We start from the raw sequence: 88,075 nt of genomic DNA, 5'->3' as shown, positions 1-88,075 counted from the left end.
GAGGCGGGCCGGGGTGCGCGGAGGGCGTCGGCACGGGGGCCGGAGGCACGGGGGGCGGCGGGACGGGATTCCGGGACGACTCGTCGGCGGCGGGGGCGTGTTCGGGTGTGGGGCCGGGGGCGGGGTTCCGGACGGCACCGCGCTGGTCCGCCACGGCGGGCGGGCCGGAGACCTCCTCGGCGGCGGACGGCCCTCCTCCGTCAGCCCCCTGCTCCCCCTCCGGATCCTCCGCGTCCAGCAACCGCACCGCGTGCCGCCCGAGTTGGGCGACGAGGGCGCTCGGGAGCCACGGGTCGAGGGCGCGGCCGTCCAGGACGGTGTCGTCGGCGCCGGTGCGTTCCAGGACGCGGTCGAGGGACGGCCGTGCGGCGGGGTCCTTGCGCAGGCACGCGCGGACCAGGTCGGCGATGCCCTCGGGGACGCCCTCCAGGTCCGGTTCCTCCTGGGCGATGCGGAACATCAGCGCGTGCACACCGCCGCTGCCCGCGGTGCCGAAGGGCAGGGTGCCGGTGGCGGCGTAGGCGAGGACCGAGCCGAGGCAGAAGACGTCGCACGCCGGGGTGATGCGGTCGCCCCGCACCTGCTCGGGCGCCATGAAACCGGGCGACCCGACGAGCGCCCCGGTGCGGGTGAGCCCGCCGTCGGTCATGGTCTGCAGGGCCCGCGCGATGCCGAAGTCGATGACGCGCGGGCCGTCGATGGTGACCAGCACGTTGGACGGCTTCAGGTCGCGGTGGACGATGCCGGCGGCGTGGATGTCCTTGAGCGCGTGCGCGAGTCCGGCCGCGAGGATGCGGACGGTTCGCTCGGGCAGGGCCCCGTGGTCGTGCCCGACGACCTGCTGCAGGCTCGGCCCGGCGACGTACCCCGTGGCCACCCACGGCACCGCCGCCTCGGTGTCCGCGTCCAGCACCGGCGCCGTCCAGTACCCGCCGACCCGCCGCGCGGCCCGCACCTCCTGCCGGAACCGCTCCCGGAACTCCTCCTGCGCGGCCAGCTCCTCGCGCACGAGTTTCACGGCGACCGTACGGCCCCGCTCCGAGCGGGCCAGGTAGACGTGCCCCATGCCCCCCGCGCCGAGCCGCGCCAGCAGCCGGTACGCACCGATGTGCTGCGGATCCCCGGGCCCCAGCTTCTCCATCGCTCAGCCGCCTTCCCCCCACACGTGAGCAACAGATCGAGAATAGTGCGGGGTCCGGGCGGGGTGACCTGGGCGATGTCTACGGTTATGTAACAGGCGGAGGGTGTGTGACGGGCGGCCCCACCTGGTCGAGCACCTTCGACAGCCGTTCCAGTACGTCCACCGCCTCCGCGAGTTCCGCCTCCCCGAACGCCTCCGCCAGCCGGTCGGCGAAGGCCGTGTGCCCGGGGTCGATCCGGGCGATCGCCGCACGGCCCTCCTCGGTCGGAGTGAGGAGCTTGGCACGGCGGTGCGCGGGGTTCGGCCGGTACTCGGCGAGCCCCCGCTCCACCAGCAGATCGGCGATGCGCTGCACGCTCTGCCGGGTGATGCCCATGGCGCGGGCGATGCCGGAGACGGGCAGCGGCTCGCCGAGGACCGCGCCGAGCACCTGCCACCAGGCGGCGGTGAGTCCGGCGGGCCGGGCCAGCTCCTCCGCGACGCCGAGGAACTGGCCGTTCAGCCGGAACACCCCGAGGGCGCTGCGGCTGAGCAGGTCCTGACGCTCCCGGCTCACAGCGCGCCGGCCTTCTCCAGCACCCCGTAGGCCGCCGCGTCGGAGTCGTGGAACAGCCGGTACCAGGCGTCCAGCACCTCACCCTCGTAGACGCCGAGCAGCCGGAGGATCTCCCGGGCGAAGGCGACCGGCTCGGTCGGGCCTGCGGTGACCAGGTTGCCGTCGGTGACGGCGTCGGTCTCGACGTAGCGTGCGCCGCCCGCGTAGCCGGTCGCGGCGAGGTAGAAGGAGACCGCGCTGGTGTGGTCGTGGTCGTCGAGCAGGCCCTCGCGGGCGAGTCCGGCGGTGGCCCCGCAGATCGCGGCGACGGGCACGCCCGCGTCGAGGAACTCCCGGGCCTTGCGGGCGAAGGGCGCGAGGTCATCGCTGGTGTCCCACAGATCGGCGCCCGGGAGGATCAGCAGCGCGCTGTCCTGCGGACGTGCGTCGTCCAGGGCCAGGTCGGGCTGGACGCGAAGTCCGCCGATGCTGGTGACCGGGGCCGTGGACGGTCCGACGGTCCGGATCGGGTGACCGGCGCGGGCGAGGTGGGCCGTGGCGTGGCCGGTCTCCCAGTCGGCGAGCGTGTCGTAGACGGCGAGGTGGACGGGCTTGCGGCCTGCGGTGGTGTTCATGGTTCCTCCTCGAACCCCTGGGTCCTATGACAGCACTCTGACATTTGGACAGCATGCTGTCAATAGGCTCCGTGCGCCGTGGACAACCTGTCGCGGAAACGTCCCGACCGCAGACAGGCCGCCGATTTCACCGCCCGTCCCGGCACACCTACGCTCCCCCGCATGACCCCTCAGCCGAACCCCGAAGCCGGCGCCGCCGTCAAGGCCGCCGACCGTGACCACGTGTTCCACTCCTGGTCCGCTCAGGAGCTCATCGACCCGCTCGCCGTCGCCGGTGCCGAGGGGTCGTACTTCTGGGACTACGACGGCCGGCGTTACCTCGACTTCTCCAGCGGTCTCGTCTACACGAACATCGGCTACCAGCACCCCGCGGTCGTCGCCGCGATCCAGGAGCAGGCAGCGAGGATGACGACCTTCGCGCCCGCGTTCGCCGTCGAGGCCCGGTCGGAGGCGGCCCGCCTGATCGCCGAGCGGACACCCGGCGACCTGGACAAGATCTTCTTCACCAACGGCGGCGCCGACGCCGTCGAGCACGCCATCCGCATGGCCCGCCTGCACACCGGCCGCCCGAAGGTGCTCTCGGCGTACCGCTCGTACCACGGCGGCACGCAGCAGGCCGTGAACATCACCGGCGACCCGCGCCGCTGGGCCTCCGACAGCGGCACGGCCGGGGTCGTGCACTTCTGGGCGCCGTACCTCTACCGCTCCCGTTTCTACGCCGAGAACGAGGAGCAGGAGTGCGCTCGGGCGCTGGAGCACCTGGAGACGACGATCGCCTTCGAGGGTCCCTCGACCATCGCGGCGATCATTCTGGAGACCATCCCGGGGACGGCCGGGATCATGGTCCCGCCGCCCGGCTACCTCGCCGGTGTGCGCGAGCTGTGCGACAAGTACGGCATCGTCTTCGTCCTGGACGAGGTCATGGCCGGGTTCGGCCGGACCGGTGAGTGGTTCGCGGCGGACCTGTTCGACGTCACGCCCGACCTGCTGACCTTCGCGAAGGGCGTGAACAGCGGGTACGTGCCGCTGGGCGGTGTCGCGATCTCGGGCGCGATAGCGGAGACGTTCGGCAAGCGGCCCTACCCCGGTGGCCTGACGTACTCCGGGCACCCGCTGGCCTGCGCGGCGGCCGTGGCGACGATCAACGTCATGGCCGAGGAGGGCGTCGTCGGGAACGCGGCACGGCTGGGCACCTCCGTCGCCGGGCCGGAGCTGCGGGCGCTGGCCGAGCGGCATCCATGCGTCGGCGAGGTGCGCGGCGTCGGCATGTTCTGGGCGCTGGAGCTGGTCCGCGACCGGGAGACGCGGGAGCCGCTGGTGCCGTACAACGCGGCCGGGGAGGCGAACGCGCCGATGGCGGCCTTCGCCGCCGCCGCGAAGGCCGGCGGGCTGTGGCCGTTCGTGAACATGAACCGGACGCACGTCGTGCCGCCGTGCAACATCAGCGAGGCGGAGCTGAAGGAGGGGCTGGCGGTACTGGACGCGGCACTCTCCGTGGCGGACGAATACACGCGGTAGGCAGCTGTAAACCCGTCAGTAACGGACAACCTCGCGTCGTGTTCGAACGCGTAAGGTGGCGTGCTCGTAGACATATGCGTGCACGGCGATACATACGCGCACGCCACCCGAACGCGACGAGGGAGACGCCCTGACCATGCCCGCCCGCACCGGCAACGGCGCCGTGACGCGCAGCACCCTGCGACAGCAGATCGCGGACGCCCTTCGTGACGAGGTGCTGGCCGGGCGGCTCCAGGCGGGGCAGGAGTTCACGGTCAAGGAGATCGCCGAGCAGTACGGAGTCTCCGCCACTCCGGTGCGCGAGGCGCTGGTCGACCTTTCCGCGCAGGGGCTCCTGGACGCCGACCAGCACCGGGGCTTCAGGGTCCACGAGTACTCGGTCGAGGACTTCCGCGGCATGATCGAGGCCCGCGACCTGGTCATCGAAGGGATGTTCCACTCCCTGATCACCGGGCAGCGCGCCTCCATACGCACCGACGACCCCCTGGTCGCCGCGACCCTCGCCGGAGTCCGGCGGCGCGGCGAGGAGGCACAGCGGGCCGCCGCGGCCGGTGACCTCACCGTCCTCATCGGCTACGACCTGCGCTACTGGCGCGAACTCGCCGCCCTCTTCGGCAACGCCTACCTGGGTGACTTCCTGCACCGGCTGCGCGTCCAGACCTGGGTGTGCGCGGTGCAGCACCTGTGCCGGCTCTCCGACCTGCGCGGCGAGCTGTGGACCGGCCACACCGCACTGGTCGACGCCCTGGGGGCCCGCGACACCGACAGCGCCCGGTCGATCATCGCCGGCTACAACGCCCACTCGATCGCCCTGATCGAACGTCTCGCCTCCGGTTGACCCGCGTCGCATCCGTCCGTCTGGGTATGGGACATGCACGGTGGGAGCCGCCGCCGTGGAGCACCGATACCCTTCCTGACACCGTGCCACCCGACCACTCGAGCTGAGCGAGGAGCCTTCTTTGGCCTGTGACCTGTGGCTGGTACCGCTCGTCGACGTGTTGTGCCACACGCCGGACAACCCGTTCGCCGAGGAACTCGCGCAATACAACAAGGTGCTCGCCGAGGCCGGGCTGCCGCCGGTGCCGGTGTACCAGTACATGCCGGGCCTGTCCGGCGACGTGGCCCCGGTCGCGGGCTTCGACTACGACGCCCTGCATTTCCTGCGTCGCGCCTATCTGCTCCAGGTGTGCGGCCTGCCGGTGACGCCCGTGGACGAACTCGGGGGCGACTACGAACAGTTGCTGGAGATGTTCGAGTCGACGGCCCAGCAGTCGCACCTGGTCTGGCACTACGACCACGCGGGCGCCTACGTCCCCGTCGACTTCCCCAGCCCGCTCGCCGACGAGGCACTGCTCGCGGGCGGCGGGCCCCTGGGCTCCTCGCACGCCCTGCTGCGGGAACTGGAGGTGGTCGCCCCCGCCATCGGCATCGATCCGGCCAACCCGCCGGCGGCCCCCCAGCCGCCCCTGGTCCCCACGGAGCTGGAGGAACCCGCCGTCCCAGCGCCGTACGATCCCAGCCCCTTCGCCCGCGAACGGCATGTGTGGCTGGGGCTGCACGCGGCCGTGACGCGGAGTCTGGCGCAGGGGTCGATGATCGTGTTCAGCTGAGGGCCGCCCCTTGCGGACCCCCCGGACGCCGAACGTCCCGGCGACCACGAGGGTCACCGGGACGCGGCGCGTACCACTCGGCTCGGCCTACAGGAACGAGTTGATCTCGATCGTCTCGTCCCGGCCCGGGCCCACGCCGATCGCGGAGATCGGGGCGCCGGACATCTCCTCCAGCGCCTTGACGTAGCTCTGGGCGTTCTTCGGCAGGTCGGAGAAGGACTTGGCCTTGCTGATGTCCTCGCTCCAGCCCGGCAGCATCTCGTAGACGGGCTTGGCGTGGTGGAAGTCGGTCTGGGAGTAGGGGAGCTCCTCGACGCGCTTGCCGTCGATCTCGTACGCCACGCACACCGGGATCTGCTCCCAGCCGGTGAGGACGTCGAGCTTGGTGAGGAAGAAGTCGGTGAGGCCGTTCACGCGGGTCGCGTAGCGGGCGATCACCGCGTCGAACCAGCCGCAGCGGCGGTCACGGCCGGTGGTGACACCGCGCTCGCCGCCGATGCGGCGCAGGGCCTCGCCGTCCTCGTCGAAGAGCTCCGTCGGGAACGGGCCCGCGCCGACACGGGTCGTGTAGGCCTTGAGGATGCCGATGACGCGGCTGATCTTGGTCGGGCCGACACCGGCGCCGGTGCAGGCGCCGCCCGCGGTCGGGTTGGACGAGGTGACGAAGGGGTACGTGCCGTGGTCGATGTCGAGGAGGGTGCCCTGGCCGCCCTCGAACAGGACGACCTTGTCCTCCTCCAGCGCCTGGTTGAGGACCAGGACGGTGTCGGCGACGTACGGCGCGAGCTTGTCGGCGTAGCCCAGCAGCTCCTCGACCACCTGGTCCACGGCGATCGCGCGCCGGTTGTAGAGCTTGGTGAGGATCTGGTTCTTGACGTCGAGGGCCGCCTCGACCTTCTGCGTCAGGATCGACTCGTCGTAGAGGTCCTGCACGCGGATGCCGACGCGGTTGATCTTGTCGGCGTAGGTCGGGCCGATGCCGCGTCCGGTCGTGCCGATCTTCCGCTTGCCGAGGAAGCGCTCGGTCACCTTGTCGACCGTGACGTTGTACGGCGTGATGATGTGCGCGTTTCCGCTGAGCAGGAGCTTGGAGGTGTCGACACCACGCTCGTTCAGACCGCTCAGCTCGGAGAGCAGGACCGACGGGTCGACGACGACACCGTTACCGATGACCGGCGTGCAGCCGGGGGACAGGATTCCGGAAGGGAGGAGGTGGAGGGCGTACTTCTGGTCACCCACGACCACCGTGTGGCCGGCGTTGTTGCCGCCCTGGTAGCGCACTACATAGTCCACCGAACCACCGAGCAGGTCGGTGGCCTTTCCCTTGCCTTCGTCACCCCACTGAGCACCGAGCAGCACAAGTGCGGGCACGCGCGTACACCCCTTCCGGGCGGGGCATGTCCATGGTCAAGGGCGAACGCGGAGGTCTCCGCCGCGTGCACCGCGACCGCCGTTGGCCGCCAACCGTCGGACCGGATGCCCCGGAATAGACGAAGCCCCTGGCGCAATAGCGCAAGGGGCTCTTGCACAAAGATGCTACCCGAGGAAGCGAGGCATGGCCGAGGTGGCGACTTCCGCGACGTCCGAGCAGCTGCTGGTGGTCATAGACCCGGTCGCCCGAAGGTCCGATGGCGAGTCCGTACGGATAGCGAAAGACGTGCTCGGAGGGGGCGCGGCGATGAAGCTGTGCCTGCCGGAGGGGCCGGAGGAGTTCGCGCGGGCACTGTCCCGGCGGGGTTCGCGGCGCCCGGTGGTGGTGGGTGACGACCGTGCCCTGCTCCGCGCGGTGTCGCTGCTGCACCGGCACCGGGAGCTGGCCGGCTGCGCGCTGTCGCTGGTGCCGGTCGGGGGCGGGCTGTCCCTCGCCCGGTCGCTGGGGGTGCCGACGGGGACGGTGGCGGCGGCACGGGCGGTGCTCGACGGGGTCGAGCGGCGGATGGACCTGATGGTCGACGACAGCGACGGGGTGGTGCTGGGCGCGCTGCGGATACCGCCGGTTCCGGCCGCGCCGGAGGTGCCGGATCCCGAGGCCGGCGTACCGAGCCGCCCGTGGCTGCGGACCTGCCAGTCCCTGGTCCGCACCCTGGTCCCGGCCGGCCGCCCGCCCCGGGTCGCCGCCGCACCCGAGCCCGGACCGTCCCGGCTGCGGGTCGAGGTCGACGGCGAGACCCTCGTCGACCTGGACCAGCCGGTGGAGGCGGTGTCGGTGTCACCGGCAGCGGCGGGGATCGCGTCGGTGGAGGTCAGACCCGTGTCGGTGGGCGCCGAGGCATCCCCGCTGCTCGCGCAGGGCCGGACGGTGACGGTGTCGGGGGCGCACTTCCGGTACCGGGCGGACACGGTGGTGTCGGGGCCGGTGCGGACCCGGACGTGGGTGGTGCGGGAGGGGGCTTGGGGGCTGACGGTGCCGGCGGCGGGGTGAAGGTCACTCCGGCCCGAACGCCTTCTTCCGGTGCTCCCGCCAGCGTTCCATCAGTGCGGCCAGTTCCACGTCGATGAACTCGAAGAACGCCAGGGTCTCGGACATGCGGCGGCCTGCCGGGGTGTCGGGCCCCAGGCTGGCGACACCCTCGTGCAGGGCCGCTTCCCAGCGCTTGAGGACGGCTTCGCGGTTGGTCAGGGCCTCGTACCACTGGTCGCCGTGCACCCGGTAGCGCTCCCGGCGCGAGCCCGGCTCCCGTTCGCGCGAGACCATGTGCGCCTGGGCCAGGTAGCGCACCGCGCCGGACACCGCCGCGGGGCTGATGCGCAACTGCTCCCCCAGTCCGGCGGAGGTCATCGAGCCCTCGTCGGCGGAGAGGAGCGCGGCGAACACCCGGGCGGGCATCCGCGGCATCCCGGCCTCCACGAGGTGCGCCGCGAAGGACTCGACGAACCTCGAGACCCCCTCCGCGTCCCGCCCGCTCCTGGCTGATTCCGTCATGCGCTTCATCCTATCCGTGATTCATACGGTTCCTTAACTTCACAAATTTCTGAAAGAAGCGTACGTTCTGAAGCATGACGAAGGCCATCACCGTCTCCGGACTGCACAAGTCCTTCGGACGGACGCACGCGCTCGACGGGCTCGACCTGGAGGTCGCCTCCGGCGAGGTCCACGGCTTCCTCGGCCCCAACGGCGCCGGCAAGTCCACCACCATCCGGGTCCTGCTGGGCCTGCTGCGCGCCGACTCGGGCGCCGCGCAGGTGCTCGGCCGGGACCCCTGGGCCGACGCCGTGGAGGTGCACCGCCGTATCGCGTACGTCCCCGGGGACGTGACGCTGTGGCGCAACCTCTCCGGCGGCGAGGTCATCGACCTGTACGGCCGGCTGCGCGGAGGGCTCGACGCGAGGCGCCGGGCGGAGCTGATCGAGCGGTTCGAGCTGGACCCCACCAAGAAGGGCCGCGCCTACTCCAAGGGCAACCGGCAGAAGGTCGCCCTGGTCGCCGCGTTCGCCTCGGACGTCGACCTGCTGATCCTGGACGAGCCGACCTCGGGCCTGGACCCGCTGATGGAGGAGGTCTTCCAGCGCTGCGTCATCGAGGAACGCGACCGTGGCCGCACCATCCTGCTCTCCTCCCACATCCTCAGCGAGGTCGAGGAGCTGTGCGACCGGGTGAGCATCATCCGCAAGGGCCGTACGGTCGAGAGCGGATCGCTCGCCGACCTGCGCCATCTGACCCGCACCAGCGTCGTCGCCGAACTCGCCGGCCCGCCCAACGGGTTGTCGGCGCTGCCGGGCGTCCACGACCTCGACGTGCGGGGGCACCGGGTCCGGCTCCAGGTCGACACCGACCGGCTGGACGCCGTGCTGAGGTCGCTCAGCGAGTCGGGCGTACGGTCGCTGACGTCGACACCGCCGACGCTGGAGGAGCTGTTCCTGCGGCACTACCAGGAAGAGTCCGCCGAGACGGCCGAGGCGGCAGCGCGATGACGACCTTCGCGGTGCGACCCGGCAGTTCACGTCAACTGGCCGGTACCGGCACACTGTTGCGCTTCGCCCTGCGGCGGGACCGGTTGATGATCCCGGTGTGGATCGCGGTCGACACCCTCATGGTCCTCTCCATGCCGGGCACCCTGGAGGGCCTGTACGGCACTCCCGCCGAACGCGCCGACCTGGTCCGGCAGGTGGGGGGCAACTCCTCGCTGCGCGCGATGGTCGGCCCGGTCTTCGGTGACTCGCTGGGCGCCCTGACGGCCTGGCGGGCCGGGGTCTACGCGGGTGCCCTGGCCGCGGTGATGAGCCTGCTGGTCGTCGTCCGGCACACCCGGGACGAGGAGGAGAGCGGGCGTCAGGAACTGGTGGCGTCCGGGATGGTGGGCCGCCGGGCCTCGCTCACGGCGGCCCTGCTGGCGGCGGCGGTCGCGAACGCCGTGCTGGCGCTGCTGGTGACGGCCGGGCTGGCCGGACAGGGCATGGCCGGGGCGCTGGCCCTGGGGCTCGGGATCGCCGGGGTCGGCATGGTCTTCGCCACGATGGCGGCGATCGTGGCGCAGCTGACGGAGAGCGCGCGGCTGGCCCGTGGGCTGACGGCGGCGGTGCTGGGCGCCGCGTTCGTCCTGCGCGCGGCGGGCGACTCGGCGACGAAGGACGGCTCGTCGGTGCTGACGTGGCTGTCACCGCTGGGGTGGCTGGAGAACCTGCGGCCCTACGCCGGCGAACGCTGGTGGGTGCTGGCGCTGCTCGCCGGGGCGGTCGCCGTCCAGGGCGCGGTGGCGTACGCGCTGGCCGGGCGCCGGGACATCGGCATGAGCTTCCTGCCCGCCCGGCCGGGGCCTGCGACCGGACGGCTGGGCGGCGCGGGCGCCCTGGCCTGGAGGTTGCAGCGGGGCAGTGTGCTCGGCTGGGGCATCGGCTTCTTCCTCGCCGGGGTCGTCTACGGCGGGATGACCGAGGGCGCGGCCGACCTGGTCGGCGACAACGAGAACGCCCGGCGGATCTTCGAGCGCATGGGCGGCCGGTCCGGCCTGACGGACGCGTTCCTGGCGTCGATGGTCGGCATGCTCGGCCTGGTCGCGGCCCTGTACGTCGTGGCGTCGGTGCTCCGGCTGCACGGCGAGGAGACCTCGGGCCGGGCGGAACCGGTCCTGGCGGGCGCGGTCGGGCGGCTGCGGTGGGCCGCCGGGCATCTGGTGATCGCCTTCGGTGGCTCCGCGCTGATCATGCTGCTGGCCGGCCTGGGCTTCGCCGTCGGCTACGGCAGGGAGACCGGCCCGATCCTGGGGGCCTGCCTGGTGCAGGTCCCGGCGGTGTGGGTGATCGGCGGGGTGGCGGTGCTGCTGCACGGCCTGCTGCCCCGGGCGGCCGTGGCGGCGTGGGGCGTCGCCGGGGCGGTGCTGCTGATCGGGTGGGTCGGGCCCGCGCTGGACGTACCGCAGGAGGTGCTGGACGTGTCGCCGTTCGGGCATCTGCCGAAGCTGCCGGGAGGGGAGATGGCCTGGGGACCGGTTCTGGTCCTGACGGGGCTGGCGGCCGTGCTGGTGGCCGGAGGGCTCGCCGGGCTGCGGCGGCGGGACATGTCCGCCTGATTCGGTCGACGTACTGCTTGAGCTCCTCGGTGTCGAATTCGATCCCGAGGAGCTCAGGCAGTGAGAGCTTCGCGCCGAAGGAGGTGATCAGCCGACCTCCACAGCCAGTCCCTCCAGACCCCTGATCACGAAGTTCGGCTTCCGGTCAGGCTCGGCGGCCAGGCGCAGCGTCGGTGCCTTCTCCAGCAGTGCGCCCATCGACGCCGCCAGTTCGATGCGGGCCAGGGGGGCGCCGATGCAGTAGTGGATGCCGGCGCTGAAGGAGATGTGGGGGTTGTCGGTGCGGGTGAGGTCGAGGCGGCCGGGGTCGGTGAAGACCTCCGGGTCGTGGTTGGCGGAGCCGAAGAGCAGGGCGACCTCAGCGCCGCGCGGGATCGTGGTGCCGGCGATCTCGATCTCGTCAAGGACCCAGCGCTCGAACAGCTGGAGCGGGGTGTCGTAGCGCATCAGCTCCTCGATCGCGGAGGGGATGAGCGTGGGGTCCGCGCGCAGCGCGTCCAGCTGGGACGGGTTGCGGAACAGGGCGTACCAGCCGTTGACCGTGGCGTTCACGGTGGCCTCGTGGCCGGCGTTCAGCAGGAGGACCGCCGTCGAGATCATCTCCTGCTCGGTGAGGCGGTCGCCCTCGTCGTGGGCGGCGATGAGGCCCGAGATGAGGTCCTCGCCCGGCTCCTTGCGGCGGGCCGCGATCAGTTCGCGCAGGTAGTCGGAGAACTCGACCGACGCCCTGACCGCCTTCGCCGCCGTCTCCCCGGACGGGTTCAGCTCGTACATGCCGCAGATGTCCGCCGACCAGGGGCGCAGCGGGGCACGGTCGGACTCCGGGATGCCGAGCATCTCGGCGATCACCGCGACGGGGAGGGGCTCGGCGAGGTCCTTCAGCAGGTCGCCGCCGCCGGCCGAGACCAGCTTCGACGCCAGCTCGTCCGCCAGCCCCCGCACGTACGGCTTCAGCCGCTCCACCGTGCGTGGCGTGAACGCCTTCGACACCAGGCGGCGGATCCGGGTGTGGTCCGGCGGCTCCAGGTCGAGCATGCCGTGGTCGTTGAGCGTGTGGAACGGCTCGTGCTCCGGCGGGGGCGCGGTGCGGCCGAACTCCTCGTGCGTGAAGCGGTGCTGGTAGGTGCGGCCGAGGCGCCGGTCGCGCAGCAGCGCCGAGACGTCCGCGTGGTGCGGGACGAGCCACTGGTTCGTCGGCTCGTAGTAGTGCACGCGGCCCTGGGCACGCAGCTCGGCGTAGGCGGGGTACGGGTCGGCGAGGAAGGCCGGGTCCCACGGGTCGAATGCGGCGGTCATGCCGGGACGCTAGCCCCACAACCCCCTCACTGACCAGGGGTGATCCCGCATGTGATCGATGATCGATGCACGCTCGCGACCGGTGTCCCCCGGCGGCCGCCGCCGGAGATCAATCGACCGGGTCGCGACGCTCGAACCACTGCTCACCGTGACAGGCAGCGGCCACGGCTTCTCACAGCACGCGCAAAGCCTGGTCGGCGTCACGTTCACGCCTGGCGAGCGCATGGAGCACGGCCTGATCACCGTGCCGGTCACGGGCGGCCGCGACGAGGACGTCGACTGCGATGGCGAGCGTGGCTTCGGGTGTCCGGCAGCCCGCGCCCACGCTCAGAACCAGGTCATCAAGGTGCACTGCCAATTCGACGCATCGGGTCTGCAGGTAGCCGTCGAGCAGCATTTCCTCTCCAGGCCGGTGGAGGACGGCCACTCGCCGATCGGCCGGCTCCTGGCCCAGTCGTTGTGCCAGCCTTTGCCATGCGGCGTGCGCCTGCTCAGCCACGGCTGCGGGGCCGGCGGCTGCCGTCTCCTCGCTCCGCGCGCGGACGCCGACGTTGAGTGCGGAGTCCGGCAACGACGTGCCGACGAGCCGCGCGTAGTAGCGCACCGGCGATACCGGCTCCGCGCCGACCGTCTCGCCGTCGAGGAACCATTCGACCTGTAAGACGCTGCGCGCGAGGTGACCGGCCAGTCCACCCACCGTCATCCCCGGCAGCACTGACTCCTTGTCCCAGCAACGCGCCACCTCTTCCGTGGCCAGCAGGTCCACAGCCTGCTCGGCGCCCAGCAGGTATGCCTTGCGTATCTCCTTGGTCATGCGAGGCATCTTGCCCGGGCCGAGATCGTCACGACGAGGTCGTCCACCTGATGGAACGTCTGACCAGTATGCGGACGATGCTCACCATGATCGACAGAGCAACGACCTCTCAATCCCCTGCTGGCCTAGGCTGCCGGTCATGACCCGGGCCATCACCAGCGGTGTGACCACTGAGCCAGCCATCCTTGACGCCAGGGAGCTGACGTCCGATCCGGAGCTGGAGGCCCGGTTCGCGGAGTCGGCCCACCGGATCCTGGCGGACCTGGTCAGTGGAGGTGCTGCGCTGGGCTGGGTCGAACCACCCTCACGGGATGAGGTGGCGGAACTTCTCGGCCACGTCGTCTCTGCCGTACAGGCCGGGGACGCGGCCTTGCGGGCCGCTTACCTCGACCGTCGGCTTGTCGGGCTGGGGTACTGGCTCCGCTACGCCCGCCCGACTCATCGGCCACACGCCGATCTTGAGAAGATCGCGGTAAGTGCCGCTGCCCATGGTCGCGGTGTCGGTCGCGCGCTGACCGCTGCCTTGATCGCTGACGCCCGTCGGACAGGCATCGAGGTCCTCACTCTGGACGCCCGTGGCGACAACACCAACGCCCTGCGCCTCTACCGATCGCTGGGCTTCACCGAATACGGCCGTCTGCCCGACTTCGTCGCCGTCTGTGAGCACCGCTACGACAAGGTCTTCTACATGCTGGACTTCCGTCGGCAAAGCTGACCACGGACGACCCGAGAGGGCTCGCCGGACCCACCGCCCTGGTCGGCCGACCGGCGGGGCTCCGCCCCGTCACGGTCGGACCAGGCCGCACACCTGATGAGCAGAGCCCCTCCCGCCTCACAGGCGGCGACCGGACGACCGCGACTGGCCCCACCACTCACGGCCACTCGGCCACGCCTGTCACGGGCCCACGCTCCTAGCCGGGTGTCACCAGCCGCGCCTCGTAAGCGAACACCGCCGCCTGCGTGCGGTCCCTCAGCCCCAGTTTCACCAGGATCCGGCTGACATGCGTCTTGATCGTCGACTCGGCGACCACCAGCCGCTCGGCGATCTCCGCGTTCGACAGGCCCTGCGCGATCAGGATCAGCACCTCCGTCTCCCGCTCGGTGAGATCGCCGTACGCCGCCTGCGCGGAGGGCATGAGGCGCGGGCCCTCGGACAGCTTGGAGAACTCGGTGATCAGGCGCCTGGTCACCGAGGGCGCGAGGAGCGCCTCCCCGGACGCCACCACGCGCACCCCGTCGGCGAGCTGGCGGGCCGAGGCGTCCTTGAGGAGGAAGCCGGAGGCCCCCGCGCGCAGCGCCTGGTACACGTACTCGTCGAGGTCGAAGGTGGTGAGCACCAGCACCTTCGCCGCCCCGTCGGCGGCGACGATCTCGCGGGTCGCCTCGATGCCGTTGAGCTCGGGCATCCGGATGTCCATCAGCACGACGTCCGGGGCGAGTTCGCGGACCTTGGCGACGGCCTCGCGGCCGTTCACCGCCTCGCCGACGACCTCGATGTCCGGCATCGCGTTCAGCAGGACCGAGAAGCCCTCGCGCACCATCATCTGATCGTCCGCGATCAGCACGCGAATGGTCATGCGTCACCCTCGTCCGGCAGGGCGACCGGCAGGAACACCGTCACCTCGTATCCTCCGTCGTCCGTGCGACCCGCCGTCATCTCGCCGTTCAGCATCGTCACGCGCTCCCGCATGCCGGTGATGCCGTGGCCGGCGCCGGGCGAGGGCTTGACGAGGCTGGGGTTGGGCGGCGGGCCGTTGACTATGCGCAGGCCCAGGCCGCCGAGCACGTACCCGATCTCGACCCGGGCGGTCGCCCCCGGTGCGTGCCGCAGCGTGTTGCTCAGGGCCTCCTGCACGATGCGGTACGCCGACAGCTCCACGCCCTGCGGCAGTTCGCGCACCGCGCCGATCGCCACCTTGTCGACGCTCAGGCCCGCGTCCCGCACGTTGGCCAGCAGCCCGTCCAGGTCGGCGAGCGTCGGCTGCGGGGCGTCCGGGACCTCGTAGTCCTCGGCGCGGACCACGCCCAGCACGCGGCGCAGCTCGGTCAGCGCCGCCACCGCGTTCTCCCGGATGGTGGCGAAGGCCTTCTCCAGCTCCGGCGGCGGGTTCTCCACCCGGTAGGGCGCGGCCTCCGCCTGGATGGCGACCACCGACATGTGGTGGGCGACCACGTCGTGCAGCTCACGGGCGATCGTCGTGCGCTCCTCCAGCAGGGTGCGGCGGGAGCGCTCGTGCGCGGTGACCGTCTGCTGGGCGGTGACCTCCTGCGCGGCCGCGCTGCGGATGTGCCAGACGGTGACGCAGAGCAGGATCATGGCCGAGAAGACCAGCATGGGGCCGGAGTTCGTGCCGCCGTACTCGTAGGTCGGGCCGATACCTGCGTCCGCGATCAGCGCGTACAGCGCCGTCAGCGCCCACATCCACCCTGCCGTGCGCGGCCTCGTTCGCATCGCCACGACCGTCAGCACCGTCAGGTGGCAGGCGAAGCTGCCGGCCGCCCAGGGCCACTCGCCCCAGTTGCTGCCGAGCACGGCGGCCAGCGGGGTGGAGACCATGGACGCCCAGAACGCTCCGACCGGCCGGATCATGGTCAGCAGGACGGGGATCACAGTCAACGGAACGACGAGGAGCGCCTGGCCGTCGTTGTCGACACCGGAGATCAGCAGGGTGATCAGGGCGACCAGGGCTATCAGGGCGTGCGGTGTCCAGATCGCGTACTCCCGCAGGCGGCCGGGCAGCCGCCGGATGATCCGCCCGTTCGGGTTCCTGCGCGGCAGCGGCCGGTAGGCGAACGCGTCGTGGAAGAGGTCCTGCCGCAGCCCGCGCAGGGAATCCACTGCCACCCGGTACTCCGGGCTGCGCGGCTTGGCCCCGTCCCCCGGCGGCATGGTCTGGATGTGAGTCGTCTGGGTCACGTACAGAACGGTAAGCGGGCCCCGGGTCACGGTCGTCCCCTTGGAGAGGGGTCCCTCGGCGTCCCCCTCAGGTACTACGGGGGCCCGTCGGCCGCCCGTCAGTACCCCGACGGCCGTACCAACCCCGACTCGTACGCGAACACCGCCGCCTGCGTCCGGTCCCTGAGTCCCAGCTTCACCAGGATCCGGCCCACGTGGGTCTTCACCGTCTGCTCGGCGACGAACAGGTGCTGCGCGATCTCCGCGTTCGACAGGCCCTGCGCGATCAGGGCGAGCACCTCCGTCTCCCGCTCGGTCAGGTCGCCGATCCGTTCCTTCAGCGGGGTGCGGGGCCGGTCGTCCAGCCGGGAGAACTCGGCGATCAGTTTGCGGGTGATGCCCGGGGCGAGCAGTGCGTCCCCGGCCGCGATCACCCGTACCGCTTCGGCGAGCTGCTCCGAGGAGGCGTCCTTCAGCAGGAACCCGGAGGCTCCGGCGCGCAGCGCGTCGTACACGTACTCGTCGAGGTCGAAGGTGGTGAGCACCAGCACCCTCATGTCGGGGTGGGCCGCGGTGATGCGCTCGGTGGCCTCGATGCCGCCGATCCCGGGCATGCGGATGTCCATCAGGACGACGTCCGGGGCGAGCTCGGCGGCCTTCGCGACGCCGCCCTCCCCGTCCTTCGCCTCGCCGACGACCTCGATGCCGGGCTGGGTGCCGAGCAGCACGGTGAAGCCCTGCCGGACCATCGCCTGGTCGTCGACGATGAGAACCCGGATGGGCCGGCCGGAGCTGCTCGTCATGGGGTTCCTGCCTCGGGATCGGTGAAGTCGTAGGTGATGCGGTGGGTGGTGCTGTCGGGGGTGCGGTCGGTGGTGCGATCGGTGCCCGGCGCGTCGGCGGGTGGGGTATCGGCGGTCGGGGTGTCGGCGGGTGGTGTGTCCGGGAGGAACGCGGTGACCTTGAAGCCGTCCCAGTGCCACGGGTGCGCCGTCATGGTGCCACCGAGCATCGCGACGCGCTCCCGCATTCCCAGCAGTCCGTGCCCCGCGCCCTTGGACGGCGGTGCCGGGCCGGTCGGCCGGGAGTTGACTATCTCCACCTCCAGCCCGTCCCGCCGGTACGTGAGACGGACCTTGGCGCTCGCGCCGGGCGCGTGCCGCAGGACGTTGCTGAGCGCCTCCTGCACGATCCGGTACGCCGACAGCTCCACGCCGGGCGGCAACGGACGCCGCTCGCCGTTGATCTCGACGGTGACCTCGCGGCCGGCGGCCCGGGTGTTCTCCACCAGCGCGTCGAGCCGGTCCAGGGTGGGTTGCGGAGCGTGGTCGGTGAACGGCTCCCCGGGTCCGTGCTCCGAGCGCAGCACGCCCAGTACCCGGCGCAGCTCGGTCAGCGCCTCCAGCGCGTTCTGCCGGATGCCCGCGAGGTTCTCCTTGAGCTCGTCGGGCGGGTTGTCGACCAGGTGCGGGGCGACCTGCGCCTGGATGGAGATGACCGACATGTGGTGGGCCACCACGTCGTGCAGCTCCCGCGCTATGCGGCTGCGCTCCTCCAGCAGGGCGCGCCGGGCCCGCTCCTCGGCGGTGAGCGTGGTCTGCTCGATGAGTTGCGCGCGGGCTTCGCGGCGGCCGCGCAGCGCGGTGCCGACGACCACGACGACGGCGGACAGCGGGACCGCGATCATCCCCGTGGCGTCGTAGTCCACCCCCCTCACCAGGCTCTCGAGGCCGAAGGTCAGCAGCGCGGTCACGGCGAGGGCCGCCACCGCCGCCCGGGTGGGCACCCGCAGCGCGAGCAACAGCAGCACACACAGCAGGCCGATGATCCCGGCCGCGGTCCACGGCCAGGTGTAGGTCTCCAGGTCGAAGCCCAACTGGCCGCGCAGCGTGACGGCGCCCACGACGAAGGCGCCCATCGCCACCCACCACGCCAGGACCGGCCGCCACAGCCCCAGCACCACGGCTCCGCCCTGTGCGACCGCGATCAGGAGAGCCAGGCCGGGGACCAGATGGCCGTTGTCGTTCATGTCGCCCGTGCCGCCGAGGGTGATCCCGAACGCGGCCAGGCACATGAGCCCGTGCGGCAGCCAGCGCAGCCAGGTGGAGGGCGGCAGCGGATCCACCCGGGTGGTCCACAGGTCGTCACGCAGCACCCGCAGCCAGCCCCTGACGCGCGTCCGCAGCGCGCGGCCCACCCCCGAGTCCGTCACCCGGCCAAGCCTAGACATGACGAGCCTTCCCCGCCGTCTCCAGGTCGGACGGACGGTGCGCCCGCACCACCCGCGAGGCGCGGCCCCGCCCGCCGCCCCGCTCGAAGAACCGGAACGCGGTCCAGCAGACCACCAGGACCAGGGCGAACACGGGCAGCCAGAGCAGTCGGGCCCCGACCCAGTCCAGGTCGTCGGGCCGGGTGTGCAGCCCGGGGAGCCGCCCGGCGAGGAGCCCGGTGGCCGTGGTGGCCATCAGGGCCGTCTGGTGCCACAGGAAGACGGTCATCGCGGAGAGGTTGACGACGGCCACCGCCGCCCACGCCACGGGCCGGCGCATCGCCCGGCGCAGCCGCCCGCGCAGCAGCAGGGCGAGACCGCACTGGGCCAGTCCGAAGGTGACGACGGCCAGCGTCGGTGGGTCCAGGTTGGACATGCCCTCGCCCGGCACCCCGACCATCGACGCCGGATAGCCCGCCCACAGGACGAGCCCCGCGGTCGCCGCCGCGCCGCCGGCGAGCAGGATCCAGCCCGCGCGGCGGCGCTCCAGCTCGCCCCGGGTCCAGGCCGCGCCCAGCGTGTAGGGCACCATCCAGCCGGCCGCCACGTTCACCCAGCCCAGCCAGGAGGGGCCGCCGAGGCCGAAGCGCACGAGGTCCACGTGGAGGACGACGGCCAGCGGCCAGAGCGGGTTGAGCCGGGCCAGCAGCGGTGCAGCCGCCGTCAGCGCGGCGAACACCACGAGGAACCACAGCGGGGACAGGGCCAGTTTCACCAGCGTCCGTACCGTGCCGAACTCGGCGCCCGACAGCAGCAGGCCGAGCGCGGCGGCCGTCCACAGGCTGAGGACGGCGACGACCGGTTTGAACAGCCGGGTCAGACGGGCCGTCAGCCAGCGGTGGTAGGGGATGCCGCGGGCCCGGGCCGAGGCATGGCCGCGGGTGGCGACATGGCCGCCGACCAGGAAGAACACGGCGAGCGTCTGGAACACCCAGGAGACCGGCGTCAGCCAGGGCATGTCCCGCAGCGGGCTGGCCGTGCGCAGGGTGCCGCTGTCGGCGACCAGGGCCGTGACCAGCCAGTGGCCGAGGACGACGCCGAGGACGGCGGCGGCGCGCAGGGCGTCCACGGCACGGTCGCGGTCGGCCGGGGTGGCCGCACCGATGCGGTCGGCACCGCGCCGCAGTCCTGTGCGGTTGCCTCGTACGCCCCGCCGCGGTCCCGTGCGGATGCCTCGTACGCCGATCTCAGTCATGGGTCACCGCCTTGGTCTCGCCCAGGACGATCCGGGTCAGGTTGGTCAGGGAGGTCGAGCCGGGTTCGAAGTAGTCGCTGTGGCCGCCGTCGCCCGCCGCGAACACCCGGGCGCCGAAGGCCGGGGTGACGGGGTCGGTGCCGAAGCCGACGGTGGTGCCGAACAGGTCCGCGCTGAGGTGCGGGACGTCCTCCACCCAGTCGTCACCGCCCCGGGCCGCCCAGACGCGGGCGCGGGTGCGCAGGTCGGCGGCGGTGTCGGCGCCTGTGCCGGGGCTGCCGACGAGCGCGATGTCGTCGACGGCGAGCCCGGCGGCGGCACGGCCGCAGACGACCGAGCCGTACGAGTGGCACAGCAGCGAGATGCGCGGCCCGGGGCCTGCTATGGCACGCAGGTCTGCGACGAGCGCGCGCAGGTGCGGGGCGGCCTGCTCGGCCCTGCCGGTCGTGGTGACCGTGGTGCTGACGGTGCCGGGCGTCTCGTAGCCCAGCCAGGCCACCACCGCGGTGCGCGTGCCCGCCGGGGCCTGCCGGGCGAGCCGCTCGTGCAGCGCGGCGGCGGCCGCGTGGAACCGGCCGTAGGTGTCGAGGCTCGTGTCGGAGCCGGGGACCAGGACGGCGACGCGGTCGGCGCGGGCGAGGTCGCCCAGGACCTCCGTCACCCGGCCGGAGCCGCGGCCGTCGAAGCGCAGCAACTGCCGGGCCGGGGAAGCCAGGTACCGGTCCGCCGCCGCCCGGTCACGGTCGTGGTGGGCTTCGGCCATACGGGCGGCCTCGGCGGCGTTGGCGCGGTTGGCCGCGTACGCCTCGCCGAGCGTCGACGCGTCGGGACGGGTGAGGGAGGCGGGCGGCGGTGCGGGGATCTCCGGGCGTCCCGCCGCGGACAGCGGGAAGACCACCGCGACGGTGACCAGGACGGCGAGCGCGGCCCGCCGCCGGCGGCCGGAGCGGCGCCGAGTCCCCCCGCTACGGCGGTACTTCAGTGCGAGCCCCATGGTCGTCCCTCTCCAGCGCACCCGGCCGTCGGGGCTGCGTGAGAGGGAAACTACGGAGCGGACCTCGTCGTCCGCGTCCCGCCTCGGGACTCAACCGCGGCGTAGCTCTCAGGTACTAGGGGGGTGACCGGGGTCGTGCCCCTACGGGGACGGAGGATTACCGTTTCACCAGGCCAGCTGGGCGATCTCCTCCACCACCACCGCGCACGCGTCCGCCGCGGGGTCGATGAGCGGGAAGTGCCCGACGCCCTCCAGCAGGGTCACCCCGACCATCTCCCCCGCCTTCGCCGCCGCTTCCGCGTACGACTCGGTGACGGCCTGCGGCACGTCGAGGTCCGCACGGCCCTGCACGACGGTCGTGGCGATGCCGGTGGGCAGCAGCAGCGCGGGGTCCGCGTACGGCTGCCGCTCGGCGAAGTGCTCGTCCCCGCCCAGGAACTGACGCACGCCGCCCCCGCACACGTCCAGCTTGTCGGCGATCGCGAAGTCCGCGATCGGGGCGAGGGCGACCACACCGCGCAGCGCCGCCGGGACGTCCGTGCGCCAGGGCGAGCCGGCCGGAAGGACGTGCCGGGCCGCGCCCCACAGCGCGAGGTGCCCGCCCGCCGAGTGGCCGGTGAGGACCGTACGGCGCGGATCGGCCCGCGGCAGCAGCTCCCGTACGAACGCCGGAAGGGCGTCCAGCGCGGCGGCGACGTCGTCGAGGGTGTCGGGCCAGCGGCCGGCGACGGAGTCGTCGTCCCCGCCGCGCCGGTACTCGACACTGGCGACGGCGAACCCGTGGCGGGCGACGAAGCCCGCGAAGGGGCTGATGTGACGCCGGTCGTACGGCGCCCGCCAGACACCGCCGTGCAGCACGACGACGACCGGGGCGGGACCGCCCGGGCCACGCTCCCCACGCGGGGCGTAGAAGTCGATCACCTGGTCCGGGTGGTCGCCGTAGGCGGCGGTGGCGTCGGGGTCGACGGGCGCGTGGGAGAACACCGACTTCTCCTCGGCAGCGGCCCGTGCTGCTGCGACGTCGTCCGTCATGCTCCAACCTCTCAGCGATGAAACGTATTTGGCGGACCAGGCGGGAGGTCGGCCGTTGGCCGGGACGGTATCAGGCACGTAGCGTGACATGCGGTGGGGCCCGGGCCGCCGAAGCGGTCCCGGGCTCCACCGCCGTTCACCCCAGCGTCCGAGCCAGCACCCGCGCCGCCCGCTCCACGTCGGCGAAGCCCACGTACAGCGGTGTGAAGCCGAAGCGCAGGACGTCCGGCGCCCGGAAGTCGCCGACCACACCCCGCTCGATCAGCCGCTTCATCACGTCACCGGCGTCGTGGCAGCGCAGCGCGATCTGGCTGCCCCGCTCCTCGTGCGCCACCGGCGTCAGGCACTCGACCCTGCCCTCGGGCACATACGCCGTCACACACTCCAGGAAGAAGTCCGTCAGGGCGAGGGACTTGGCCCGCACGGCCTCGACCGGCACCCCGTCCCACACCTCCAGGGCCGCCTCCAGGGCGAGCATGGAGAGGATGTCCGGCGTGCCGACGCGACCGCGCGGGGCGCCGGAGGCCGGCTGGTAGTCGCCGCGCATCCCGAACGGCTCGGCGTGCGAGTTCCAGCCGGGCAGCGGGGAGTCGAAACGGTCCTGCAGCTCCCGGCGGACATACAGGTACGCGGGTGAACCCGGCCCGCCGTTCAGGTACTTGTAGGTGCAGCCGACCGCCAGATCCACCCCGTGCTCGTCCAGTCCCACCGGCAGCGCCCCGGCACTGTGGCACAGGTCCCAGACGACGTACGCCCCGGCCTCGTGCACGGTGGCCGTCAGCGCCGGCAGGTCGTGCAGCCGGCCCGTGCGGTAGTCGACGTGGTTCAGCAGCACCGCGGCCGTACGGTCGCCCAGCACACCCGGCACTTCCGCCGGGGCGACCGGCCGCAGCGTGCAGCCGGTCATCCGGGCCGCCGACTCGGCGATGTACCCGTCGGTCGGGAAGGTCGTCGCGTCGACGAGGATCTCGTCGCGGCCGGACCGATCGGCATCGCCGGCCATCCGCACCGCGCCCACGAGCGCCTTGAAGACGTTGACACTTGTCGAGTCACCGACCACGACCTGGCCGGGCGCCGCCCCGACCAGCGGGGCGATCCGGTCACCGATCCGCTCGGGCGCGGTCCACCAGCCGCTCTCCTCCCAGGACCGGATGCGCAGCTCGCCCCACTGGCGGCGCACGACGTCCTCGACCCGCCCGGGGACGACGGACGGCAGCGCGCCGAGGGAGTTGCCGTCGAGGTACGTCACGTCGTCGAGGACGAACGCGTCCCGCTTGCCGCGCAGTTCGTCGACCGCGTCCAGCTTCTCCGCGCGCACCGCGAACTCAGCCGCGAGCCCGGACACGAGTTCAGAGGCGGGTTCAGACATAGGACCGCGCCGTCCACAGCTCGGGGAACACGTTCTTCTGAGCGCGCTTCTCCAGCCAGGCCACCCCGGCGGAACCGCCGGTGCCGGTCTTGGCGCCCATCGCGCGGCGGGTGGCGACCAGGTGGTCGTTGCGCCAGCGCCACACCAGCTCCGCGACATCGCTCAGCGCCTCGCCGAGGCGGGCGACCTCGTGCTGCTCGTCACCCGAGTAGACGGCCGTCCAGGCCGCCTCCACCTCCGGTGACGGCTCGTAGCGCAGCGACACGTCGCGCCGCAGCACGGAGTCCGGGATGTCGTGGCCGCGCCGCGCGAGCAGCCGCACGACCTCGTCGTACAGGCTCGGCTCGTGCAGCGCCTTCTCCAGTTCGGCGTACACCCGCGGGGCGCCCCGGTGCGGGACGAGCATGGACGCGGACTTCTCACCGAGCAGGAACTCCATCCGCCGGTACATCGCCGACTGGAAGCCGGAACCCTCGCCGAGAGCGCTGCGGTACGAGTTGAACTGGGCCGGCGTGAGCTGGGCGAGCGGCTTCCAGGAGGCGTTGAGCGCCTCCAGTTCCCGTACGGACCTCTTCAGCGCGGCGATCGCGGTGGGTACGTCGTCGCGCCTCAGCGCCTGTGCCGCCGTCTCCCACTCGTGGACGATGACCGTGAACCACAGCTCCATCACCTGGGTCGTCACCAGGAAGACCATCTCTCCGGGGTCGTCGGAGAGGGTGTGCTGGAGGTGGGTGAGCACGTCCGCCTTGACGTAGTCCTCATACGGCGTCGTGCCCTGGAAATCGAGATGCGGGGTCTCGGGCTCATGAGCCTCGTGGGACATCGCTGTCTCCTGCGTATAACTCCGGGTAGCGGTCCGCCCCTGCCGAATCCGACACGGGGGCCCCGGTCCCCAGGGGCATCTTCCGCAATCGTCCCCCGGAACCGCAAGGCCCGCCCGCTCGGAGCGGGCGAGCCTCACACCCACGGGCCGATGATCAGCCCAGGACCTGCGCAGCCGTCGGCGAGGAGTCCTTCAGGAACTGCGAGCAGCGCTCGTACTCCTCCTGCTCGCCGATCGCCTGCGCGGCGCGGGCGAGGGCGTGCAGGGCACGCAGGAAGCCACGGTTCGGCTCGTGCTCCCACGGCACCGGGCCGTGGCCCTTCCAGCCGTTGCGCCGCAGCGCGTCCAGGCCGCGGTGGTAGCCCGTACGGGCGTACGCGTACGACTCCACGGTCGCGCCGCGCTCGTACGCCTCGTCGGCGAGCTGCGCCCAGGCGAGCGAGGAGGTGGGGTGTGCGGCGGCGACGTCGACGGGCGCGGTACCCGACGCGAGCAGCTCCCGCGGCCCGGGGTCGTCGGGGAGGTGGGTCGGGGGCGGGCCCCCGAGGAGGTTCTCGTGAATGGACATGAGGTCAAGTCTGCGTCATGAAACCCAGCCGCGGGCAGCCGTGCCCACCCGGCCGCACAACGCCCCGGCCCCGGCACCGACACCCCAGCGGCTAGGACAGCCGCTTCCGCACCGGCTCCCCCTCCAGCGGCGGTGCCGTCACACCACCGTGCCGCAGGCACTCCGGCCGCTTGCAGTCCGGCGGCGGCCTGCGCACCACCACGGCGGCGAGCAGCGCCCCCACCACCAGCGCCCCCGCACACCAACCCATCGCCTTGCCGAACGCCGTGTCGAAGGCGGCCGGCTCCCGGTACGCCTCCTCCCCCATGCCCACCAGCAGCGGCAGCGCCGCCACCGCCATCAGGCCCGCCGCCCGGGCGGCCGCGTTGTTGATGCCGCTCGCCAGCCCGGCGCGCACCACGCTCACCGAGCCCAGCACCGTCGCCGTCAGCGGCGCCACCAGCGTGACCATGCCCAGTCCGAGCACCAGCAGCGCCGGCAGCACATCGGCGAGGTAGGACGCCCCCGGCCCGACCCGAAGCATCAGCAGCATCCCGGCCGCGCACAGCAGCGGCCCCACCGTCAGCGGGATCCGCGGCCCGATCCGGTCGGCCAGTTCCCCGGAGCGCGCGGACAGCAGCAGCATCAGCACGGTCGTCGGCAGCAGGGCCGTACCGGCGGCGAGGGCCGAGTAGCCGACGACCACCTGGAGCTGGAGCGCGGCGAGGAAGAAGAACCCGCCGAGCGCCGCGTACACGCACAGCGTGACGAGGTTGACGGCCGTGAACTGCCGGGACGCGAAGATGTCCGGCGGCATCATCGGATCGGGCCGGCGCCGCTCGACGACGACGAACGCGACGGCCGCGGCCGTCCCGGCCACCGCCGAGATCCCGACCAGCGCCCCGCCCCCGCCGGCCTCGATCAGCGCGTAGGTCACCAGCGCCAGTGCCAGCGCCCCCAGCAGGGCCCCGAGCACGTCGAACCGGCCGCGGGCCCCCTCACCCCCCGACTCGGGAACGTGCCGCAGAGCGACGGGCACGCACACCAGCGCCAGCGGCACGTTCAGCAGGAACACCCAGCGCCAGCCCGGCCCGTCCACCAGCCAGCCTCCGACGAACGGCCCGACCGCCGCCCCGACCCCGCCGAAGCCGGACCACAGGCCCACCGCACGCCCCCGGTCGTCGGGGTGGAAGGACGCCTGGATCAGCGCCAGCGACCCGGGCGTGAGCAGCGCCCCGCCCACCCCCTGCAGGGCCCGCGCGGCGATCAGCACACCCGCGTTCGGCGCGATCCCGCACAGCAGCGACGCCGCCGCGAACCACACGACGCCGACGACGAACACCTTCCGCCGCCCGAACCGGTCCCCCAGCGCCCCGCCGAGCAGGATCAGCCCGGCCAGCGTGACCATGTACGCGTTGACCGTCCACTGCAGGGCGGACAGGTTCGCGTCGAGGTCACGGCCGATGCGCGGCAGGGCCACGTTGACGACCGTCGAGTCCAGCAACGCCATGCTGGAGCCCAGGACCGTGGTGAGCAGGATCCACTTGCCCTGCGGTGAGGCCAGCCGGACATCGGGCATGCAGGGAGCATACGGAAGAGCCCGGCACCTGAGCAGGTGCCGGGCTCGACGCGAGCGGACCGGGACTTACTTGATCTTCGTGCCGGTCGAGCGCAGGTTGCCGCAGGCCTCGACGACGCGCGCGGACATGGACGCCTCGGCCAGCTTGCCCCAGGTGCGCGGGTCGTAGGTCTTCTTGTTGCCGACCTCGCCGTCGACCTTCAGGACACCGTCGTAGTTGCGGAACATGTGGTCCGCGACCGGGCGGGTGAAGGCGTACTGCGTGTCCGTGTCGATGTTCATCTTCACAACGCCGTTCTCCAGGGCGGTGCGGATCTCCTCCTCCGTGGAGCCGGAGCCGCCGTGGAAGACGAAGTCGAACGGGGACGCCTTGCCGAACTTGGCGGCGACGCCCTCGTTCAGCTCCTTCAGCAGCTCGGGACGCAGCACGACGTTGCCCGGCTTGTACACGCCGTGCACGTTGCCGAAGGACGCGGCGAGCAGGTAGCGGCCCTTCTCGCCCAGGCCCAGGGCCTCGGCGGTGCGGATCGCGTCGTCGACCGTCGTGTAGAGGGAGTCGTTGATCTCGTGGGAGACGCCGTCCTCCTCGCCACCGGTCGGGGTGATCTCCACCTCGAGGATGATCTTCGCGGCGCGGGCCTGCTCCAGCAGCTCCTGCGCGATGGAGAGGTTGTCGGCCAGGGTCTCGGCGGAGCCGTCCCACATGTGCGACTGGAACAGCGGGTTCAGGCCGGCCTCGACGCGCTTCTGGGAGAGCGCCAGCAGCGGACGTACGTACCCGTCGAGCTTGTCCTTCGGGCAGTGGTCCGTGTGCAGCGCGATGTTCACCGGGTACTTCTCGGCGACGATGTGCGCGAACTCGGCCAGGGCGACCGCGCCGGTGACCATGTCCTTGTTGTACTGGCCGCCCAGGAACTCGGCCCCACCCGTGGAGATCTGGACGATGCCGTCGCTCTCCGCCTCGGCGAAACCGCGCAGTGCCGCGTGCAGGGTCTGGGTGGAGGTCACGTTGATGGCCGGGTAGGCGAACTTTCCTGCCTTCGCCCGGTCCAGCATCTCGTTGTAGACCTCGGGAGTTGCGATGGGCATGCGTCCGCTCCTTGTATCTGCGGGTTGGCGTACTGCGTTGTCTCTACGGCCCTGACCTAGACCTTGGGTGCGACGTCATCGTCGGCCCCATCTTTCCAGACTTGGCCGGAAGGTCCAGGCCACCGTCCACGCCCTGGTCAGTCGAGGCCCAGCTCGTCCTTCGAGAAGGCGAAGAGGTACGGCACGCCGGCGCCCTCCTGGATCTTCTCGGCGGCGCCGGTCGCCCGGTCGACGATGGTCGCGACGGCGACGACCTCGGCCCCGGCCTCGCGCACGGCCTCGACGGCGGTGAGCGGGGAGCCGCCGGTGGTGGAGGTGTCCTCGACGACCAGCACGCGGCGGCCCGCGATGTCCGGGCCCTCGACGCGCCGCTGCAGGCCGTGCGCCTTCGCGGCCTTGCGTACGACGAAGGCGTCCAGGCGCTTGCCGCGCGCGGCGGCGGCGTGCAGCATCGCGGCGGCGACCGGGTCGGCGCCCATGGTGAGCCCGCCGACGGCGTCGAAGTCCAGCTCCGCGGTCAGGTCGAGCAGCACCTGCCCGACCAGCGGGGCGGCCTCCCCGTCGAGGGTGACGCGCCGGAGGTCGACGTAGTAGTCGGCCTCCAGACCCGACGACAGGGTCACCTTGCCGTGCACCACGGCCTTGTCCTTGATCTGCTGCAGCAGCGCGCCGCGTGTGTCCGTCATGGCGCCCAGCTTAGAGGCGGCGCCAGCTCCAGGTAGTGGTGGCCTCCAGCGGCTCCAGGGGCGTGACCAGGCGCGGCATGGTGTTGAGGCCGTTGGGCGGCCCGGTCTGCGGCTCCACGCACACCGCCGCCTCCTGCTCGTCGTAGACGACGACCCACTGCTCCGGGCTGGTCACCTTCAGCTCCAGTTGCCCGGGCCAGGTCAGGGTCACGTCGACGCCGCCGGGCATACCGAAGCAGTCGTCCCAGGGCCCTGGCTTGGGGTCGATGCGGTTGCCGGTGGGCAGGTGGTCGTCGCCGCGTTCCTCCTGCCAGGCGGGGGCGAAGTCGAGGGTGACGTCCTCGCCACCGAGGTTCCGGTTGAACCAGGGATGCCAGCCGATCTGCGCCGGGAAGGACGACTCGTACGTCTCGACGGACATGGTGAGCGTCAGGGCGTCCTCGGCGAGGGCGATGACCTGGGTGACACGGCCCGGGTGGGGCCAGGGGTCGGTGAGCTCGTACGTGATGACGGCCTCGTCCGTGCTCGTGCGGGCGGTGCGCCAGGCGTGGTCGCGGACGGTGCCGTGGATGGCGTGCGGCGGGGCGTTCAGCGGCAGCTGCCGCACGACGGCGCCGTCCAGGAACCGGCCGTCCCGGGTCCGCCCGCACCAGGGCACCATCGGGAAGCAGCCGAACCGCTCCCCCTGCCGGAGCACCTCCACGCCGCCGATCCGCAGCCCTCCGACCCGGCCGCCGTTGCCCGGCTGCACGGTCACCTCCGCGTCGCCCGCGGTCAGCGTGATGTCTTCGTCACTCACGGGACGACCCTAGCGGGGTGATCAAGAGGGCCTCAGCAGACGGGGGCGGAGCGGGTAAGCGGCGCGGGCACGGAACGGGTGGACGGCGCGGGGACGGAGCGGGTGAGCGGCACCAGGGCGGAGCAGGTGAGCGGCACCGGGACGGAACGGGTGACAGCAGCGCGGGGACGGCGGGTGGGCCGCGCGGGGACGGAACGGGTGGGCCGCGCGGGGACGGCGGGTGAGCGGCGCGGGCACGGAACGGGTGACAGCAGCGCGGGGACGGCGGGTGAGCCGCGCGGGGACGGAGCAGGTGGGCCGCGCGGGGACGGAGCAGGTGAGCGGCGCGGGCATGGAACGGGTGACAGCAGCGCGGGGGCGGCGGGTGGGCCGCGCCGGGGCGGAACGGATGACAGGGCGCAGGGACGGCCGGTCGGCCGCGCCGGGACGGATCGGGTAGACCGCGCCGAGACGGAACGGATGAGCGGCAACGGGACGGAACGGGTGGGCCGCGCCGGGACGGAACAGGTGGGCGGCACCGAGGTCGCTCAGCGGCGCCTGCGCAGCGCCCGGACCGCCACGATGGCGGAGGCCACCGCGAGTGCCGCCGCGGGGGCCGCCCAGCGCAGCGGAGCCGGTGCCGTCACGGTCTGCGGCGCGGGCACCGGCGCGTACCGGCCGCGCGGCGGAGCGTGGTCCACTTCCTCGGCACTGCGCCCGATCATCGTCCGCCGGGCATGTGCCGCCTCGGCGACCTCGTCCTCGCCCTCGGCCTCGTCCTTCTCCCTCGAGGAGTCGGGGGAGGACGCGGGGACGTCGGCGTCGGAGGCGGAGGCCTCGGCCGGCTCGGCGGCGGCCTTCTCGTCGGCCCCGGCTTCTCCGGCCCCCTCCGCCGCGGCCTTCTCGTCCCCGCCCGCTCCCGCCGGCGGCGGTGCCTCGTCGTCCGCGTCGGGGGTCGTCTCGTAGTCCGTCGTGGCCCGGGGTTCGAAGTCCTGGGTCGCGAGGGACGTGGTCGTTCCCGGCGCCTCCTCGGCCAGGTGTTCCGCGAAACGGCTCAGCAGGCGCGTGACGGCGCCCTCGACCTGGTCCGCCGGGAGGTCCTTGATCCGCCCGTCCGCGGAGGCCGTCCCCTGGAAGACGACCGTCGCACCGTCCTCGGCCTCCCGCAGGGCGATCCGCAACGCGAGCGTCACCGAGCCGCTGCCGCGCGACTCCTCGGCCTCGCCTTCGACGTCGTACGCCCCGTTGTCCCGCCGGAAGATCCGTACGGCGCCCCGGTACGTGACGGAGTGGCTGCCGACGCGGATCTTCAGCCGCCCGGCGACCGGCTCGGCCCCGGCGTCCTGCTGGAGCCCGGGAACCGCCCGGGCGACCCGCTCCGGGTCGTCCAGCACCTCCCTGAGCCGCTCGGCCGGGACCGGAACGAACACCTCGTGCTCCATGGGGACGGACTCTACCCAGCACGAACCGAATCGCACCCGTGCCCCGTGAATTCGCCGCCGATCCGCCCCCACCAGGCGTACCCTCCGACGCGCCGACGGTGCCCTGTCAGTACCGCGGGTGCACCAGTGTCGACGCCGGCAGTCCCGCGATCCGCGTCCTGCGCACCTCCTGCTCCCCGGCCGCGAGCAACGCGTCCGTGAGGACGTAGGGCCGTGGCCCCGCCGGGTCGAGCCGGAGGCGCGGTGCCGTGCGGGCGGCCAGGACGAAACCCCAGTCCCGGGGTGCCCGGGAGCGGTCGGCGGTGCGGTCCGGTCCGACGGCGAAACCGGCGTGGCGGCCGCCCGTCCGGTACGGGGCGGTGCGCAGGCCCGCGGCGCGGACGGTCGCCTCCACCGTCCAGTACGCCCGGGGGCTGGACGCGACCGGCCCGGCGTGCACCACGAGCCGTCCGCCGGGAGCCAGCGCGCGCCGCGCCAGGCCGTAGAACTCCTGCGAGTACAGCTTCGTGCTCGCCGTGATGCCCGGGTCCGGCAGGTCCGAGACGACCACGTCGTACGTCATCGGGGGCACCCCGCGCAGCCAGCCGAAGGCGTCCCGCGTGGTCACGTGCACACGCGGGTCGCCCAACGCGTGCTGGTTCAGCGCGGACAGGGCCGGGTCGGTGCGGGCCAGCCGCAGCACCTCCTCGTCGAGTTCGACGACGTCGACCCGGTGCACCGTGGGGTGCCGCAGCACCTCGCGGGCCGCGAGGCCGTCGCCGCCGCCGAGGATCAGGACGCGCGCGTGCGGCCCGGTCATGGCCGGGTGGACGAGGGCCTCGTGGTAGCGCAGCTCGTCACGCCCGCTGACCCGCAGCCGGCCGTCGAGGAACAGGCCGAGGGGACGGCCCTCCGTGCCGCCGGCGAGGACCACCTCCTGCACGCCGGTCCGCAGCGCCACGCGTACGTCCGTGCCGTACACCGCGTTGCGGGCGGCCCGCTCGAAGTCGTCGACGAGGACGGCGGCGGAGGCGAGGACCGCGAGCACGAGCGCGTTGCCGGCCACCAGCAGCCGGCGGGCGCGCCGGGTCAGGTCCCGGCGGAACAGGCCGAACACCAGCGCACCGCCGACGACCGCGTTGACGGCGCCGGTGAGCAGCGCGCCGGTCAGCTGCCCGAGGAACGGCAGCAGGAGGAAGGGGAAGGCGAGACCGCCGACCAGGGCACCGACGTAGTCCGCGGCGGACAGGTCGGCCACCGCGCCGCCCGCGTCCTGCCGGCGGATGCGCTGGATCAGCTCCATCAGCAGCGGGACCTCGGCGCCGATGAGCAGTCCGGTGGCGAGGGAGAAGGCGACGAGGAGGCAGCGCGGTCCGCTGGCCCACATCCCGCCCCAGTCGCCGGTCCAGGCGAAGACGGCGTACAGGGCCATGGCGCTGCATCCGCCGACGAGGGCGAGGGTCGCCTCGACCGCTCCGAAACCGGCCGCGGCGAGCCCGCGCAGCCGTTTCGCGGCGAGGGAGCCGATGCCCATCGCGAAGACCATGACGGACAGCACGACGGACGCCTGGGTGACGGAGTCGCCCATCAGGTAGGAGGCGAGGGCGACCAGTTCCAGTTCGTACACGAGTCCGCAGGCCGCGCAGACGAACACGCCCGCGAGGACCAGGAGCCGTCCGGTGCCGGGCCGGACGGGGAGCCGGATCGGGCCGCCGGGGCCGCCCGGGGCGCTCCGGGGCGGCCGGGAACCGGGCGGGGCGGGCGCGTGCGGCTCGATCACGCTGCGACGTTACGTCACGTCGCCACTGCGTTTTGTCACCCACACGTGTGGTGCTGGTTTACCGGGCGGCCACCGCCGGCACGCGTACGCCGACCCTCGTGCGGGTCGCCACCAACTGCCCGTCCTGCGGGTAGGCGTGCCAGGTCCACCAGTGCACCTGGCCCTCGTGGTGCTGGGCCAGCAGGGCCGTGAAGGCGTGCGGGCTGCCGGGGAAGACGCCGGCCAGGCCGTGCGGATGGTCGGAGACGAGGGCCAGCAACTCCTCGGCGCGGTGCGCGAAGGAGCCGGGCGTGAGGACCTCGACCCGGGCCGCGAACTCGTACTCCCAGTCGCCCACCCGCTTGGCGACGCCGAGCGGAAGCGGGGTGCTGCTGCCCGGGATGCACGCCACCGTCTCCGAGCAGATGCCCCGCTCCTCCTCCAGCAGCACCTGGTGGGACGCGCCGAGGAGCCGCAACTGCAGTTTCATGCCCGCGAGTTCGAGGTCGAGCGTGGCCAGGGCGGGGAGCGGTTCGCGCCCCAGGGCCCAGGCGAGGTCGGCCGCGCGCGTGTCGGTGTAGGAGGTGTTCAGGGTCGTGAGCATGGATCGGCTCCGCAAGCACACAAAGAGAGCTAGGTGGGTCCGCCGCGCCCCGGTCGCACCGGGGGCTGTCGGCCCGGGTCAGCCCAGTCGGCCGGTTTGGAAGGTGTCCGCAGGACGTCCGAGGGGCTGCGTTGGTGAAGGAGAGGGAATCATGAACTCTGGCGCAGTCACAGCGTTTTTACCCAAGTTCGTAGGGTTTCCATCCCTCAGGGGGCTCCACAGCTCAACTGTTCAACGACGGCGTGCGCCGGTATCGGGGAGGCGTGCGCCGGTGCGTTGTGACGCATGCGCGCAGCCGTGACGAAGGGAGGTCCGGGATTCCGGCCGGTTCCCGAAGCGGCCGTTTGACGGGCGCAGTTGCCGGAGTCACGTCCGAGGCCCGCGTCGTGCGGCACGCGTCGTCCCGCCGGTTCGAGAAGGTGCCCGAATGGACGCGGAGTCGCCCGACTGGCGTTCGATGACTCCCCTGGCCGAGAAGTCGGTCACGGAGACGCGGACACGGACACGCGGGGCCCGCCCCAGGTGCGGACCCCGCGCTCGGTGGATACGGCTTCCCCGTAGGGACGGCCGGCCGACGTACGTCAGTCAGCTGCCTCCGCCGCACCCACCTCCACCACCCCCGCCGCAGGACGACCCGCCTCCGCAGGACGAGCCGCCGCCGCCGGAGTGTCCCCCGTCGTGTCCGCCGCCGGACGAGCCGGAGTCTCCCCCGCCGGCCCACCAGCTTCCGCTGCTGCCACTCGAACCGGAGGACGCCGCCGCCCCGCGCCGCGTCGTCCTCCCGGAGCGGCTGGATCCGCCCCTGCGGGCGTTGGACACCAGTGCCCCGATCAGGACGACTGCGATCACCGTCAGGATGATGCCGACGATCATGGCGTCACCCTCCTTCCGTTTCCCCCGAAGCGGCCCCCCGTGGGCGCCTCGCACTTGCGTGACCGGGTGATGCCCTCCCCCCGAGCGGCCCAAAGCAGAGTTGAGCAAGTTCTGAGGGTCCCTCAGACCTGAGCGCCTTGTTGAGGAAGGCCGGCGCTTCGGCGCAGGATGACCGGCATGACCTCCAGTGCGCGCCCCCTCCTCAACCGCCGGCTCGCCGAGTTCGGGACGACGATCTTCGCCGAGATGTCGGCCCTGGCCCTGACCACCGGCGCCATCAACCTCGGGCAGGGCTTCCCCGACACCGACGGCCCCGAGGAGGTCAGGGAGGCCGCCGTACGGGCTCTGCGGGACGGCCACGGCAACCAGTACCCGCCGGGCCCCGGCGTCCCCGAGCTGCGCGCCGCCGTCACCGCCCACCAGCAGCGGCGCTACGGCCTGTCCTACGACCCCGACACGGAGGTCCTGGTCACCGCCGGCGCCACCGAGGCCATCGCCGCCGCCCTGCTGGCCCTGGTGGAGCCGGGCGACGAGGTGATCGCCTTCGAGCCGTACTACGACTCGTACGCGGCGTGCATCGCGATGGCGGGCGGTCGCCGGGTTCCGGTCACCCTCCGCGCGCGGGAGGACGAGGGCCGCTTCCGCCTGGACCTCGACGAACTGCGCGACGCCGTCACCGACCGCACCCGCCTGCTGCTGATCAACACCCCGCACAACCCGACCGGCACGGTCCTCACCCGCGAGGAGCTGACCGCGATCGCCGAGCTGGCGGTGGAGCGCGACCTGCTCGTGGTCACGGACGAGGTGTACGAGCACCTGGTCTTCGACGAGGCCGAACACGTCCCGCTGGCGACGCTCCCGGGCATGCGCGACCGCACGGTCACCATCTCCAGCGGCGGGAAGACGTTCTCCTTCACCGGCTGGAAGGTCGGCTGGGTGACGGCGTCCCCGGAGCTGGTCACGGCGGTGCGCTCGGCGAAGCAGTACCTGACGTACGTGTCGGCGGGCCCGTTCCAGTACGCGATCGCCGAGGCACTGTCACTCCCCGACTCCTACTTCTCGGACTTCCGGGCCGACATGCTGGCCAAGCGGAACCTGCTGGCGGCCGGCCTGGAGGAGGCCGGTTTCCGGGTCTTCCGCCCCTCCGGTACGTACTTCATCACCACCGACATCCGCCCCCTCGGCGAGACCGACGGCGTCACCTTCTGCCGGAGCCTGCCGGAGCGCGCCGGCGTCGTCGCCATCCCCAACGCGGTCTTCTACGACCACCACGAGGAGGGCGCCCCGTTCGTACGGTTCGCGTTCTGCAAGCGGACGGGGGTGCTGGAGGAGGCGGCGAAGCGGCTCGGGGCGGCGTTCCAGTGACACGTCGAGGGATGACCGGGTCGGGTCACAACAGGTGCAGCAGCGCCATGTTCGTGCCGGTGCCGAGGACGATTGCCGCGAGAGGGCTGCGGCGCCAGTGGTAGACGCCTGCGCAGACCGCGGTTCCGATCAGTGCCGGGAGGCCGTAGGGGGCCTGGGTGAAGTCGACCTCGTGGAGGCTGTAGGCGACCAGGATCACCATGATCCCCGGGGGCAGGGAGACCCGGAGGTAGTCCAGGAGCGGGGAGTCGGTGTACTTGCGGAGCAGCACGAACGGTGCGGCGCGCAGGGCGAAGGTGACCGCTGCCATCACCAGGATGGCCATGAGGAGGTAGCTGGTGTCAGGCATGCGCGGACTTCGCCCTCACAGTGATCAGGTAGTCGCCGACCAGCAGCAGGAGGAAGACTGCCACGGCGGTGGTCAGGAACTGCTCGCCGCCGACCACTGCTGCCACGACCGCGGAGGCCAGGCCGTAGAGGACCGGGCGCAGGTTGCTGCGCTTGCGGGCGTGGTCCCAGGCGAGCACGGTGAACAGCGCGGTCAGCGCGAACTCCACACCCTTGATGTCGTCCGGGAGCGCTGTGGAGGCGAGCGCGCCGGTGAGGCTGCCCACGACCCAGTAGCCGTGGCTGAAGAGCTGGATCAGGGTGATACGGCGGCCGTTGAGCTCTTCGTCGGGGTTGGCGGCGAGTAGCGAGTAGGTCTCGTCGGTGAGGGCGAAGATGCCGTAACCGCGCTGCACCGGGCCCCGCAGGAGCTGCAGGGGGAAGGAGAGCCCGTAGAAGACGTGCCGGAAGTTGACCAGGAACGTGGTCATCGCGATGGCGGCGAGTCCCAGCCCGGAGGTCACCATCGACACCGCGAGGAACTCCAGTGATCCGGCGAACACCACCAGGGCGGTGGTCGGCGCCCAGAACCAGGAGAGTCCCTGGCTGACGAGGAGGATGCCGAATGCCGCTCCCAGCGGCAGGTAGCCCATCGCCACCGGGACGGTGAGCCGTGCGGCCACGGCGGCGTCCTCCCGGAAGCCGCCGCTGGACCCTGCTCCTGGAGTGTTCGGGGTGCCGATGGGTCCACCGGCACCGGCGGCGCCGGAGCCCCGGCCTGTGGTGTCCGTGGACACGTTTCCTCCTCGGGTCTCACACCACCGCGGCGAGCTGTGCCGAGACGCGGCGCAGCCCTTCCGCGAGTACGTCGGCGGGGCGGGCGTAACTGATCCGGATTCCGTTCTCCGCGCCGAAGACCTCGGCCGGCATCACGAGGGTGCGCTGCTGGTCGAGGAGCTGCTCGGCGAACTGTTGCGAGGAGACGGGAACCGAGGTGAACCGCACCCAGGCGAAGGGAGTCCCGTGCGGCACGACCAGCTGCAGGTGCGACTCGTGCTCCCGGGCGAACGTCTCCAGCTGCTGCAGACCGGGCGCGACCAGCGAGCGGTAGCGGGCGATGTGCCGGTCCCGGTCGGCGATGACCCGGGCCGCCGCTCGCTCCCACACCACGGAGTTGGAGACGGTGGTGTACCGCTTGTAGTTCACCATCCGCTCGATGACGTCCTCAGGGCCTCGGGCCCAGCCCACCCGCAGTGCGGGCATGCCGTAGACCTTCGACAGTCCGGATACGGAGACCGCGCGCGGGTGACGACGGACCACCGAAGCGCCGAAGTCGAGGAGGTACTCCTCGTCGTTCACCACCAGGAGGTCGTGGGAGCCCGCGACCCGCAGGATGGCGTCCCACTCGGTGCTGGTGAGCGTTTGGCCGGACGGGTTGCCCGGGCTGTTGAGAATGAGCATCCGGGTGTTCGGCCGCACGGCCGAGGCCAGGGCATCGGCGTCAAAGGGGGAGCCGGGGCGCCAGTCGAGGACACTCACCTCGCATCCGATGTGGGCCGGCACTTCCCAGGCCTGCTGCCAGCCCGGAGCCGTGGTGATCACATGGTCGCCGGCAGCCAGCGTGGAGCGGTAGAGCAGGTACAGGGCCTCCTGCGCGCCATGGGTGACGATCACACCCCGGTGATCGGCGTCCGGCGGCACATCGGTTTCGGCGTACAGGGCGGCGATACGGCCACGTAGCTCGGGGGTGCCGCGATCCAGGCTGTAGTCCAAGTCCCAGCCGGGCTCCAGCGGCAGGTCGGACAGCAGTTGGTACTGGACTCCGCTCTCGGCCAGGTCGATCTCGAAGCGGCCCTGGGCACGGTCGAACAGCCAGTCCTGGATGGTGTAGGTCGCGATGCTCATCGTGCGGTCTCCCCGAGCGAGAAGGTGATCACGAATACGTCCCGGTGGGCGGCGAGGCCCGGGACCTTCGGGGTGATGGGGCTGACGTAGTGCTGCACTTCGCGGTCGGCGAGGAAGAGCGTCTCCCCGGCGGGCATGATCCGCTCGACCAGGAGCTCACCGTCCGGGGTGTTCTCCCGGACCAGGGAGATGCCACCGCTCACGTTCTCCGTGGCGACGCAGGTGACGGCCACGTAGTCGAAGCCGTCCTGGTGGAACCCCTCCGGGGCGGGCAGCCCGGGCCGCTCGTCGGCGGCGGTGATGCGGATCTGGTGGCATCCGATGCGGAACTCCTCGGCGTCGACGATCTCGCGCGTGACACGGGAGCCCACGAAGCGCTCGGCGAATGTGCGGGCCGCCCCACCGAGCGGAGCGAACTTCCGGTGGACGCCACCGGCATAACCATTGATGTCGCCACTCTGGAAGAAAGTGGAATCCTCTTCCCAGCGCAGAAGATCCCCCTTCACATCCGCCTCACTGAAGGCACGGAAGCGGAATCTGTGATCGGCACGGAGGTGCTCGTCGACGGGGAGTTCGGCGTAACTCTCCAGGAACTCTTCGGATATGTGAGAGACGGCAGAAGAAACTCGGTAACGCAAAGCGGCACTTTCCTTCGGTGTGCGGTGTCGGTATCGACGAGGTCTCGCTGCGGCATGGACGTCCAGCCTTCACGCTCCTGACCTGCATGTTAGCAGCACCTATCCACTATGTGCTCATGCAGTCTCAATCCGTGGACGATTAATTCGCGCCTACTTTTGGCGAGAAATAGGGCTACATTCTGGACTTTCCTGCATCTTTTGCGCGTAGTGGTCAGGTGTGTGCGCAGTGGAGGTGTGAACGGGCTCACGAGAGTGCGATTCGCAAGTTGACGCATCATTGCGAGCGTTGCTCAAATGATTGTCTGCGGCGATCCGAATGGGCGCCGATCCGGGATTGGAATCGCCCTTCGCGGCTGTACGGGAAAAGAATCTCTGTGCGCAGAAAGATCGTTGTCATCGGCGCGGGAGCAACCTCCTCGAGCCTCTTGATGCATATCGCGCGTGTGCCGGGTCTCGACTGTGTCGATCTCGTCGCGCCAGGAACGGCCGGACTGGGAACGGCCTTCGGTGTCACCGACCCCGCCCTGCTCTGCAACACCTCGGTGGACGTCACCTCGCTCAAGGCGCAGGGCCCGTCGGACTTCCTGGACTATCTGGCCGCCCGGGGGCACTCCGTCGGCCCGGACGACTTCGTACCGCGCTCCCTGGTCGGGCAGTACTGCCGGGAGCGCCTGTCCCAGGCCCTGCGGCAGCTGCAGGCCCGTGGTGTGGAGGTCAGGCGTATCGCCGGGCACGCCACTGGAGTGACTCCAGCGCCGGACGGGCACGGCTACCGGGTAGCTCTCCGCGACGGAAACACCGTGACCGGCACGGACATCGCCCTCTGCCTCGGCGCCGACCAACTCGTCCTGCCGCTCGCCTTCCGGCCGTTCGACGGGCACCCCAGACTGATCGATTCCCCCTACCCCACCGAACGGCTGCGTCGGCTTCCCGAGGACGCCCGGGTTCTCGTCCTCGGCAGCAAACTCTCGGCGATCGACACCGCGCTGATCCTGTGCCGGGTACCGGGCCGGCGGATCACCCTGGTCTCGCCCTCGGCCGTACTCCCCGCCGTCCGCACCCGCCTGCGCCGTATGCCCGTGACCCGGTTGAGCGAGGCCGACTGGAACTCCCTGGACCCGCGGGACCCCGCACTGGACACCCGGATCGCCCGGCTGCTGCTGAAGGCGGTCCACGGCTGCGCCGCTCCGGGCGCCGCACCGCGCGCTCATGTGACAGGACCCGCCGAGGAACTGCTCCGCCTGGAGACTCGGCTCGCCCGGGACCGGACCATCCCCTGGCAGGACGTGATCGCCGAACTCATCGACGGCCTCAACACCCACCTGTGCCACTGGGATCCAGAGCAGCGCGATGCGCTGCTTCTTCGTTGCAAGCGGCTCATCAGCCGCTACATCTCGGCCATCCCGCTGTCCAACGCCCAGCGGCTCCTGTCGTTTCTGGACAGTGGACAGCTGACCGTGGCCTCCTGGCCCCCCGAGGAGATACGTCCTACCGCCGACGGCTGGCAGGTGCGGTTGCCCGATGGCGGGGAGGAGCGGTTCAGCCATGTCGTCGCCGCCACGGGATTCCGGGCGCCCCGTCTCTCGGTAACCGATGGCGGACTGCGGATCGGCTCCGGTGACGGACCTGCCCCGGACATCGGCAACGATCTCCGGCTCCGTCTTGCCCCCAGCGGCCCACCCGAGCGGATCTGGGCGCTCGGCGCCTGTGCCGGCTCCCGCTACCCCATCGTCAACTACCTCCGCGCCTCGGCCCAGCACGCCGCGACCGTCGCCGCACAGCTTTCCCCTCCCGTTACCGCCGGCTCTGGAAGGACATCCTCGTGATCGCACTCGTCAACCCCGTCTCCAGCGGCTCGGAGCTGGCCGACGCCTTCTGGGAGGAGGGTGCGGAATGCCTGCACATCTACACCGACGGGCTGTCGCCCGTGGCGGAGAGCCTCGCGGCCCGGTACGGCACGTCCTACCGGCACACATCCCTGCCCGAGACCGTCCGGCACTTGGCGGCGCACGGTGTGCGCACCGTGATAGCCGCCAGCGAGTACGGAGTCACCCTGGCCGACGAACTGTCCCAGGAACTCGGCCTGCCACACCACGAACACCGGCTGCGGGCGGCCCGACGGGACAAGCACGCCATGGCCCAGGCTCTCGCGGCGGCAGGTCTTCCCCACGCCCGGACCGTGCTTGTCCACAGCGAACAGGAACTGTCCGCGGCCCTGGAGGGCCGGGCCTCCTTCCCGCTGGTCGTGAAACCGGTCAACAGTGCCGGCAGCGAGGGCTGCCTGATCGTGGAGAGCCGGGAGCGCGCCATGGAGCTGTTCCGTGCGCACACCGGTCAGGTCAACCTCATGGGCGAGGTCAACGACGGTTACCTGGTGCAGGAGTTCCTGCGAGGCACCCAGTACATCGTCAACACGGTCAGCACCGGTGGCAGGCATCTGCTCGCCGAGGTCTACGCGGAGCGCATCGACTACGTGGACGGTGCTCCCATGCTGCGCCACATCATCTCCCGCTCCGGCTTCACCGCAGCCGAACAGGAACTCGTCGACTACGTTCTGCGCTGCCTCGACGCCCTGGGCATCAGGGAGGGGGCGGCCCACACCGAGGTCATGCTCACCGACGAGGGCCCCCGCCTGGTCGAGGTGAACTCCCGGGTCATGGGGCCGTGCCTGGCCCCCGATGCCTACCAAGCCGCCTACGGCTACAGCCACCAGCACCTCACCGTCGAAAGCTTCCTGCGCCCCGAGGGATTCGCCAAGCGTTTCGAGTTGCCGCACGGCCCGGCCCGTACCGTCGCCAAGGTGTTCCTGCGCCCTCACCGGGACGGACTGCTGCTCGCCATGGACGGACTGCGCACCCTGCGCCGACTGCCCGGCTTCCACAGCATCGCCAGGCTCCCGATCATCGGCGAACCCGTGCGGGACCGCTATCTGACCACGGGCGCCTGCGGTATCGCCTTCTTCGTGCACGAGGACACCGCACTGCTCCAGCACAGTCTTGCCACCCTCCACGACATCGAGGACTCCGGCGGCATGTTCCGGCTGGCGGACCCCGACACCGAGAGCTGAACCGTGCCCGTCCTGTGCATCATCGGTGCCGTCCTGCTTCAGGCAGCCGCCTACGGGTGGCTCTCCGGCCGGTACGACACCTCCGGCAGCCTCTACCTGACCTGCTCCGGGTTCGCCCTGGCGGCCCTGATCTTCAACGTCGTCCATCTGGCCCGCCGTCGTATCGACGGCGGAGAGAAGCAGCAGCCGGCCACCGGACTGCTCCTCGCCATGAACGTGGTCACCGCCGTCACGTTCCTCGGCTTCTACGTCTCCCTGGCGTGGATTCCGTCCGCCCTGGCCAGTGGTGTGGAGGCGGCGGTCGGGCCGCTCGCGGTGGCTCTGCTCGGGCTCGCCGGGTACGGCCGCCGGGCCACCGCCAAGGGGTGGTTGGCCTCCGCTGCCCTGATCGTGCCGGGCGCGGCCGTAGCGGTCTCGCTCGGCGACGGTGCGACATCGGGGGACGGTCTGCTCCTAGGCCTGATCCTGGTGGTCGTCGCCGGCTTCGGCGCCTCCGCTCTCGCCGTCATCTCCGCTGAGCTCGGCCGCCGTGGCGTCGACCCGGTACGCACCACGGCACACCGCTTCCACCTCACCTACCTGGCAGGCGGAGCACTGCTGGCTGTCGACGGAGGACCGGGACCGCGCTGGCTCGCGGAGCTTCCCGTCATGCTCATCACCGGACTGATCGCCGTCACGGTGCCGCTTTTCCTCCTGCAGTTCGGCATCCAGCGCACGGATCCCATGCTCGCCATGGTCCTGCTGACCACCGTGCCGGGTCTCACCTACCTTGCCGAGACCGCCTTCCACGGCGGCTTCGACGGTCTGACCTTCGCACTCGTCGGTTGCCTCGTCGTCGCGGCCACGTGGGCCGCGCTCACGAGCGACAGCTCGGTACGGGCGCAGCGGCGGGCTCCTTGCCGGTTGGGCCCGCCCGCGCTCAGGAACGGTCGCGACCGGCCTTCAACTCCCCTATGAAGGCGGTCCAGGAGGCAGCCGCGAAGCACAGCGCCGGACCCTGCGGGGCCTTGCTGTCACGGACCGGGACGACGACTCCCCGGAATCCGTCGGCCACCTCCACGCAGTTGCCGCCCTCCTGACCCGCCTCCGCGAAGCGGCTGCCGACGGCGTGCCCCGAAGGCGAGTCCGGCCGGGGGCTGCTCCTGGGGGACGCCCTGGCCGTGCGCCGGGGGTCGGCGCCGCGCCGCCCGTTGGGCAGGACGGTGTGGGCGGAGCTGTCTCTTGACGCCTGACGTCAGGCCGGGCGGACCGCGCCCTTGATCGCCGACTGGCCGGCGAAGAACACCGACTCCTCACGGATGAGCGCTCCGGGACCCGGGGCGTGGATCATCATGCCGTCGCCGCTCCAGATGCCGACGTGGCTGAGGTCGTCGTGGAAGAAGACCAGGTCTCCGACCTGGGCGTCGGCAAGCGAGACCTGCATTCCCGCTTCCCACTGGGCCTGGGTGGTCCGGGGAAGCGTGACACCGGCGGCCTTCCACGCGGCCTGGGTGAGACCGGGGGCGTCGTACGATCCCGGCCCGACCGCACCCCATACGCAGGGCCGACCGGCCTGCGCCCGGGCGAAGGCGATCACGCGCTCGGCCCGGGTGCTGTGGCCGGCGTCCGGCGACCGCCAGGAACCGCCGTTGGCGACGGGTGCGAAGGCGGTGGAAAAGGCGGGTGCGGCGGCCGGCTCGGTGGGCACTGCCGGGGCAGGAGCCACCGGGGCTGGAACCGCCGGGGCTGGAACCGCCGGGGCAGGAGCCACCGGGGCAGGGACCGCCTGGGCAGGAACCGCCGGGGCAGGAGCCACCGAGGCAGGGACCGCCTGGGCAGGAACCGCCGGGGCAGGAGCCACCGGGGCAGGAGCCACCGGGGCAGGCGCCACCGGGGCAGGAACCGCCGGGGCAGGAACCGCCGGGGCAGGCGCCACCGGGGCAGGAACCGCCGGGGCAGGCGCAAGGATCTCCGGTAGACCGGCCTCATGGGGCACGGTGGTCACGTCGGCCGGTGGAGCGGGGGTGTAGTAGGCGGTGGGAGCGGCGGACGGAGCCGCGGCATACGTCGCGGTCGCGCCGGTCGCCGGGCCGGCACCGTACGTCTCCATCACGCTGGTCGGAAAAGCCGCCTGGAGAGTGCCCGTGATGGGGTCCGGGACGGTGGGCAGCGCCATGGCGGACTGCGGGCCGGGCAGCGGGTCGGACAGTGGGTCGGACTCCGGGGCAGGCGCTGGTGCGGGCTGGTACAGCGGCCACGCCGCCGCGTCGTCGCCGCCGAAGACCGGTAGGGCCGCCTCGCGCCGGGCGCTCTCGTCCGGCCGGGACTCCCCTGGCAGAGCCGGCGCGACCCGCTGGGCGGGGATCTCCGGGAGGAACGCGGTGGCCGGTGCCTGAGCCGCTCCGCCGGTCAGCTCCCGCGCGACACCGGTGGGCGCCTTGGGCGCTTCGAGGGCGGCGGGTTCCGCAGGACGTTCCGCCGGGCGCAGGGGACGTGCGGACTCGGGCGCGCGGTCGGGACGGACCGGCGGCCTCCTGTCCCCCGGCAGCGTCGCCGGCAAGGTCGGGCCCAGCTTGGCACGGGCGGCGTCGAACCACTTCCGGGCCATGGTTCCGGCCGCGGGCTCCATGTCCTCCTGGGACCGGCCGCGGGCGGCCGTGCCGCGCTGGCGCGGGATCGAAGCGGCGCGGGTCAGGTTGAATCTGCCCGTGTCGCTCTCGGCCCGGTCGTAGAGGCTGTTGACATACCGCCGGACCTCGTCAGGGCTCGCCGCCTCGCTCTCAGTCGCCAAGGTGGGCCCCAGCAGGCATCGAGAGGGAGTTGGCCTTGTTCGCGAAGTCGGTCACTTCGGGGCGCGAGGTTGGTTCCGACGCCATGGAAAGGGCGCTCCTTCCGTCCGAAAGCGCACGAGACCACCTGCCTAACGCTGGAAGTCGTGCACGCAGTGGTCAACTTAGCAAACTTGTGAACCTTCCGTGAAGATCTATGTTTAGCCAGGACGTGGGCGGGAAACGACAGCGCGCCCCGGCGCCCCGAAAAAGCAAGACGGCGCGTACAGCACGTACCTGCTCGTACGCGCCGACGCGCCGTGGGGGCCCGCTCGGGCCCTACTCGTCGTCTTCGGGCTTCTCCGCCTCGTTGATCTCCTGCTCAAGACCGAGCTGCTCGACGAGCCACTTGTCGAACTCGATCGCGGCCCGCACCCAGCTCACCGTCGAGGAGACGAAGTGCTCCAGGCTGACGCCCATGCCGATCAGCATCTGGGCCTCGCCGATCAGGCGGACCGTGCCGTCGTCGTGGGTGTGGCTGTAGACCTTGGGCCACAGGGTGCGGCGGTTCCAGTCGTCGATGGACTCCAGGAGCTGCGGCTTCAGCTCGATCCCGTGGGGCCGGTCGTAGAACGTCCGCACGGAGAAGACCTGCTGGTCTCCCTCACCCCGGAACATGAAGTAGGTGCGGAACTGCTCCCACGGCGCCGCGAGGTCTCCCTCGTCGTCGACGACGTACTTGAGCTCCATCTGTTCGAGGAGCTGCTTCACGAGGTCCTGATCCGGGACGACGGGGCCCGCCGGTCCTTGGGGCTCCGGCTCTGGCTGGCCCCCGAAGTTCGGAATCGAGGACGGGTCGATGGTCACCGTGTATTTCCCTTCGTACGGATTCCGCCATCCTCCCCCATGCGGGGAGGGGGGTGGCAAGCCCCGACTACCCCGCTAAGCCCATGGCTGACACGATCCGGTCAGCCGAAACCTTCGGGTACGGCTGGAGGACGTGAACGCCGAGACGGCGCTGGGCTCGTCTCGGCGTTCACGGCGTGATCCACGGCCCTACAGCGTCTTGCCCGTGGCAGGGCCCACCAGCAGTTCGTCACCGACGCGGTCCACCCGCACCGTGTCCCCGTCCTTGATCTCCCCGGAGAGGATCTCCTTGGCGAGCCGGTCGCCGATGGCGGACTGGACGAGCCGCCGCAGCGGTCGCGCGCCGTACGCCGGGTCCATGCCCTCCTCCGCGAGCCACGCCAGGGCCTCCGGCGTGATGTCGAGGGTGAGGCGCCGCTCGGCGAGCCGCTTGGCCAGGCGGTCGATCTGGAGCTTCGCGATGCGCTCCAGCTCGGGCTTGGTCAGGGCCGCGAAGACGACCAGGTCGTCCAGGCGGTTGAGGAACTCCGGCTTGAAAGAGGTCCGCACCACCTCCAGGACCTGCTCCTTCTTCTCCTCCTCACTGGTGATCGGGTCGACGAGGAACTGGCTGCCGAGGTTCGACGTCAGCACCAGGATGGTGTTGCGGAAATCGACCGTGCGGCCCTGGCCGTCCGTGAGCCGCCCGTCGTCCAGCACCTGGAGCAGGATGTCGAAGACCTCGGGGTGCGCCTTCTCCACCTCGTCCAGCAGCACGACGGAGTAGGGGCGGCGGCGCACTGCCTCGGTGAGCTGGCCGCCCTCCTCGTAGCCGACGTATCCGGGCGGGGCGCCGACCAGCCGGGCCACGCTGTGCTTCTCGCTGTACTCCGACATGTCGATGCGGACCATGGCCCGCTCGTCGTCGAAGAGGAAGTCGGCGAGTGCTTTGGCCAGTTCGGTCTTGCCGACACCGGTCGGGCCGAGGAAGAGGAAGGAGCCGGTGGGACGGTCGGGGTCGGCGATCCCGGCGCGGGACCGTCGTACGGCGTCGCTCACCGCGCGCACCGCCTCGGTCTGGCCGATGAGCCGCTTGCCCAGCTCGTCCTCCATGCGCAGCAGCTTCTGGGTCTCGCCCTCCATGAGCCGCCCGGCGGGGATGCCGGTCCAGGAGGCGACGACGTCGGCGATGTCGTCGGCGCCGACCTCCTCCTTGACCATGGTGTCCTTGGCGCCCCCGCCGGAGGCGGAAGATGTCAACGCCTCCTCGGCCTCGGAGGCGGCCTCCAGCTCCTTCTCCAGGGCGGGGATCTCGCCGTAGAGCAGCTTGGAGGCGGTGTCGAAGTCGCCGTCGCGCTGAGCGCGTTCGGCCTGCCCGCGCAGGTCGTCGAGCTGCTCCTTCAGCTCGCCGACGCGGTTGAGGGACTGCTTCTCCTTCTCCCAGCGGGCGGTCAGGCCGCGCAACTCCTCCTCCTTGTCGGCGAGGTCGCGGCGCAGCTTCTCCAGGCGCTCGCGGGAGGCGGCGTCGGTCTCCTTGCCGATCGCCAGCTCCTCCATCTTCAGCCGGTCGACGGCGCGCTGGAGTTCGTCGATCTCGACGGGAGACGAGTCGATCTCCATGCGCAGGCGGGAGGCGGCCTCGTCGACGAGGTCGATGGCCTTGTCGGGCAGGAAGCGGGAGGTGATGTACCGGTCGGAGAGCGACGCGGCGGCCACCAGCGCGCTGTCGGCGATCTGCACCTTGTGGTGGGCCTCGTACCGCCCCTTGAGCCCGCGCAGGATCGCGATCGAGTCCTCGACGGTCGGCTCGGCGACCAGCACCTGCTGGAAGCGCCGCTCCAGGGCGGGGTCCTTCTCGATCCGCTCGCGGTACTCGTCGAGGGTCGTGGCGCCGACCATGCGCAGTTCGCCACGGGCCAGCATGGGCTTCAGCATGTTGCCGGCGTCCATGGCGGAGTCGCCGCCGGCCCCGGCCCCGACGACGGTGTGCAGCTCGTCGATGAAGGTGATGATCTGCCCGTCGGAGTCCTTGATCTCGGCGAGGACGGTCTTCAGCCGCTCCTCGAACTCGCCCCGGTACTTCGCCCCGGCGACCATGGCCCCCAGGTCGAGTGCGACCAGCCGCTTGTCCTTCAGCGACTCGGGGACGTCGCCCTTCACGATCCGCTGGGCGAGCCCCTCGACGACGGCGGTCTTGCCGACGCCGGGCTCGCCGATGAGGACGGGGTTGTTCTTCGTACGGCGGGACAGGACCTGCACGACGCGGCGGATCTCCTGGTCCCGGCCGATGACCGGGTCCAGCTTCCCTTCCCGCGCGGCGGCCGTGAAGTCCGTCCCGAACTTCTCCAGGGCCTTGTACTGCCCCTCGGGGTCTGCCGTGGTCACGCGGCGCTGGCCCCGCGTCTTCTGGAAGGCCGCCTGAAGCTTCTTGGCGTCGGCCCCCTGCTGGGACAGCACCTCGCCGGCCGAGCCGCCCTTCGCGGCGATGCCGATGAGCAGGTGCTCGGTGGAGAGGTACTCGTCCCCGAGCTCCTTGGCGCGGGCCTGGGCGTCGGCGACGACGGCGAGCATCTCGCGGTTGGGCTGCGGCGGCGCCACCGTCGACCCGGTCACGCTGGGCAGCCCGGCGAGCACCCGCTCGGCCCCGGCGCGTACGGCCGCCTGGTCGGCGTCGACCGCGGCGAGCAGATCGGTGATGTTCTCGTTGTCCTGGCCCTGGAGCAGCGCGAGGAGCAGATGGGCGGGGGTGAGGTCGGGGTGCCCCTCGGTCACGGCCCGGTTGCTGGCCGCGTTGATCGCGTCCCGGCTCCGGTTGGTCAGCTCGGCGTCCACGTTCGCGTTCTCCTCCTTGCGTGAAGCTGGGTGCCACGTCCGCCACGTCCCACAGGACTGTCAGCCTGACTCAGTCAACGTGCACAAAGTTGAGTCTATTCCACTCAAGGCCGGTGCGGGAGGCCCGAGGGAGCTAGGTTCCGTTACATGGCGACCAAGTACTCCGTGGATCCGGGCGCTCCGGACCCGCCGTACCTCAGCTTCTGGCGGGAACGGCACGTGTGCACCCTGACGACTCTCCGCCCGGACGGCACCCCGCACGTAGTACCCGTCGGAGTCACATACGATCCCGCGGCCCGTCTGGCTCGGGTGATCGCCAACAAGGCGAGCGCGAAGGTGCGGCACGTGCTGGCGGCCGGGGAGCGGGGAGCGACGGTCGCCGTCTGCCAGATGGAGGGCCGCCGGTGGGCGACGCTGGAGGGCCGGGCCTTCGTCCACAGCGACCCGGACCGGGTCGCGGAGGCGGAGCGGCGCTACGCGGAGCGCTACGGAAGGACGCCGTCACCGAATCCGGCGCGCGTGGTGATCGAGATACAGCTGACGCGCGCCATGGGGCGAGGTTGACAGAAGTGAATATCCACACCGGTGATCGACTGGTTCCAGCCACCGCGCGACTGGGTTGATACCGGGAAATATCCCCAGAAACTGCAGCGGCGTCACCGTGTTCAGGTCACGGTGACGCCGCTGCGGGGGGGAAGCACCTGAGCGATCTTTACGACGGGGGAATCGCGTCAGGCACTGCGGGGGGTGGCAGAGATGGTCCTCGGGGCAGGCGAGTCGGCCTCCACCTGCTGGTGGTCCCGCTGGTCCAGGTTCACAAAGATCATTCCGTACCGTACGGCGCACCTGACGGGCTGCGGCGCCCCCCGAGGCCGCCGCAGACACCGGTACGCCCGTACGTCTCCGTCCTCGTCCCGCGTGACGACCACCGGCTCTCCGAACACGGTCACCATCAGCGAGTCACCGTCGTGGGGGATGGCGGTGACCAGGTCGATGAAGTGCCAGCCGGAGCGGTAGGCGGTGGCCATCTCACGGCGGAAGGAGCGGTCGTCGGGTGGAGTGGTCACGGTCAGCTCCCGGATCCTGCTGCCCCGGAACTCGGCCAACTGCTGTTGCTCGTGCCGTCGGCACTGTTCACGGCAACGGACGGCCAGCTGCTGTTCGCCCGAACCTCGTCCTTCACATCGGAGAAGCCACTCAGCGCGCCGAGGGCCGCAACGGCGGAGAAGGCGGCGACAAGCACCGAGCGAAGCATTCTGTTACGCATAGTCGGCTTCGTCCTCACTTGAAGGTCCCCTTTTCCCCCGTCAGGTACGACGATGGCTCATTCGGGCACGTCATGGCCACACAATCGATGCATCATGTTCCTGCATGTTCAGGACCCTGGGGGGTGGAGATTTGGCAGCGAATCAGACGAAGGCGACACATCCCCATGGGATGACCGAGTGGTGCGATGACGCAAGCCGTCTGTATGCCGCCGCGCTGCGCGCCGGACGCATCGCCCGAGCGGACGCCGAACCCGCCCCCTGCCTGATGGAGTTCGCCCTGCTCCACCCGGATCCGGACGACCCGGAATGGCTGCGGCCGATCCCCCCGGCGGTCGCCCTGTCCCGGCAACTCAACCCCCTGGAGAAGGAGATAGCCGACCGCCGGCGCCTGGCGACCGGCCTGACGGAGACCTTTCAGCCGTTCATGGCCCTGGGGACCCAGCTCGCCGCGACCAGTGACTCCATCACCGTGCTGGAAGGCGGCGAACGCATCAACGCCGCACTCAACATGGCCACCGGCCAGTGCCAGGCGGAGATGCTCACCGTCCAGCCGAGCGACCGGATGTCGGAGCGCAGTCTGCTGCGCGGCCTGGAGCGCGACCGGCCGCTGATCGAACGCGGAGTACGGATCCGCACCCTCTACCAGCACACGGCCCGCTACAACCCCGAGCAACTGGCCTATGCCGCACAGCTCTCCAACGGCAAGGCGGAGTACCGCACCATCGACGAACTCGTCGAGCGCCTGATCATCTGCGACGAGTCCGTCGCCTTCATCCCCGCGCGCGACGACCAGCAGGTCGCCCTGGAGCTGCGCCACCCCGGCCTCGTCCGCTACCTCCTCAAGCTCTTCGAGTACCTGTGGGACCGCTCGGTGCCGCTGAGCACGGGCACCCCCTACGAGACCGCCCGAGGCGGTATCACGGAGATCCAGTACTCCATAGCCAAGCTCCTGGTCGAGGGTCATGTCGACGAGGCCATAGCCCGCCGCCTCGGTATGAACGTCCGCACCTGCCGGGCCCACATCGCCAAACTGGCCTCCGCTCTGGGCAGCGGCAGCCGCGCCCAACTCGGCTATCTCATCGCGCAGTCGGGGATCCTGGAACGGGAGCAAGTGCCCTAGTGAGCTGCGCCGCACCGCGTGCACGGTACGGGGCGGTCAGATCCGCCCGTGGCGGTTCACATCGCCGTCACGCCACAGCTCGGCCCGTCGCGGGAAGCCCGTAGCCGTACGCTGCCCGCGCATCCGGGCGTGTCGAACGGCGGGACCGCACACCCCTCCCCCGCGACCACAGCCCAGACCGTCGGCGTACTCCTCCTGTTCACTTGTGCGTCGAAAGCCGCACATGTGGCCCCGACCGCCGCGGCCGCCGGGGCCCGGCGCGAGGGACAAGGCGAGGTCATCGCCCTCCGCACCGGCTGTCTAGACCATCTGCTTCCGCAATCCGCTCGCACATCGCCCACAAGAGCGCGATCAAGACGACCGCCCGCCGGCCCGATGGTTGAACACGCGCCCACTCCGATCCCCGCCCCCGTCGACGCCGGAAACCCGCAGGTGAGGGGCCGTCTCCCTCCCGGATGGCCGCCTTGGCCGAGAACACCTCCGCGACCGCGCGGAGTTCCCCGCCCGCGGGGCCCCCTGGCGATCACTGTCCTGATCTCTACCACGGTTCCTGTCCTGATTCGCGTTGTTGATGAACGTACGACTCATGCGTTCCCGCAGACCAGCCGCGTCCTGCTTTCCGCGCGACTCAAGTGCGCGCAGACTCAAACGGCATATGACGGGGCGATGGCCAGTTTCTGCCCTGTGGAGCCAAAGATCCGTGAGTCACGATGGTCGCGACGGCTTTGCAGCGAATTCGCGTTACCCGGCGCCATTTCTCAGCGAAATCGTCACACCGGTCATCGCGCCTGAACAGGAGTGGACACGAGAATGACAACGTTTCCGAGCACGACCATCCACGACTCCGTCACCGCACTCATCGAGGACCTGGACCGGCACCCGGTCTACGAAAACGAGTACTTCAAGCTCCTCGAGGGAACGCCCTGGACCGGCGAATCGTTCGAATTCCATCGGGCGAACTTCTACCACCGCACCGAAGGAACCGTGAAGGGCATTGCCCACGTGTGCGCCCAGGCGGCGGCCCACGACGACATGGACACCCTGGTCCTGTTCTCGCACATCCTCAACGAGGAGACCGGCGACGGCAACGCGGCGCACTGCCACGAAGTACTGATGGAGAACACCCACAACCTGCACGGTCAGGTCGAGTTCGGCGTGGCTCCGATGCTGGTCAAGGAGGCGCGGGACAGCAAGCTCGTCATCCCGGAGACCTTAGAGTACCGCCGGCGCACGCTGGACCTGCTGGTCACCAGCTACCACAGCATGCTGGGCGTCGCGATGGCGCTGGAGTCCCACGCCGACCGGATGCTCAAAATCTGCCGTACGGCGTTCCGCAACACCAACAAGGTCCTCCCGAAGGACAAGTTCGTGCACGACGTCGAGATCTACTTCAACGTCCACGTGGGCGACGAGGGGGTCGAGGAGCGCCATGCCGCGGACGCCAAGAAGTGCGTGGTGAACAATTGCCACAGCGAGGCGGACGTGGCTGCCATCGCCGCCGCGGCGACGGAGACACTGGACATCCAGTTGGAGATGTGGAACGCGATGCACAAGGCCGTCACCAACTGACTCCGTGACTCCAGAGAGGTAGTCCACACGACTGTGCAGAAGAACCGAGGAATTTCCAGCGCTGTTCTGAACATCCCGGAATCGGCGACGCACGGAACCGCGGCCAAGCTCGTAGCACTGAACAGCGGGATCGCCGCCGAGGACCAGGTAATCGACCTCAGCATAGGCGCTCTGGACACGCCCGCCGATCCTCGGATCGACCGCGGAGTGATCGATTTCATCCGGACGAAACCCGACGTGATCCACGCGTTCGCTCCCGTCAAGGGTTTTCCCTTTCTGCGGGAATCCATCGCGGCGCGTATGAGCCGTCTGCACGGGATCGAATTCGATCCGGAGAACGAGATCCTGGTGACGCCCGGCGGCGTGAAGGGTTCGATCTCCGCGGTGCTCCACGCCCTGCTGGACCCGGGCGACGAGGTCGTCGTCCCGGTGCCCAACTGGCCGCACTACTCGGACATGGTGCTGCTGCACGAGGCCCTGCCGAAGACGGTCCTGGTGACGGCCGAGGACGGGCTGACGGTGCCGGCGCTCGAGCAGGCGATCTCCGATCGCACCAAGATCATTGTGCTCGGCGACTGCATCAACCCGACCGGCAAGATCTACTCGACGGAGGAACTCTCCGCGCTGGCGCAGGTCGTCGCCCGGCACAACCTCCGGCGGGAGGCCGACGGCGCGAGCCCGGTCTACGTCCTGTTCGACTGCCCCTACGAGGCCCACGTCCTGGGCGACCGCGCCAAGACGTTCGCCGCCATCGAGGCCTCACTCCCCGACGGGACCCTCTCCCCGATGCGGCCCTGGACGCTGACGGTGACCGGCCCCGGCAAGACGTACGGCATGCACGGGGACCGGATCGGTTATCTGTGCGGGCCGACGGACATCGTCGAGGCCGCCGCCCGGGCACAGGTCAACCTCACGTCGTTCGCGTCCACCTACGGCCAAGTGGCGACGCACATCGCGCTCCAGCCGGAGATGGACGAAGTGGCGACGGCGAGGGCCAGGACCGCACGCACGAACCTGGAGGCCATGCTTCGCGAACTGGAAGCCGTTCCCTCGCTGCGGGTCAGGCCTCCCCAGGGGGGATACTTCCTCTTCGTCGACCTGTCGAGCTACGCCCGCGCCTATCAGGAGCACGGCTACGTCACGGCCGACCAGTTCCTGCTGGAGGAGGCGAAGGTCGCCACGATCTGCGGCAGCCACTTCGCGGCGGAGAAGGACCTCGACCACTTCGTGCGGATCAACTGCGGCCGCACGAGTTCCGTCCTGAGCCAAGCCGGCATACGCATCAGGCATGCCCTGAGCCGTCTGGAGCCCTGAGCTGAAAGCCAACGCGGTAGGAACTGTCAGATACTGCATCATCGGCACCGGATTCGCCGGTACCTGCGCGCTGTGGCATCTGGTCCGAGAACTGAGCGTTCCAGGCCGTCTGTCCCCGCTCTCCCGTTCCGCGATCACGATCGCCACAGTGGAGCGGGGACCCGTGAACGGCCCCGGATACCCCTACGCCAAGGAAAACGCCCAACTCGGGCACCGGTGCAACAACGAAGCGAGCACCATGGGGATCCATGGCAACGACTTCGTCGACTGGCTCGCCGAGAACAAGCCGTGGCTCGTCGCCGACCATCCGGAACTCATCCTGGAGACCCACCCCGGGATCGAGCTGACGGAATGGAAGCCCGAGGACGGCGAGTTCTATCCACGGGCCCTGTTCGGCCTGTACCTGGAGCACCGGTTCCAGGACGCCGTGAAGATCGCCCGGGACCACGGGATCGACGTGCAGCAGTACACGGGGCACGAGGTCCTCGACGGGCGGACGACACCGGACGGCTTCTCCGTCCTGCTCCGTGACCTCGGCAGCGGCCGCGAGTTCACCCTGGACGGACTCGACCGGGTGCTGCTGAGCACCGGGCACTGGCGCTCCACGGAGAACGACGCGCTCGCGGAACACGAGGGGTGCGTCCCGGCGCCCTATCCGCCGGGCAGGCTCCGGTCCGTCACAGCCGGCCGTCTCCGGTCACGGCGGACACCGGGCGCGCGTCCGCGGGTCTACGTCCAGGGGATGGGGCCGAGCGGCATCGACGCCATCATGACCCTGTGCGACGAGGGCGAGTTCACGTACACGGCCGACGGACACGTCGCCTCCTACCGGCCGGCGCCGTCGGGAGGGGGAGAGGAACCGCTGCACATCGTCGCCGGATCGCGCTCCGGGTTCTTTCCCCCCGTCCGGGGCCCGCTCACCGGCCATGAACTGACCCATCTCACCCCGGACGCCCTCGCCGGTATCCGGAGCGAGCACCAGGGGCAGTTGAGGATCGAGCCCGTTCTGGACCTGCTGGACAAGGATCTGCGCAGAGCGACCGACGGGGCGCTGGGGTGGCCCGACGTCGAGAAGCCCCGGTTCTCCTCGGCCAGGGAGAAACTCGAAAGCGACCTCCGGGACTCTCGTCATGGCAATCCCGTCTACACGCTTGTCCTGAAGGCGCGGAGGATGTGCTTCTACCGGGAACTGGAGCCCGGCGACAAGGCCGTGTACGACCGCCTTCTCGACACGCACTTCATTCGGACGGCGGTACCGATGCCGAGGGTGAACGCGGAGAAGTTGATCGCCCTCATGGACGCCGGAGTTCTGACCACCGTGAAACACGGCTATGCGGTGCCACCGGTCAGTGTGCACGAGGACGGCGGATTCGTGATCGCGTACGAGACCACCGCCGGAGAGAGTTCCAGCCTGCGAGCCGACTGCGTGGTACGGGCCAAGACCCAGGATTTCGACCTGGAAAGACATCCTTCGCCACTGGTGCGGAATCTCCTGCGGCGGGGCGAGATCGTGCACCACGAGGAATCGGGGTACGTCACCGGCGGGCTGGCCCTCGACCCGAAGGGAACCTACCGGGTGACGAGGCGCGTGGGGGACCTTTTCGAACCGTCGCCGCATCTGTCGTCCTACGGTTCCCCCGTCAGGTTCTGGCAGAACGAGCACAATTACGCCGGAGCTTTCGTGAAGGCCGCCGAGCAGGTCGCCGCCGACTGGGCCGACGCCGTGACCGACATTCCGCAACGCACCACCGCCCGGGACGACTCAGGGCTGATCACCACCGAAACAGGGAGCTGAACCATGGAAATGAAAGAGTTCTACTATCAGGACGGGTTACGGGTCAGCCTGTTCAACCTCGATCACGAAGCCGTTCCCTACCACTTCCACAACGAAGTGTCGGACATGGTGTACTGCTCCAGGGGACAGATCGCCATCGAACTCCCCGAAGCCGGCGAGGTGTACACCGTACTTCCCGGACAGGTCTTCCAGGTGCCCCGCACGAACAAGCACCGCTTCGTCAACGGAGCACCCGTCGGGACGCCCTCACGGTACGTCCTCCTCCAGATCGGCACGTTCGACATCAACTTCGTGCCGCCCGCCGAGGGGCTCGCGGAGAAGGTCGCCGACCGCGCGGCGACACATGTGGCGGACGCCGACGTGTACATCGAGAATCGCAGGGCCGATATCCTCGAGCTCGCCGACCGCTTCGCGTCGGAGAAGCCGGAGGTCCTGACCGTGGAGGAGCAAACCGACGTGGTGCAGGCGCTGCGCTGCTTCGCGGACCGCGGTATCGCGACCGAGCACCCGAGGGCCGCCGCCACACCGTGATCGACGCTGCCCCCTTCTCGTTCCGACTGACCACCTTCGTACTGATCGTCCTCACGTTCTTCGTAGGTGGGTTGTTCAAGGGACTGACCGGCCTGGGCCTGCCGCCCGTCGTCCTCGGAATTCTCACCGCGACGATCGGTATTCAGCCCGCCAAGGCGCTGATCATCATCCCGACGTTCCTGACCAACGTTTTCCAGGCGGTGCGCGGCGGCCACGGCCGGAAGATCATCCATCTCACCTGGCCGTTTCTCCTGGCCGCCACCTTGTTCACCCTGTCGGGCGCGCTGACGCTGAGCTACTTCCGGGCGGACGTGATGTCCGCCCTGCTCGGCGTCGGCCTCGCCGTCTACGGGATTCTGGGTCTGTTCCGACTGCGGGTGAACATCAGTGACAAGTGGTGGAACCACCCCGTGGGCGCGTTCCTCGGGGCCGTCAACGGATTCCTCACGGGAATGACCGGATCGTCGGCCGTCCCGGGTGTCTTCTATCTTCAGTCGATCGGCCTGCTGCGGGACCAGTTGATCCAGAGCATGGGGATCCTCTTCACACTGTCGACGGTTTCCCTCGCCTGGTCGCTGCGCACCCAGGACCTCCTGGACGCGAACCTTCTCGCCATGTCCGTGGTGTCCCTGGCGCCCGCCCTTCTGGGCATGTCGATCGGGAACAAGATCCGCCGCAGCATACCCGAGGAACAATTCCACAAGGTGCTCTGTACCGCCCTGGTGCTCCTCGGCCTCTACATCATGGCCCAGAATGTGGCCAAGTAACACCCGACCACGCATTGACGAAAGGACCCATCATGGAACCGGCCCTCGCCGAGTTGCTGCGCGAGTTGGAGGACTTCGGCGAGGCCAATGACTCGTCCACGGACGACCGAGGCCGGAAGATGCTGAACATCACGCCCGACACCGGTACGTTTCTCGCGCTGCTCGTCAAGGCCTGCAAGGCGCGGAACATTCTGGAGATCGGTACGTCCAACGGCTACTCGACCTTGTGGCTCGCCGACGCCGTGGGCCCGGAAGGCTCGGTCACGACGGTCGAGCAGGCCGACGACAAGGTGAAGATGGCCGAGCGGAACTTCCGGCGTGCCGGACTCCAATCCCGGATCCGGCAGATCAACGACGACGCAGGCCGTTTCATCGCCTCGCGCGCGGCCGGCGAGTACGACTTCGTCTTCCTGGACAGTGACCGCGGGGAGTATGTCGGCTGGTGGGACTCGTTGCGGCGGATCCTCAAGGACGGCTGCCTGCTCGTGGTCGACAACGCCGTCTCCCACTCACACCAGTTGGAGGCCTTCAACCGACTGGTCGAGGCGTCGGACGACTTCACCGCGGTACTGCTGCCCATCGGCAAGGGCGAGTTGGTGCTCCTCAAGGACTCGTGACCGGTCCCCGCCAACCCGCGGCCCCGAAGACCCTCGGGTGCCCGTTCGTCCATGACGGCGAAGCCGCTCCCACCCTCCCCTCCCCACCGAGCCGCGCTCTCCACGGCATCGGCCGCACATCGGCTGCACCGCCCCGTCTTTCGTTCGCCTCTGCACGGAGGAGTACCTGCCTTGGACGTCACCACGGCCATCCTGACGCGTCGTAGCATCCACTCGCTCTCCGGCCCGGCTCCTTCGGACCAGGAGTTCGCCTACCTGCTGAAGGGAGCGGCCGCGGCTCCCGACCACGGCAGACTGCGCCCATGGCGCTGGATCCTGCTGAGGAACGCGGACCTGGAGGCGGTCGGCGCCCGCCTCGCCGCCGAGGCGGAGCCCGAGGAACGGGACCTTGTCATGAAGAAGTTCATGCGAGCACCCCTGAAGGCGGTGCTGGTCTTCTCCCCGAAGGCGAAGCCCCGGGTTCCCGAATGGGAGCAGCTCGCTTCGGCGAGCAACGTCGCCTACGGCTTGATGCTGTTACTGCACGCCCGCGGCTTCGGCAGCATCTGGCGTACGGGCCGGCTGTGCCAGAGCCCCGGCAGCCGGAGCCTGTTGGGCGTCGAGCCGGACGAACAGCTCCTGGGTTCCCTGGACATAGGCACGCCCGCCGTCCCGGCGGAACCGGTCCGCCGGAGCCTGGAGGACGTCACCGACCGTATGCACTTCCTGCGCAGATGAACGGGGCCGCGCGGCCGGAGGCGAACCACCCCCGGCCCTCCGCCGACCTCAGCGGGAGTCCGGACCAGGAACGCCGCTGGACACGGTGGGGCGGGACGGGCCGTCCAGCCCCGCCTGGGCGATCCGCACCCCCAACTGGGTACGGCTGGCCGCCCCCAGCGTCTCCGACAGCCGGGCGATGTGCGCCCGGCACGTCCGCACGCTGATCCCCAGCCGTTCCGCGATCACCGCGTCCTGATGGCCCTCCGCCAGCAGGGCCGCGATCGACTGCTCGCGATGGGAGATGCCCTCGATGCCGGTGTCCGGGAGCGGCGCGGTCAGCGGGATGGCGAGGCGCCACAGTCGCTCGAAGACCGTGACGAGGTACTCGACGATCGCGGGGTGCCGCAGCTCCAGCGCCATCGTGCGGTCGGTGTTGGCGGGGATGAAGGCCACTGTCCGGTCGAACAGGATCAGCCGGTCGATCACCTCGTCCAGCGTGCGCGCCTCCACCGCGTCGCCCATCAGCTCCAGGTAGTTCAGCAACCCCTGCCCGTGCCGGGCGACATGCGTGTACAGGTCCCGCATCCGCACGCCCCGGCCGCGCAGCGCCAGCGCCCGGTGCAACCCCTCGGAGAGCTCCGCCTCGCGCCGAATACCGCCGGGCTGGACCGTGAGCACCTCGGTCGTGCACGCCTGCGTCGCCTCGTCCATCGCGGCCTGGATCCGGGCGAGTCCGTCCAGGACGCGGATCGCCGGGCCCTCGCTCGCCGACAGGGCCGGCTGCACCTGGCGGCCCAGCCCGGCGTACCACTCGACGGCCGCCACGGCCGAGCCCACCCGCCGCTGGCTCGCGCTGACCTCGTCGTACATCCCGCGCAGCAGCCGGGTCATGACCTCCTGCGGGGAGGTCGGCACCAGCCAGTCCATGTCGTCGGGGTCCGGGTGCAGCAGGGCGAGTTCCAGCAGGCAGGGCACCGGCCCGGCGTCCTGGCGCGGCACACGGCCCCGCCGTACGGCCCGGGAGTACACGCGATCCCCGGCCTCGCACAGCCGGTCAGCACCGTGTGGATGCCCCTCCGCCCCGTGCCCGGCCATCGCCCGTCCCACCCTCGGTTCCGCCGACCTTCCGCAGCGCAACTATGCGCGGGTGGGACCTGCACCGCAACACGGCTCCCCCACACACCGGTGCCCTTTCGAACGGGTCGGTCCCCCCATCGGCTCGCTCCCACTGGCCAGTTGCCGGACAATGGAGGAGTGGACACGAGACCCGTCCGGACGGCCGCGGACGACTTACCGGGACCGGCGGGCCTCCGGCGGCTGCCCGCCGTCGACGCACTACGGGGCTTCGCCCTGCTGGGCATCCTGGTGGTCAACAGCGCGCAGATCATGAGCCCTTACGAGTCGGAAGGGCTCCGGGACCCCGGCGCGGCCCCCTGGGACCAGGTCGCCGTGTGGCTGGTGTCCGCACTGGCGACCTTCAAGTTCTACCTCTTGTTCTCGTTCCTGTTCGGCTACAGCTTCACCCTGCAGACGGTCTCCGCCGAGCGGGACGGGACCGGCGTCACCGGGCGCTTCCTGCGCCGCTCCCTCGGCCTGGTGCTGCTCGGCCTGGTGCACGCCGTCGTGCTGTACAGCGGCGACATCCTGCTGACCTACGGCGTGCTCGGGCTGGTGCTGTTGTGCGCGCGGCGGATCGGACCGGCCACCGCCGTGAAGGCGGCCGCCTGGATCTACGGGGTCTTCGCTGTCGTCCTCACCGGGATGGGGGCGCTGGCGACGGCGGTGGACGACGAGGATCCCGTCCCCCCGCAGGAGATCGCCCGGGTCGTGGCCGCCTACCGCGGCAGCGCCGGCTCGGTCGTGCGGGAGAACCTGGACCGGCTGCCCCTCGCGTTCCTCGCCATCCTGCTCATGGCTCCGGGTGTGCTCGCCGCGTTCTTCCTCGGTCTGGCCGCGGGCAAGCGGCGCCTGCTCGCCCCCGGCGGGACGGACCGCGCCCGGCTGCTCCGGATCACGGCTCTCGGACTGGCCATTGGGGTCCCGGGGGCCGTGTTCTTCGCCTCGGCGGCCCAGGGGCCGCTGGACGACCGGTGGCAGGTGCTGGGAATCGGCGTGGGCATGTCGACCGCACCGGCCCTGTCGGCCGCGTACGCCTGCCTGCTGCTGCTCCTCCTGCACTCGCCGTGGGGCGACCGCGTCCAGCGGCTGTTCGTCCCGGCGGGCCGCCTGGCGCTCACGAACTACCTGGGGCAGTCCCTGATCATGATGTTCGTGGCCACGGCGTACGGCCTCTCCCTCTACGGACGAGTGGGAGCGGCCGCCGTGCTGTTGCTCGCCTGCGCGGTATACGCGCTCCAGCTCGCCCTCAGCACGGCGTGGACCCGGCGCTTCCGGCACGGGCCCGCCGAATGGCTGCTCCGCGCCATCACCCTGGCCGGACGCCCGGCCGACCCGAGCGGGGCGTGGTGCGTGCAGATGCAAGGCGGAGGAGGGCGGCAACGCGGAGCGTTGACAACCGACGACAACGCGGCTGGGGGTCCCCCCTGCTCGAAGAGCTTGGGGGAGTGCGTGCCACGCCCCGCGACGCCGGCATGATTTAAACGACAGGCCCTAGGTGAGGCCGATCGCGTCGCAGTCCGCCCGGTACTCGGCCGTGCAGATGTCCGACAGCTTGTAGATGTCGTCCGCGACCACCGTGTCCTTGATGTTCTCCCGCGTCAGGGCGACCACCGGCACGAGCTGTGCGGGAATGCCCTTGTGGGTCGGGCTGTCGACCTTCTCGCGGGCCAGGGCGGCGAACTGGATGTCGCGGCCCTGGACCTTGGCCACGGCCATCTCCGCGGCGCTCTCCGCCTCCTGCGGGTACGACTTGTAGACGCTCATGTACTGCTCGCCGGAGATGATCCGCTGCACCGCGGGCAGCTCCGCGTCCTGGCCGGTGATCGGCGGCAGCTTGGTCATGCCCGCGTCCTTCAGCGCCTTGACGATGCCGCCCGCCATGCCGTCGTTGGCGGAGTAGACGGCGGCGATGTCGCCCTTGCCGATCTTCGCGATCGCCTCGGCCATGTTGGCCTCGGCGTTCTCCGGCTTCCAGTCCTTGGTGTCGAAGGACTGCGCGATCGTCACCTGGCCGTTCAGCTCGGACATGGCCCCGGCCTTGAACTGCTTGGCGTTCGGGTCCGTCGACGAGCCGTTCATCATGACGATCTTGTCGGAGAGGCTCACGTCCTCACCGATGGCCTCCAGCAGCGTGCGCCCCTGCACCTCGCCGACCAGTTCGTTGTCGAAGGAGACGTAGGCGTCGATCGGGCCCTCGGCCAGCCGGTCGTAGGCGATGACCGGGATGCCCGCCTCCTTGGCCTTCTCCACGCTGCTCGCGATGGCCCGCGAGTCGACCGCGTCCAGCAGGATCACGTCGACCCGGTCGTTGATCATCTGCTGCATCTGGCCCGCCTGCGCCTCGGCGCTCGCGTCGGCGTTGGCGTACTCGACGCGGCCCTTGTTGCCGGTGAGGGACTCGACCTTCTGCTTGATGATCGGGTAGTCGAAGTTCTCGTACCGGGTGTTCGCCTTCTCGGGGAGCAGCAGACCCACCGTGATGTCGTTGCCCTTGGTCGGGCTCGCGTCGTCACTGCTCCCGGTCGCGTTGAGCGCGCCGCAACCGGCGAGCGTGACGGACACAGTGGCGGCAGCCATGGATATGGCGATACGACGACGCATGCGGGAGCTCACTTCGCGTGTGATTCGGACGTGGGCACACTTTGTGGCCCATGTGACAGAAAAGCCAACGCGGACCGGCACCCCAGCGTCAAGCGGAAGCACTTAACGAGATGACAACACTACGCTCCGAAGCAGTTGTGAAGGCAATACGGAATCGCCTCCAAGCGCTCTGCACCGGTCAGTCATCGACAGAAGACACTGCGAAATCGGGTCAACACATACGAAAGGGGCCGGGAGTTGCCTCCCGGCCCCTTTCGCGTGCTTTCACGAAGGCGCGCGCGTCAGTCCGTCTGCTGCTGCCGCTTCGGCCGCCACACCACCAGCGCGCTGGTCTGCTGCACCTCCTGGTAGGGCACCAAGTCCCGGCGGTACGACGCGTGCACCGCCGCCTCGCGCTGGCGCATGGCCGCCGCCGCGCCGTCGAGCGCGTCCTCCAGCTCGGCCACCCGGGCCTGGAGCGCGGCGACCTGGTTCTCCAGTTCGATGATGCGCTTGATGCCCGCCAGGTTGATGCCCTCGTCCTGTGACAACTGCTGGACGGTGCGCAGCAGTTGGATGTCACGGGCCGAGTAGCGGCGGCCCCGGCCGGCGGTGCGGTCGGGGGACACCAGGCCCAGGCGGTCGTACTGGCGCAGGGTCTGAGGGTGCAGGCCGGACAGCTGGGCCGCCACCGAGATGACGTAGACCGGGGTTTCCTCGGTCAGTTCATACGGGTTGCGTCGACGACCGTCCATCTGACTCATGCTCCCTTCGCGGCCTGGAACAGATCCGCCCGCGGATCCTCACCCGCGGTCGCCTCGCGATACGCCTCGAGTGCGTCACGAGCCTTCCCCGTCAGGTCCTTCGGAACACTCACCTCGACGGTGACCAGAAGATCCCCGCGGGTGCCGTCCTTGCGGACCGCGCCCTTGCCCCGGGCGCGCATGGTGCGCCCGTTGGGCGTGCCCGGCGGGAGCTTCAGCGTGACGGGCGGGCCGCCCAGCGTCGGCACCCGCACCTCGCCGCCGAGGGCCGCCTCGGCGAACGTCACCGGCACGGTGACGGTGAGGTTGTCGTCCTTGCGGCCGAACACCGGGTGCGCGTCGACGTGCACGACGACGTACAGGTCGCCCGCCGGTCCGCCGCGCTCGCCCGGCGCTCCCTTGCCGCGCAGCCGGATCCGCTGGCCGTCGCTGACGCCGGCGGGGATGCGCACCTGCATGGTCCGCGAGGACTTGGCCCGGCCACTGCCCTTGCACACCTCGCAGGCGTTCTCCGCGATCAGGCCGCGGCCCTTGCAGTCCGGGCAGGGGTCGGTGAGGGAGAAGCCACCGCCGCTGCCCCGGGCGACCTGACCGGTGCCGACGCAGGTCGGGCACACACGCGGTGTGCCGTTCTTGTCGCCGGTGCCGGAACAGGCCTTGCAGGGCGACTGCGAGGACATCCGCAGCGGGACGGTCGCGCCCTCGATCGCCTCCGTGAAGCTGAGCGTGACCTCGGACTCGATGTCCTGGCCGCGCCGCGGCTGCGTGCGCGTGCCCGGGCCCGCGCCGCCACGGTTGAACAGGCCCCCGAAGACGTCACCGAGTCCGCCGCCGAAGCCGCCGGCTCCCTGGCCGCCCTGGGCGCCTCCGAAGAGGTCGCCCAGGTCGAAGTTGAAGGAGCCGCCGCCGGCGCCGGGCCCCGGGCGGAAGCCGCCGTTGCCGAAGAGCGCGCGTGCCTCGTCGTACTCCTTGCGCTTCTTGGGGTCGCCGAGGATGTCGTTGGCCTCGGAGATCTCCTTGAAGCGCTCCTCCGCCTTGACGTTTCCCTTGTTGGCGTCCGGGTGGTACTCGCGGGCGAGTTTCCGGTACGCCTTCTTGATCTCGGCCTCGGTGGCGTCCTTGGGGACGCCGAGGACCTTGTAGTAGTCCTTCTCGATGAAGTCCTTGGTGCTCATCCCCGACGCCCCTCCTTCCCTTCGTCCGCTATGCCGTCAGCCCTCGTCCGGGCCACCGCTCTCCTTGTCGTCGGCGTCGGCGGTCTCGTCCGCCTTGACCGTCTGGGCCCCCGGCTGGGGTTCGGCCACGGCCACCCGCGCGGGGCGGATGGTGCGCTCGCCGATCCGGTACCCGGGCTGCAGAATCGCCACGCACGTCGTCTCGGTGACGTCCGGCGCGTAACTGTGCATCAGGGCTTCGTGGATCGTCGGGTCGAAGGACTCGCCCTCCTTGCCGAACTGCTGCAGGCCCATCTTCGCCGCGGTGCTCTCCAGCGACTCGGCGACGGACTTGAAGCCGCCCACCAGTTCGCCGTGTTCCCGCGCGCGGCCGATGTCGTCGAGCACGGGCAGGAGCTCGGTCAGGAGGTTCGCGATGGCGATCTCCTTGACCGCTATCCGGTCGCGCTCGACCCGGCGGCGGTAGTTCTGGAACTCGGCCTGGAGGCGCTGGAGGTCCGCCGTGCGCTCGCCCAGCGCCGTGCGGGCCTGGTCCAGCTGGGCCACCAGAGCCGCGTCCTGGCCCGTGTCCCCGGCCGGGGCCGCCCCCTCCTCCGCGGAGGGGGAGGCGGCCTTCGGCTCGGCGTCATCGGAGGTGGCGCCGGAAGGGACGTCGGGCTGCTGCTCGTCGAAGCCCGGGGTCTCCTCCGTCACGCGGCACCGTCCTTCCGGTCCTCGTCGACGATCTCGGCGTCGACGACGTCGTCGTCGGCCTTGGCGTCACCGGCGCCCGCACCGGCTCCGGCGGCGGCACCGTCGGCCTGCGCGGCGTTCGCGTCGGCGTACATGGCCTGGCCCAGCTTCTGCGAGACGGCCGCGACCTTCTCCGTGGCGGTGCGGATCTCGGCCGTGTCCTCGCCCTTGAGCTTCTCCTTCAGCTCGCCCACGGCTTCCTCGACCTCGGTCTTGATCTCGCCCGGGACCTTGTCCTCGTTGTCCTTGAGGAACTTCTCGGTCTGGTAGACGAGCTGCTCGCCCTGGTTGCGGGACTCGGCGGCCTCGCGGCGCTTGTGGTCCTCCTCCGCGTACTGCTCGGCCTCCTGGCGCATGCGGTCGACCTCGTCCTTCGGCAGCGAGGAGCCGCCGGTGACGGTCATCTTCTGCTCCTTGCCCGTGCCCAGGTCCTTGGCGGTCACGTGCATGATGCCGTTGGCGTCGATGTCGAAGGACACCTCGATCTGCGGGACGCCGCGGGGCGCCGGCGGCAGACCGGTCAGCTCGAACATCCCGAGCTTCTTGTTGTACGCCGCGATCTCGCGCTCGCCCTGGTAGACCTGGATCTGCACGGACGGCTGGTTGTCCTCGGCGGTGGTGAAGATCTCGGACCGCTTGGTCGGGATCGTCGTGTTCCGCTCGATGAGCTTGGTCATGATGCCGCCCTTGGTCTCGATACCGAGGGACAGCGGGGTGACGTCGAGGAGCAGGACGTCCTTGACCTCGCCCTTGAGGACACCGGCCTGCAGGGCGGCGCCGATGGCGACGACCTCGTCCGGGTTGACGCCCTTGTTGGCGTCCTTGCCGCCGGTCAGCTCCTTGACGAGCTCGGCGACGGCGGGCATACGGGTGGAGCCACCGACCAGGACGACGTGGTCGATCTCGCTGATGGAGATGCCGGCGTCCTTGATGACGTTGTGGAACGGCGTCTTGCAGCGCTCCAGGAGGTCCGCGGTCAGCTGCTGGAACTGGGCGCGGGTGAGCTTCTCGTCGAGGTGCAGGGGGCCCTCGGCGGAGGCGGTGATGTAGGGCAGGTTGATCGACGTCTCGGTGGACGAGGACAGCTCGATCTTCGCCTTCTCGGCGGCCTCGCGCAGACGCTGCAGGGCCATCTTGTCCTTGCCCAGGTCCACGCCGTGGCCGGACTGGAACTGCTGGACCAGGTAGTCGACGATGCGCTGGTCCCAGTCGTCACCACCGAGGTGGTTGTCACCGTTGGTGGCCTTCACCTCGACGACACCGTCGCCGATCTCCAGCAGCGAGACGTCGAACGTACCGCCACCGAGGTCGAAGACCAGGATGGTCTGGTCGTCCTTGTCGAGGCCGTACGCCAGGGCGGCGGCGGTCGGCTCGTTGACGATGCGCAGCACGTTCAGACCGGCGATCTCGCCGGCCTCCTTCGTGGCCTGGCGCTCGGAGTCGTTGAAGTACGCCGGGACGGTGATGACCGCGTCGGTCACCTTCTCGCCCAGGTAGGCCTCGGCGTCCCGCTTCAGCTTCTGGAGCACGAAGGCGCTGATCTGCTGCGGGTTGAAGGGCTTCCCGTCGAGCTCGATCTTCCAGTCGGTGCCCATGTGACGCTTGACGGAGCGGATGGTCCGGTCCACGTTCGTGACCGCCTGGCGCTTGGCCACCTCTCCGACGAGCACCTCACCGTTCTTGGCGAAGGCGACGACGGACGGCGTGGTCCTGGCGCCCTCGGCGTTGGTGATGACGGTGGGCTCGCCGCCCTCCAGAACGCTGACGACGGAGTTAGTCGTGCCCAGGTCGATGCCGACCGCACGTGCCATGGTTGATTCCTCCAGCTGACTTGAGTGGAACGGACTCAAGTGTGCACGACGGCTCCCGACCGGTCAACAGAGCTGAGTCGACCGGGCTCAACTCTTATCCGCTCCTTACACGCAATGGCGCGCTGACCTGCGGTGATACAGAACGACGGGGGCCCCGGGAGCCGTACACACGGACGCGTGACAAGGCGAGTACGACGGCGAGCGCCACACCCGCCACCCACCACAGGGCATCGGTCCCGACCCAGCCGGCGTGCGCGAGTACCCCGACGAACGCACCGGCCGACGCCCCGGCCCCCAGCAGCAGGATCGCCCCGGGCACCGTCAGCCCGAGCCGCCGCAGCCGGTGCGCGAGATGGTCCGGCCCGCCGCGCAGGACGGGCCGCCCGTCCAACCGCCGTGCCACCAGGACCAGTACGACGTCGGCGCCCACCACGGCGGTCAGTGCGAACAGCACCCCCGCGCTCTCCCCGAGCCCCTGTCCGGCCCGCGCGTACACGGCCCCCGCGGCCAGCACGAACCCGGCGGACATCGAGCCGCACGCCCCGAGCGCGGTCCGCGCGGGATGCCAGTTGTGCATGAGGAACCCGGTCAGCGCGGCGGCCAGCACGCTCATCAGCACCGCGATCCCCTCCATCACCTCAATGGCCGCACAGGCCCCGACACCGAAGGCGGTCACCATCCCCACACCCCCCGCGAGCCCGTCGGCGTGATCGAGCCCCCGGAAGCCGAGGGTCACCCACACGACCCACCCGACGGCGAGCAGCCCGCCCCCCACCCCCGTCTCCCCGTACGGCACGACACACGCCGCCGCCACCGCCGTACCGACGGCCGGCACCCACCGCCGCAGCCGCCACACGTCGTCGACGAGCCCCAGCAGGGCGACCACACCCCCCGCCACAAGCAGGTCCCGGACCCCGTCCTCCAGGGGTGGCGCGACGCCGGCCCGGCTTCCCGCCCCCACGACCAGCCCGGTGACGAGCACGACGGCCACACCCCCCGACAGCGGCACCTCCCGCTGCCGCCGGCGGTCGAGCAGACGCAGCCGGCGGGCGGGGGTCCGCAGGAGGGCCGCGAGCAGGGCGGTGAGGAGGAGGGCGGTTGCGGCGGCGGCGATCCCGTAGAGCACGGATATAAGTTATTCGTGACTATGACAATTCGGTACGAATAACACGACCGGATCGCGACTGTCTTTCCGGTCCGTCTGAGGCAACCCTCAGCGATTCAGATCACCCCCCACCCGGCTACAGTGCGGCGGAAGATAGGGGTAGTCTCAGACGGACTGCATAAGTTACCGCTTAGTAATTTCGGGGAACCGCAAGAACGACAGGTCACCCCCGACGAAACCCTCGCAGGCCCGAGGAGCCCCCATGCAACTCGCCGCGATCATCGTGTCGCTGGTACTGACCGTGGTCGGCGTTGCGCTGCTAGCACGCGCGATCGGCCAGTTCGTCCGGTACTTCAAGCTGGGCCAGCCCGTGCCCGCCGGTACCCGGACCGACAACCCCTACCAGCGCAGCGTGACCCTGGTGAAGGAGTTCCTCGGCCATACGCGCATGAACCGGTGGGGCATCGTCGGCATCGCCCACTGGTTCGTCGCGATCGGCTTCCTGACGCTGCCGCCGACGATCATCACCGCGTACGGCCAGCTGTTCCAGGCCGACTGGACGCTGCCGGTGCTCGGCGGCTTCCTCCCCTACGAGCTCTACATCGAGTTCATCGCCGCGATGACGACCCTCGGCATCGCCACCCTGATGGTCATCCGCCTGCTCAACCTGCCCTCGCGCCCGGGCCGCAAGTCCCGCTTCGCCGGCTCGAAGATGGGCCAGGCGTACTTCGTCGAGTACGTCATCCTCACCATCGGCCTGGCCATCTACGTGCTGCGCGGCCTGGAAGGCGCACTGCACCACGTGGACCACTACGAGGCCGCGTACTTCGCCTCGTACCCGCTGGTCCTGGCCTTCAAGGGCCTGAGCGTGGCGGCGCTGCAGAACCTGGTCTACTTCTTCGCGATGATCAAGCTGGGCACGACCATGATCTGGATGATCACGGTCAGCCTGAACACCAACATGGGTGTGGCCTGGCACCGCTTCCTGGCGTTCCCGAACATCTGGTTCAAGCGCGAGGCGACGGGCGGGACGGCGCTGGGCGCGCTGCAGCCCATGACGTCGGGCGGCAAGCCGATCGACTTCACCGACCCGGGCGACGACGACGTCTTCGGCGTCTCCCAGGTCGAGCAGTTCTCCTGGAAGGGCCTGCTGGACTTCTCCACCTGCACCGAGTGCGGCCGCTGCCAGTCGCAGTGCCCCGCGTGGAACACGGGCAAGCCCCTCTCCCCCAAGCTGCTGATCATGTCCCTGCGCGACCACGCGCACGCCAAGGCGCCGTACCTGCTGGCCGGCGGCGGCAAGGACATGGAGGGCGAGGAGAAGGCGTCCGCCGAGGCCCTCAAGGACGTCCCGGCGTCCGCGCTGGCGGAGGCCGAGCGCCCCCTGGTCGGCACGCTGGAGGAGAACGGCGTCATCGACCCGGACGTGCTGTGGTCCTGCACCACCTGCGGCGCCTGCGTCGAGCAGTGCCCCGTCGACATCGAGCACGTCGACCACATCGTCGACATGCGCCGCTACCAGGTGATGATCGAGTCCAGCTTCCCCTCGGAGGCGGGCACGATGCTCAAGAACCTGGAGAAGAAGGGCAACCCCTGGGGCCTGGCGAAGAAGCAGCGCCTGGAGTGGCTCAAGGAGGTCGACTTCGAGGTCCCGGTCGTCGGCAAGGACATCGAGGACCTGTCCGAGGTCGAGTACCTGTACTGGGTCGGCTGCGCCGGCGCCCTGGAGGACCGCGCGAAGAAGACCACCAAGGCCTTCGCGGAACTCCTCCACATCGCGGGCGTCAAGTTCGCCATCATGGGCGGCGACGAGAAGTGCACCGGCGACTCGGCCCGCCGCCTGGGCAACGAGCCCCTGTTCCAGGAGCTCGGCATGGAGAACGTCATGGCTCTGAACATGGCGTTCGGCGAGGAGATGGACGACGAGGGCAAGGTCGTCCCCGAGTCGGCGAAGCCCAAGTCGGCGAAGAAGATCGTCGCCACCTGCCCGCACTGCCTCAACACCCTCGGCAACGAGTACCCGCAGCTCGGCGGCGACTACGAGGTCATCCACCACACGCAGCTGCTGCAGCACCTGGTCGACGAGGGCAAGCTGATCCCCGTCACGCCGGTCGAGGGCATCATCACCTACCACGACCCCTGCTACCTGGGCCGCCACAACAAGATCTACACGCCGCCGCGCGAGATCATCGCCAGCGTCCCCGGCATCCGCAACGAGGAGATGCACCGCCACAAGGAGCGCGGCTTCTGCTGCGGCGCCGGTGGTGCCCGGATGTGGATGGAGGAGCGGATCGGCAAGCGCATCAACAACGAGCGCGTCGACGAGGCCCTCTCCGTCAACCCCGACATCGTCTCCACCGCCTGCCCGTTCTGCCTCGTCATGCTGACCGACTCGGTCAACGGCAAGAAGAACGACGGCAAGGCCAAGGAGTCGATCCAGGTCGTCGACGTGGCCCAGCTGCTGCTGGACTCGGTGAAGACCCCGGTCCCCGCGGACGACGAGGACGACGACGGCGGCGAGCCGCCGGCCGGCACCGCCGACTCCGCGAGCGCGCCGGAGCCGGAGCCGGTGAAGTAGGCGGTTGCCGCGGGTCGTTCCGACTGCTTCGACCGCTTCGACTGTTTCGACGCCCCCTGTCCGAGTCATCGGGCAGGGGGCGTCGCTGTCGGGGTGAGCGCGTCATCCGTGGCCGGATGCACTTTGCAGCAGGTGGTCGATGTGGCGTTGGAGAATGGCCAGCGCCATCTCCGGAGAGTGGTGGCCTGCAAGGACGTGGACCGTGAGGCCATCAGCCAAAGCGAGGAGAGTGTGGGCCTCGCGGGTGGGGTCGAGGCGCTGTGGGATTTCCTCGGTGTCCTGGCCATCCAGGGGTTCGGCTCCGCCATCACGGAGGCAGGGTGGGACACAAGCTTCGGTGTCGTCGGCCTTCTGCGGGCAGCCCAGGTGCCTGAGTGGGGAACCCTCCTGATCGGCTTGGCAGGTGCCGCCCTACTGATGAACAGCGGCGCGCCGTCACCATGCGAGGAGGCAGGCGCACCGACGTCCGTGAGCGGGCCAAAAGCCAACCACCGCTGCGTGGCAAGCTCTTGGCGTGACTGGTGTGGTCACGGCGTCGGGATCTCACCGTGCTGATCACGGCACCCTGATCCCCACCCGCGACCACACCCTCGCCGAGCAGTCGAAAAACACCCGAGATCCATGACGGGGCAGCCCTCAGAGAGCGCCGCGAGGGCCGTTCCCGCGGGGGTCGTTCTCCTCGTACCAACGTTCTTCCTCGCGTCGGCCCTCATCACTCATGGAGTACTTGATCGTGCCGACGAGCACCGCCAGCGTGAAGCCGCCGAAGGCCAGCACGAGGAGAAGCGACAGAATCGCACTGACGACAGCGGTGATGACGTTCCAGAAGACGTAGGCGAACACAGCAACCGTCACCAGTTTGGCGATGAAGTGCCACGGTTGCGGAATTCTGCGGTACGGCTTGGGCAGCCTTTCCAGGAAGGACAAGAAGACCATCAGCACCTTGTCCTCGCCCCGGCCCGGGCGAGGCCGCGCTGCCTTCCCGGGCGTGGAGAGACGCCGCCCCGCCCTTTGAGGTCCATGGCCGGGCATTTCAGTCCCCTTCCTGAAGCGACAGCAGGGGACAGCGATAGTAGGGAAGCTGCGGGCCTGGATTTCGCGATGACCGGGACACCGCACCACTTGGTCGAAATCGACCGATGCAGAAGCCATGGCGTCTCGTGGAGGCCGGGTCTGATACGGGACGGCCTGTGGCCGGCTCGGCAGGCGCGCACTATCCGCCGGCAGCACTGGAGGCGAACTGAACAGCCCCGCCCCCCAGGACAACCAGCTGCACGACGCCAGGGATACGCCATCCCAGGGCGAGGAGGCCACCGCCGGTGAGTACCGCGCCGCATCCCAGAATCCACGATGCCTTCGACGCCGCCTCCGACGCACTCGACGGACTGACACCGTCGCTTTCGTAGCTGTCGGCCCAACCCGCCATCCCATAGCCGTACACCATCCAGGCGATGACCAGGAAGTCGATGACGAGTAGCGCCACGGCGGCCCCGATCTCCTGACCGGTCGAAGGACCTTTCGCCTGTCTCATGCCCGTTGCCGTCCCGTCTTCAGGTGGCGATCCGATAAGCGCATGCAGTCAGCATGGTGTCCTGGCGGGCACCGCACATGAGCACAGGTACTCAGACGCACCGTTCTCGGGCGGCTGGTCAGCGGTGGCGCTTGTCACGGCGACGAGCGCTCTCGTCGGGCCTCCGTCCCGGCTTTCCGCCACGCGGAGGATGTCCCGCAGGGCTTCGGTCAGCCGTCCGCGTCATGGGGCGCGATGCGCCGCATGACCGCTTCCACCGGGGAGATTGATGACGAGTCCGGGAGAGGCGACGTATATGGGGTGCGGGAAGGCTTCCGCGGCCGTTTCGTGTGCGGCTTTCGGATCTGATCCCGGCCATAGGTGGGTGAGCATGAGGCCGGCAGCGCCTGCCTGGCCGGCGTACTGACCGGCCAGGCGCGCGGTCAGCAGATACGGTGCGTCGGCGGTCGGTACCTCGTGGATGTATGTGGCTTCCGACAACAGCAGGTCGGCACTTCGAGCGAGGCGCAGGATGTCGGGGCTCGGCCCCGTGTCGCCGGTGTAGGCGAGCACGGCTTCCGGTGTAGTCAGTCGGATGCCGGCGTTGGGCACGAAGTGCGGCAGGAGCCAGGTGTCGGTTCTGAACGGGCCGATGTCGAACCGGTCGCCCGGCTGGAACTCGCGAAGGTGGTACGCCCCGGCGAGCATGCTCGGTTTGTCGAGCGCGAGAACGGCATCGGCGGCGCCGTGGGGTGCGTATACCGGGAGTGCCGGTGGTGGCGTGTCACTCAGGCCCCGGGCCCGCAGGAGAGGGTTGAGGTCAGCGCAGTGGTCGGGGTGCCCGTGGCTGATCAGCACAGCGTCAATGGCATCGACGGCGCTGTGGTCGAGCAGGCGTGGCAGCGTGGCGTACCCGGGGTCGATGAGCAGGCGGAAGCCCGCGTACTCGACGAGGTAGCCGCTGCACGCCTGGACCGCGGTGGGCCACGCTCCGCAGCCGCCGAGAACGGTCAGTTGCATGCCAAGGAACAGTAGCCGCCATGCCGTTGTCGTGAGCAGGCATTTTTGGGCAGGGGAGCGGACGTGCTCGAGAAGTCGGTGCCGGCGGCTTTGTGGGGCTGGGCCGGTGCCGCGAAAGCGTCCCTTGACTATGCCCTGACACCGGCCCGGAGCTCCTATGGAGTGGCCTCGCCCCGGTCCTGCAGACGTGGTGCCTCGACGTCGGGTGGGCGGGGGATGCCCAGCGGCGGCACTGTGCCCTGTGGTTGCGGATACGGCGCGGGCCACGGGACGGGCGGAGCCGGCGGCGGTGGCGGCGGCAGTGGCGGGGAGACGCGTTGTGGGTGGTGGCGGCGGGTGAGCCACATGACGACCGCCGCGTAGAGCAGGACGGACGCCATGTCAGCGAGGGCGAGTTGCCACGGGGAGTCGGCCGCGGTCTCGTCGGAGGAGAGGCCGTCGACGAACGCGGCGGCGGCACCGAAGGCCAGCAGGTTGTTCAGGACGTGGAGGGCGATGGCCGCCTCCAGGCCGCCGGTGCGGATGGTCAGCCAGCCGGCCACCAGGCCGAAGAGCAGCAGGCTGGCGAAGCCCCAGCCGGTGCCCCAGCCGTGGGCGGCGGCGAACAGGGGCGCCTGCGGAAGCAGGGCGAACCACGGGGAGCGGACGAAGGCGCCCACGGCCTGTGTCAGCCAGCCCCGGAAGACGTACTCCTCGGCCGCGGCCTGCAGCGGGACGAAGGCGGTCAGCACGACCACGGAGGTGAGGAACGAACCCCAGCCGACCCAAACGTCGGACTCCTCCGGGCCGGTGTCGTCGCCGGGCAGGAGGAAAGCGGTCGCCGTCAGCAGTGACGTGGAGAGCAGTGCGGCGAGCAGACACCAGCCCAGCCACCGCCAACGCATCCGGCCGGTGACCGACGTCAGTGTGCCGACGGGCCGTCGGCCCGGCCACAACACGGCCAGAAGGACGAGGGGGAGGGCGACCGCGATGGACATCAGCTCCAGGACCGTATTGGGGAGCGGGCCCAGGTCCGGTCCTCCGTCGGGCAGTTCGTCGGCTCCGGTGACCGCACCGAGGACGTACCAGAAGAGGAACAGCAGGACTACGAGCACCAGCAAGGCACCGAGCAACAGCACCGTACCGACCAGAGGACGCCACCAGCGGTGACGGCCTGTGCAGTGGCCCATACGGTGGTAGGGGAGGCCGTTGCCCTCCGGTCTCTCCGGTCTCTCCGGTCTCGGAGGGGACGGGATTAACGGGGTTGTCATGGTCGCAGCTTTCCAGAAGCGACCCGACCGAATGCCCTGGGTGCTCCGTTCCGGACAATCGGTGGCTCAACACCGTCGAGAATGGCGCATGTACGGACATCCGTGATCCGAGCGGAACACAGGATGCTGTGCGGCCACATTTGCGGGTGGGCGCGGCCCGTCAGGCCGGCTCCGCGGCGCGCAGGGCCCGGGCCAGCCACTCCAGCTCCTCGGTCGCGTCGGGCGACGACGCCTGGCCGCGCGCACGGGCGACGAGCCTGCGGTAGCGCTCCGCCCCTGCCTCGATGCCGGCCTCCAGGCTGCGCAGTACGGCGGCCCGATCGGTGTCCCCGAACAACTCGGACAGCACCTCGGCCGCTGCCGACCCGACGGGAGCCACCCCGCGTTCCCTGACCTCCGCGACGGTCTGCACAACCTGCCTGGCCCACCAGATGGACGCCCCGGGCGGACGATCCCGCCCCGCCACAGGCGTGTTGAGCTCCAGCCATGCGCGCAACCGCATGCGAAAGCCGGGGTCCCGCACCAGTTCGGCCAGTTCGATCCAGGCGTCGACCTGATCGGGTGTGGGATCGTCGGGCAGTTCGATGCTGAGGGTGCGTAGGCGGTCGCGCAGGCGCGGGTCGACGTGGAGACCGCCGAACACCTCCTCCTTGAACTCGTCGATGACCTGCTTGCGTTCGGCGGCGGAAAGCCGCGCCAACCGGTTCATCAGTGCTGTCTCCTCGGCGGTCGAACCCCGTTTCGCCACGGTGGACAGGACGGCCCGGCTCACCTTGAGCGAGCGGATCCGCGCGTCGAGCGCGGCCACGTGCGCGTCGGCGACCTCGGCGACCGTGGCACGTCCGCTCAGGACCCGACACACGTCGTCGAGACCGAGGCCCAGCTCCCGCAGGGTGCGGACCAGTTCGACACGGGCCACGGACTCGGCGTCGTACAGCCGGTAGCCGCTCGCGGAGCGGGCCACAGGCGGCACCGCCCCCTCGTCCGACCAGAAGCGCAGGGTACGCACCGGCAGACCGGTGCGGTGCGCGAGCTGACCGATGGTGAGCGTGTCGGAGCGTTCGTCGTCCATGGGCGAGATCCTGGACCTTCCAGCCGCTGGAGACTCAAGCGCCGTGTGGGCCCTGTTCGTGCTGCCCTACCACACCGATGACAAGTTTGTGTTCCTGCAGGGGCTTGGCTACTCGGGCTCGTACGGCGTTGAGCGTGCGGTACCGGCCGGTGCCGTGAGTGATCCCCTGCACGCGCCACGCACCAGACACCACGACCACGCCTCAACAAATAACCGAACTCACGTACAACCCTTACGCCCCCACACAGGTCTCCTGATCGCCGACACCGTGAACGCCCGGGCAACTCCCGGCGAAGTACCGACGGTCCGGCCCTCCATCGACTGTGGATGTCTGCCAGGCATCCCCCGCATGCTGCAGGAGACCCCGCATGCACCAGCACGAGCGCCTCTCCGGGCGCCCGCACGCAAGCGCTCGCCCCTTCCGGCGCCCCGGCCTGCGGCTCGCCCTGGCGACCGCCGCCGCGGCCGCGCTGACGGGCACGCTGCTCACGGCCACGGCCGGTTCGGCGACGGCCGCGGACTCGACGCACACCCCGAAGGCCGACTTCAACGGCGACGGCATCGGCGACGTGGCGTTCTCCGCCTCCGGCGCGTACGTGAGCGGCAAGAAGGACGCGGGGCAGCTCGTCGTCCTGTACGGCGCGCAGACCGGTGTGTCCTCCGCGAAGCGGTCCACGATCAGCCAGAACACCGTCGGCAACCCGGGCACGGCCGAGGCCGGTGACGTGTTCGGCGCCGACAGCGCCTACGCCGACTTCAACGGCGACGGCTACGACGACCTCGCCGTCTCCTCCCCGATGGAGGACGTCGGCAGCGACAAGGACGGCGGCGGTGTCGCGGTCCTGTGGGGCTCGGCCACGGGCATCACCGGCAAGGGCGTCTCGATCGCCGACGCGGCCCCCACCAAGCACGACCGGTGGGGCAGGAACCTCGCCGCCGGCGACTTCGACGGCGACGGCAAGGCCGACCTGGCCGTCGGCAACACCTCCAACGTCGTGTACGTCCTCAAGGGCGGCATCAGCGCCTCGGGCACGGCGGTCAAGGGCCGCTACAGCGTCAAGGCACCGGTGCAGGCGTCAGGTGACGGTTCCGGGCCGCTCAACCTCACCGCGGGCGACGTCAACGGCGACCGCCGCACCGACCTGGTCGTCGACGGCTTCGAGACCGCCACCGGCCAGTACTGGAACGCCAACTACCTGCTCCCCGGCACCAGTTCCGGCCTGTGCGCCACCGGCGCCCGGCAGCTGAAGGCCGGGGTCATCACCGGCATCGGCGACGTCAACGGTGACGGCTACGGCGACATCGTCACCGGCATGCACTGGAACAGGGCCGACGACGGGGTGGCCTTCCCCGGGGCCTCCGACGGCGGCAAGGTGTGGGTCACCTACGGCGCCCCGGACGGTGTCGGCTCCACCACCGGCATCACCCAGAACACCGGCAACGTTCCCGGCAGTTCGGAGAAGAACGACTACTTCGGTTACGAGCTGGACCTGGGCGACGTCAACGGCGACGGCTTCCAGGACCTGGTGGTCGGTGTCGCGGGCGAGGACCTCGGCTCGGTCGCCGACGCCGGCCAGCTCGTCGTGCTGTACGGGTCGGCCTCCGGCATCAACACCTCCTCCGGGGCCCAGTCCTTCGCGCAGAGCACCCCGGGCGTACCCGGCGCGGACGAGAAGGGCGACTTCCTCGGCACGGATGTGAAGCTCGACGACGTCACCGGCGACGGCCGCGCCGACCTGCTGGCCGGGTCGTACGAGAACGACGGCAACGGCGCGGTCCTCTACCTGCCGTCCAGCGGCACGAAGATCACTGCCACGGGTTCGCGCACCGTCTCCCCCAGCGCCTCCGGCGTCCCGACGACGGGTTACCCGAACTTCGGCGCGAACTTCGGCGACTGAGCCGCCGCGTCCCTTCGGCACGAACATCGCCGACCGAACCACCCAGGATCCCGTCGGGGCCGGGCCCCGCAGATCCGGCCCCAGCTCTTCAGGGCCGGACCCCGCGGGTCCGAACCCCACCCCTTCGGGGCCGGACCCCGCCGGTCCGGCCCCTTCCCCACCCGGAGCCCCGCCTTGCGCAAGCGCATCCTCCTCCTGGCCGCCACCCTCACCACCGGCCTCCTCACCGCCACCACCCCGGCCACCGCCGCACCCTCCGGCCTCACCGGCGACTTCAACGGCGACGGATACCGGGACGTCGCGATCGGCGCGTTCAGTGCCGACGTCGGCTCGGTGCAGGGCGCCGGCGCCGTCGTCGTGCTGTACGGCTCGTCGTCCGGCGTCTCGGCGGCCAGGAAGACCGTGATCACACAGAACTCCACCGGTGTCCCGGGCACCGCCGAGGAGGGCGACCGCTTCGGCTACAGCCTCGCCGCCGGGGACCTGGACCGCGACGGCTACTCCGACCTGGTCGTGGGCGCCCAGTACGAGGACATCGGCGACCGGGACGGCATCGGCTCGGCCACCGTCATCTGGGGCTCCAAGTCCGGCCTGTCCGGCGGCAAGGGGCTGCCCCAGCCGTCCGACCTGTCCGAGTGGGGCGGCTTCTCCTCCGGCGTCGCGACCGGCGACTTCGACGGGGACGGCGCGACGGACGTGACGATCACCGGCCAGAGCCGCACCCGCCTCTACAAGGGCCCCTTCACCCGCACGAGCGGCCCCGCGAGCCACACCAGCCTCAGCACCTTCGGTTCGACGTACGAGGTGTTCGCGGGCGATCTCAACCGGGACGGCGACGCCGAGCGCGTCTACCCCTTCCTCGTCACCGGTGACGAGGGCGGCGAGATCAGCTACCACGGCTGGACCGGCACCAAGTACGCCCGCACCTACCTGCCGGACGCCGACGGCGAGGAGGGCACGATCGCCGACGTCAACGGCGACGGCTACGGCGACCTCGTCCTCGGCGACTACCAGGACCCGCGGCCCGAGAAGCCCGGCGGCCACAAGGGCGGCCAGATCACCGTCTGGTACGGCGGCCCGACCGGCCCCGACCCTGCGCAGAAGCCGACCGTGATCCACCAGGACACCGAGGGCGTCCCCGGCGCCGGCGAACACGGCGACCTGTTCGGCTCCGCGATCGGCGCCGGTGACGTCAACGGCGACGGCTACGCCGACATCGCGGTCGGCGCCTGGGCCGAGGACGTCGGCACGGTGGAGGACGCCGGGTCCGTCACCATCCTGTTCGGATCGGCCTCCGGACTGAGCGGCAAGGGCTCCAAGTCGTACACGCAGGACACCGAGGGCGTCCCCGGCGCGAGCGAGACGATGGACGCCTTCGGCATGACCGTGCGCCTGGTCGACCTCGACAAGAACGGCAAGGCCGACCTGGTCAGCGGCGCCGGTTACGAAAACGGCTACGGCGCGGTCACCGTCCTGCGCGGCACCGCCTCCGGCCTGACCACCTCGGGCTCCACGTTCCTCTCGGCCCGCGACGTCTCCCTGAAGGGCGGCGCCGACTTCGCCTGGGCCATCGCCCAGTGACGCGTCAAGTGACGCGTCCAGTGACGCCCCGTCAGCTTTCCCTCTCCGCAAGGACACCCATGCGTCTGCGCAGCGCCGCCCTCCTCGTCGCGGCCCTCACCTCGCTCCCCCTCGCCCTCACCGCGCCCACCGCCCAGGCGGCGCCCGCGGCCGCCCCGTACGACTTCAACGGCGACGGCCGTAAAGACCTCGCGATCGGCGCGCCGGGCGCCACGGTCGCCGGGAAGGCGAAGGCGGGCGCCGTGTCCGTCGTCTACGGCAGCACCAGCGGACCGAAGACATCGACCCGCACGCTCCTCACCCAGGACACCGCCGGGATGCCCGGCGCCGCGGAGGCCGACGACGCCTTCGGCTCCGCCCTCGCCTCCGCCGACCTGAACACCGACGGCTACGCCGACCTGCTGATCGGCACGCCCGGCGAGGACGGCAGCGACACCAACGACGGCACCGTCACCATCGTCTGGGGTTCCACGACCGGCCTGTCCGGCGCCCGTTCGCTGTTCAGCTTCTTCAGCAGCGACTACGACCGCTACGGCAAGTCCCTGGCCGCCGGCGACTTCGACAACGACGGCGTCACGGACGTGGCGGTCGGCTCCAGCGGCCCCACCGTCCTCTCCCTCGTGTCCGGGCCGATCACCAAGACCGGCGCGCACAACGGCGGTTCGGGCTCCCGCCACTCCCCGTGGTCCAGCCCGCACGGCGTCACCCACCTCTCCTCCGGCGACGTCACCGGCGACGGCCACCCCCGGGTGGTCCTGCACGGCCGCGCCAACGGCACCGACGACGCCACCACCGCCCTGGCCGACCTGCAGATCGGCAACTACACCGACTGGCTCCAGGACCTGCCCGCCGGATACGTCTCGTCCGTGGCCGACATCGACAAGGACGGCTATGCCGACATCGCCGTCGGCAACGACCGCGAGACCTCCGCCGACCCGGCGGGCGCCCTCGGCGGCAAGGTCACCGTCGTCTACGGCGGACCCGACGGCCGGGACACGAACCGCGCCCCGCTCGTCCTCACCCAGGACACCGCCGGGGTGCCCGGCGCCTCCGAGAAGGGCGACCGCTTCGGCGGCGGCGTCTCACTCGGCGACATCAACGGCGACGGCTACGCCGACCTCGCGATCGGCGCCCCCGGCGAGAACTCCGCCGCCGGTGCCGTCACCGTGCTGTACGGCTCCGCGTCCGGCCTGACCACGAAGGGCGCGACGTCGTACACCCAGAACACGGCGGGTGTCCCCGGCGCCTCGGAGAGCGGCGACCGCTTCGGCGAGCGCGTCACCCTCACCGACCACACCGGCGACCGCCGCGCCGACCTGTCCGTCTCCGCGCCGGGCGAGAACTCCGGCGACGGCGCGGTCTGGTCCCTGCGCTCCACGGCCACCGGCCCGACGACGTCCGGCTCGACGAGCTTCGGCCCTGGCACGACGGGCGTCTCGACGGCCGGCGCGCCGGGCTACGGCACGGCACTCAACTCCTGACCGCCACCAGCAACGAAAAAAGCGAAAAAACGAGACCAGCAAGACCAGCAAGACCGACGAAACCCACAAACCGACGAAACCGACGAGCACGGGGACTTCCATGCGCAAGCGCACCCTCCTCCTGGCGACGGCCCTGACCACCGGCCTGCTCACCGCCCTGCCCACGACGGCGGCCACCGCCGCGCCCTCCGGCCTCTCCGGCGACTTCAACGGCGACGGCCATCGCGACCTCGCGATCGCCGCCCCGCTCGGCAAGATCGGCGGCAAGACCGGGGCCGGCTACGTCGCCGTCGTCTACGGCACCGCGAACGGCCTCGACAGCTCCAAGCGCCAGATCATCAGCCAGGCCACCGAGGGCGTCCCGGGCGTCCCGGAGACGCAGGACTACTTCGGCGACCGTCTGACCACCGGCGACCTGGACGACGACGGCTACACGGACCTGATCGTGGGCGTGCACGCCGAGCAGATCGGCTCCACCGGCGACTCCGGTGTCCTGACCGTCGTCTGGGGCGGCGCGAGCGGCCTGAAGACCGCGACCGACCTGTCCGCGCCGCTCCCCGAGAACCGGAACGAGCTGGGCTGGTCCGTCGCCACCGGTGACTTCGACGGCGACGGCGACACCGACCTGGCCGCCGCCAACATCGCCTACCCCGAGCTGAACGTCTTCAAGGGCCCGGTCTCGCGCACCGGCAAGGCCACCGAACTCATCGGCATCGACACCTTCGAACAGACCGGCATCAACTCCGACAACCTCGTCGCGGGCGACGTGACCGGCGACGGCAGGACGGACCTGCTGGTCATGGGCCAGGAGGAGGCCGGCGACGGCTACCGCACCCGCAGCGTGCTGTACAAGGGCACCGCGACCGGCCTGGCGGCGGGCGGCAAGCTCGCCGGAGGCTACGCGGCCGTCATCGCGGACGTGAACAAGGACGGCTTCGGCGACATCGTCACCGGCAACTTCATGGAGAAGTCGACGGACGAGCCGAACGGCGGCTCCGGCGGCGCGATCACGGTGACCTACGGCGCCGCCGGCGGCCTGAGCACCCGCACCCCCGTCCGCATCACCCAGGACACCACGGGCGTGCCCGGCGCCGCCGAGAAGAACGACCGCTTCGGCTGGAGCCTGTCGGCCGGCGACACCAACGGCGACGGCTACACCGACATCGCGGTCGGCGCCCCGTACGAGGCCATCGGCTCGCTGAAGCAGGCGGGCACGGTCACGGTGCTGCGCGGCTCGGCCTCCGGCGTGACCGGCAGCGGCGCCAAGTCCTTCTCCCAGGACACCGCGGGCGTCCCGGGCGCCGCCGAGGCGTACGACTCCTTCGGCTACGCCGTCCAGCTCACCGACGCGAGCGGCGACGGCCGCGCGGAGCTGGTGGCGAGCGCCTCCGCCGAGAACACCGGTGACGGCGCCGTCTGGCTGCTGAAGTCCACCGCGTCCGGAGTCACCGCCACCGGCTCCAAGTCCTTCGGCGCCGCGACCGTGGGCGGCCCGACGGGCGACGCGTACTTCGGTGACGTACTCGCCGGCTGACCCCCGCACCCACCCCACAACTCCCTCACCAGGAGGAACACCCATGCGCAGGCACACCGCGGCCACCCTCACCGCCGCCGCCCTGCTGACCGCCGGCCTCACCCCGCTCACGCTGGCGACCCCGGCTTCCGCCGCCCCCGCCAAGCACGCCGACGACTTCAACGGCGACGGCTACCGCGACCTCGCCTTCTCCGCGCCCTACGCCCCGGTCGGCGGCAAGACCGACGCGGGCGCCGTCGTCGTCACCTACGGCTCCGCGAACGGCATCAGCGCCGCCCGCCGCACCGTCCTCACCCAGGACACGGCCGGCATCCCCGGCGCCGCCGAGGAGGGCGACCGGTTCGGCAAGGCCCTCGCCTCCGGCGACCTGAACGCCGACGGCTACGCCGACCTCGTGATCGGCAGCGTCGGCGAGGACGTCGGCTCCGACGCCGACGGCGGCTCCGTCACGGTCGTCTGGGGCGGCAAGAGCGGCCTGTCCGGCGGCCGGGGCGTGTCCGACCCGGCGGTGTCGGCCCACGACGAGTACGGCGTCGCCCTCACGGTCGCCGACTTCAGCGGGGACGGCCGCCCCGACCTCGCCGTCGGCAGCGACGGCAGTGACATCTGGATCCACCAGGACTTCACGAAGGCCTCCGGCGCGGCGTCCCACACCGAACTCGCCACCGGCCTGCAGACCGGCCCCGGCCTGAGCGGCGCCCGGCACCTCGACGCCGGAGACGTCAACGGCGACGGCATCGACGACCTGGTGGCGACGGGCAGCGACGCGGCCACCTACGACGCCGGCAACATGATCTACCTGGGCTCCACCTCCGGCCTCACCTTCCAGACGTTCCTCAGGAGCGACGCCTGGGAGCTCGCCGCCGTCGGCGACCTCAACGGCGACGGCTACGACGACGTGGTCACGGCGGAGCCCGGCGGCAGCGGCAGGAGCCTGGGCGGCTCGGTCATCTCCTACCTCGGCGGCGCGAACGGTGTCCGCACCCAGCCCCAGGCGAGGATCAACCAGGACACCCCGGGCGTCCCCGGCGCGGACGAGGACACGGACGCGTTCGGCAACGACCTCTCGGTCGCCGACGTCGACGGCGACGGCTACGCGGAAGTGGCCGTCGGCGTGCTCCACGAGACCATCGGCACCGCCAAGATCGCGGGCAGCGTCACCGTCCTGCGCGGGTCGGCCGCCGGCATGACCGGCACCGGCGCCCAGTCGTTCACCCAGAACACGGCCGGCGTGCCCGGCACCGCCGAGTCCGCCGACCGCTTCGGCGCGTCCGTCCGCCTGTCCGACCTCAACCGCGACGGCAAGGCCGACCTGTCCGTCGGCGCCGACGGCGAGAACCACCCGTCCGGCGCGATCTACAGCCTGCGCGGCTCGGCCTCCGGCATCACCACGAGCAACGCGATCAGCTTCGGCCCCGGCTCGCTCGGCCTGTCGACGACCGGCTACCTGCGGCTGGGCCAGGACATGCTCTAGCCGACTCCACCAGGGGGCCCGGGCGGTGCCCGTACGGCCGGACCCCGACCCGAACCCTGACCCCTCACGGGGACTCAAGGGGCCTGTCCCTTAAGGGATGTCACAGCTCGGCCGCAAAGCCGGGCCCGGATGCCCGGGCCCGGCACAACACCGCCGGGGACCAGGTACGTTCGAAGACGTGGCTGGATTCAGGATCGGACGCGGCCGGAACAACGGCGCTCCTCAGACGCGACCGCAAAACCCCCCGTACGGGCAGCAGACGCCGCAGGGGCCGTCGTACGGCTACCCGCAGGCGCCGCCGCAGCAGCCGTACCCGCGGCAGCAGCCGTACGGCAACGGCGGCGGCCCCGGCGGCCCCGGTGGCCCCACCTGGCCGCAGCCGAACGCCGGCCCCGGCGGCCCGGGCGGCGGCTACGGCGACCAGGGCGAGCCGGAGTACTTCGGCGACGGCGCGTACCCGCACGGCCCCCAGGGACCGCACGACCCGTACGCGGCGAACAACCCGGGCCACACCCAGGCCTTCGCGGTCGGCGAGGACCCCTACACCGAGGGCGACACCTACCGCGCCGGCGCGGCGGCCCCGCCCCCCGGCCCGGTCGGCCCGCGTCTGCACTGGAAGGCCCTGCTCCGCGGGATCGTCCTCTCCCCGAACCAGACCTTCCTCCAGATGCGGGACTACACGATGTGGGGCCCGGCCCTCATCGTCACGTTCCTCTACGGCCTGCTGGCCGTCTTCGGCTTCGACGGCGCCCGCGCGGATGCGATAAACGCCACACTCTCCAACGCGATCCCCATCGTCCTGACGACGGCCGTCGCGATGGTGATCAGCGCGTTCATCCTGGGCGTGGTCACCCACACCCTGGCCCGCCAGCTCGGCGGCGACGGCGCCTGGCAGCCCACGGTCGGCCTCTCCATGCTGATCATGTCCCTCACGGACGCCCCCCGCCTGGTCTTCGCGATGTTCGCCGGCGGCGACGCGACGTTCGTGCAGCTGCTGGGCTGGGCCACCTGGGTGGCGGGCGGCGCACTGCTGACCCTCATGGTCAGCCGCTCCCACGACCTGCCCTGGCCGAAGGCACTGGGCGCGTCGGCGATCCAGCTGGTCGCGCTGCTGTCGATCGTGAAGCTGGGCACGGTCTGATCTCCGCGCGCACGAGAAAGGGGCTCCCTGCCGGGGAGCCCCTTTTTCCTGGCCGCCGTCCTCGGCCGCCATCCTTGGCCGCCGTCCTTGGTCTCTGTCAGGCGTCGAGCACCTGCCCGGACCGCCGCACGACAGGCGGTTCGACGGACCACGGGAAGTTGATCCACTCATCGGTCCGCTTCCACACGTACTCGCACTTCACCAGCGACTGCGACTTCTCATAGACGACAGCACTGCGCACCTCCGCGACGGTCTCGAGGCAGAAGTCACGCACCAGCTTCAGCGTCTTTCCGGTGTCGGCCACGTCGTCCGTGATCAGCACCTTCTTCTCGGAGAAGTCGATCACGTTGGGCACCGGCGCGAGCATGACGGGCATCTCGAGAGTGGTCCCCACACCCGTATAGAACTCCACATTCACCAGATGGATGTTCTTGCAGTCGAGGGCGTAGGCGAGCCCACCGGCCACGAAGACACCGCCACGCGCGATGCTCAGCACGATGTCGGGCTCGTACCCTTCGTCAGCGATGACCTGCGCGAGCTCGCGCACGGCGACGCCGAACTGCTCGTAGGTCAGGTTCTCCCGCGCCTCACTCATGCCCGTGTCACTCACACCTGGGTCCGATGGAAGTTGAGGAAGGACCGGGAGGCGGTCGGCCCGCGCTGCCCCTGGTACCGCGACCCGTACCGCTCGCTCCCGTAGGGGAAGTCGGCGGGTGAGCTGAGCCGGAACATGCACAGCTGCCCGATCTTCATCCCCGGCCAGAGCTTGATCGGCAGGGTGGCCAGGTTGGACAGTTCAAGGGTGACGTGCCCGCTGAACCCGGGATCGATGAAGCCCGCCGTCGAATGCGTCACCAGCCCCAGCCGCCCCAGCGAGCTCTTCCCCTCCAGCCGGGAGGCGAGATCGTCGGGCAGCGTGATGACCTCGTACGTCGACGCGAGGACGAACTCCCCGGGGTGCAGGATGAACGGCTCGTCCCCCTCCGGCTCGACGAGCCGGGTCAGATCGGCCTGCTCGATGGAGGGGTCGATGTGGGGGTACCGGTGATTCTCGAACACCCGGAAATAGCGGTCGAGGCGCACGTCGATACTCGACGGCTGCACCATCACGTCGTCGAACGGATCGATCCGCACCCGCCCGGCATCGATCTCGGCCCGGATGTCTTTGTCTGAGAGAAGCACGCCCCGAGGATACGCAAGGCGCGCGGAGCGCCCACAACCGGACGACTCCGCGCGCCTGTGTACGCCTTTGTCCCGCTATCGCCGCTGTGCCACTGCTGCCCCGCTACCGCTTCTCGTAGGTGACGGGCACGACGCTCCGGAGCCGCGCACATCGCGGACACCGAAGCAGCCGGCCGGGGCCGAGCCGCTCGGCCTGCTGCATCGGGAACGAAGCGGTGGTGAACACGTGCCCATCCGCACAGCGGACGACGGTGCGCTCCATCAAGTCCAAGAGTCCCTTCCCCAAGAGCCGCGTCCGGCTACTGCTTGCCTGACGACAAAAGCCACAGTACGGGATCAAAGGGACGGCCTCGAAAGCGGCACTCCGGTCCCGCCCGGACCCTCGCCGACACCCCACCGTACGCCCCAACTCCGGTACCCCGCAGTCGCATCCCATGCGTGTTCCAGGCCTGAAAAACCCTCAGGCCCCTCGGCTTGAACACCGGGAGCCTGACATGAGGTAAAGTGGCGACCGTCCGGACACCGACTCCGTCGGCGTCTTACGCGGGTGTAGTTTAATGGTAGAACATCAGCTTCCCAAGCTGAGAGCGCGAGTTCGATTCTCGTCACCCGCTCCATACGAAACCCCCAGGTCAGGGACCCGGGGGTTCCTTTGTTGTCCAGACCGGCGGGCGGGGCGCGCACCACATCCGCACCATAGGGCGCAGTTACTGTCCGTGACCTTCTCGGTATGGTGCGCGAGGTCGCTTCGTTCACCATCCGGGACGGCCGCATCACCGGGCTCGACATTCTCACCGACCCTGACCGCCTGACCACGCTCGGCCTGACCGACTGACCGACTGGCCGCCCACCGATGCCGGCCACTCCATGGCGGACGCTGTCCACGGGGATCAGGGCGAAGGCGCGCTCGACCGGGTCGGGCGCGGTCGCATCTCGTGGACATCGCATGCCGAAACGACGGGCAGGTCGAACGGTCGTCTATCGCACCAGGCAGGGGCTCTTGCTGTCGAACTCCCAGTCAGGGATGAGGTATTGCATGGTGACGGCATCGTCGCGTGCCCCCAGTGCCTTCTCCCGGTAGAGGTCGTGGGCCGTGAGGAGCCGGTCCATGTCGAGGCAGACACCCAGCCCCGGGCCGTCCGGGACGGCGATTTCACCACCGGCGATGCGCGGTGGGGCGGTGGTGAGCCGTTCCAGCCCTTCCTGCCAGATCCAGTGGGTGTCCAGGGCGTTGTACTCGCCCGGGGCCGCGGCACCGCAGTGGGTCACCATGGCCAGGGAGATGTCGAAGTGGTTGTTGGAGTGGCAGCCCCAGGTCAGGCCCATGGCGTTGCAGAGCTGCGCCACGCGCACGGAGCCTTGCATGGTCCAGAAGTGGGGGTCGGCCAGCGGGATGGAGACCGACTGGAGGGCCAGGGCGTGGGTCATCTGGCGCCAGTCGGTGGCGATCATGTTGGTTGCGGTGGGAAGGCCGGTGGCGCGGCGGAACTCGGCGAGGATCTCCCGTCCGGAGTAGCCGCCTTCGGCTCCGCAGGGGTCCTCGGCGTAGGCGAGCGTGCCGGCCAGGGGCCGGCACAGCTCGATCGCCTCGCGCAGTGACCAGGCGCCGTTCGGGTCGAGGGTGATCCGGGCCTCGGGGAAGCGGTCCTTGAGGGCGCGTACAGCCGCTACCTCCTCGGCACCGTCCAGGACGCCCCCCTTGAGCTTGAAGTCCCGGAACCCGTAGAGGCCGTAGGCCGCCTCGGCCTGGCGGACGATAGCCTCCGGAGACAGGGCCTCCTCGTGCCGGAGCCGGTACCACTCCACGGGCGAGTCCGGTTCGCGGACGTACTCCAGGTCGGTCCGGTCCGGATCACCGACGTAGAAGAGATAGCCCAACACCCTCACAGAATCACGCTGTTGTCCATCACCCAGCAGCGCGGCGACGGGCACGTCAAGGTGCTGCCCGAGGAGGTCGAGCAGCGCCGACTCGACGGCGGTGACCGTGTGGACGGTGGTCCGCAGGTCGAAGGTCTGGGCGCCCCGTCCGCCTGCGTCGCGGTCGGCGAACCGGTCGCCGATCTCGCGCAGGACGCGTTTGTAGTCGCCCACCTTCGCCCCGACGACGAGGGATTCGGCATCGCGCAGGGTCTGGGTGATCTTCTCGCCGCCGGGCACCTCCCCCAGCCCGGTACGTCCCTCGGAGTCGGTGAGGACGACGACGTTGCGGGTGAAGTACGGGCCGTGGGCGCCGGAGAGATTCAGCGCCATGCTGTCCCGGCCTGCGACCGGATAGACGGAGAACGCCGTGACGGTCGGCTGTCCGATGCTCATCGGGTGCCCTTCTGCGGTGAGGCGGTGCGGGGGATCGGGAGTTTCCGGGACCGTGAGGTCTCTGAGGCAGGGAGGACTCTGAGGTTGGGAAGGGCCCCCTGCTCGGAAGGTTTCCGGGTTCAGAGGCTGAGGACGTCGATGGCCCACTCGGCCACCAGGACGCCCCCCAGGCCGAGGACGGCGAGAACCGTCGTATACGTGGTGCGAACCTTGATCGCTTCGATGACGGAGAGGTTGAAGTACTCCTTGAACAGCCAGAATCCCGGGTCGTTGACATGCGAGCAGGCGATGGAGCCGCAGGCGACGGCGAGCACCATCATCTCCGGGTGGACCCCGCTGCCCGCCAGGAGCGGCAGCACCACGCCGGAGGCCGTGACGACGGCGACCGTCGCCGAGCCGAGCGCTATGCGGAGGATGACGGCGACCAGCCAGGCGAGGACGATCGGCGAGATGGACCAGCCGTCCGTGGCGTCCTTGATGTAGTCGGAGATCCCGCCTTCGACGAGGACGTTCTTGAAGGCCCCGCCGGCGCCGATCACCAGGAGGATCATCGCCATCGCCTTGGCCGCCGAGGTGCAGGAGGCGCCGACTTCCTCCAGACTTCGGCCGATCCGGGGTCCGAACGCCCAGATCGCCAGGCACAGGGTCAGCAGCAGCGCGATCGGTGCCGAGCCGATGAAGGCGACGACGTGGAGGAACGGACTCTCGGTGGAGGTGGCCATGTCGGTCACGGCGGCCGCCACGATCAGCGCCACCGGGAAGAGCGCCACGAACAGCGACCAGCCCAGTGAGGGCATCTCCTCGTCGGTGAACTCCCGCTCGCTGACCAGGCCCTCGGGGATGGAGGGGTTCATCGCCTTGATGAACGGAAGGCGGGGCCAGGTCAGGGCGACGAGCGCGCCGGCCGGAACGGCGATGAACAGACCGTAGAAGAGCGTCAGTCCGACGGAGGCGTGGAAGGCCGCGGCGACGGCGGTGGGGCCGGGGTGCGGCGGCAGGAAGCTGTGCATGGTGGACAGGGCGATGGACATCGGCAGGCCGACCCACAGCAACTTCGTACCGGTGACCCTGACCAGGGTGAACGCGATCGGGACGATGATGATGAAAGCGACCTCGTAGAACATGGTCACGCCGATCAGCATGGCCGTGACCACCATGGCCACCTGGACCCAGCGCGGACCGAAGGCGTCGAGGAGCTTGCCCGCTATCCGTTGTGCGGCGCCGGAGTCTCCCATGACACGGCCGACCATGGCGCCGAGTCCGATGGTGAGCATGGTGTCACCGATCTGGTCCCCGATGCCTTCGGAGAGGACGTCCGGGATGGTGGCTACCGGGATTCCCCGGACCAGTGCGACGCCGACCGCCACGAGCAGGAGGGCCGCGAAGCCGTTGAGTCTCAGCCTGGTCATGAGCAGAAGCAGGATCACAACGCTGATGCCGACTACGAGGAGAGGCATGGCAGTTCCCCTTTGAACTGTTGAGTGAGCAGTCGGAGCGCCGCCGACTGCGGGCGGCCCGATCGGCGTACGGCGTGATCGGCCGCACGCCCTGGAGGAGCGGTAGGGCGCTGTCGCGTGGCTGCGCGGGAGGAGTGTGGTGCGGGCGGCGCGGTACGGACGGCTGTGGCCGTGGGCGAGAAGAGACGCTGGGGTGGCGGCCCGGGGGCTCCCTGAGGGCCGCGGACTTTTCGGATCCGGTCCGGTCCGCGACACGGGTCATCCTGCGGGCACGACGCGCACCCGCGGGTTTCGGGCGGGCACGAGGGGTGCCCGGTACGTCAAGCGGGTCGTCGCACGGCGCCGACCAGGCTCAGGCCGTGGTCCAGCACCTTCTCCAGGTCGGCGAGGTCGGTCGGCCCGGGGTCGGTGAGCGGGGCGCGCACCGGGCCGACCGGGAAACCGCGCAGCCGGGCGGCGGCCTTGACCAGGGAGACGGCGTAGCCCGGCACCCGATCACGTAGTTCGACGAGCGGGACGTAGAACTCACGCAGGAGCTTGGTCACGCCCGCGTCGTCCCCGTCCCGCAGGGCGGTGAAGAAGGCGTTCGCGATCTCGGGGGCGAAGGCGTGGACGGCGGAGGAGTAGGCGGGGACACCGACTGTGGCGTAGGCGCGCGCCTGGATCTCGGCGGTGGCGGCGCCGTTGAAGAAGAGGAAGCCGTCGGGCGCGGCGAGCGTGAGGCGCTGGAGCCGGTCGAGGTCGCTGTGGCCGTCCTTCAGGCCGACGACGGTGGGGATGCGCGCGATCCGGCGCAGGCCGTCGGCGGTGAAGGCGACCTGACCGCGCTGGTAAGCGATGAGTGGCAGCCGGGTGCCTTCGGCGATCCGGCGCAGCTGCTCCACCAGACCGTCCTGCGGCGCGCCCACCAGGTAGTGGGGC

79 protein-coding genes, 1 tRNA gene and 1 pseudogene (1 of these 81 cut by a window edge) are annotated in these 88,075 nt (G+C 70.6%); 30 read left to right on the top strand and 51 right to left on the bottom strand.

Translation table 11 applies throughout. From position 1 onward, the window contains the following. The 3 genes from IE97_RS0126980 to IE97_RS0126970 form a co-directional block, all read right to left on the bottom strand. Nucleotides 1-1,141: serine/threonine-protein kinase (locus IE97_RS0126980; RefSeq protein ID WP_234331860.1), on the bottom strand; the 1,141-nt coding region annotated here is incomplete at its 3' end. Between the two features lie 85 nt (nucleotides 1,142-1,226). Next, nucleotides 1,227-1,697, bottom strand: a complete 471-nt coding sequence (locus tag IE97_RS0126975) for a MarR family winged helix-turn-helix transcriptional regulator (RefSeq protein WP_030245744.1) — start codon at nucleotides 1,695-1,697, stop codon at nucleotides 1,227-1,229. Then, complete coding sequence (locus tag IE97_RS0126970) at nucleotides 1,694-2,311, bottom strand: type 1 glutamine amidotransferase family protein (RefSeq protein WP_030245742.1); 618 nt, start codon at nucleotides 2,309-2,311, stop codon at nucleotides 1,694-1,696. Before IE97_RS0126970 ends, IE97_RS0126975 begins: the two co-directional genes overlap by 4 nt. Nucleotides 2,312-2,473: 162 nt before the next feature. Here IE97_RS0126970 and IE97_RS0126965 point away from each other — a divergent pair, with 162 nt between their 5' ends. From IE97_RS0126965 to IE97_RS0126955, 3 genes are all read left to right on the top strand, one after another. Then, entirely contained in the window at nucleotides 2,474-3,829 is a 1,356-nt protein-coding gene (locus IE97_RS0126965; protein ID WP_030245740.1) for an aspartate aminotransferase family protein, read from the top strand. A 136-nt stretch (nucleotides 3,830-3,965) separates the two neighbouring features. Next, nucleotides 3,966-4,667, top strand: coding sequence for a GntR family transcriptional regulator (locus IE97_RS0126960; protein ID WP_030245737.1), 702 nt, complete (start codon nucleotides 3,966-3,968; stop codon nucleotides 4,665-4,667). A 121-nt stretch (nucleotides 4,668-4,788) separates the two neighbouring features. Further along, nucleotides 4,789-5,439, top strand: a complete 651-nt coding sequence (locus IE97_RS0126955) for a hypothetical protein (protein ID WP_030245735.1) — start codon at nucleotides 4,789-4,791, stop codon at nucleotides 5,437-5,439. An 87-nt stretch (nucleotides 5,440-5,526) separates the two neighbouring features. Here IE97_RS0126955 and IE97_RS0126950 read toward each other — a convergent pair whose 3' ends face one another. Continuing rightward, nucleotides 5,527-6,810 (bottom strand): adenylosuccinate synthase, encoded by a 1,284-nt coding sequence (locus IE97_RS0126950; protein ID WP_030245733.1) that lies wholly within the window; start codon nucleotides 6,808-6,810, stop codon nucleotides 5,527-5,529. A gap of 184 nt (nucleotides 6,811-6,994) precedes the next feature. On the opposite strand from IE97_RS0126950, the gene IE97_RS0126945 reads away from it, so the two are divergent. Further along, entirely contained in the window at nucleotides 6,995-7,861 is an 867-nt protein-coding gene (locus IE97_RS0126945; protein ID WP_030245730.1) for a diacylglycerol kinase family protein, read from the top strand. A gap of 3 nt (nucleotides 7,862-7,864) precedes the next feature. On the opposite strand, the gene IE97_RS0126940 is transcribed toward IE97_RS0126945, so the two are convergent. Then, nucleotides 7,865-8,362: a GbsR/MarR family transcriptional regulator gene (locus IE97_RS0126940; RefSeq protein ID WP_030245728.1), complete on the bottom strand. Its 498-nt coding sequence runs from the start codon at nucleotides 8,360-8,362 to the stop codon at nucleotides 7,865-7,867. 74 nt (nucleotides 8,363-8,436) lie between these two features. On the opposite strand from IE97_RS0126940, the gene IE97_RS0126935 reads away from it, so the two are divergent. After that, nucleotides 8,437-9,351 (top strand): ABC transporter ATP-binding protein, encoded by a 915-nt coding sequence (locus IE97_RS0126935; RefSeq protein ID WP_030245721.1) that lies wholly within the window; start codon nucleotides 8,437-8,439, stop codon nucleotides 9,349-9,351. Continuing rightward, nucleotides 9,348-10,946: an ABC transporter permease gene (locus tag IE97_RS0126930; RefSeq protein ID WP_030245710.1), complete on the top strand. Its 1,599-nt coding sequence runs from the start codon at nucleotides 9,348-9,350 to the stop codon at nucleotides 10,944-10,946. The genes IE97_RS0126935 and IE97_RS0126930 overlap by 4 nt, the downstream gene beginning before the upstream one ends. 87 nt (nucleotides 10,947-11,033) lie before the next feature. Here the strand turns inward: IE97_RS0126930 and IE97_RS0126925 are convergent, their stop codons facing one another. Together IE97_RS0126925 and IE97_RS0126920 are read right to left on the bottom strand one after the other, a co-directional pair. Beyond that, a complete protein-coding gene (locus tag IE97_RS0126925) occupies nucleotides 11,034-12,242 on the bottom strand; it encodes a cytochrome P450 (RefSeq protein WP_030245706.1) in 1,209 nt (402 codons plus the stop codon). A 172-nt stretch (nucleotides 12,243-12,414) separates the two neighbouring features. After that, on the bottom strand, nucleotides 12,415-13,056 hold the full coding sequence (locus IE97_RS0126920; protein ID WP_030245703.1) for a maleylpyruvate isomerase N-terminal domain-containing protein: 642 nt from the start codon (nucleotides 13,054-13,056) through the stop codon (nucleotides 12,415-12,417). 139 nt (nucleotides 13,057-13,195) lie between these two features. Between IE97_RS0126920 and IE97_RS0126915 the strand changes: the two genes are divergently transcribed. Further along, nucleotides 13,196-13,771, top strand: a complete 576-nt coding sequence (locus tag IE97_RS0126915) for a GNAT family N-acetyltransferase (RefSeq protein ID WP_030245701.1) — start codon at nucleotides 13,196-13,198, stop codon at nucleotides 13,769-13,771. A 196-nt stretch (nucleotides 13,772-13,967) separates the two neighbouring features. Here the strand turns inward: IE97_RS0126915 and IE97_RS0126910 are convergent, their stop codons facing one another. The 17 genes from IE97_RS0126910 to IE97_RS0126830 all read right to left on the bottom strand — a co-directional run bounded on the left by IE97_RS0126910 (nucleotide 13,968) and on the right by IE97_RS0126830 (nucleotide 32,097). Then, on the bottom strand, nucleotides 13,968-14,633 hold the full coding sequence (locus tag IE97_RS0126910; RefSeq protein WP_030245698.1) for a response regulator: 666 nt from the start codon (nucleotides 14,631-14,633) through the stop codon (nucleotides 13,968-13,970). Next, nucleotides 14,630-15,946 (bottom strand): sensor histidine kinase, encoded by a 1,317-nt coding sequence (locus IE97_RS0126905; protein ID WP_051705141.1) that lies wholly within the window; start codon nucleotides 15,944-15,946, stop codon nucleotides 14,630-14,632. The genes IE97_RS0126910 and IE97_RS0126905 overlap by 4 nt, the downstream gene beginning before the upstream one ends. 125 nt (nucleotides 15,947-16,071) lie before the next feature. Next, nucleotides 16,072-16,755 carry a response regulator gene (locus IE97_RS0126900; protein ID WP_030245693.1) on the bottom strand — a complete coding sequence of 228 codons (684 nt, stop codon included), beginning with the start codon at nucleotides 16,753-16,755 and terminating at the stop codon, nucleotides 16,072-16,074. After that, the gene (locus IE97_RS0126895; protein WP_051705132.1) at nucleotides 16,752-18,182 is read right to left on the bottom strand and encodes a sensor histidine kinase; all 1,431 of its coding nucleotides are present in this window, start codon (nucleotides 18,180-18,182) and stop codon (nucleotides 16,752-16,754) included. The genes IE97_RS0126900 and IE97_RS0126895 overlap by 4 nt, the downstream gene beginning before the upstream one ends. Further along, nucleotides 18,175-19,416, bottom strand: a complete 1,242-nt coding sequence (locus IE97_RS0126890; RefSeq protein ID WP_030245687.1) for an acyltransferase family protein — start codon at nucleotides 19,414-19,416, stop codon at nucleotides 18,175-18,177. Before IE97_RS0126890 ends, IE97_RS0126895 begins: the two co-directional genes overlap by 8 nt. After that, nucleotides 19,409-20,410 carry an alpha/beta hydrolase gene (locus IE97_RS0126885; protein WP_051705131.1) on the bottom strand — a complete coding sequence of 334 codons (1,002 nt, stop codon included), beginning with the start codon at nucleotides 20,408-20,410 and terminating at the stop codon, nucleotides 19,409-19,411. The genes IE97_RS0126890 and IE97_RS0126885 overlap by 8 nt, the downstream gene beginning before the upstream one ends. 165 nt (nucleotides 20,411-20,575) lie before the next feature. Next, complete coding sequence (locus IE97_RS0126880) at nucleotides 20,576-21,442, bottom strand: alpha/beta hydrolase (protein WP_030245683.1); 867 nt, start codon at nucleotides 21,440-21,442, stop codon at nucleotides 20,576-20,578. A 136-nt stretch (nucleotides 21,443-21,578) separates the two neighbouring features. Next, on the bottom strand, nucleotides 21,579-22,811 hold the full coding sequence (gene kynU, locus IE97_RS0126875) for a kynureninase (protein WP_051705130.1): 1,233 nt from the start codon (nucleotides 22,809-22,811) through the stop codon (nucleotides 21,579-21,581). Then, nucleotides 22,804-23,634 (bottom strand): tryptophan 2,3-dioxygenase family protein, encoded by an 831-nt coding sequence (locus IE97_RS0126870; protein ID WP_030245677.1) that lies wholly within the window; start codon nucleotides 23,632-23,634, stop codon nucleotides 22,804-22,806. The genes kynU and IE97_RS0126870 overlap by 8 nt, the downstream gene beginning before the upstream one ends. Nucleotides 23,635-23,788: 154 nt before the next feature. Next, on the bottom strand, nucleotides 23,789-24,202 hold the full coding sequence (locus IE97_RS0126865) for a DUF3151 domain-containing protein (RefSeq protein ID WP_030245674.1): 414 nt from the start codon (nucleotides 24,200-24,202) through the stop codon (nucleotides 23,789-23,791). 91 nt (nucleotides 24,203-24,293) lie between these two features. After that, on the bottom strand, nucleotides 24,294-25,760 hold the full coding sequence (locus tag IE97_RS0126860; protein WP_030245671.1) for an MFS transporter: 1,467 nt from the start codon (nucleotides 25,758-25,760) through the stop codon (nucleotides 24,294-24,296). A gap of 66 nt (nucleotides 25,761-25,826) precedes the next feature. Beyond that, complete coding sequence (gene fbaA / locus IE97_RS0126855; protein WP_030245668.1) at nucleotides 25,827-26,849, bottom strand: class II fructose-bisphosphate aldolase; 1,023 nt, start codon at nucleotides 26,847-26,849, stop codon at nucleotides 25,827-25,829. Between the two features lie 137 nt (nucleotides 26,850-26,986). Continuing rightward, the gene (gene pyrE / locus IE97_RS0126850) at nucleotides 26,987-27,535 is read right to left on the bottom strand and encodes an orotate phosphoribosyltransferase (protein ID WP_030245666.1); all 549 of its coding nucleotides are present in this window, start codon (nucleotides 27,533-27,535) and stop codon (nucleotides 26,987-26,989) included. Nucleotides 27,536-27,545: 10 nt separating this feature from the next. Continuing rightward, the gene (locus tag IE97_RS0126845) at nucleotides 27,546-28,334 is read right to left on the bottom strand and encodes an aldose epimerase (RefSeq protein ID WP_030245663.1); all 789 of its coding nucleotides are present in this window, start codon (nucleotides 28,332-28,334) and stop codon (nucleotides 27,546-27,548) included. 527 nt (nucleotides 28,335-28,861) lie between these two features. Continuing rightward, nucleotides 28,862-29,755 (bottom strand): SRPBCC domain-containing protein, encoded by an 894-nt coding sequence (locus IE97_RS0126840; protein WP_078603400.1) that lies wholly within the window; start codon nucleotides 29,753-29,755, stop codon nucleotides 28,862-28,864. Nucleotides 29,756-29,861: 106 nt separating this feature from the next. After that, the gene (locus IE97_RS0126835) at nucleotides 29,862-31,514 is read right to left on the bottom strand and encodes a polyamine aminopropyltransferase (protein WP_030245658.1); all 1,653 of its coding nucleotides are present in this window, start codon (nucleotides 31,512-31,514) and stop codon (nucleotides 29,862-29,864) included. 58 nt (nucleotides 31,515-31,572) lie between these two features. Further along, nucleotides 31,573-32,097 carry a DUF2617 family protein gene (locus tag IE97_RS0126830; RefSeq protein WP_030245655.1) on the bottom strand — a complete coding sequence of 175 codons (525 nt, stop codon included), beginning with the start codon at nucleotides 32,095-32,097 and terminating at the stop codon, nucleotides 31,573-31,575. 1,041 nt (nucleotides 32,098-33,138) lie between these two features. On the opposite strand from IE97_RS0126830, the gene IE97_RS0126825 reads away from it, so the two are divergent. Beyond that, entirely contained in the window at nucleotides 33,139-34,335 is a 1,197-nt protein-coding gene (locus IE97_RS0126825; RefSeq protein ID WP_030245653.1) for a pyridoxal phosphate-dependent aminotransferase, read from the top strand. 25 nt (nucleotides 34,336-34,360) lie between these two features. On the opposite strand, the gene IE97_RS0126820 is transcribed toward IE97_RS0126825, so the two are convergent. The 4 genes from IE97_RS0126820 to IE97_RS0126805 are packed head-to-tail and all read right to left on the bottom strand — an operon-like array spanning nucleotide 34,361 to nucleotide 37,205. After that, nucleotides 34,361-34,684: a branched-chain amino acid transporter permease gene (locus IE97_RS0126820; protein ID WP_030245649.1), complete on the bottom strand. Its 324-nt coding sequence runs from the start codon at nucleotides 34,682-34,684 to the stop codon at nucleotides 34,361-34,363. After that, nucleotides 34,677-35,459 carry an AzlC family ABC transporter permease gene (locus IE97_RS0126815; protein ID WP_199807136.1) on the bottom strand — a complete coding sequence of 261 codons (783 nt, stop codon included), beginning with the start codon at nucleotides 35,457-35,459 and terminating at the stop codon, nucleotides 34,677-34,679. The genes IE97_RS0126820 and IE97_RS0126815 overlap by 8 nt, the downstream gene beginning before the upstream one ends. Before the next feature lie 16 nt (nucleotides 35,460-35,475). Beyond that, the gene (locus tag IE97_RS0126810) at nucleotides 35,476-36,567 is read right to left on the bottom strand and encodes a pyridoxal phosphate-dependent aminotransferase (protein WP_030245642.1); all 1,092 of its coding nucleotides are present in this window, start codon (nucleotides 36,565-36,567) and stop codon (nucleotides 35,476-35,478) included. Next, nucleotides 36,564-37,205, bottom strand: a complete 642-nt coding sequence (locus IE97_RS0126805) for a 2OG-Fe dioxygenase family protein (RefSeq protein WP_158708344.1) — start codon at nucleotides 37,203-37,205, stop codon at nucleotides 36,564-36,566. Before IE97_RS0126805 ends, IE97_RS0126810 begins: the two co-directional genes overlap by 4 nt. Nucleotides 37,206-37,420: 215 nt before the next feature. Between IE97_RS0126805 and IE97_RS0126800 the strand changes: the two genes are divergently transcribed. Genes IE97_RS0126800 through IE97_RS0126790 form a run of 3 tightly spaced genes read left to right on the top strand, consistent with a single transcriptional unit; the run spans nucleotide 37,421 to nucleotide 41,229 of the window. Next, a complete protein-coding gene (locus IE97_RS0126800; protein ID WP_324608024.1) occupies nucleotides 37,421-39,031 on the top strand; it encodes an FAD/NAD(P)-binding protein in 1,611 nt (536 codons plus the stop codon). Then, a complete protein-coding gene (locus IE97_RS39410) occupies nucleotides 39,028-40,272 on the top strand; it encodes an ATP-grasp domain-containing protein (protein ID WP_051705127.1) in 1,245 nt (414 codons plus the stop codon). Before IE97_RS0126800 ends, IE97_RS39410 begins: the two co-directional genes overlap by 4 nt. A gap of 3 nt (nucleotides 40,273-40,275) precedes the next feature. Next, entirely contained in the window at nucleotides 40,276-41,229 is a 954-nt protein-coding gene (locus tag IE97_RS0126790; protein ID WP_030245633.1) for an EamA family transporter, read from the top strand. Here the strand turns inward: IE97_RS0126790 and IE97_RS43200 are convergent. Further along, nucleotides 41,192-41,326, bottom strand: a complete 135-nt coding sequence (locus IE97_RS43200) for a DUF397 domain-containing protein (RefSeq protein ID WP_420706141.1) — start codon at nucleotides 41,324-41,326, stop codon at nucleotides 41,192-41,194. The two genes, IE97_RS0126790 and IE97_RS43200, sit on opposite strands and share 38 nt — an antisense overlap. Before the next feature lie 43 nt (nucleotides 41,327-41,369). Here IE97_RS43200 and IE97_RS43195 point away from each other — a divergent pair. Beyond that, nucleotides 41,370-41,504 (top strand): annotated as a pseudogene (locus tag IE97_RS43195) (ATP-binding protein); the annotation flags it as partial. Between the two features lie 2 nt (nucleotides 41,505-41,506). Here IE97_RS43195 and IE97_RS43190 read toward each other — a convergent pair. The 3 genes from IE97_RS43190 to clpB form a co-directional block, all read right to left on the bottom strand. Then, nucleotides 41,507-43,042 (bottom strand): NlpC/P60 family protein, encoded by a 1,536-nt coding sequence (locus IE97_RS43190; protein WP_030245631.1) that lies wholly within the window; start codon nucleotides 43,040-43,042, stop codon nucleotides 41,507-41,509. Between the two features lie 316 nt (nucleotides 43,043-43,358). Beyond that, nucleotides 43,359-43,886: a YbjN domain-containing protein gene (locus IE97_RS0126780; protein ID WP_030245629.1), complete on the bottom strand. Its 528-nt coding sequence runs from the start codon at nucleotides 43,884-43,886 to the stop codon at nucleotides 43,359-43,361. A gap of 189 nt (nucleotides 43,887-44,075) precedes the next feature. Further along, nucleotides 44,076-46,697: an ATP-dependent chaperone ClpB gene (clpB, locus tag IE97_RS0126775; protein WP_030245627.1), complete on the bottom strand. Its 2,622-nt coding sequence runs from the start codon at nucleotides 46,695-46,697 to the stop codon at nucleotides 44,076-44,078. A 147-nt stretch (nucleotides 46,698-46,844) separates the two neighbouring features. On the opposite strand from clpB, the gene IE97_RS0126770 reads away from it, so the two are divergent. Beyond that, a complete protein-coding gene (locus IE97_RS0126770; protein ID WP_030245625.1) occupies nucleotides 46,845-47,261 on the top strand; it encodes a pyridoxamine 5'-phosphate oxidase family protein in 417 nt (138 codons plus the stop codon). 167 nt (nucleotides 47,262-47,428) lie between these two features. Here IE97_RS0126770 and IE97_RS0126765 read toward each other — a convergent pair whose 3' ends face one another. Beyond that, on the bottom strand, nucleotides 47,429-47,764 hold the full coding sequence (locus IE97_RS0126765; protein ID WP_003991794.1) for a hypothetical protein: 336 nt from the start codon (nucleotides 47,762-47,764) through the stop codon (nucleotides 47,429-47,431). A gap of 370 nt (nucleotides 47,765-48,134) precedes the next feature. On the opposite strand from IE97_RS0126765, the gene IE97_RS0126760 reads away from it, so the two are divergent. The 8 genes from IE97_RS0126760 to IE97_RS0126725 all read left to right on the top strand — a co-directional run bounded on the left by IE97_RS0126760 (nucleotide 48,135) and on the right by IE97_RS0126725 (nucleotide 56,395). Next, on the top strand, nucleotides 48,135-49,085 hold the full coding sequence (locus tag IE97_RS0126760; protein WP_037836724.1) for a response regulator transcription factor: 951 nt from the start codon (nucleotides 48,135-48,137) through the stop codon (nucleotides 49,083-49,085). Between the two features lie 810 nt (nucleotides 49,086-49,895). Continuing rightward, nucleotides 49,896-50,654, top strand: a complete 759-nt coding sequence (locus IE97_RS0126755) for an iron-containing redox enzyme family protein (RefSeq protein WP_051705126.1) — start codon at nucleotides 49,896-49,898, stop codon at nucleotides 50,652-50,654. A gap of 33 nt (nucleotides 50,655-50,687) precedes the next feature. After that, nucleotides 50,688-51,968: a pyridoxal phosphate-dependent aminotransferase gene (locus IE97_RS0126750; RefSeq protein WP_030245614.1), complete on the top strand. Its 1,281-nt coding sequence runs from the start codon at nucleotides 50,688-50,690 to the stop codon at nucleotides 51,966-51,968. Between the two features lies 1 nt (nucleotide 51,969). Then, the gene (locus tag IE97_RS0126745; protein WP_078603395.1) at nucleotides 51,970-53,763 is read left to right on the top strand and encodes an FAD/NAD(P)-binding protein; all 1,794 of its coding nucleotides are present in this window, start codon (nucleotides 51,970-51,972) and stop codon (nucleotides 53,761-53,763) included. A gap of 3 nt (nucleotides 53,764-53,766) precedes the next feature. Further along, the gene (locus tag IE97_RS0126740) at nucleotides 53,767-54,294 is read left to right on the top strand and encodes a cupin domain-containing protein (protein ID WP_158708343.1); all 528 of its coding nucleotides are present in this window, start codon (nucleotides 53,767-53,769) and stop codon (nucleotides 54,292-54,294) included. After that, entirely contained in the window at nucleotides 54,291-55,061 is a 771-nt protein-coding gene (locus IE97_RS0126735) for a sulfite exporter TauE/SafE family protein (protein WP_199807134.1), read from the top strand. Before IE97_RS0126740 ends, IE97_RS0126735 begins: the two co-directional genes overlap by 4 nt. 32 nt (nucleotides 55,062-55,093) lie before the next feature. After that, nucleotides 55,094-55,678: an O-methyltransferase gene (locus IE97_RS0126730; protein WP_030245608.1), complete on the top strand. Its 585-nt coding sequence runs from the start codon at nucleotides 55,094-55,096 to the stop codon at nucleotides 55,676-55,678. Nucleotides 55,679-55,849: 171 nt separating this feature from the next. Continuing rightward, on the top strand, nucleotides 55,850-56,395 hold the full coding sequence (locus IE97_RS0126725) for a nitroreductase family protein (protein ID WP_037844812.1): 546 nt from the start codon (nucleotides 55,850-55,852) through the stop codon (nucleotides 56,393-56,395). 48 nt (nucleotides 56,396-56,443) lie between these two features. Here the strand turns inward: IE97_RS0126725 and IE97_RS0126720 are convergent, their stop codons facing one another. Beyond that, on the bottom strand, nucleotides 56,444-57,472 hold the full coding sequence (locus tag IE97_RS0126720; RefSeq protein WP_030245605.1) for a helix-turn-helix transcriptional regulator: 1,029 nt from the start codon (nucleotides 57,470-57,472) through the stop codon (nucleotides 56,444-56,446). A 159-nt stretch (nucleotides 57,473-57,631) separates the two neighbouring features. Between IE97_RS0126720 and IE97_RS0126715 the strand changes: the two genes are divergently transcribed. After that, a complete protein-coding gene (locus IE97_RS0126715) occupies nucleotides 57,632-58,972 on the top strand; it encodes a DUF418 domain-containing protein (protein ID WP_063752214.1) in 1,341 nt (446 codons plus the stop codon). Nucleotides 58,973-58,987: 15 nt separating this feature from the next. Here IE97_RS0126715 and IE97_RS0126710 read toward each other — a convergent pair whose 3' ends face one another. From IE97_RS0126710 to IE97_RS0126685, 6 genes are all read right to left on the bottom strand, one after another. Then, entirely contained in the window at nucleotides 58,988-60,073 is a 1,086-nt protein-coding gene (locus IE97_RS0126710) for a sugar ABC transporter substrate-binding protein (protein ID WP_199807133.1), read from the bottom strand. A 305-nt stretch (nucleotides 60,074-60,378) separates the two neighbouring features. Then, on the bottom strand, nucleotides 60,379-60,831 hold the full coding sequence (locus IE97_RS0126705) for a heat shock protein transcriptional repressor HspR (RefSeq protein ID WP_030245598.1): 453 nt from the start codon (nucleotides 60,829-60,831) through the stop codon (nucleotides 60,379-60,381). Nucleotides 60,832-60,836: 5 nt separating this feature from the next. Then, nucleotides 60,837-62,015: a molecular chaperone DnaJ gene (gene dnaJ / locus IE97_RS0126700; RefSeq protein WP_030245597.1), complete on the bottom strand. Its 1,179-nt coding sequence runs from the start codon at nucleotides 62,013-62,015 to the stop codon at nucleotides 60,837-60,839. A 36-nt stretch (nucleotides 62,016-62,051) separates the two neighbouring features. Next, nucleotides 62,052-62,708, bottom strand: a complete 657-nt coding sequence (gene grpE / locus IE97_RS0126695; protein ID WP_030245596.1) for a nucleotide exchange factor GrpE — start codon at nucleotides 62,706-62,708, stop codon at nucleotides 62,052-62,054. Beyond that, a complete protein-coding gene (gene dnaK / locus IE97_RS0126690; RefSeq protein ID WP_030245595.1) occupies nucleotides 62,705-64,558 on the bottom strand; it encodes a molecular chaperone DnaK in 1,854 nt (617 codons plus the stop codon). The genes grpE and dnaK overlap by 4 nt, the downstream gene beginning before the upstream one ends. A 94-nt stretch (nucleotides 64,559-64,652) precedes the next feature. Continuing rightward, nucleotides 64,653-65,684 (bottom strand): MraY family glycosyltransferase, encoded by a 1,032-nt coding sequence (locus IE97_RS0126685; protein ID WP_030245594.1) that lies wholly within the window; start codon nucleotides 65,682-65,684, stop codon nucleotides 64,653-64,655. 241 nt (nucleotides 65,685-65,925) lie between these two features. Here IE97_RS0126685 and IE97_RS0126680 point away from each other — a divergent pair, with 241 nt between their 5' ends. After that, a complete protein-coding gene (locus IE97_RS0126680) occupies nucleotides 65,926-68,241 on the top strand; it encodes a (Fe-S)-binding protein (protein ID WP_030245591.1) in 2,316 nt (771 codons plus the stop codon). A gap of 102 nt (nucleotides 68,242-68,343) precedes the next feature. Here the strand turns inward: IE97_RS0126680 and IE97_RS40790 are convergent, their stop codons facing one another. The 6 genes from IE97_RS40790 to IE97_RS0126650 all read right to left on the bottom strand — a co-directional run bounded on the left by IE97_RS40790 (nucleotide 68,344) and on the right by IE97_RS0126650 (nucleotide 73,093). Beyond that, nucleotides 68,344-68,508 (bottom strand): TetR family transcriptional regulator C-terminal domain-containing protein, encoded by a 165-nt coding sequence (locus IE97_RS40790; protein ID WP_267881810.1) that lies wholly within the window; start codon nucleotides 68,506-68,508, stop codon nucleotides 68,344-68,346. A 369-nt stretch (nucleotides 68,509-68,877) separates the two neighbouring features. Beyond that, entirely contained in the window at nucleotides 68,878-69,183 is a 306-nt protein-coding gene (locus IE97_RS0126670; protein ID WP_030955306.1) for a hypothetical protein, read from the bottom strand. 271 nt (nucleotides 69,184-69,454) lie between these two features. Further along, a complete protein-coding gene (locus IE97_RS0126665; RefSeq protein ID WP_030245587.1) occupies nucleotides 69,455-69,772 on the bottom strand; it encodes a hypothetical protein in 318 nt (105 codons plus the stop codon). 222 nt (nucleotides 69,773-69,994) lie between these two features. Continuing rightward, the gene (locus IE97_RS0126660) at nucleotides 69,995-70,771 is read right to left on the bottom strand and encodes an MBL fold metallo-hydrolase (protein WP_051705125.1); all 777 of its coding nucleotides are present in this window, start codon (nucleotides 70,769-70,771) and stop codon (nucleotides 69,995-69,997) included. Between the two features lie 155 nt (nucleotides 70,772-70,926). Then, nucleotides 70,927-71,940, bottom strand: coding sequence for a CPBP family intramembrane glutamic endopeptidase (locus tag IE97_RS0126655; RefSeq protein ID WP_078603394.1), 1,014 nt, complete (start codon nucleotides 71,938-71,940; stop codon nucleotides 70,927-70,929). A gap of 241 nt (nucleotides 71,941-72,181) precedes the next feature. Next, nucleotides 72,182-73,093, bottom strand: coding sequence for a MerR family transcriptional regulator (locus IE97_RS0126650; protein WP_030245573.1), 912 nt, complete (start codon nucleotides 73,091-73,093; stop codon nucleotides 72,182-72,184). A gap of 368 nt (nucleotides 73,094-73,461) precedes the next feature. Between IE97_RS0126650 and IE97_RS0126645 the strand changes: the two genes are divergently transcribed. The 6 genes from IE97_RS0126645 (at nucleotide 73,462) to IE97_RS0126620 (ending at nucleotide 82,202) form a co-directional block, all read left to right on the top strand. Further along, complete coding sequence (locus IE97_RS0126645; RefSeq protein WP_078603393.1) at nucleotides 73,462-74,991, top strand: VCBS repeat-containing protein; 1,530 nt, start codon at nucleotides 73,462-73,464, stop codon at nucleotides 74,989-74,991. 174 nt (nucleotides 74,992-75,165) lie between these two features. Further along, nucleotides 75,166-76,572 carry an FG-GAP-like repeat-containing protein gene (locus IE97_RS0126640; RefSeq protein ID WP_030245569.1) on the top strand — a complete coding sequence of 469 codons (1,407 nt, stop codon included), beginning with the start codon at nucleotides 75,166-75,168 and terminating at the stop codon, nucleotides 76,570-76,572. Nucleotides 76,573-76,631: 59 nt separating this feature from the next. Continuing rightward, nucleotides 76,632-78,053, top strand: a complete 1,422-nt coding sequence (locus IE97_RS0126635) for an FG-GAP-like repeat-containing protein (protein ID WP_030245567.1) — start codon at nucleotides 76,632-76,634, stop codon at nucleotides 78,051-78,053. A 100-nt stretch (nucleotides 78,054-78,153) separates the two neighbouring features. Continuing rightward, nucleotides 78,154-79,587, top strand: a complete 1,434-nt coding sequence (locus IE97_RS0126630; protein ID WP_030245564.1) for an FG-GAP-like repeat-containing protein — start codon at nucleotides 78,154-78,156, stop codon at nucleotides 79,585-79,587. A 43-nt stretch (nucleotides 79,588-79,630) separates the two neighbouring features. Beyond that, nucleotides 79,631-81,061: an FG-GAP-like repeat-containing protein gene (locus tag IE97_RS0126625; protein ID WP_030245562.1), complete on the top strand. Its 1,431-nt coding sequence runs from the start codon at nucleotides 79,631-79,633 to the stop codon at nucleotides 81,059-81,061. A gap of 97 nt (nucleotides 81,062-81,158) precedes the next feature. Beyond that, nucleotides 81,159-82,202 carry a Yip1 family protein gene (locus tag IE97_RS0126620; RefSeq protein ID WP_037844808.1) on the top strand — a complete coding sequence of 348 codons (1,044 nt, stop codon included), beginning with the start codon at nucleotides 81,159-81,161 and terminating at the stop codon, nucleotides 82,200-82,202. 97 nt (nucleotides 82,203-82,299) lie between these two features. Here the strand turns inward: IE97_RS0126620 and IE97_RS0126615 are convergent, their stop codons facing one another. Both IE97_RS0126615 and dcd read right to left on the bottom strand, forming a co-directional pair. Continuing rightward, a complete protein-coding gene (locus tag IE97_RS0126615; RefSeq protein ID WP_030245557.1) occupies nucleotides 82,300-82,797 on the bottom strand; it encodes a phosphoribosyltransferase in 498 nt (165 codons plus the stop codon). Nucleotides 82,798-82,808: 11 nt separating this feature from the next. Beyond that, nucleotides 82,809-83,384, bottom strand: a complete 576-nt coding sequence (gene dcd, locus IE97_RS0126610) for a dCTP deaminase (protein ID WP_030245554.1) — start codon at nucleotides 83,382-83,384, stop codon at nucleotides 82,809-82,811. A 543-nt stretch (nucleotides 83,385-83,927) separates the two neighbouring features. On the opposite strand from dcd, the gene IE97_RS0126600 reads away from it, so the two are divergent. Next, nucleotides 83,928-84,001, top strand: a tRNA-Gly gene (locus tag IE97_RS0126600). Between the two features lie 361 nt (nucleotides 84,002-84,362). Here IE97_RS0126600 and IE97_RS0126590 read toward each other — a convergent pair. The 3 genes from IE97_RS0126590 to IE97_RS0126580 all read right to left on the bottom strand — a co-directional run. Continuing rightward, the gene (locus IE97_RS0126590) at nucleotides 84,363-85,691 is read right to left on the bottom strand and encodes an enolase C-terminal domain-like protein (protein ID WP_037844855.1); all 1,329 of its coding nucleotides are present in this window, start codon (nucleotides 85,689-85,691) and stop codon (nucleotides 84,363-84,365) included. Nucleotides 85,692-85,816: 125 nt separating this feature from the next. After that, entirely contained in the window at nucleotides 85,817-87,154 is a 1,338-nt protein-coding gene (locus tag IE97_RS0126585; protein ID WP_030245550.1) for a gluconate:H+ symporter, read from the bottom strand. A gap of 320 nt (nucleotides 87,155-87,474) precedes the next feature. After that, nucleotides 87,475-88,075, bottom strand: the 3' portion of a protein-coding gene (locus IE97_RS0126580) for a 5-dehydro-4-deoxyglucarate dehydratase (RefSeq protein WP_030245547.1). 359 nt of this gene lie beyond the right edge of the window; the window shows 601 of its 960 coding nt (coding positions 360-960); its start codon lies beyond the right edge, outside the window; it ends in the stop codon at nucleotides 87,475-87,477.

The sequence above is a fragment of the Streptomyces sp. NRRL S-455 genome, assembly GCF_000717875.1.
GTDB lineage: Bacteria > Actinomycetota > Actinomycetes > Streptomycetales > Streptomycetaceae > Streptomyces.
This window is presented reverse-complemented; position numbering and strand designations above follow the sequence as displayed.

What these genes read in the sequence shown, in the direction of transcription:
- IE97_RS0126970 (WP_030245742.1), bottom strand. Translation starts at nt 2,311, where the DNA reads ATGAACACCACCGCAGGCCGCAAGCCCGTCCACCTCGCCGTCTACGAC.
- IE97_RS0126965 (WP_030245740.1), top strand. Translation starts at nt 2,474, where the DNA reads ATGACCCCTCAGCCGAACCCCGAAGCCGGCGCCGCCGTCAAGGCCGCC.
- IE97_RS0126960 (WP_030245737.1), top strand. Translation starts at nt 3,966, where the DNA reads ATGCCCGCCCGCACCGGCAACGGCGCCGTGACGCGCAGCACCCTGCGA.
- IE97_RS0126945 (WP_030245730.1), top strand. Translation starts at nt 6,995, where the DNA reads ATGGCCGAGGTGGCGACTTCCGCGACGTCCGAGCAGCTGCTGGTGGTC.
- IE97_RS0126940 (WP_030245728.1), bottom strand. Translation starts at nt 8,362, where the DNA reads ATGACGGAATCAGCCAGGAGCGGGCGGGACGCGGAGGGGGTCTCGAGG.
- IE97_RS0126935 (WP_030245721.1), top strand. Translation starts at nt 8,437, where the DNA reads ATGACGAAGGCCATCACCGTCTCCGGACTGCACAAGTCCTTCGGACGG.
- IE97_RS0126930 (WP_030245710.1), top strand. Translation starts at nt 9,348, where the DNA reads ATGACGACCTTCGCGGTGCGACCCGGCAGTTCACGTCAACTGGCCGGT.
- IE97_RS0126925 (WP_030245706.1), bottom strand. Translation starts at nt 12,242, where the DNA reads ATGACCGCCGCATTCGACCCGTGGGACCCGGCCTTCCTCGCCGACCCG.
- IE97_RS0126920 (WP_030245703.1), bottom strand. Translation starts at nt 13,056, where the DNA reads ATGACCAAGGAGATACGCAAGGCATACCTGCTGGGCGCCGAGCAGGCT.
- IE97_RS0126915 (WP_030245701.1), top strand. Translation starts at nt 13,196, where the DNA reads ATGACCCGGGCCATCACCAGCGGTGTGACCACTGAGCCAGCCATCCTT.
- IE97_RS0126910 (WP_030245698.1), bottom strand. Translation starts at nt 14,633, where the DNA reads ATGACCATTCGCGTGCTGATCGCGGACGATCAGATGATGGTGCGCGAG.
- IE97_RS0126905 (WP_051705141.1), bottom strand. Translation starts at nt 15,946, where the DNA reads ATGCCGCCGGGGGACGGGGCCAAGCCGCGCAGCCCGGAGTACCGGGTG.
- IE97_RS0126900 (WP_030245693.1), bottom strand. Translation starts at nt 16,755, where the DNA reads ATGACGAGCAGCTCCGGCCGGCCCATCCGGGTTCTCATCGTCGACGAC.
- IE97_RS0126895 (WP_051705132.1), bottom strand. Translation starts at nt 18,182, where the DNA reads ATGTCTAGGCTTGGCCGGGTGACGGACTCGGGGGTGGGCCGCGCGCTG.
- IE97_RS0126890 (WP_030245687.1), bottom strand. Translation starts at nt 19,416, where the DNA reads ATGACTGAGATCGGCGTACGAGGCATCCGCACGGGACCGCGGCGGGGC.
- IE97_RS0126885 (WP_051705131.1), bottom strand. Translation starts at nt 20,410, where the DNA reads ATGGGGCTCGCACTGAAGTACCGCCGTAGCGGGGGGACTCGGCGCCGC.
- IE97_RS0126880 (WP_030245683.1), bottom strand. Translation starts at nt 21,442, where the DNA reads ATGACGGACGACGTCGCAGCAGCACGGGCCGCTGCCGAGGAGAAGTCG.
- kynU (WP_051705130.1), bottom strand. Translation starts at nt 22,811, where the DNA reads ATGTCTGAACCCGCCTCTGAACTCGTGTCCGGGCTCGCGGCTGAGTTC.
- IE97_RS0126870 (WP_030245677.1), bottom strand. Translation starts at nt 23,634, where the DNA reads ATGTCCCACGAGGCTCATGAGCCCGAGACCCCGCATCTCGATTTCCAG.
- IE97_RS0126865 (WP_030245674.1), bottom strand. Translation starts at nt 24,202, where the DNA reads ATGTCCATTCACGAGAACCTCCTCGGGGGCCCGCCCCCGACCCACCTC.
- IE97_RS0126860 (WP_030245671.1), bottom strand. Translation starts at nt 25,760, where the DNA reads ATGCCCGATGTCCGGCTGGCCTCACCGCAGGGCAAGTGGATCCTGCTC.
- fbaA (WP_030245668.1), bottom strand. Translation starts at nt 26,849, where the DNA reads ATGCCCATCGCAACTCCCGAGGTCTACAACGAGATGCTGGACCGGGCG.
- pyrE (WP_030245666.1), bottom strand. Translation starts at nt 27,535, where the DNA reads ATGACGGACACACGCGGCGCGCTGCTGCAGCAGATCAAGGACAAGGCC.
- IE97_RS0126840 (WP_078603400.1), bottom strand. Translation starts at nt 29,755, where the DNA reads ATGGAGCACGAGGTGTTCGTTCCGGTCCCGGCCGAGCGGCTCAGGGAG.
- IE97_RS0126830 (WP_030245655.1), bottom strand. Translation starts at nt 32,097, where the DNA reads ATGCTCACGACCCTGAACACCTCCTACACCGACACGCGCGCGGCCGAC.
- IE97_RS0126825 (WP_030245653.1), top strand. Translation starts at nt 33,139, where the DNA reads ATGACCGGCATGACCTCCAGTGCGCGCCCCCTCCTCAACCGCCGGCTC.
- IE97_RS0126820 (WP_030245649.1), bottom strand. Translation starts at nt 34,684, where the DNA reads ATGCCTGACACCAGCTACCTCCTCATGGCCATCCTGGTGATGGCAGCG.
- IE97_RS0126810 (WP_030245642.1), bottom strand. Translation starts at nt 36,567, where the DNA reads ATGAGCATCGCGACCTACACCATCCAGGACTGGCTGTTCGACCGTGCC.
- IE97_RS0126770 (WP_030245625.1), top strand. Translation starts at nt 46,845, where the DNA reads ATGGCGACCAAGTACTCCGTGGATCCGGGCGCTCCGGACCCGCCGTAC.
- IE97_RS0126760 (WP_037836724.1), top strand. Translation starts at nt 48,135, where the DNA reads ATGACCGAGTGGTGCGATGACGCAAGCCGTCTGTATGCCGCCGCGCTG.
- IE97_RS0126755 (WP_051705126.1), top strand. Translation starts at nt 49,896, where the DNA reads ATGACAACGTTTCCGAGCACGACCATCCACGACTCCGTCACCGCACTC.
- IE97_RS0126740 (WP_158708343.1), top strand. Translation starts at nt 53,767, where the DNA reads ATGGAAATGAAAGAGTTCTACTATCAGGACGGGTTACGGGTCAGCCTG.
- IE97_RS0126730 (WP_030245608.1), top strand. Translation starts at nt 55,094, where the DNA reads ATGGAACCGGCCCTCGCCGAGTTGCTGCGCGAGTTGGAGGACTTCGGC.
- IE97_RS0126720 (WP_030245605.1), bottom strand. Translation starts at nt 57,472, where the DNA reads ATGGCCGGGCACGGGGCGGAGGGGCATCCACACGGTGCTGACCGGCTG.
- IE97_RS0126710 (WP_199807133.1), bottom strand. Translation starts at nt 60,073, where the DNA reads ATGGCTGCCGCCACTGTGTCCGTCACGCTCGCCGGTTGCGGCGCGCTC.
- IE97_RS0126705 (WP_030245598.1), bottom strand. Translation starts at nt 60,831, where the DNA reads ATGGACGGTCGTCGACGCAACCCGTATGAACTGACCGAGGAAACCCCG.
- dnaJ (WP_030245597.1), bottom strand. Translation starts at nt 62,015, where the DNA reads ATGAGCACCAAGGACTTCATCGAGAAGGACTACTACAAGGTCCTCGGC.
- dnaK (WP_030245595.1), bottom strand. Translation starts at nt 64,558, where the DNA reads ATGGCACGTGCGGTCGGCATCGACCTGGGCACGACTAACTCCGTCGTC.
- IE97_RS0126680 (WP_030245591.1), top strand. Translation starts at nt 65,926, where the DNA reads ATGCAACTCGCCGCGATCATCGTGTCGCTGGTACTGACCGTGGTCGGC.
- IE97_RS0126665 (WP_030245587.1), bottom strand. Translation starts at nt 69,772, where the DNA reads ATGAGACAGGCGAAAGGTCCTTCGACCGGTCAGGAGATCGGGGCCGCC.
- IE97_RS0126660 (WP_051705125.1), bottom strand. Translation starts at nt 70,771, where the DNA reads ATGCAACTGACCGTTCTCGGCGGCTGCGGAGCGTGGCCCACCGCGGTC.
- IE97_RS0126655 (WP_078603394.1), bottom strand. Translation starts at nt 71,940, where the DNA reads ATGGGCCACTGCACAGGCCGTCACCGCTGGTGGCGTCCTCTGGTCGGT.
- IE97_RS0126650 (WP_030245573.1), bottom strand. Translation starts at nt 73,093, where the DNA reads ATGGACGACGAACGCTCCGACACGCTCACCATCGGTCAGCTCGCGCAC.
- IE97_RS0126645 (WP_078603393.1), top strand. Translation starts at nt 73,462, where the DNA reads ATGCACCAGCACGAGCGCCTCTCCGGGCGCCCGCACGCAAGCGCTCGC.
- IE97_RS0126635 (WP_030245567.1), top strand. Translation starts at nt 76,632, where the DNA reads ATGCGTCTGCGCAGCGCCGCCCTCCTCGTCGCGGCCCTCACCTCGCTC.
- IE97_RS0126630 (WP_030245564.1), top strand. Translation starts at nt 78,154, where the DNA reads ATGCGCAAGCGCACCCTCCTCCTGGCGACGGCCCTGACCACCGGCCTG.
- IE97_RS0126625 (WP_030245562.1), top strand. Translation starts at nt 79,631, where the DNA reads ATGCGCAGGCACACCGCGGCCACCCTCACCGCCGCCGCCCTGCTGACC.
- IE97_RS0126620 (WP_037844808.1), top strand. Translation starts at nt 81,159, where the DNA reads ATGTCACAGCTCGGCCGCAAAGCCGGGCCCGGATGCCCGGGCCCGGCA.
- IE97_RS0126615 (WP_030245557.1), bottom strand. Translation starts at nt 82,797, where the DNA reads ATGAGTGAGGCGCGGGAGAACCTGACCTACGAGCAGTTCGGCGTCGCC.
- IE97_RS0126585 (WP_030245550.1), bottom strand. Translation starts at nt 87,154, where the DNA reads ATGCCTCTCCTCGTAGTCGGCATCAGCGTTGTGATCCTGCTTCTGCTC.